The following is a 115,343-nucleotide window of genomic DNA, read 5'->3' as shown; positions in this document are numbered from 1 at the left end:
TACATTTCTGAATCATCAGCTTCTGAGCCAAAGGTACATCTTCAGCAGGGATTTCTACACCAAGGTCGCCACGGGCAACCATGAGGCCGTCGGATACTGCCAGGATCTCATCCAGGTTATCGACACCTTCCTGGTTCTCGATCTTGGAGATGATCTGGATGTGGGAAGCATCATGCTTCGCAAGCAGTTCACGGATTTCCAGAACGTCGCTGGCTTTGCGTACGAAAGAAGCGGCAATAAAATCAATGTCCTGTCCGATCCCAAAAATGATATCACTGGTATCTTTTTCCGTAATACCCGGCAGGGAGATGGATACTCCTGGTACGTTAACACCCTTCTTGCTCTTGATCGTACCGCCGTTAACAATACGGGTCTTGATTTCAGTGCCTTGAATGTCGACAACCGTAAGGCCGATCAGGCCGTCGTCGATCAGGATCGTCGATCCTACTTGAACATCGTTAGGCAGGTTGTTGTAAGTGATGGAGATACGGTTATGGTCGCCAAGGATCTCTTCCGTAGTCAATGTCAGATACTCATCCTGAACCAGTTCAATCGGTTCTACTTCCAGCTTGCCAGTACGAATCTCCGGTCCTTTGGTGTCGAGCAGGATGGCAACAGTCTTGCCAAGTTCCTTGGATGCTTGACGGATCGTGTTGATCCGGGCTCCATGCTCATCAAAATCGCCGTGGGAGAAGTTCAGACGGGCCACATTCATACCAGCCAAAATCAATTTTTTGATATTCTCCAACGATTCACTTGCAGGTCCGATCGTACATACAATTTTACTTTTCCGCATTAGGTTTTCCTCCGTTTTTTCGTTCTCTCTGTCTCGCTTTTTCCAACTACAAAATCTACTATAAGACTTACTCTCTGTATAGGAACTTTATCACATGTAAAGACATGCACGTTTTATTGCGCCCTTATGAATATTACTGCATGTTGAACACAAAATCAATGTTAGTGCCTGTTTTTGCTGTAAATTAAAGTCGAATAATATAGGATGGCCGATAAAAGAAAAATCATCCCGCAGCAAGCACAGGATGATTATAATGGGAATAATTGTATAATAGGTCTTGTCCCGTCCGCGGGCTGGATTAATCTGGAATATGTTAAAAAGTGCAAACCCGGCGGTACCGGCCATGCCGCTCATTCCCCGGAGAAAAGCTCCCGCTTACTCCACAATCTGCGCTTCATCCTGATCGGAATCCTGCTCCAGCACCGACTCGGAAAACTCACCGATTTTGCGGAATTTCAGATAACGGTCTTCCTTCAGCGCTGCTGCATCCATGCCGGACAGCTCCTGCAGGTGACGCCAGACTGTATCCTTAACCGCCTCCGCTGTAGCTTCGTAATCCCGGTGCGCACCGCCTCTGGGCTCTGCAATAATCTCCTCAATGACTTCCATCTCCAGCAGATCGGTGGCCGTAATCTTCATCGCCTCAGCGGCCTGTTCCGCCTTGGTGGCATCCTTCCACAGAATCGACGCTGCACCGTTAGGGGAGATCGCTGAATAGATTGCATTCTCCAGCATCAGCACGCGGTTGCCCACGGCCATCGCTAAAGCTCCGCCGCTGCCGCCCTCGCCGATAATCACGCAGATGACCGGCACGGCCAGCTGGGACATCTCGAACAAATTGCGGGCAATCGCTTCCGATTGTCCGCGTTCCTCAGCGGTATTACCGGGGTAAGCCCCCTTCGTATCCACAAAGGTGATGATCGGACGGCCGAACTTCTCTGCCTGCTTCATCAGCCTCAGTGACTTGCGGAAGCCTTCCGGATGGGCGCTGCCGAAGAAACGGAGAATATTCTCCTTCGTATCCTTGCCGCGCTGCTGTCCGATAACGGTCACAGGTCTACCATTCAGCTTGGCGATTCCGCCGACTACCGCAAGATCGTCACCGTACAGGCGGTCACCATGCAGCTCGATAAAGTCCGTGAAGATAAGCCCGATCAGATCCAGCGAGGTCGGGCGTACGTGATGCCGGGCCAGATGCATCTTCTGGGCCGGGGATATATTGGAATAGATCTCATTCTCCAGCTCGCTGTAGCGCTCTTCAAGCCGGGCTACCTCATCGCTGAAATCAATGCCCTTCTCTTCACCGAACTGCTTGAGTTCGGCGATTTTTTTGCGCATTTCTACCAGAGGCATTTCAAAAGGCAACTCTCCTGCCAACCTAAAATCCCCCTTTCACATCATGCAGTTCCAGCAGCTTCGTGAGTGTGGAGCGCATTTCCTTACGGTGCACGACCAGATCCAGCTGTCCGTGCTGCAGATTGAACTCTGCCGTCTGGAAATCCTCCGGCAGCTTCTGGCGGATCGTCTGCTCGATGACAATCCGTCCGGCAAAGCCGAATACCGCTCCGGGCTCGGCAATAATAATGTCGCCCAGGCTGGCAAAGCTCGCCGATACCCCGCCGGTAGTCGGATCAGTAATGACAGAAATATACAGGCCGCCTGCTTCACTGAACCGGGCCAGCGCGGCGCTTGTCTTCGCCATCTGCATGAGACTGAGAATGCTCTCCTGCATTCTGGCTCCGCCGGAGGTGGAGAAGATCAGCATCGGCAGTGCCTGCTCTGTCGCTTCTTCCACCGCTCTTGTAATTTTCTCTCCAACCACAGATCCCATGCTGCCGGTGAAGAACTCAAAATTCATCACGGCTACAATAACCGGATGTCCGCCAATGCTGCCCTGGCCGGTGATTACAGCTTCAAGCTGTCCGGTTTTGGACTGCTGTTGCGCAAGCTTCAAGGCATAGCCGGGGAACTTCAGCGGATCAATCGACGCCATCTCGCTGTCGAACTCAATGAACCCTTCCGGATCAAGTATCATTGCAATCCGTTCGGTCGCATTGAGGCGCATATGATAGCCGCAGGAAGGGCATACTTTCAAATTCTTCTCCAGTTCCTTGCTATACTGGATCGTTCCGCATTTGGCGCACTTGCTCATTAGACCTTCGGGAATCTCCCGCTTAGGGCGCTCGCCTTCTGCTGGTCCGCCGCTTCGCTCCAGACGTTCTGAAGGAATAGTCGCGTACTTCCGTTTTTTCTGAAATAAATCTTTGAACAAGGGTCGCACCTCTTCAGCCGTTTATTTGCGTAAATAGCAGCTTGCCGCTGTCATGAATGCTTTGAATCTCTATGCCATACTCTTCAGGGATGCAGAATCAGATTGAGGACCTCCTGCACTTCTTCAAGCTCTCCCGAAGGAACCAGAATCTCAAACTGCTGCTTGGACATATTGATGGGACGGCATTTAATCAGAAATCCTTCTTCCGTAAGCTTCCTCTGGATCATCTCCGCCACTTTGGCGGTCGGCGCTATATAGATTACCGTCCACATGCCCTGCAAGGCCTCCCTAATCTCGAATCCAGCCGTATCCTGAATATAATGAAATTATGATAACACAGTTTTCTTTTTTCCCGCAAGCAAGCCCGGCAGGAAGGACTCAGGCCCGGGAGGCCGGTCGCAGCGCATCAGGAACAGCCGTTATTCGGTCCCGGTCACATGGGGATAGACCTTCGCACCCTCATGCCCGTGGGCGATCCGGGCTGAAGCTGCAGCCGCAATTCCGGCCACAAGATCATCCAGAAATACATGAATGCTCCCTTTATCATCATTCAATTTGCCGATAATTCCAAGCTTTATTTTATCCAGGTAGCCGAAGCTGGTCAGGCCGATCATTCCATACACGCTCGTGATGCCCAGTGCCAGCGTCTCGTCCGCCCCGTAGAGCGATTCATCCGCTTCCATTACCGCCTGAAACGGCTGGGGCAGCAGCTTCTTCTCGGCTAACTCATCCAGCGCAATCCCGGTCATGAGCGTATACTGGACTTCTCTTTTGTTCAGGACCGACTTGACGCTGCTCAGGCACTCCTCCTGCGTTAAGCTGGGATAATAGACCGATTGCAGGATATAGACGATCTCCGCGATCGAGTCCAGTGATACTCCCCGGCGCTCCAGCAGCTCCTCCGCCATTTGATAGGACATGATGTCATTCCCCTTCCGCACGGGACAATGCCCCGCTATGATTTAGCTGAACTTGAGAGTGAAACCTGACAGATTCATAAGTTCACTCTATTGGTTCCCTAATGTATGCGGAAGAGGGGGCAAATGTGCTAAAAAGATCAGTGTATCACAGCGGCTGCCCATAAAAGATGCATTTGTGCAGCATCAGAATTAACTGGTGAGAAACTCTTTAACCAGCCGCCATGCTGAGGGTTTGCCATGCCCCAATTAGGGTGCAATGGGGATGCTTAAGTGCATTCTGTACAACTAAATCATCTGATTTAGCGCCGACTATCCTTTTAGCTGTAATTCATACAATTAAACTGCCTCTATACCCGGGTTCTCACCCATTCGCGCAGATTTAGTTGTACAAACTACAGTTAGAGGAGGAAAGCCATCCTTTTCACGGTTGATAATTGTACATAATACACCTATGTGAATGTTCACTTCGAACAAGCTCCAAGGACAGCTTGGCTGCTCCTATCTGAGGCGGACGGTTCCGGCACCCAGCATCTCTTCAATGGCTGCGAACAGCTCCTCCGAGGGCTCGATCCGGTAGCTGTCGCTCAGCGCAAGCACCTTCTGGTTGCGCTCGTAGAACAGCAGCGTCGCTGCGGGTCCCGGATGGGTCTGCAGCAGCGCCTGGAGGCGCGGCAGCAGACCCTTCAGCTCAGCGCCCGGCGTGATCTTGATGAAGACACGCTGGGCGCCGGGCGCTGAGCCTGCGAAGCGCTCAGCGGCTGGGTCCTGCCCCGTGCGCAGCGGGGCAGGGCTGCCCGGCCGCGCGTCTGACGCGGCCTGGGCCTTGGGCGCGGCCTGCGCAGCGGCCGCGGAAGCGCGCGCACCGGGCGGCTGTGCCGCCGGTGTGCGCGTGCCCGGTGCAGCGGCGGCGCCAGCTGCACCGCCGGGCCGGGCGCCGGGGCCACCGGCGCCCGTGCGGGCTGCAGGAGCGGCCGCAGGCGCTCCTGCGGGGACACCGCGGCCCGCGCCGTAGGCGGGCCGGGACCCGGCGCTGCGGCGCTGCAGCAGGCCGCGCACGCTGTCCGAGGTGAGCGGAGCTACCTCCTCGGCCAGTAGCTTGAAGCCCTCGTCCTCCTGCTGCACCTTGGCGCGCAGGGCCAGCAATGCGCCCTTCTCAATCAGGGCGCGGCTGCGTTTCCACACCTCCGGGAAGAGTACGACCTCGCAGCGCTCGATCTGGTCTTCCCACTCCACAAAAGCCATCGCCTTCCCGGCTTTGGTCGTGATCTCCTTCAGCGACACGACCATACCGGCCGTCACGGTCATACTCTCATCCGCAGCTTCGCCAAGATCCATCAGCTTCTGCATCCCCGGCTCCTCCAGCAGCCCCGCATGGTCATCCAGCGGATGGCCGGAGAGATAGAGCCCGAGCAGCTCACGCTCCAGCTCCAGCTGCTGGGTTCCGCTGAACCTCGGAATATCCGGGTAGCGGATCTCCCAGTTCGGCGTCTCGATCAGGTCATCGAACAGCTGGATCTGCAGCTCATCGCGCTCTTTGCGCCATTTGGCCGCCGCGTCCACCGTCTCATCCAGCATCGCCAGCAGCTGCGCCCGGTGTCCGGGCAGCGCATCGAAGGCGCCGGTCTGCAGCAGCGATTCGATGACCCGCTTGTTGCAGACGCGTAAGTCAACCCGGCGGCAGAAATCGAGCAGGCTGTCGAACGGCCGCTCCTTGCGGACCGCCATAATGTTCTCCACAGCCAGCGTGCCGACATTCTTCACCGCAGCCAGCCCGAAGCGGATATGTCCGCGGCCTTCGCCGGGCACCGGAGTGAACAATACCCCGCTCTCGTTGACATCTGGCGGCAGTACGCCAATCCCGGACCGGCGGCATTCCAGGACATATTCCGCCACCTTGCGGTGGGTCCCCATCACGGCGGTGAGCATAGCGGCCATGAACTGCACCGGATAATGCGCCTTGAGATACGCCGTCTGGAAGGCGAGAACACCATAAGCAGCCGCATGGGCGCGCGGAAAGCCGTAGTTGGCGAACTTCACGATCATATCATAGACCGCATGGGCATCCGCTTCCTGGTAGCCCTGCTTCAGACTGCCCTCCACGAAGTGGCTGCGCTCCTGATCCAGTGTCTCCCGCTTCTTCTTGGACACTGCACGGCGGAGCAGGTCTGCTTCGCCAAGCGAGAAGCCGGCCATCAGCGAGGCAATCTGCATGATCTGCTCCTGGTAGACGATAATACCGTAGGTATCGGCCAGAATCGGCTGCAAATCCGCATGCGGATAGACAACCTCGAACTCCCCGTGCTTGCCCCCGATGAATTTCGGGATGAATTCCATCGGACCCGGGCGGTACAGCGCTACCACCGAGACAATATCCTCGAACCCGCTAGGCTTCAGGTCCTTCAGTACCCGCCGTACACCTGCCGATTCCAGCTGGAATACGCCCGTCGTCTCGCCTGCTCCCAGCATCTCATAGGTGAGCGGATCGTGATCCGGAATGATGCGGAAATCAGGCACACTCCCGGTCATCTCCTTCACCCACTTCATGCACCTTTCAATAATCGACAAAGTCCGCAGGCCGAGGAAGTCCATCTTGAGCAGCCCTACGCTCTCCAGATGCTCCATGGAGTACTGGGTAAGCGCCGTACTCTCATTGCCCGCCTGAAGCGGAACAGCATCGGTCAACGGACCCTTGGAGATGACCACGCCAGCCGCATGCGTCGAAGCATGGCGCGGCATGCCCTCCACCTTCATCGCCATGTCGAGCAGGCCTCTGGTCTTCGGGTTCGTCTCATACAGCGCCTTCAGCTCAGTCGAGCTCTCCAGCGCCCGGGTAATATTAATTCCGAGCTGGCCCGGAATTAACTTCGCCGCCTTGTCCACCTCGTTATAAGGCAGATTCAGCGCCCGGCCCACATCACGGACAGCAGCCCTGGCCGCCATCGTACCGAAGGTGATGATCTGCGCCACATGCTCCTTGCCGTACTTGTCCACCACATAGGCAATGACCTCATCGCGGCGTTCGTCGCTGAAGTCGATATCAATATCGGGCATCGTGATCCGCTCAGGGTTCAGAAACCGCTCGAACAGCAGATTATATTTCAGCGGGTCCACATCGGTAATCTTCAGCGTGTATGCGGTGAGACTTCCTGCGGAGGAACCACGGCCCGGACCGGTAACAATGCCGCTGCGGTGACAAAAAGCGATAAAATCCCACACGATCAGGAAGTAATCGCTGAACCCCATACTCTCAATGACTCCCAGCTCGTAGTCGAGCCGCTTCTCAGCCGTCTCCTTCTCCTCTGGCGATTCCCAGAGCGGAGTATCCGCATAGCGCTGCTCCAGCCCGCTGCGGCATAGCTCGCGCAGATAAGCAGCGGCATCCAGCCCTTCCAGCAGAGGCGAGAATTCCGGGAGAATATGATTGCCGAACGTCAGCTCCAGATTACACGCTTCAGCGATCCGCTGCGTGTTCTCTATCGCCTGCGGCACATGCGGAAACAGCGCAGCCATCTGCTCCCCGCTTTTGAAGAACAGCTGGTCTGTCCCGATCTTCAGCCGGTCCTCATCGTCCACAGATTTGCCCGTGCCGATGCAGATCAGCACATCCTGAACCTCGGCATCCTCCTTGTCCATATAGTGGACATCATTAGTCGCTGCCAGCGGAATGCCGAGCTCTTCAGCAAGCGCAATCAGCTGCGGATTCACCCGCTTCTGCTCGGCAATCCCGTGATCCTGCAGCTCCAGATAGAAGTCGCTTCCAAAAATCTCCTTGTACCGCAGTGCCGCCTTGCGCGCCTCCTCCTCCCGGCCGTGCAGCAGATGCTGCGGTACTTCACCGCCCAGACAGGCACTTAGGCAGATAATGCCCTCGGCATGTGCTGCCAGCGCCTCCATATCGATACGCGGCTTGTAATGCTGGCCCTCCAGATGGCCGATGGAGATCAGCTTCATCAGATTCCGGTAGCCGGTCATATTCTTCGCCAGCAGAATCAGGTGATAGATCGGCTGATCCTTGCGGCTTCCCCGCTCACGGCGCGAGCCTGCGGTTAAATAAGCCTCGCAGCCGATAATCGGCTTGATTCCCTGCGCCTGGCAGGCTTTATAAAAAGGGATGGCCCCGTACATCACACCATGATCCGTCAGCGCCAGCGATGTCATGCCGTATTCGCCGGCCCGGCGCACGAGATCTGTAATGCGCGCCGCCCCGTCCAGTAAACTGTATTCGCTGTGCACATGCAAATGCACGAATGGGCTCATATTCCCCACTTCCCTTCAGCTCCAAATCAAAACATAAGATGAAACTATTTTATCATATTAGAGGGGGAACCGCCCATAGAATGGATTAAGAGCATATGGACAGGCAAAGGCAGGCCGCCGCCTGATCTAAGGAGGGAGCTTTTTATGGATATTTTCTTAAGCAAGGCCGTCCTCGACTTCTTCATCGCATTCGGCATAGTGCTTGGCGGAGCAATGCTGGGCGGAATCGGCGCCGTCGTCTCTCTTCAGCCGCCAACCGATACCATGCTGGAAATCGCAGACCGGATTAAGATATGGGCACTGGCTACCGCAGTAGGCGGAACCATCGACCCGATGCGGGTCATTGAGAGCAATATGCTGGGAGGCAATCTCTCTCCGGCCATCAAGCAGATTCTCTATCTGGTGTTCGCTTTCCTGGGCGCTCATATGGGCAGCGAGCTGGTCAAGTGGGTATGCGGCAAGTAGAAGCGAAGGGGTGAAAAGATACATGCGACTTCCGCCGTTCCACCGCTACCGCCGATTCTCGCAGATTGCTGCTGTGTTTGTGCTGGGGGTGATTGTGGGAGCCGCCCTGTACAACGCGATTTATCATATGGGCTATAACATTCTCTGGGTGAATAACCACGATCTGCGGCTGGAGATTGAACAATACCGTAAAGACATTCTGACGCTCAAAAAATACAACAATACCTCCACCGTCATCCGTGAGATTAAGGTGCGTACCGAGGAGAGTAAAGTCAAGGACGGTGCGGCGGCGCTGGACCCGGTGACAACCAAGGAGGTCCTCAGCAAGCTGGCGGGCGATCTGGAGCCGCTGCGCGGGCGCAGCATGTTCGATATCGATTCCGACGGCAAGCTAGCGCGCCTGCTGCTGGACAGCAAAATCTATCTGGCCCGCGAGAAGGAATACACCGTCAAAATCCGCACCATGCTGGTGATGGAGGGCGTGCTGCAAATCTGGGTGGAAATCAGTCCGTATAAGCGCAGCTGAGCCGCAAATCATGATACAATAGTGGACAAATCACAATCACAGGATACAGAGTGCCCGGCTAAGGCAATGCTGACTGACGGGTCTTCCACAAAGGAGCTGCCGTTCATGATTATGTTCATTAAGTATGTGCTGTTTGCCCTGCTGGTTATCTTCATGGTATGCGCCGCCGCGTACAGCATCTCTTCCCGCAGAACCGCCGACCCGCTTATCCAAGGCACCAGACGCTCGATCATGAATATGCTTCTGGGCGGAATGCTGGTCACGCTTTCATTAATGTCGATGTTCATCTTCCGCGGCTCGACGCTTAACGTGGTCATTGAGGCTGCTTTTCTGCTGCTGGGCTTGTTCAATATCTTCTCGGGACTGCGCAGCTTCAGCTACTATAGCCGGATGCGCAGCGGAAGCTGAGGGTTCAGCCCGCCGCCAATACAAATAGACCAGTTGCCCATCCTGATCGCCTGCAGGACAGCCCTGGTCTATTTAATATTTTGCCTAAAATGAATCTTCGTTCATAGTCACTCACTAATCCCGTTACCCGTGGTCAATCGACTGCAGCATCAGAACGGCCTTGGCAACAATGGTATCCATATAGCTGATCTCGATCTCCAGCTTGCAGGTGCGGCGGCTGATCTCCAGCAGCTTCGGCATGACGGTGATGGAATGCTCAATCTGTACCGGACGGATGAAGTAAGTGGACATATTGTCCAGTACATAGTCGTTCCCGGTGATATCCTTGGCTGCCTTGAAGGCGGACAAAGTCATCAGGGTGGACAGAACCCCTTCCGAGATCGTTCCCAGATCGGTCGCCATCTGCGGGGTAATGAAGCCGTGGAAGAACAGCCTGCCCTCCTCATCCCGCTCATCCGCGAACCCGTTCCAGATCAGATGATCGAACGTCTCTCCCAGTTGCGGCTGATTACTTGCGTCGCGCAGGCTCTGCAGCACTTCACGGCGGGTGACCGATCCTACCAGCTTACGGTTGCGGTCCACAATGGGCAGAAAATCGATCCCCTCCCACATCATAATCTGCGCCGCCGAAGCCAGCGAGGTCTGGAGTGCAGCGGTGACCGGACTGCGCACCATCGCCTTTTCAATAATTTGCCCTTCGCTGAGATCCTCCACATCACGCCGGCCTACAATTCCGATAACCCGGTTCCATTCATCCGTGACCGGGAACCGCTGCTCTCCGCTGGCCAGTGCCAGTTCACGCAGTTCTCCTACGGTGCTGGAGATTTTGAGCGTGTTCAGCCGCAGCTTGCCCTCCACGATATCCTCCACCAGCATTATCTTCTTCTTGATCAGCCGGTCAAAAATCGCGCGGTTAATCATCGAAGCCACCGTAAACGTATCATGTCTGGACGAGATGACCGGCAGGTCCAGCTCATCGGCCAGCGCTTTGACCTCGCGGCTGGTGCCGAAGCCCCCTGTCACAAGCACCCCGGCCCCCTGCTCCAGTGCAAGCGAGTGCACATCATCGCGGTTCCCGACGATCAGCAGGCTGTCGGCATCGATGTACCGGATCATGGCATCGACCTTCATCGCACCGATCACATATTTATGAAGATGCTTGTTCAGACCCTCTGCTCCGCCAAGCACATGTCCTTCAACAATATCCACGACATCGCCGAAGGTGAGCTGCTCGGAAATATTACGCGGCTTCTTCTCCACCCGGACCGTACCAATCCGTTCCTTGGTGATAACGATTCCGAGGTTCTCCGCTTCCTTCACCGCACGGTAAGCCGTACCTTCGCTGACCCCCATCTCCTTCGCCAGCTTGCGGACGGAGATCTTGGTTCCTACCTTCAGACTCTCAATGTGCTGCAGCAGTTGTTCATGCTTTGTGATGTTATCGCCTTGACCTTCCAACTGTTACACCCCCATACCCCGATCTGTACTATTCTGTACCCATTATACATGCTGTCCGCACTGGAGTACAGCAGGTTACACTGTATCTTTCAAAAGTTATGACAGCCGGGAATATATATATAACACCGGGTAACTTACTCCCGGCAGGAGAAGCACGCACAGGTAACCCCCGGTCCGCCGCAACGGCAAACAGGGGGTACTTTTACACCGTCAGCTCTATTCCTGGACTATGATCTCTGCGACACCCGGCCTTCTTCATTCCATTTGCCCTGCCACTGTGCAAGCTTGGCCTTGCGGACAGCATCCAGGCGCTTCTGCTTCTCTTCATCCACACCGATAATGAAATGCAGATGCGAGGCAATGACCAGGAACGCGAAGATACACCAGACGATACCGAAGCCCAGCACCCAGCCGGAGCCATTCTGAACAGACAGCTTCGGCAGCGCGTATAACAGCATGGCCAGGGCAATCAGCAGATACACGGAATGCTTGAATTTACTTTTTTTTCTCATTGCAGGACCGCTCCTTCGCTCTACAGGTTTGTTAGAATGAATCTATATCTCTATTCTATGAACCTGCGGCCGGAAATATGAGACAAGCTGCGTAATTTTTCAGCAGGATGTTAGTGCCTTGTTAGCAGTTTCTATCCTGCATGGCTCGGGTATGAGATGATATATCGCAAAGGAGGGAATGACCTTGAATCCCATTTATAACCAGACCCGTTACATCGCCCGCAAAAAAATATTCTCTGCGCTGGGCGGAAAGCTACATATCTTGGGTGATTCGGGGGAGCTGCTGCTATTCTCGGAAATGAAAGCGTTCCGGCTGAGAGAGGACATTACGCTGTACCCCGACGAGACGATGGGGAGGGAGCTGCTGCGGATCAAAGCGCGCAAGATTCTTGATATCAGCTCAACCTATGATGTGTATGATATGGAGACCGGGGAAACGGTGGGCGCACTCCGCCGCAAAGGCCTGAAATCTCTCATCAAGGACGAATGGGCCATCCTGGACACGCAGGATAACGAGATCGGCACCATTAAGGAGGACAACGCCTTCCTCGCGCTGCTGCGCCGTGCGCTTGCCATTATTCCGCAGAAATACAACTTAGAGATCGGGGGAATGGTGATTCCTGCCTTCCGGCAGAACTTCAATCCGTTCGTTACCAAAATCACTGCCGATTTCTCAATGGACACCCATGGCAAGCTGGACCGCCGTCTCGGGATGGCGGCTACTATTCTGCTCTGTCTGGTGGAGGGCAAGCAGGATTAACGGAATGTAGCTCGCAGTAATTATGGAGCGGCACACTAAAAAAGGGTGATTCCAGAGCCGTATGGCCCTGAAATCACCCTTTTCCTGTATCACAAGTGGAAACGGCATTGCCGTCCTTTTAAAGGACGGTACCGTTTCAGCGAGAAAGATAAGGATAATTATAGCGCGAAGCATATAAATTCTTATCTTTGAACATATCCCCGATGCGGTGCAGGTGCTTATTGAGCGCCGTACATTTGGGACAAGCTGTCTGTGATGATTTTGTTCACATCTTCGATAACCACACTGAGGCGGCGCTCTGCGTCGAACAGACGGCGGATGCCCAGGTTCAGGTTAAGCACCTCAAAGAGCTTCTCCATCTTCTCCATGTCCTCCTGCGGAGGCATGTCCCCGCTCATCATCCGCTGTTGCAGCTCAATCTGGCTCTGGCGGAAGTTATCTAGCATCTGCTTGCTCTCCGGATCTGCTTCGATCACCTTCATTGCACTGGTAATATCCGATACCTCACTGCTGTCCTTAATAGCACGCGCCAATTCATGCGCCTTATCAATCACGTTCATTTTATTTCCTCCTCCAAGTTATGTTCGTCTCTGCTTCGCTTCAAAAGCCCCCGCTCATCCAGCAGGCAGCCCCAGGGGCTGTCTGAGCCCAAATTTGGCAACCGCCATAGTTCTGCCCGGGCATGCCTACTTCCTTCTGTGCTCCCGCCCTCCGGTCCAGACGCGCCTGCCAGCCCCATGGCTACCAGCGATATTAATCCGCCCGGCACGGCTTTTTCGGGAATAGGTCAATCACCAAGGGTCAGATGTCTCCATATGATGAATGATATGTAACCCTCAAGATTCATATTGCCGGCACCATGCTTGCCTACCGGAAGGAGATCCACGATGTCTAAGCTAAAGATCCCGGTTCAAACGGTCCACTCGGGCATCCTGCAGGAAAATGCTGTAATGCTAGGCGACAAATCCATGAAGAGGCTCAAAATACCGGCGCACGGAACCATTCAGCTGAACTTCGGCTCTTTCCGGCAGGAGGTTACTGTAATTCCTGTCCCCAAATCCGACAGCCTGCGTGTAAGTGAGGCACTCGGCCGGCGGCTTGGCTTAAGACAGCGCTTGACGCTTAACGCTTCCTACAGCACCGGCAGCCGCATTCTGCGTCTGGGACCGATGATTGGCGTCCTGGTGAGCCGGGACCATCCCGAACAGCCGGAGCGGGTCTTCGGCCAGATCACCATGTTCTGCCGGGAGCTAACTCATGCCTGCCATGCACAAGGCGCCTATGTCTATTTCTTCACCCCGGAAGCGCTGGAATCACGCACCACTACCATCCAGGGCTGGGTCTACGATGAGGGCTGGCGGAAGCTGAGTCTTCCTGTTGCCGATGTGATCAACAATCGGCTGACCACGCGAAAGGTAGAGAATAAACCTAGCGTACAGCATTTTTTGGCAGATGTAAAATCCCGCTATGGAACCCACTTCTTCAACGAAAAGTTCCTAGACAAGACAGAGGTATTCGAGGCACTGGCCCAGGACCCCGCCCTGCAGCGGTATTTACCTGAATCGCATGCCCTGAACGGCTTCGCCATATTGAAAAGGATGTGCAGCAGCTACCCCAGCGTGTTCCTGAAGCCGGTACGCGGCAGCCTGGGCAAAGGCATTCTGCGCATTTCCAAGGAGGAAGGCGGCGGTTACCGGCTGCTGTCCACCACTGCGATGGGCACACGTAAGCAGAGCTATACCAGTCTGGCGAAGCTTTTTGGGTCCATTGCCCCCAAGATGAAAACCACCCGCTTCCAGATCCAGCAAGGTCTCTCCCTGATGGAGCTGGGACGGCGGCCGGTCGATTTCCGGGCCCTGGTGCAGAAGAACGGCACCGGCAAATGGAGCGTCACCTCCATTGTGGCCCGGACCGCCGGAAGTAATCATTTCGTCTCCAATCTTGCCCGCGGCGGCACGCTCAGTACAGTCAAGGAGGCTGTCGGCAAAAGCAGTCTTCCCGCTGGTGTCAAAGAAAGCACCCAGGTTCAGCTGCCCAGAGCGGCGCTGGCCATTGCAAGAGGGGTTGAGACTTATATTCCCGCCCATTTCGGGGAGCTCGGCATCGACCTCGCGCTTGACCAGTCCGGCCGAATCTGGCTGCTGGAGGTCAACTCCAAACCGTCCAAGAACGACAATACACCGCTGAATGACCAGAAAATCAGACCCTCAGTCAAACAAATGATTCTATACTGCCGCTATCTGGCCGGGTTATAAGGAGGACATCATGACCACAACAGCAATGGGGTTCCTTGGCATTATGACAGGCCGTCGCCACGGGATTCCTCCCATCGCAGAGCCGGAGTTCTGCAGTCAGCTCTGCCGGGCGGCCCCGCTGTATGATCTGAAGGTCCTGATCTTTCATCCGGAGGGGGTAGCGGCGGACGGCTCCTATGTCAGCGGATATCAATGGCAGAACGGACAATGGGAGCCTGTGCAGGCTCCGCCGCCCGACATTCTCTATAACCGCTGCTTTTACCGGTCACCGGAGGAGAAAAGAACTGCAGCGGCGGCTCTGTCTGTATTGACCCGCTGTCTGCCCTGGTCACGCGGACTTCCTGATAAATGGGGAGTCTACGAGATACTGCGGCGCAGCCCCGCCGCCGCTGCCCTGCTGCCGGAGACAGAGAACTACAGCAGCCGCGAAGCGCTTGGAAATATGCTCGCCGGAAGGGAATACGGAGTTTTTCTGAAGCCCAGAACCGGCTCCCACGGCAAACGCACCATACACGCTGTACTGCTCGGCAGACGCGAAGGCGGCGGAGTGAAAGTGCGGGGCAGAGACAGGAATAACGAACCTTTTCAATATGTTTTCGGTACGCTGGACGAAGGTCTGGACTGGATCGGCCGCTTCATCGGCCAGCACCGCTACATCATACAGCCTTACCTGCATCTCACCGGCAGCGGAGGACAGCCGTTCGATGTACGTGTGCTGATGCAGAAGAATGGCACTGGTGCCTGGACCCTGACCGGCATGGCCGTCCGGCTCGGCACCCGGGGATCACTGACCTCCAATCTGCATGGCGGAGGCACGGCCGTTCCCGCCCTCCCTTTCCTGCTGGATGAATATGGCGGGGCAGGTCGCGAGCTGCTGGAGGAGCTGACTCAGGCATCTGCACTCCTGCCTCCGCTGCTGGAAGAATCCTGCGGCAGACTCGGGGAGCTGGGCCTTGATTTTGGCATCGATGCCGGAGGAAGAATCTATCTGCTGGAAGCTAATTCCAAACCAGGGCGCACGGTGTTCCGGCTGACGGGCGACCGCCGGGCTGCTAGACTCGCTGCCGAGAACCCGCTGCGCTATGCGCGCCATCTGCTGCTTACATCAAGCAGCCACCACAAGCTGTCTCACGGGCAGCTTCGTTCACACGGGAGAATGATATCTATGGTTCCAAAGGAGGATTCATAAATGGGTCTCACTTTTTGCAATGTACATTTCACCAAGCAGCCTGATCGAGTAGTATATGTCTCGGGTGAACTGATGAGAAGCCTGAAATTATCCGGCAAGAAAAATATCCGCCTGCGCCTCGGAAAAGATGCCATCCCCGCCATGATCAAGCCGATCAAGCGTGCCGGCAAGCATCTCTTCCTGGCCTCAGGCGTCAAAAGCGCCATCAAGGTCCCGAAGTCCGGTGGCATCTACCTGCGCAATCTGCAGAATGACGAGGTGCAGCTCGGACCGCTGGTCGGCGTGCTCTCAGATGGACCCGCTTCTGCTGGGCAGCCCTTCGGCTCCCGCACCGGCTTCATCAAGCAGCTGCTGCGCGAAGGCAGCAACAAATGCTACATCTTCGCCTTCATGCCTCGGGATATCGACTGGCAGCAGGAGCAGGTCAACGGATATTTCCTGACGGCAAGCGGCCGCTTCGAGCGCAAGCTGGTGCCCCTGCCGGATGTAGTCTATAACCGCCTGCCCAGCCGCAGAGCCGAGACCTCCCCTTACATCAACCAGCTGCGCGAGCGCTTTGGACGCAAGAAGATTCCTTATTTCAACTGGAGCTTCTTCAACAAATCGGATATCTACAAGCTGCTGGAGAATGACGGGGCAGCGAACCGCTTCGTGCCTGAAACGCACAGTAATCCAAGCTCCGAACAAATGCGGGATATGCTGGACCGTCACCACTTCGTCTACTATAAACCCTCGGCCGGCAGCCTGGGACACGGCATCTACCGGCTGACCTACCTGCCAAAAAAAGGGTATTTCGCCCGGTACCGCAAGAGCGGCAAGAACGTGCTGCTGCGCTTCACCAGCTTCGACAGCCTGATGCGGATGCTGCGGGGCCGCCATGGACAGAGCATGCAGAACTATGTGGTCCAGCAAGGTATCCGTCTCATTGAGATTGACAACTGCCCAATTGATTTCCGCTTCCATATGCACAAGAACGGCAGCAATCAATGGGTCGTCGTCGGCATCGGGGCCAAAAAAGCCGGACGGGGCAGTGTCACCACCCATCTGAAGAACGGCGGAGCGCTACTGACCCCGCAGCAGGCCCTCGGCCGTGTGTTCGGGGCCAGATCGGATGAAGTACTCCAGCGCGCCAAAACCACTGCCGTCAAGCTCGCAGAATCTCTGGAGATCCAGCACCGCCATCTGCTCGGCGAGATCGGATTCGACCTCGGTATTGATCAGGATGAGGATATCTGGATGTTCGAGGCTAATGCCAAACCGGGACGCTCTATCTTCCGCCACCCCTCCCTGCGCGCTGAGGGCAAAGCTTCCATTGAGCACATCCTGGAGCATTGTCTGTATCTCAGCAAATTCCGCAGGAGGGATGACTTGTGAATAGCCGGATACCCGATCCCAGCAAGCCTGTAATCGCCATTCTCACCACCAGTGACCGGCTTCAGCAGTTCCGCGGCAACCGCAGTAACTTCCGCGACATTATCCGTACCGGTAGAGAAATGGGCTACCTCGTCTATGTCATCACGGTCCGAGACCTGAAGCTGAATGAACAGATTGTGACCGGCTACGTGCCGTCCGCCAGCGGGAAGCTCTGGTATGCCATTCCGGTTCCGCTGCCCCAGGTCATCTATAACCGTATTCCTAACCGCGAGGAAGAGGAGAAGACACAGGTCGTGCACAAAATTGCCGAGTGTCTGGAGCATCCCGAAATCTCGCTGTACAATCCGAGCTTCTTCAATAAATGGAATCTCTTCGAGTGGCTCAAGGAATCCAAGGCCACCTCAAGGCATGTGCCAAAAACCCGCCGCCTGCGCAGCGCAGCGACCCTTACCGCGATGCTGAAGAATCATGAGAGCCTCTATCTCAAGCCGGAGAAGGGCAAGGCGGGCAAAGGGATCATGCGGCTGAGATACCGCCCGGACACTCTGCTTCCCTACCGGCTGCAGATTCAGAGCGGCAAAAGAAACACGACCTACAAGGCCGCATCCGTAGAACGGCTCTGGGCCCGGATCGGCCGGGAAAAAGGGGCCGCCCGCTACATTGTCCAGCAAGCCATCGTGCTTGCCGGACACCACGGCCGCCCCTTCGATCTGCGGGTGCTGCTGCAGAAGAACGGCCGGGGCGCCTGGGCGGTAACCGGCATCGGTGCACGGCTGGCCGGGGCCCGCAGCATCACCACCCATGTGCCGCGCGGCGGCAGCATTGAAGACCCCTCCAGCATGCTGGAGGGAACCTTCGGGCCAGAGCAGGCGGAAGCTATCCTGAAGAATGTCTCTACCACGGCGCTGCTGGTTGCCCGGCAGATTGAGCGGGCTTCTTCCAGCATGCTGGGCGAGATGTCGATGGATCTCGGGGTCGATGAAGAAGGCGGAGTATGGTTCTTTGAAGCCAATTCCCGCCCGATGAAATTCGACGAGCCGGCGATCCGCAAGCTGTCACTCGAACGTATTTTTCAATATGGCAATCATCTGTCCCGCCAATCCAAATAATCCATTACCCGTCAAAGGAAGTGACACCATGCAGATATCCTCACTCTATGACAGCAATCCCGTACAGTGGGAATCCAGGCGAAACGGATTGCTTGAGTTCCTGAGGGAGTATGGGGAGCAGCGGATTACACTTCGCGGATGCAGGAGGCTGGCCCGGCTGACACCGGATCAGCTCGCCCTGCCGGGGGTCTCCCTGCTCGTTGCCACTGTGCGGGGTCAGAACGGCCGCCAGCTCGCAGGCGTCAGCTTCGTGTCCGGCTTCGGCAAGGAGGCCTGTGTAGTCGCCGTTCATCCCCTGTACCGGAACAGGCATACGGGCACAGCCCTGCTTGCTGCACAGCTGGAGCGCCTTGGGCAGCTGGAATGCCATGTCGCCTGCGACAATGCAGCCAGCCTCAAGATGTGCTTCAACAGCGGGCTTGCCGCTGTTGACCTGGTTAACGGCCCTACAGGCAAGCCCACCCTGCTCCTGCGTTCCCCGGGGAGCGCAATTGATCCCGCCATTCTTCCGCAAGGAGGTGAACTCCTGTGCCAGAGCCCGTCCTAGGCATCCTCACCCTGTATCTGAACGACGCCAAGCAGCTCGAAGAGAAGAGTGTATACCGGAGGATGATTATAGAAGGCAGCCGGATGGGATTGGATGTCTTTGTGTTAACACGTTCATCATAGACGTTAGAAGATAATTGCCTTGGTTAATCACTGATGGGGTTCTGTTGCCCAATGAAAAATCCCTCTATTACAGTATTTACATATCATTGTATATTACCGATAGTTCCTAAGTAGAAATGCAAAGGGGGATTTAAATGTTTAGATCAAAAAAGTTTCAAATTTTCATCGGAATCGTTGCTTTATTAGAAATAGTTATTATTACAAGCATGTCCTTGAGAGAAGCCTTTGGGATGAATTTTCTTCTTGCATCAATTGCTGTGATTATTTTTTGGTTCTTCGGCATGTTTAAGCCGACCATTGTTCGCTGGGGAAATCGAAAAACAATCACCAAATATTCTGCTGTTATGTTTATTATTTTGTTCCTGATTGCAATTCCAAAAGCTTCTTTCTCAGAACAAGCCACTGATCAGACTGAGAGACACACAGAAGTTCTTGATAGTTATGTGCTTAAATCTGAAATAACTCAGAAGAATGCTGAACTTGCCAGTTTGTCTATGGATGCAAAAGCCATTGAAGCAAAGGTTACTGCCGTCACTGATGGTGATACCTTTACAGTTAACCTAAATGGAAAGTCTGAAAAGGTCCGTCTTATTCTCATTGATACTCCCGAGACAAAACATCCGAGTAAACCTGTACAGCCATTCGGCCCAGAGGCAAGTGAGTTTACATCAAAACTTCTTACAAATAAAACAGTGAAACTTGAATTCGATGTATCTGAACGTGACCAGTACGGACGCATTCTTGCTTACGCCTATGTCAATGATGAAATGGTCAATGAATTGCTGCTGGAGAAAGGTCTTGCGCGGGTTGCTGTCTTTCCACCGGATGTGAAATATGTAGATGAGTTCCGAAAGATCCAGAAGAAAGCCCAGGCAGCAAGGCGGGGGATTTGGAGTATAGAAGATTACGCTACCGACAAGGGATTTGATGATGCCGTTGTAGCGAAGGCAACTGTCAAGCCAACTGCAACAGTCAAACCATCGCCTAAGCCCACAGCCACACCCAAGCCTGTGCCAGTCCAAACCAAAAAGCCTACACCTACCAAAAAGCCAACTCCGGCACCTACTAAAAAGCCGAAGCCAAAAGCAACCCCACAACCAGTTCAAGATGTTTACTACAAGAACTGTTCTGCCGTGAGAGCAGCCGGTGCTGCCCCTATCTATGCGGGCGAACCAGGATACTCCAAAAAACTTGATCGAGACGGTGACGGCGTAGCATGTGAATAAAAAAAATTAACCCCGGGTTCACTATCCGGGGTTTTGTTATGTAGTGAAGCCGTTTTTTATTATGTTCCCTAACTCTGCTGTATACATAGTCAGTCTTAAGTTGATCTCAGTGCGCATCACATCACGAGTCAGACCGAAACGTTCCTGATAACCTCTACAGAAAACTTTATGGTATATGATAAACTCTTCCTGCTCATCCGCAATAAATCGGATATTTCTCTTCTTCAACTCTTTCAGCAACTGATGGGTATCTTTCATAACACGCTGCTGGATCGCCTCCCCGGCCATCCGATAGGCCCGCTTAAGGATGCTGCCAGAGTGATCCAGCTCCCGCAGGCTCTTAGTAACCATCGTATCTATATGAGGCAACAAGATCAGATCCCGGATCATGGTCCGCTCTTCAGTAGTTAGCATCTTTTTGCTGCTGGACGCTGCCCGCTCCGCTCCCTCGTACTGCTTCACATGCTCGGTCATTAGCATTTTGTTCTTCCATCGTTCATTGCCATCCAATTTACTCATAATGCAGCCCCCTAATGGTATAGCCAGTAATCAGCATTACCGCCACGCCCGCCGCCTTGTGTGCCTTTCTGCGGCCCCGAATCTAGTTGTATGTTGCGCTCCCAAATCTCAAGGACTACGGCTGTCTCAATAGGCTTGCCTACTTCCCACTCTATATAATGTTCCGCAGCCAGGGCTTTAAAACCTTTGATGATCTCCGGTGGCCTGCGCCCGCTTAATCGCCCTAGTTCCCGGATCGAGGGCATACGCTTAAAATGGTATTTAAATTGAACGATGATCCGCAGCAGCTTACGCGGAGTGTCGTCAAGCATGCCGCCGCTCCTGTAATGGTCGCCATGAGAGTATGTTTGCTGCCAAAAACACGCGCGACGCGCCGGTAGACAGGCATTTGGCACGGATTCGGCCATCACGGATACCATTCACTTCAATCTTCCGCTGCGTAATATTGCCCGCTTTGTCCAGATATATGATTTCAATAGTCTGACCAATGCTCATTCTCATGGCTGATCGCCTCCGATATAATAGGAACGTTTGTTTGCATTATAACCAAACAAACGTTCCCCAATCAATCATGATTACATGCCTATCTTCCCATAATTATGTACTTTTAATGTCTTTAATCTATATATCCCAAATATAAGAATTTTTGTTTAGACATATACCAATTATTGTCTTAGGATAACTAGGCTATATGAATACACATTATTCTACGAAAGGGGAAATCATATTATTAACTAATTAGTACATAAAGAAGCTTTTTTGATTGTTGAATTAAAAATTATTGTGAGGTGTGTTAATTGAAAAAGGTACTATTTATAATTTTGTGTTCAATTTTTGTTTTTCCTGCTTCATCTTTTGCTTATTTCAACAGTAGTGGTACTAACGAGAATGTTTATTACGATTTCGGTCAGGCCTTTGACAATGTCACGTCTGTCACCATAAGGAGCAGCGGATCAATTGCCGTCTCTTTGCTTAATGTTCAAAATTCAACAATTTGGAGTGAATCTGTTCCAGTTTCATCTACTTTAAAAGACACTACTTATACATTTAGTCCGGCGATTAATAATGTTAAGGTTTTCAGCGCATTTTTGACAAATCCGTCAACTGTCACTAATGTCTCAATTTTTAACGGTAGCACTCTTTTAAAATCATCGGGTGATTATTTCACGAAAACAAAACCTGATCCTAGTCCAACACCAACGCCCGCACCAACACCCGCAGGGTTGTTACGAGGCTTGCCTCTGAATACCTATTCTTCGAACGGTAGCAGTGCTGCATACGGGCAAATAGATTGGACAGATAACAATAACTCTACTTATAAGGGATTGCCTACCAATGGTGGATACATGGAATATGCCTTTGCATCAGCGACAAGCATTAAATCTTACAAACTGTATACGTATAGTCAGTCTAATACTACTTACGAATCACTAAGTGTTGTACTCTACAATGGGGTCAATATTTTGAAAAGTGTAAGTGTCACTAAAATCAATGGTACTGAGGTTGATTTGTCTACAGATAATGTGACGAAAATCAGGGTAGTTAATAATGATTCTTCAAACGTAAATTATATTTCTGAATTTGATGTATTTGGGGTGTTATCAGCGCCCACACCAACAGTAACACCGACTGTAGGGCCAACGGCTACGCCGACGGTAGCACCGACACCAACGCCGACACCTAGCCCAACACCAGCACCGGCATTGAAGCCTACTCTTGATGTAGTCATTGCGCCAGAAAAGATTGGTTTAGGCAAAGAATTTACAGCTGATGTAGCACTGAAAAATGTGAAGGATATTTACGCTGAAGACTTTGAAGTGAAATATGACAAAGAGCACTTGCAGTATCTTGGGTTTGAAGAGGTAATCGGTTATAAGGTATACAATAAACCCGTGGATCAAAACGGTACCGTCCGCTTTGTTGTAGCCAGTCAAGGTGAAGAATACGGCATCAACGAAGACACGGTTATCGTCAAGCTTAAATTTAAGGCAAAAGCCAAAGGCACAGCCGTCGTCGATGCAACCAAAGCGAGGATTGCAGATACCGAAGAGGAATATGATCTTGAAACTGTTAACTGTTTAGAGGACAGCGTCATCATAGAGGCTACTGATGTAAATAAATCGGGGACTTTCACTCTGGTTGACCTTGCAATCGATGCCAGATATTTCAAGTACTTCGCACCCGATGTTGACCCTGTAAAATACAACGCTCAACAAGCCGGTGATGAATATGTGAATGATGACGATCTACTTTTTATAGTAGATCAGATTTTAAACAATCCGGATTACTTGCCTAATTCTTAATTATTGAAATTATAAAGTCTCAATACAAAGGTGGATTTTTCAAATGTCAAAAACAAAAAGAATAATCAGTTCATCCCTTGTGGTCGCATTACTCATTATATTTGTCTCTTCTTTGGTTTGGCCCTCATCATCATATGCATATCCGGATGGCCTTCTAGACAGTAAGATAGTTAATTTACAAACTCCGACTGGCGCTAGTTCAGGAACTACAACCAAAGTTACTGATAATATAGCATCAACATCAGTAGTTTTAAACAGTTCAATAAATGCTGTATATTTTACATTCTCAAAACCGATGAATATATCTGCTTACCAAGTTTCTGCATCAAGTTCCGCTCCAATTGCCAATTATGTTTATGCGATTGATTTTATTGATTCAAATGGTGTCTCCCATGAGATTAGAAAACCTGTGATTGACGGTACGAAACAATCAATTGAAACTGTGCTCAATGTTGTTAAAGTAATCTACGTAAATTATACCTATCAGTCCAATATGAATTTGGCTGAGTTTGATGTATTTGGCGCAGAAACGCCAACGCCAACTGTCGAGCCGATTCTAACACCCGGGCCAACTATTTCACCTGTACCTTCACCAACAGTGGACCCAACTCCAGAACTCACTCCTGTGCCAACATCAACTCCAAACCCTGAGATACCTTCAGGAGCTCGGGCAATTCTCACAATTACTTTAACAACTGGCCTTGATAAAGAATTCGATCTTCCTATTACCGAAGTTAATGCATTCCTCAACTGGTACGACTCAGCGGCCGGATCTACTCGATATGGTATTGATAAGCACAATAACAACAAAGGTCCGTTCAGCAAACGAACAGAATACGTAATACATGATAAGATCCTAACCTTTGAAGTAAGCGAGTATACCGCTCAATAAAAACAAACCCGTCAGGCATATAAGCCCGGCGGGTTATTTTATGTATGCTCTAAATTCAAACCGTTCCCGAACGAAACGGACTCCTGCAATCTTAATAGATTCTGGTGTACCCCTCCCACTATGCCACCATAGTCCATCAGATGGCCGATGAAGTCCGTTTCTTCCCGGTACCTGACTGATACCTGACTGTGCCAGGGAACCACCAAGAAGTCTGTATCACTCTCCAGGACTTTGTATGTGGTACTAATGTAACGTAATCCTTAAGCTGTCCTTACCCATTCATAAAATACACCTTTGCTGGACAAATCGCGCTGCCTCTCCTTGATCAGAGTGGTAGTACCAAAAGGATTTCCTTCTCCACGTTTACAGAAGTCCCCCCTTGCTAGGCAAGGGGGGGACTAAAATGGTTCTACAGGGCTCAAACCTGACCAATCGGTTATGAGTCGACCGCTCTAACCAACTGATATAGAGGAAAGGGTTAACTGCCCTAAACTCTATTAGTGAATCATTGATTTTATTGGGGTTCGGAACTATAAGATAAATTGGATTATAGAGAGTTCGTGACCAAATATGTGACCAATGTGACCTTTTAAATTATTTCATATGAACATAATTAGGGCTGATAACCTTTACTACTAGGGGGGCAGCTAAATGAGGAAAGGAATTGTAGACCGTTTCGAAGGTAAGGATGTTGTTATTGAGTTTGATGGCCAAACTGAGGATATTCTTAGATCGACATTGCCGTTTAAGGTTAAGACTGGGAATACATTAATTTTTGAAGACGAGCAAGGAAGAATAGCTAAGGAAGAAACATTAGCACGAAAGAAAGAAATTGATAATTTGATGGACGAACTGTTTGAAGACTAATCAGTCCCCAGGTTGAAATGAATCGGCTGCGAATAATAATTAACCACAGGACAACATCCTGTGGTTTTGTTGATATGTATTTAATTTTATCTTCTCAGATTTCATATTAATATATGAAGGATCAAAGAGCATTTAATAGAATACAATGGTAAATATTCTATATCCATGAAAAAGAGAACGAAAACGATTGTATTACTGTCATTATGTCATTTTACAATTTTATGTATTACTGGTAGCATTAATTTGGAGGAGGCGAAGCAAACAAACACAATTCGAAGGGAGATTTTAAATTGAAAAAAATTATTCGCAAGGCCCTAACATTATCATTGACAAGTATTCTACTATTTTCTTTTAGCATGGTTGCATCAGCAGATGGAGCTAGTATTTCTAAAATCGAAGGTAATACTGTCCTACTTAATTCCGGCTGGACACAAAAAGAAATAGATGATTTGCTAACGAAAGAAGAAGTTGAAAGGTATACAAATAGCGCATTAGTAGAACAGACCACGCACTATGTTAAGCAAACAGTAAACGTGGATGTACAAGAAAATGGTCAGACATTGACTCAAGGATTGACCCCGACGATTACACCTATAGAGGGTACAGAAAAAGTAGTACCTTTGAGTGAAGATGAATTTTACCAGGAAGTAGCAGAATATAATGTAGCACAAAATGAAAAACAAACTCTTCCAAAGTTAAGAATGATAGAACAACAAGAAGTAAACATTCAAAATTCAAGCGTAGATTATGTTACTGACGATGGCTATATGAAATATACTATGCAAGCTTTTAAAGTGGGGACAAATGATTATCAGCTTAACCTACGATTTGAATGGGTAATAAGTCCCTCTCAAAGAGGAATTGATATCTTAGCACTAGGACATGGTCCGCAGTTAGTACAGTCTGGAAATCAGAGCAATGTCATATTCACAGCTGCATATGATGCAGTTAGTAGCGGGCAAACATTTACTGGGCTGCCTATACCTCGTGAAAATACAGTTGCTGATCCTGGCGGCACAGCAATAACCTTTGAACTTCCCACCTCCTCTCTAAATTTTGCAGCATATAACTTTAGAGGCTATATGAGTTACCATGCACAAAAAGGGAATACTAACGATACAGCAGTTGGGATAAATGGATACTATAAGCATAAAGTTTCATCACTTTCTGTAGCACCTGCAATAGCTTGGCCATTAGGTGGAGCGTTAACTATTTCATCAGCGAGTACTTATGTAACTGAAAATCCACCTCCATACTTCTCTTTTGGTTTATAATTTATGCTAAGATTAGAACATACGAGTTTTTTGTATGTTCTAATCTTTTTTTGAGAGGAGATATAATGAAACATAAAAGAATAAGCTTACTTGTTCTGGTTGTAGGTATGCTCTTTGTAGGATTTCTGGCTATACGTTATTTCGGGTGGACAAACAATCCTGAAGAAGCATCTATGCCTGAACCAAATATTGAAGTTCAAACGAAGATAGTGGAAGGCGTAACTTTTGCCTTACGAAATGCCAATTATGCTGAAAATGAAATTAAGGTTGGTTACGAGGTAAATGGAATTGCTATTATCAAGGATTATAATATAATCTGCAAATTCTATAATAATGGGAAAGATATAACAGACTCAAATACATCTGGCGGGGGATTAGTAAGTTTAGGCGATAAGCATTATTACCTGACAGGCATAGAGAAAGTTAGCAATGATGCTCTGCCCGATCCGCTAAGCTTAACGGTCGAGATAACGGCGGTACCTTCTGATTCCCGCTTAAACCATATTACTGCATCATTTGACTTGTCCTTAAATAAAGAAAAGAATTAAATTCACAGTGTATGAGGAGTAAATATTCTTAGAAATTAACCCCAGGAGATCATCCTGGGGTTTTGTTATGTAGCTTTGTTCATTTGGATACTTTAGCTCTCTCTTTTAAAAGTCCCTCAACCTCACTTACGTATCGCGTCAGCTGCAGAACCTCTCAGTTCGCATTACTTCCGCGTCATGAAAAAAAACAGTTCCTTATAACCTCTGCAATAATATTGGTGATGAACAATAAACTTCGTTTGATCATCCTCTCCCAAGACTCGAATGTCGCGTTGTTTCGATTCCAGGCGTAACTAGTTTAAATCCCTTATAATCTGGTTTAGTACGTTCTGCCTTGCAATAAGGCACTCTTTATTGGTTGGGACTCGGTCCGGCTCCAGACGAAACCACACTCACACCTTGGATTAAGATTGCGTTGCCGCTAGAATATCCTTATCTCACTCCAAGACCTTGTATGTAGTGCTCATATATTCACTTCCTTTGCTGCTCAGCTAAAATTCGTTTCTCAGCTTTAAGATCCTTCTTGATTACTTTATCTCCATTCATGTAGTTATCCCAGGAATCAAAAATCATATGTGCATCTGCTTCTATGATATCCTTCACCTTATCGATCTGTCTCGTCTTAAATAAATCCATAATTACAATAAGATCATTTCTATTATGAAGTTTCACACCGTTATACCCAGCAAGTTCTTCGCATGCAACTGTATATTGATTTGATGCGATCACCATAGCCTTCTTGGCTCGGTAATACCTCATTGAGCTATACACCTCTTGTACAGCACCTAGCCCTACCGAATAGGAATAACGTTTTGCTTGAACTACATTTCGATACCCGTCTCGATCAGTAAAAACTAAATCAGTCCCGAAATCTCTGCTTCCTTGAGTCTTATATGCGTCCTTATATCCCAAGGCCAAAAACAACCGGTATAAGTATTCCTCAAACTCCGACCCATCTGCCATTCGATCAATATCTTTTATTGTAATTTTCAATGGATCAATAATTTCATTATATGAGTACTGTGGTTTCTTCTTAGACAAAGTAAATAGCACTATACCAGCAACAATGATTACGATAAGTATTGCTGCATTAAAAATCCCAAGCAAATTTAATCCCCCTAAATATCATTTTACCGACATTACAATCTCCTTCCAATATAAATGATTTGGAACATTATGTATATATAGTTAAAGAAAACTTCCCTTAGCGCAAGAAATACCCTACCAATAATGGCAGGGTACGGCACTTCCGTTGTATCTATTTCACTTGACTGCAACAATGTGTAGAGGCTATTGACAAACGTTGATCTATTCTAAATTTCATGCACTGATGTTGATGAAGGCTCCCCCAAGGCCCACGCATTACGAGTGCGACCCAGCATAGATTTATAAGGTTTTCCTGGGGTCTGTTGGGCAATAAATCGCGTGTTTTAAGCGTATAGTTACCTCTATAGTTTTGTTGATATTTGGTTGTTGTTAGAAGATTGGTTAGAAGTTTTGTTAAAACGGAAATGCTACCTTAGCACCGCCTCCCCGCTGGAGTAATACTGAGTATTTGGCCAGCATATCACTTCTTCCTAAATCTCCTTATACATGGGTGTCCTTGTGTAAACATGTTTATTATAGACGTACCATTTGGATCTACCTTTCATTACCTGCTGTGTCTTTTCTTTCTTATCCTTCTAAGATTAATGCATTTCCCGTTGCTCTTATCTCGCTACTAATGGACACTCTACCCTAGGTAGCCTTTTTATTTAAAAAAGTACAAGGCTGTTTTTTAGTTAACTTCAACCATAATCGGTCTTTGGCAAATAACAAGCACTAATTTTGAGGTTCAACAGTAAAATCTAGAAATTCTTTATTTTTAGTTATTATTAGATTTTTTATATAATGTTCCATGTATTCATAGTCAGGTTCATCTTTCTTATTTACTGGAAGCATTATTTTCTCTCTTGAGATACGAGTATCATTAATTTCTCTGTTGAAATTGTACTTTTCAGTAAGTCGGTTTGTCATTGTCGCAATAAAAAGATAAATATATTTATTCATTTCTTTATTTTTCAAGTGTGTGATATGGTCGCTTGCAATAAATTCAAAAGGTTGATAAAAGCTTGAACCTACACTTCCACTATTGGCTATAGTTAAACAATTGGAGAATCGTCTGACTTTTTCAGCATTAGAAATAAAATTATCCACCCCATTATTTAGCGCAGTTGAAGATATATATGGAATATCACCGGAAGTTTGATTTTCTTTTGTAAGTCTTTTCCCTCTTTGAATTGTTTCAAATAAATTTGTAATATAAAATTCTTTCCAATTTATCTCATTAATTAAAGGTATTCCCTTATATCTAATACTTGGTATTGTATCTTTAGTAGTATCAAATAGATACTTTCTTCCTTGCATTATCATTGAAAATTCAAAAGATAGGTATTTTCCAACAGATTGATCAAACTCATCGTCACTTGGAATATCATCATTAAAATAGTAGAAGCTATGAAGCCATTCATCTGTTGCTTCCACTGTTGTCTTTACGCAAAATTTTGTTTCTGTCACTATTCTGTCAAACCAAACATCTAATAAATGTTGTTTTTTATCAATTGCTGATTCTGTTTCTACTAAACCAATATGTGGACTAACTTTGAAACCATCATTTTTAAAATCAATAAATTTACATTCTTTATCTTTAGGATGTGGTTCTCCGGCAGTAAAGACAACAATGCAAGGCATAACACCAACACTATAAAAAGTATCTTTATTTAGCGTAATCACACCTTCTAATGTATGGTACTTCAAGATGTTTTCTTTAATGCTTTGTTCTTCATTCGTTTTACCAGTTATTGAAGATTGAGGAATTATAACTACGCATTTAGCACCAACTGATAATGAATTTAATAAGTGTTCAGTAAATGCTAATTCATACAAGTCTGCATTTTGTTTAGATCCTTGTGAGTAAGGCGGGTTCATCATACCTACTGTAGCTTGTTTTAACTGTAATTTATTTGAATCTTTTTTTAGGAAGTCATCATTTATAAGATTACTTTTACCATCACCTCGTAATATCATATTTGTAGTTGCTATTGTAAACATATATGGTTGTAATTCAAACCCATGAAGTTGTTTTTGTTTAATATTCCTTCTTTCTGTTTCATTGCTAGTTTTTCCTAGCATATTGTGCATAGCTGCTATAAGAAACCCAGCAGTTCCACAGCAAGGGTCAAAAACAATGTCACTTGGCTTTAGTTCAACTAAATCGCAAAATAACTCCGTTATGTGTTTAGGAGTAAGTACAATTCCTAAAGTCTGACCATCACCACCTGAGTAAGACATAAACTCCCCATAAAATCGTCCTAAATAGTCTTCAGCTGATTTAGTATATCTAATGCTTTTATAGATCTTTTCATTTAGGAATTCTGTATAATGTCTTAATGGAGTTTTTTTTAGCTTATTATTTATCTCATTAAGTATAGGAGTATCTTTAATTATTGCAAATTGACTTAACATTTTATCCTTTTTTACTTCTGGAGATACATTAGCCCTTTTTAAATTTGAATGAATTGCATCATATATCTTCTGTCCATCGCTCTTTACGTCATCGCCTGTTAAATCGTCTATTGTAAAATTTTTAAACTCAGATTCCCTTAATGCCAGCATAATGCCTGAAACAATTAATGGTTTGTCAATATCCTTTAAATTACCATAATTCCGTAGGTCTTCATGTAGAGTTGAAGCATCCCCTAAGATTTCTGCTGTTGCCTTTTCTTCATCAGTATTTTCTTTTAGAACCTCTCTAATATAATATTCATCAATATTAACTAAATTAAATGTAATAAAAGATTCTACTTCAGGTAGTTCTCTATAATACTCAGTTTCATCAATATAAATCGGACTTATTTTATGTTTCTTTTCGTTTCCAGATACTCCGAAAGCTATAATCTTTTTGTACGATGTATACTTAGCCAAATGTTGCCCATAAAATAAGGCACCATTGACAGCATAATTTTTAATATCATTTAGTCTTGTGCTAATTAATCCATTTTCATCTAACTTAAGGTGTTTAGATAAATCAGATTTATCTTCTATTACAATTAGAAAATCCTTTACTACACCAACATATTCAGGAAATCCTACTTTACCAGTTCCGTTTTTAGAGGCCTTTTTTAATGCATTGTCTATTTCTAATATAGAACTACCTTGTGGTTCTAGCTCTAAATTGGCTTCCTTAAGTAAATTGTATACCCACAAATCCGTTAAAACTTCTTTCTTAGCCATACGTACCTCCTAGTATTGATAGCAACTTATTGCAATTATACACTAGCAATTTCTAAACTGTATCTTTTATGATATACATTTTCATACTTACAAACAATAAAATTGGCGATACTCTATGTAGCCACTAATTGGATTTGACGGAGGCTATTTATCAATCTTCTGCATGCAATAGTAACATTACATCAGACCTGTTGATTAACCGAATTATGTAACTGAACTCCCCCTAAGAGGGTTATGTTTTTGAAGCCAAAGTTGAATATTCACAACCCTTTTTCAGATAGCAACTTGCTTAGAAGCAGTAATCGTGAAAATTGGACAAAAGAGAGCTTCGAATGCTGCAGTGACATGCATCAAGTCCGTGACGACTCGGATTTCGCAGCCCTCACAGTCCTTGAATATGACCCCGCGGTGCCATTTTTTTTGGAAATCCAATACGATTTTTCTTAACGCAAAAAATCGCCCTGCCAGCCTAAGCCAACAGGGCGATTGCGCCGATACTTTCGGACTACACGCCGGTGCTTCCGATCCGCGTAGCTTCACATTAACACGATTGTAACAATCTGTAAATCGACAATTTGTATTCATAAAGTGACTATGGCCCATAGCAGGCCAACAGTCAGAAATGGTGCTAGCGGCACAGAGAGTAGGGCCTCTACTGACAGCAGCTTTCTTCCTCCCTGATACAGAAAAACAAAAATGCACATCAACAGTAGAGTAACCACCGCTCGTTCCAGGCCGATACATAATCCAAGCAGTGCCACCAACTTCACATCACCGGCTCCCAAGGATCGGGGGCTGATCATGAAGACCAGAAATAACACTGCGCCTGGGACCAGCCCCCAAAAATATTCCGGGCTGAATCCTATCCTGAGCACTAGCAATGATAAAATTGCTGGGTACGTTAGCTTATTAGCGATCCGCCGCTCCGTGATATCCGTGTAGCTGAACCAGCAGCAAAGCATCATTAGGCTTATTATCAGCAACATATCTACTGTGGCCATCACTTTATACTCCTAAATCCGGGAATAACAGTTGCAGGCCACAGATCACGATTACCTCCAGCAGTGTACATAAGTTAGATATCATGTTTTCCTCCTTCAGTGAGCCCTCTCGGTGCTCACAAGTAAAACCCCACCGAGATCGATGGGGTTAGCTACTTTCAGTTTAGTTTGTCCTTCTCACATTCTGAACATCGTCATACATCCCACCGTATATCTCTACTTGCTTCGTAATACAAGTCACTAAGCTATTCATCCCTGCGGGATCAGTTGAAATCTTAATCCGGTAATAGCCATCAGTAGTATTGACAGAGGTCATGTATTTGCGACTCTGATAGACTTTGCCTGAGTCAGAGGTGATCTTGGTCAATGGTAACTCCCAGGTGGCATTATTGCGGTCCCCACCGGTCTTCTCCAGTTTGACCTGGCGCTCGAACTTCCAGTTCGAGTCATAGAAGGTAGCGTACACCGCGTCAGGACCGTAGTAAGTCCCCCCTAACGAATATGCTGTTCCTTCTAGGCCTGTAGGTATCTTTGTCTCCCAATTCGTGGTGTAGGTTGTATTTACTTTCAGCTCAATACCGTAACCGGCTCTTGTAATTGCATTAGCATCCTTTCCGCTTCTCTTGGCGTAAGGGATAATCTCCCAGGAACCGCGACTCTCCCTGTCCGACTCTTTGGGGTGATTAAGATCTGTTGCTATGCCTTGCTTGGTGTTCACTTCTGCAGAGATCTTCAGATTCTCCTGGTACGTTACAGGAGTATTGCTCCAGTTAGGATCACCGTAGTCTGTATAATACTGAGTGAAGTAGTGAGTCTTACCATCCGCCGTTGTATAGCTTGAAGAGTAGTACTTCGTAGGATAACCAGTAATCACTGGATAGGATACTGACCATTCACCAGCCGCCTCCGGCTGATTACATTCGCTCCCACCTCCAGCAGTACCTGATACAACACTGCAGCCAGTCGTGACAATATTATTGCTCCGATTCTGATCCACCTTTTCTTTCTCGGGATCAACGGAGAGAGTGAGATTGTGAACCCCTGTTGAGGTGCCTGTCCAATTAAAAGGACCCACGGTTAGCGTCTGACCTGCAGCAAAAGATTTGCGTGTTTCATAGATTTTGCTGGCGTTATCGTATAAGCGAATGAGCACATCATTCTGCTCAACTGCGCTGTCATTCTTCACCTTGCCGGTGATGCTGGAATGACCGCCCTTGGTGATGGAGCCCGGAGACGCTGTGATCGATACCGCAATCAGATCCGCCTTCGGAGCCACACGTTCAATCATCCATTCTCCATGCAGCATATTGTTGTTGTATGCCACCGCCGGTGACTCCAGCGCCCGATCCTGATGGACCGGATTGTTAATGGTGGCGTCCACTTTGATATAGTACTTCCCCGGATCATCACCAATCTCAATTTTACCGAGCATGTAGTTGAACTCCTGACCATTCAATATGGTCGCAGGAAGAGACTGGTTCATCGAGGCCAGCGAAAACTCTGCGGTAAGTACACCGCCAATCTTAACTGCAGCATTCATTGGCATCCCCCGCGTTTTCACATAATCGGAAGCTATAATATCATCTCCGTCATAGCGGAATTTCACCCATAGCTGCCCACCGTCCGTGAGGGTCAACTTTGTAGGTACGAAGTCCAGTGCTTGCTCATCTGGAAGCGTAATGCTCTTAATGGCTGTCCGGCCATAACCATCATCCACGATGATATCTACGTCTTTACCGAGGACTTTGGAGATATCCTTCGCATTCACGCTTACGTTGCCGTTATAGACCGGTTCAGCAGTGTGAATGAGTTTACCATCCGTTAGACTGACCACTTTGGATAAGTCCGGAAAAGCCCCCTTGGGGACTGCGATCACCCGAATGTCCCGTTCAGAGTACCCGTATGAGGAGAAAGCGACATTCAATGCGTTTCCCTGAGATACTGTTAATTTCGGCCAAGGGGAAACATCATAGAGCGCTCGATAGGTGTCATCACTGATCTTTTGGGAACTGTTGAACTTAATACCCATACGCGGAACAATACCGGATGTACGAAGGAATGGATACAAGGTTTGAATTGTATAGTAGTACTCATGGCCCTTTTTAAAAATAGGATCATTTGCTGTTTGAAGGAATTGGTTACGGAAGTATTGCCGCTGCTTTGTTTCAATTGGTTGACCTGCCCAAATAGAGTCGAATAGATCACCCAAAGCCGACTCACTTTTAAAGACTAATCCAAAGCCATTCTCTTTACTAAAACTCTGGTCTACTGGAGTTCTTTTTACGTTAAAGACATCATAGTTAGGCACTATTCTTGTCTGACCATCTGAAAAGGTAAATAATCCAGCCCATTGATAGAGCTGCCATGGGTTATTGTTCACCTGCTTATCTAGAGCTGGAATATAACCAGCAAAACCATTTGCCTCTTGCTTCCCATACTCCCAATTTACATACTGACGTAACATCGGAACCTCTGCTGCCGAAACATTTGAGGTTATTGATAGCAGCAAGGCAAAAATGCTTAATAAAATACCAGTCCTCTTTTTAATCACAAACACCAACCCTTCATAATTCCTGGATTCTTTTCAACGACAAAAAAGCCTGTCTATTTTTCTAGGCAGACTTTTTTCATTAAAGTGACGATATCAAAATGGACTATTTTAACGATTTGGCTTTCCCCAATACCTCTGATAACGGAGAGGCACTATTGCCATTACCAAATACAATTACATCACCAGTTATCTTTCCAAATAATGCACTCAAATCTTCATTAAAATTTGTATCTAATGTGATATTGTAACCTTCCCAACTATCGCCATTAGATTCTGGCTTTGAAATTGAAATAAACCCTGCCCCTTTTCCTATCGCAAACGAGTAAGTTTTTCCAGGAATGAGTGGTACAGAGGAGCCATCATTGGCATATTTACTACCACTCTCAGCAATCTTAGGCATAGTGAAAGTTAACTTCCCACTTACAACCTTCATATTATCTACAAACAATTCCTTGCCCAGCTCTGTCTCACGAGGCCACTCAAACCCAACCTTAAACATGTTCTCTCCACCCGGAGCAGGCGATGCTGAAGGAGATGGACTCGCCTCAGGTGTTGAAGATACCTTTGTCTTAATCATCACCAGACGCTTTTCCTGATTCCATCCCACTTCTGCACCAAGGGCCTCCGACACAAACCGCAAAGGTACATAGGTACGGTTCTGCTGCAGACGAGCAGGTACATCCAACTTTTGAATGACTGATTCGACCGTTACCGTGTCGCTGTTGATCTTCATCAGGATTTTCTTCGTACCTAATTCAATCGTTACGGATCGATCCAGGCCATAACCTACCTTCGCTCCCAACGCTTCACTGACGAACCGGATCGGTATCATTACCCGGTTATTCTCATAGTATGGCTTCGCGTCCGGGAACTTGAGCGCTGTTCCATTGACCTGTACCGTTACTGTGACCTGGGCTGCAGAAGCGACACTCGCTACCAAACCTAACAACATAATGATGGCTAGAATCGCACTACCAAATCTTAATCGAATGGACCTCATTCCTCTTCACTCCCTGTTTTTGTTTTCATATTTCGTATCAACGAAAGAAGCGAACTTAGAGTTTGCTGCAGATTCTCTGTCCCTTTTAATACATGGGTTTCGTTCTCTTCAAGCAATTGTCTCCACTCCGGACTCCAAAAATACCGTGTTTCCTCTTCATTAAGTCGAGAGATTGCTTCACGCACGGCTGCAGGCCTTGTGACATTATGTTTAAGGCAATAGTTGTCTAATATCTTCTCAGTAGTTTTGTCCATCTTTACAGATAGTTGTTCTTTTTTTGGATTAACAGAAGGCGGTCTGCCCATTCTTTTAGCGTCCATTGAGATTCACACCCTATTTTTGAATTTCTTTTAGAGTAACATAATGATTTCATTATGTAAACCCATATTTATCCTTTTCCACTAATTTTATACCCCTCCTCTCCCCCACCGCACCTTAACACTGAAAAAAGGCAAAATAAAAAGCCCCCCAACGGCGCTTGTGTCGTGATGCTATTCAAAACTTCATCCTTCATTCTCCTACAGAACAAACATAACGCATTTATTCAAGACAAACGTATTCAAAAAGTATGGATTTATCCGTTCTTGTACGAGTTCTTCTCTAACCATGCTGCTAAGGCTTGAATGCCTACTTTCTTGGTGGCGACCTGGATGGCCACCTTAAAGAGTTCCTCGGGATCTGCATCGAGTTCAAATCCGTTTAGCCCCAGAAAGACATATGTCACCAGGACTCCCGTCCTTTTATTGGCATCGTAGAAACAATGGGATGATATTAGGCCGTCCATCAAAACCGCTGCTTTCAAAAACAAACCGGGATACTGCTCCTCACCGAAGACCACACTAAATGGCTTCTCGGATATGAAGTCAAGATATCCCGGTTCTCTGATTCCGGCCAATCCATTCGATTCGGCCAGCTCTGCATCATGAATTTCTATAATCTGTCGAGGTGTCAGTTGGATATACATCAGTTCTTAGCCAACTTATCCAAGGTTTTTCTGTATTTCTTCATGCCCTTTTTGGCAAGCTTCAGAACCTCAGCATCGGAGGCCGCTGGTTGTTTACCCTCTTGCTTCTGTTCGATCATCTGTCCATCCTCCTTCTTCTTATCCATCAGCTTTCCTCCCAGATATGACTTGGTAAAGTATATACCCCAATCATTCTATATATACTTGAGGATCACAGGATGATATCACAGGTTTGAGTTGATTATAGCATGTTCAGTCGGCAACCGGCTCCACGTTTCTTTCGTTATCTTTCATAAAACAAACAAAAAAGCGAAATGCTCCTTTACCCCGCCACCCTATTACTTACGTATTCCAATGTCTCTTCCAATACCTTATTCCGATACTGGGAGGTATCAATATATGGTATGCCATACTTAAGGCATTCATCATGTAAAATACAATTCATTTCTGCCCAATGAGCTGCATGCTGTTCCAGGGCAGATTTGGATAACTTATAAGACCAATCGAATACTTTATCATTTGTGCGACATAGGTCGATAATCCCCTGTTGATCAAGAGAACCATGACCTAAGCAGACAACAATATGTTCATCACGATTGATATAATCTCTAACGTACTTAGGGTGTAATTGTCCGCTCTCCAGGATACATTTATTTGTCTTTGATCCGGATATGAAGAATTCCAGAAGAAACCTTTGGAAATAATCACTATGCTCAAATTTTTTCTGTTCCTTTATATTATTCCTGAAGTATCCTTCCCTTCCTTCACCTCGAATCATAGCCCACTTTAAATCATCACTATGACTCAAATTGAATTCAGGCAGCTTAGCTTTCAACATGCAGGCTAATGTTGTTTTGCCTGCTCGACCAACCCCCAAAATAATCACACTTTTCATTGATAATCCTCCTTCATTTAACATAAATAGCCCTATCAACCGGCAAAGTCACCTGTCAATAGGACTATTAAATATGATTTGATTAATCAGTAGAAATGATCAACATCTTCATTTTACATTAATCCAAAATTGCAATTCTGTATCGCTGATCGCCCGAACTTCAGGATATGTTACTTTATAGCCCTTAGCCTCCAATTCCTTTTTGACATCATCCATTACACTGGCAGGTGCTTCACCACCCATATTAGTACTACAAATAACACGATCTGTTTTGATCTCCGTTTTAATTCCATCATAATTTTTCCCTTTATGGCTATGAACAATCATCATGAAAGGGTCGCCGTATTTATCCAGTTTTAGATTTTCAATTAAAGTCTTCTTTAATAATTCTCTAGCCTCTTTATAGAAAGCCAATTCTTTTAAATACTCTTTTTGATCCTTAGATTTAAAAAACATACTATCATCCTCCAAATTTTTATATTAGCACTTGTAGATTGACCTAAAGTACCTTCATTCACCTAAAATCCAGATAAAAATATAGGCCTCCTTTACTGGAAGCCTATATTTATCCTTACACTAGATTCCGGAAGCCAGTGTAAACGTAAACTGCGAACGGTACGTTCCCACACGGAGTCCCGTTTTGGCTCCCGCCTGATAGGCACTGCCAGTTCCAGCCGAAACAACTTCTACCTTATCCGGCACACGGAGCATATAACTCATCGGCAGTTGATACTGCCCCATCCCCTGGAATGCTTCTGCTTTCGCCAGGACTACGGGTTCAGCATTAAAGACATAGGAGCCCTTCAGCCCAAGATTTATATCTTGGCCCACCAGTGTTGTTGTATCGTTAACGTCAACACTTAGAACCGTGGAAGGCATCTTGACGACCAGGCTATTGGTTCCGAGGCTGTTATCGACCACAGGATCACTGATGAAATCCGAAATTTTGAGTGAATAGTTCCAACCTGCTGCGGTTCCGCGAGAGTCTTCAATTATGGAGTTCGTAACGCTGTTGAGCACCTGGTACTGATTAGTGGTGCCAATTGTCACCGTATCAAGCAGTAACCCGTTAAACTGAGCATTGAACCCGCCGCCCAGGACCGTAAAGGAAATATCCTCTGAACCAATCGGACTGCCCCAGCCTGGATCTATGGTTGGTTGCGGGGTGACCGTAGGGGCTACTGTAGGCACGGGTGTTGCCGTTGGTGTTGGTGCAACCGTTGGTGCTACTGTCGGCACAGGAGTGGCTGTAGGGGCCACTGTTGGGATAGGAGTCGGCCCATTAATGGTTGCCTGACCTGTCGCCAGTTCTTCTCCCGATTGGTTTAGGATTCTTGTGTCCACCACATGGCTACCTTGTGACAAGGTAACGGGTCCTGTATAGTCGGACCACGCCCCATTATCATTGCGGACTTGAACTTTCACACTGGTATGTGTTGTTCCACTTTCCACGGTATACGTTCCATTGCCCTTGTCTATTACCTTGGGATATCCGGCTGCAATAACGATAGGATCATTATTCACATCTAGCGACATGATTGGGCTATAGGTAGCGCCTGCTCCTGATCGTGCTTTAAAGCTAATTGCGCCTGGCTGACTTAATACTACGGGAGCTGTGTAATTCTTCCATGTTGTTCCACCATCAACCGAGTACTCACGGGTTTGAATATCGGTAGAAGAACCATAATTCACGGTAATCACATGACGATTAAACTTGTCTAGGGCTACTGTATTTGTTGGCAAATCTAGTACAATTGGAGCGACATAGTCAGGTGGATATACTGTTGGAAATCCACCATCAACAGGATAACTACTACTGCCGTTAAGCTTTTCTAGAACTCCGTCCTCTGTAATACCATATACATAGGCTGCACCATTACGAGTCGTAACCGAATATAATTTAAGAAACTTTTTTTCCATGGTAAAGAAATAGGACGCCTTATTAAAGCCTGTTACCGTATGATCAGCTGCTAACGCATAGGTGTAGCCTTCTACTGAAGCAGCCAAATCGGTTATGTTCACGATTTGGTTGACTGGTCCAGTTATTCTGACTGGAGTAGCTAATGAACCGCCAGAAACTCCAGCTCTATCGAGATAATTCAACCCCACTGCATATACTTTCCCATTTTTAAGGTACCAAAAAGTACCGCTGGAATCGGAAGTTACAGTCGTAACCCCAGTATCAATAACCTGCAACGGTGAAAAAGCTGAGGTATAGAATTCGGACAATGATGTCCCCCAGTAGCTCAGGTCACCGTTTTGAATAGACACATAGCCTTGCAGCAAATAATCAGATGCACCGTGTCTCCAAGGGGACATGTATCTGTGTACATTCGATAGGTTGATGTTGCCAGGTAACGCATTTAAAGTATTGTTCGTCAACTCATTCGATGTGTCCATAGGAGACCTATAGGCAAACCAGTTTGAAAGAGTGTAGGATGATCCATTGATTGTGAAAATGCGAGAAGATACATTAGCTTTAATATCGGAGTATCCAGTTCCACTTGGACGCGTGTTTATGACCGCATGATTCTGTCCATTCAAAAATTTCATATCAAAGTTGTCTGCTGAACTGAAGGCCGGAAAGATAGAGGTTACATCGACTACCTTGGAGGTCGGGGTGGTGAAAGACGATTTTCCAAATGCCTCTCCGACAAGGTACACAGCATTATCTTTCACGATTAGAATCGAACTGTCTGAAAGATAGAACAACTTCTTCACGCCTGACAACTCTGCTCCGGACGGATCGAGCACTTCAGTAGGGATGCTTTTATCGGCTGCACCACCGATGGCTAACTGTCCACTGGTCCCCTTCCCCCAAGACCATACGGTTCCATCCGTTTTCAGAGCAAAATAACTGTAGCTAGTCGCCATCGACCACGAATAGCCATTTTCGATGACCTGAAAATCAGAAACTTGGTCTAATAGTTTTACAACACTTTTGCCTTTTAACTGAGAGTACATCGTGGTTCCTTGCAAATACACTTTACCTGCTTCAGTATCATAGTTTTCAAAATACATCCGGACTTTATCGGCCGTGATCGACTGCACTGGATAAATGTAGTTCTGCAATACCTTAGTCCCATTAGACAGGTTGAATACAGTTCCATAGGTCGTATCGTTATGGTCGTAGGTAATACTGTCTATGGTAGTAAAGGCAGCCCCCTCTGCATTGTTGCCATTCCCCGATAGCAGTACAGGGAATAGAAGAACCAAGGATAAGGCTACATACAATGAGCGTAGTCCCTTTTTCTTCGAATTGCTCTTAGTCATTACTCAATCCTCCTCGTATGGGTTATAAACCTGCTGTTGCTGTGTAGGTAAAGGTAGACGTATAGGTTCCCTGCATTAATCCTACATGCTGGCCATTACTGCCTGTAATCAACTTGGGAACGTTAAGCGTATAAGCAATTCCGAACTGATGTGTACCAGCCCCTTCCGAGGGGACCACCCCCACAATTCGGCTGTCTCCGGAGGATAGAACCTGATGATTGGCCAGTTCTCCTTTGGCTGCTGCAAAATCAATAGGCGTTCCTGTAATGGCCGTCTTGTACTGCGTGGAAAAAGATACGGAGGATGCCGGGATAATAAAATCAACGGCCTGTCCTCCTACCATCTTGGACAGTTTGAAATCAGTAGCCCGCAGGACCACTCCCCATCCTGCTGCCGTTCCGCGTGCATCTAGTACATACAAATTACTGTCTGCTGCTGACGTTTGGTTCTGCTTCAAATCCAGCGTAATATCCTTGAATACAGGTTTCGTTTGGGTCATTTGCAGCCCCGCCCCCAGTACTACCACTTCAGACTCATCTGTATCTGCAGCATTGGCAGACACAGGAACCGCTAGGATCGTCAGCAGCATAAGACCTATTAGTACTTTCTTCATATTGCTCCTCCTCCATCAATTTTCTCTTCTTCCTTTTGCTTCTCTTTGCGTTTCCATAGCAGCAGCAATAGCCAGAACAATAAAGCAAAACCCAGGATGATCATTACAATAATGACCACTACAATCCATAGATTCAGCTCCAACCAGTCCCAAAACGTCTGTGTCACCTCGATCTTCCCTGCCTCTTTTAGCGAGACCTCAGAAGCCTTCGCCTGCTCAGGCGTGACTCGGAAGGTGAATGTTCGGTTAATCGTCTTGCCGGAGAACGAAGCGCTGTAGTTGACCTCATAGACATCGGGCAGCAGCAGCCGGTCATTGACAATATAGACCATATCCGCTGTGCTTCCCGCGTAAATAGAGTCTGCTGTGTAATCCTGCTCGTACAACACCTGCTCCTGCGTATTACGGACTGTAATTTTACCAGTGGGCTTCTCCAGAATTGTGCCACGATGACTCAGCTTGATCGTCAATCGCGAATGGCCGGTGCTGACATAATCATGCTGAAATGCATCAATACTCATGTCATGTTTCGCCTGATCAGCCTTGTATTCCAGAACCATCTGCACCCCGCTGCGGTTGACCACATCGATGGCCACAGAAGCCTGCTGCCCCTCTGAACCTGCAGCCGCTTCTTCTGCCTTGATCAGTTCTTCCGCAGCGATCACTCCCACGTACTGGCCGGGGAGGAGATCCTCCGGTATATTCACGGTGTACTTGAAACTGCGCACTTCCTGCGGTTTCAGCGTAATTGCCTTCACGCCTTGTGGCTCCATCCAGGACCCAACTAAGCGAAGTCGCTGCTCCTTTTCCGAGAAGCTGCGGCCCCCATTTTGAGCGGGGAGGGCATCCGCCGGATACAGCTTGAGTTGTACCGGCGTATCCTTGGCATTGCGAACGATAAAGGTATACTCTCGCGTATCTCCAGGCTTCACCTGATCCTTGTAATACCCCCGGCCTTCTTCTACAGCCTTGACCGGGGATAGGACAAAGGAATTGTCGGCATGGACAGCCGTGGACAGCCACAGACAGCCGATAAACCCGAGTACCCATACCCTCATGATTGTACGAATTGATCCTATCTTCATCCTCAACCCTCAATTCTCATATTCTCTATAGCCCGTTGACCAGGGTAAACGACAGGCTGGCCCGATACTCACCGGCAAGCAGCCCTACCTGCTCACCCGGGGAGATCTGGTCGGTATTGTTCACTTCTGAAACTTCAATGAGGGAGGGGAGATCGACCTGCAGGAGAAGTTCAGCGCTGTAACTCCCGCGCCCCGAACCTTCTGCTGCCTGCATAACGATCTGGGGCGATCCGGAAGAAAATACACCTGTACCCGTTGTCACCCCTCCAACTTCTTCCTCCGCAACGAGCCCGGATACTTGATATGATGCATATTCCGCTGGAATCCTCGCCTGCATCGTTCCTTCCTGTACCTTATGCCGGATGGTGAAGTCATTAAGCGAAACTGCGTATTGCCACCCAGAGTCCCCTTGTTGCTCAACCATAAGGCGCAGGGTCTGATTGAACTGCTGAGTTCCAGAAGCACTCAGCGTAAGATACGCTGGCTGATTAGCCACACGAAGACTGCCAAGGGGCTCGTTATACACCGCATAGGTGGCTGACATAACCGTGCTTGATCCCGCTTCTTCAGGCCCGCTCTGCTCCGCATGTGTTACCGGAGCGCTTATCAACAGCAGGGCCAGTCCCAACCACAAGCTTATTCGCTTCATTTAAACCCTCCTCACGGATGAAGGGTGCCTGCTGGCAGCAGGTAGACCTTTCCGGTTTCTTGGGCCTCCATCAGCAGTGCGGCCTGCTGCGGCGTCACCTCAAGTACAATTACGGCGGGAATCAGGCTTCCACCGTCTGCCGGATCAGGAACTTTCCCTTCCGCATTCAATCGTTTCACTACCTTCAGCTTCGACAACTCCGGTAGAATCATTTTTTTCGATTGCCCCGTTGTCGCATCAGACACGAAGGCATAGGCATCCACCAGGATGCCCGGCTTGACCTCATCCCCGGAGGACAGGACCAGATCTGTCTTCACCCCAATTTGCCGCATCCCCTCTTGTAAAGAGACCGCAGCTCCCATACCAGAGGCCGCTGCGGTGGTCACGAGTGACTTGCGAATCGGTGCGCCAGCCATGAATCCATACTTGGAAGCATAGGCATCACTGAAATCCAGCTCATCGGCTGCTTGTATTGCATCTTCTGGCACTTCGCTAAGCACTATTTCGCGGAATTTGAGCTGTTCTTTGGTGATTGGCATATACGGATCAATATTGGCGACAGCAACAATAATCTTTTTGGTTTTCACCTGCTGCGCAATGTTCCGGCTGTTGAACTGAAACGCAACCAGCGCAAGGACCAGTCCAAGCAGGACGATCAATGCGCTGCGGGTATACTTATTCCATAACTTCTTCAAAGGCTTGACCTTCCTCCCTCACTATTTATAAATACTCTCATAAGGAATATTGCGATGAACGGTTACTGGATATGAAACCCCTGGCAACGCGAAGGAGACATGTGTGCGAAAGACCACATCGATCCAGGGGACATCCCCGGAATCATACGTTAGATGAAGCTCAAAGGTGCTGCTCTTCATCACCGGATTCTCCATTGCAGCATTTAAGTTCAGACTCTGTATAAAAGCATTCCGGGTCGCTGAACGCAAGGCATTCTGCTCCAGTTGTACAAGCCCCTGCTGCGCATCCGTCACGATGCCGGAACGGATAATGCCCGCATCAATCGCGTGTTCCACAGCTCTGCCCGTAGAGTCATACACACTATCAATCACCAGTAAATCCATCACCAAGACGATCAGGATTAGACCAAATAGGATGGCCCCGCAGACCTTAATCCACATGCTAATCCCCCGTCCTGAAGAATTTATGCGCTAGTCCAGAGACATGAACCGTTATCGGTATGGTATAGTAAACGCCCACCGCCTTCAGGGCAAATACGTTATACTCCCGAACCACCGTTACTTCCAGCAGATCTCCGCGCTGGACCGGCTTCGGGGTAGCGCTGAACGATACCATGGCCGGATTCATGCCCATGCTTTGGAGCAAACCATCCAGCCGGGTCCGTGTTGCATGGTCTGCCCCATTCTCCACCTTCATGATCTGCAGCACTTCCCCTGCGGCTGTACGTAAATTGGAACGGATCATCACATATTGCACAATGCTCACCGTAATCAAAGCAATCGTTAATACGATCAGCATTAGAAAGAAGACGGATATGATACCGTCCCCTCTCTCGCTCCGGATGAATTGTTTCCATCTGCGGCTCATGACAAGCTCCTTAATTCAACGAGTTCATCTTGCCGAAGATTTTGTCTACCACAAAGGTGTTAATCTGTTCCTTGAACAACAGATACACGGCGATGAACAAGAGCAGCGTAATCAAAATACCAATGACCCATTGCATGGCATCTCCGCGCTCTTCTGTCCGAAACCGATTTAGCCTTCCTGCCAGGAATCCTGGAGCATTGACCACTACCTGTTTTGTACTATCAACCATTTTCTTCATCATTTTCTTCATTCGTTAATCTTCCTCTCAAAATAGGTTTATAGGGAATTAAATGCGCCAAACATTTTGATCAGCATCATAAAAAAGAACACAACCACATGGAAGATAACCATTCCGTAGAACAGATTCATCTTTCCGGGATTCCCCCGCGTACGTTCCCGCAAGGCAAGCTTGCTTAGAGTACGCAGATCATTTTTAACACCATTCAGATCATCCTCAGCTTCATGAAAGCCTTTCTCCGCCACAACATTAACCACCGATACAAAATCATATACGACAGGCACATGGACCTCTTTCGCAAACATTTGCAACGCATCCTTCTGCGGCATCGTCCCCATATTCGCTACGAGACGCTTGAGCAATGCGGATAACGTGGGACCACAACGGGTACTGACTTCTTGAAAAATCACATTTAACGGCTTACCGACCTCCAGCGCTGTGATCATCTTGCTAATCAAAAACGGCAAATCCGCTATAAGCTGATTTTGCCGTTTTTGATAAGACTCTTTGATTCTGCGCATTTGCAGCCAATAAAATAAGAACGATAGGATGGGTCCGGCAATCACAAAAAAAACTTGCTGCACCATGCCCGCCAACACAAGAGCAAACCCGCCCGGCAGTATAGCTTGGATAATGGCTCTGGCGAGATACACTTCATAACTCATCGAATTCCCCAGCATGCTGTACATTTCGCGCTGCTTACTACTCTGTCTTTTTCCTTGCCTGGCAGAGAGCCTGTCCGCTAAAGACCGGACCACGGCATTCTGCTGCAGCCGCAATCGCTGCGCATCAGACTGGTTGACCAGAGCCGCCAGATTCATGAGCTGCTGCTGCCGCCGGAAGCCGGGAATGGCGATCCGCAGAACAGGAATGACGATACATAGTGCAGCAAGCCCAAACAGTATGGACGTAATCATCATTCACCTCCTTTACAAATCATCCAGATTCAGCCGCAGCAGCGAGTCCTTCTTCCACAGTCCAATCATCACGGCCACAATCATACTCGCCAGCAGTAACTTGCCGAATCCGGTCTGCAGAGTGGGCGCTGCCTTGAATTCCTGAACCAATTGACTCTCCAGATAGCCAAACAGGAACGGGAAGAGCAGGCTGATCCCGAACACTACGAACGGTTCCATCCGCTTTTTCTCATTCTCAATATCAATCTCCTGCAGCAATTGCATATCCGAAGCAATGTCCGAGATGCTCTCCCGAATCCCATCTACCGAACGAGCATGAAATCCGTCTTTATTCCCGGCCATTACTTTCTCGCAGAAATCATCGAATTTCTTGAACTGGACGGCTTGTTTCATTTGCTCCAGTACGGTAGGCACATCGATCCCGATCCGCAGCGAAGCGTACATCTGCTCGAATAACGGAACCGTCACCCCGCTCATGACCGGCAATGACATCTCTAGTGACTTCTGCAAGGATTTGCAATCCCGGAACTTGGAGGACAGCAGCCGCAGATTCCCCGGCAAGTTCAGGAGAACCTCTTTCCTGCGTTTGAACTTCACCGCCGAGATGATCATCTTCGGTACAATCACTCCCATCGCCACGCCCACACCGACAAACCAGATGTTCGCCGTCCAATAGGCCACCGCTGCACCTATCACAAGGGAGATCCCAAGGAGTTGCACATAGTTACGCCATTCCAAGTGAATACCTGCCGCCTTCGCCTCCGCTTGAGTCTGCTCAAATCCAAAGGCAATACGAAGCTGCCTGGAACGGCTACTCGCCGCAGGGAGCAACAAGAACAGCCCAAAGGAAATCAAAAGCCCTGCTGAGAGCAGCAGAATGATCATCATATAGCCTTCAGCTCCTTCCCTTCACACCAACGCCGGACTTCATCCTGCGCAGGGTCTTTCAAATAAATCTTCTCCATCAGCGACTCGGACTGGATCTTGCCAACCCGAACATGCCGTTTCCGGCTGTAATCGTATTTGAAGATCGGATTGAGCACCGGCTCTTCGGTTCCCCGGTAGCCAATCAGTTCCGACAGCTCGGTGACGACACGGCTTCCATTCGGCAATTTCTTTTGAAACACGATGAGGTCAATTGATCCCGAGATCTGACTGGCCGCAGCCATCGTGTTTCCATTCAGCTGAAGGAACCGGGTTGCCGCCTCCTTCGCACTGTTGGCATGAATGGTCGTCCAGACGGTATGCCCAGTGTTCATCCCGATCAGACTTTGCTGCGCTGCCGGTTCATCCCGGATCTCCCCGATGCACATCACCTCTGGCTTGAGCCGCAGACAGGCTTTGATCAGCTTGGCGATGCCATAGCTCTTCTTCTCATCCTCGACCTCCTTCACCAGCAGGGAGGGCAGATTCGGATAATGCAGATACTGCCGCTTGCTGGCCAGCATCATTTCCTCCGAATCCTCAATCGAGATAATACGGGTAATGGGCTCCATACACATCGGCAGACGAATCAATTGAGTGGTCTTACCGCTATTGGTTCCCCCGCCAATGACGAGATTGGCACCCTTCGGAACAATGAAATGCAGGAATTCGGCCATCTCCGGCGAGATGTTTCCATACTGGATACACTGCTCATCCGTGTACACATCCGGCGGGAACTTCCGGATACTGATCAGCGGTGCATTCGCGCTAACCCCCTGGTACTCTTTCGTATCCGCAACGACACAGATCCGGAACCCCCGGTAATTGGCATCCACAATCGGATCGGTGCTGGAGATTGGTTTGCCAATCGGCATGAGCATTTTGTTGATTACTTCGTACAAGTGAGACACACTTTGAAACTTGATATCTGGCCGGTGTATGTCTTGGCCGCCCTGCTCAATGATCACTTGCTCCGGACCGTTAATCTCTATCGAGCTAACCGTAGGATCATCCAGAATGCCCTGTAGCACCCCAAGCTCAGTGATTTCCTTCTGCACCCATTCCACCACTTCGTTCAAGGGAATCGATAGGGCATATTCATTCTGTTCACGGATCAAATCCGAGATGTAATAACGAATCTTCTGCCGCGAGGGTTCATGGGTCAGAGACTGCACGTATTCGTCCAGGTGATCCTCCTGCAGCCGGTAACGGACAAAGTTCAGCAGCCCCTCCAGCTTCTTGGCATCCCCCTCTGACCATTCACTGTTGACCGGCTGAATGGAAATCTGAACATCCAGATATTCCAGCGGTTCAATGATTCCTACGGTTTCATTGTCACGCCCGGCAGCTTGTCCTTCCCGCACGGGGATCTGGTTCGGTTCAAGCGCCTTCCAGCGCTTGATCAGCTCATTAAATTTGGTATACACAGGCGCTTCGTCAATTTTGACATTGGTATCCGCCGAAAACAGATAAAGTCGCTCCCGCTCCACACTGAACACTTCGAGAAGCCTGCGGTAATGCGTATAATTGCCGACAAAATCAATAGCATCTGCGCTGTAGAGTACCACTGCATCTGCGGTTCGTAGTGCAAAATGAGTTGTGGGCTGGATCAGCGAACCCTGTGTGAGCAGAATGATCACATCATAGGAAGCTTCCAGCTGTTGCCGCAGCACTACGGAGGCTGAGATCAGTGTTTGATTGGATGATAATTTACGAATTACAGGTGCTTCCGGCTGAGAGCGTGGATTGACCAGCAAGTAGTCTACGCCACTCCGCTGAACCATATACTCCTGGATTGGCTTTAAGACTTGGCGGTCCAGATCAAGCAGGAACTGATCCATGGTGCGCTCTTTGTGGAGCTCAGCGATTTGCTGATCGAAGGTGTAGGCCATACGCGGCAACCCGACACAAGGTAACTCCGCGACTACCACGCGCTGATCCTTGGAATAGGTGCGGATCAGTTTCATCACACCTTGAACGGCATCCCCGCCGCCCAGATTGGCAAAAGCAATGACCTGCGCGTTACCCGTCATGATCTCCCCTCCGTCTCGCCCCGGTGACAATTGCCCCGGTACACCCAGCCTTGACTTGTTTTCTCTAAGGTGGCGTAGGTAGCTTTGCCCCCAACATGGCTATTTGGCTCCCCGATCTGGATGATCTTCGCCGTCCAGCAGGCCGGAGGCAGCACATTCAGGAAGTGATCCGCCATCTCTTCATCTACGACATCACCGATCTGGAGATAATCCTCCAAATCTCCTTCCCAGTTTGCATAAGTCTTTATCATTTCATGTTCACTCCTTATTGTGCCTGGTACGTATCTACGATGTTCCACTTGCCATTCGAGAACACTTCCACGGTGACCTGATGGTTGTAGGGCATACCGTCTGCAACGGTCAACCGGGACAACCAGACCCGTTCTTTGCCGGTGTCCTTTTTCAGATTATCCGTGTGTGATTGTTGCAGCGTGGGTAAGGCCTTCAGCTCAGCCAGGCTGTGCTTTTTATCCAATGTTATTCCCCTCCTATCTTCTCTTGGAGTGATCGCCAAGCCGTAAGCAAAGTGCTCACTGCTTGTTCCTGACCGTGCCAAAACAAGTTCTCTCTCAGGCTGCTTATTTGGAAGTCGAAAGCCTTCCATTCGCTCCCCTCGATCCCGGGCTGTGACTCCTGCTGATGAGGTTCCTCGTGCGTAACTACAGATGAAGAGACGGCTTTCTGAATCGCCTCTTCCAGCGTCCCTTCCTGGAGCCTGAGCTTGACCTCCCGCAGCACACCTACATCCTGCCAGTCCAGCTGCCTACGCTTGCCGTCCCGGTTGAAGGTGTACCCTTGCTCCTCCAACAAGACGACCCAGCGCCGCAATGTGCTGACCGGTGTATTCAATAGTTCTCCTGCTTCTTTAAATCCTATTTCCTGCACGCCACACTCCTCCCTCAATGCAAAAGCCGCCCCTGGGATTGCCGGGGCGGCCTCTTTTTGTTTTCTTGCATGATATAAGATTAACTCAATTGTTCAAGTGAAACGTTTGATAAAAGTACGAGAAAAGTATGGGATTCAGGATTAACGTATGCGAGTCGTAAGCGTCAGAACTCGGTGAATAACTAAAAGAACATAAATAACAAGGTCCTGGAATTCTCTGGAGCCGTTATTTATGGTGAATATTAAAATCCGAAAAACCATATCATTCCGTAAAGAACTATACCGATACTTGACCATATAAATCCATATCGAAGTTTTGTATATTTTGTCTTACAAATACCAGCAAGTGTATGATTTTGAGATATCATATCTAATAGAAAAAGATCTTCATCCTGAAATCTAGTAGTTAACTCAATTATATAATCTTGTTCTGATGGAAAGGCAGCAATTCCTCCCCAAGATTGATAAGAGTTAATCTCAGTTTTATATCTGGGCCAAATCGTCAAAAGGAGAAAAACTAATCCGTACCCAAGAATAACAAGAGGAAACACATGAATATATATTTTCCAATCTGAAAAAAAACTCGCGAGTGAGTTTCTCTTCCATTCATGTTCATGAAGGTCTTTTATGAAAAAAGATAGTACAACAATAACTACAGTGAGTGCTGCACCAGCTTTTGCATCAGCAAATTTTATATAATCAGAAATGTATACTGATGTTTGCTTGTGGTAATCATATTGTTTATCTGTTGCGAAGTTAGGCATTGCTCACCCCGTACCAAGATGTAACTGGTCCAGATACGAGTTCAGGAGGCAAAGGGTACTGCCTATAAGTTCCAAGTTTCAAGGCAGAATATTTATTTGCTAAAGAAGCATCCATACCTATTACACATTCGTGATGTTTAACTGTCTTTTCTATTTTATGAGCAACATTAACTCCGTGTCCGATACTGATCATTTCACGGTGGTGGTCATTACCGATAAAGGTGGCGATTGTATCAGTTCCTGACCACATCGTTATACGAAAGTTTCTTTGGGTTAAGATTGTTCCCATATATTTTCGAATAGAATCAGCCGCAATTACAGCTCTTTCTTTAGCTGACTCAATATTTTCTTCCGCTCCTTTTTTCAGGAAATGAGCACTAATACCGTCTCCGGGGAATTTTTCTATAATACCATCATTTATATATATGATTGACGTCAGGTGATTAAAAACTTCCGCATATTTATCGACAAATGCCTGTGGTCCGTTTTGTCGAATACTTGCCGAGGAACCTGCTAAATCAAAGACCATGGAAACGCCTGGGATTTCAACATAAGGGGTTCCTTCTTCTGCACGGATATCAGTAATAGAAAAATGTTTACGTAACATATCACCTGTGCTACGTTTTATCGGTAATTCACCCCCCGCCAATAAATTCCGCAAATCATTCACATTAAGCGATTCTAAAAGAACTTTTTTCATGAAAAACCACCCTTTAGGATTATTTAGTACAGAAGGTAGTTTAACAGAAATAGGAATTTCATACTATTAAAAAGACGAAGCTACATAAATATTGCATTTATATACGGTAATTATAAGGTTACACGTCAAATAGCCCACACCTAGAAATTATGATTAGGGCTGATTTGGTTGAGATTAGGACTTCAGTACCCGACTGTTTCTGCTTCCACATAATGTCCAAAAGATGATGGAATAGGTTGTCCGGAAATAACAGGAGTAGTTGTCCAGGACAGTGAACCGTCAAGGCCGCGTAGCATTTATTTAAACTTGAAGGGTGTTTCTGTAAAGCTATCTAATGCCCAGCAAACCTTTGCTGGTCCTGCCACGTGTGGGGTGCAGGGGAGACATCCCCTGCGTGTTCCCCTCAGGGGACGGAAGGGGGATGCTTTCAAGTAATTACCGTCCTCTCCCATGGCAAGTCGGCCGTCAATGTCCACCAAGTGGGGTGAAATGGCCCATTCTGTCCGTCAGGGCCCTTTTTAGCTGAAAAACAGAAGAAATCGGACAATTCTAAAAAAAAGACCAGCATCTACGTGCTGATCTCCACATCCCCTAACTCTTCAGTCAATTTTTACGTTCCCATCTATATTTAGCACCGAAGCTTCAACCTTAAACTTAATCCTCTGTACTACCATCACTTGTGACACGGTTCACCGCATCATCTATAGAGCGAATTTGAAAGACATCCGATCGGGTACCTTCATTTAATACTTCACCATATCTTACAAAACGCAAAAATAATATTAAAGATACGCGTATCATACTCTACGCCGCCCTGTCGGACATATGGAAACTAAACGATAGGAGGAATGATGGATGCTGGAAATTGTCGGAATTCCTATTATGCATTAAACAGCTATACTGATACAATATAAGTGGATATTTAGTTAATAAGGGGAATTGAAATGATGCAATTGCATAAGGCGAAAGGAAAACTTTTGGAATTGAAATCACAATTAATAATGATCATTACACCTGATGACATGAACATCCAGTAACCCTTAGCTCGTAAAATGATGTATACAGAGAAGTGGGCCCCTACGAGGCTAAGTTCCACCGGACCCGGTCCCTAGCGCTCTCTTAAGCTTCCCTACTTCGTAGATATAAGAACGTTATGCATATGAGTTACTAGATATAGAAAGGACTATTGTATGAACTTAAACATAATTGGAAACGGATTTGATTTATTTCATGGATTACCAAGTAGCTATTATTATTTCGGGTGTTATTTGATCAAAAACGACCCTGGTTTTTATGAGGAACTAGCAAAAATGTACAATTTAAAATACGCAATTTTCCACAGAACATATCCTGATTTCGAATATGATTATGTAATAGAAAACATATTTTGGAGTGACTTCGAGAAGCATCTAGGAAGTGTTGATGAGGAATTCATACTAAATACTCATGATTATGACCTTGGCTTGGAGAATGATGATCCTATTACATTAGATATGGTTGAGGATTTAGCTGCTGAATCTCTCAAAAAAGCATTTGTTCACTGGATAAGCGATACTCTTGATAAAGAAAAAAACTATAAAATAATTAGATCAAAGATGAACAATAGTCCGAAGTCAATACAATTCAATAAAGATGACCGTTTTCTTGTATTCAACTATACCCATACTCTTCAAAAAATCTATGGAATATCAGACTATAAAATCTTTTATGTTCATGGCGAATGTACTGGTGATGAAGATGATGAACTTGTTGTTGGGCATGGTGATTTAGAAAGGATTACCGAATTAAAAGAAATAATAAAGGGATATGAAAAAGACTTCAATTTCACTCAAAAATATAGAAATAAAATAGATGAACATAAATGTCTACTTAGGTATATTCAACGTTTAAAAAAGGATGTTGAGTCTTGTAAAATGATGTGTAATTACTTTTATAATAGCTTTCCAACTGCCCCAGAGACAATTACAGTATACGGGATGTCATTAGGCGAAGTTGATTTACCCTATTTAAAAGATCTAAGATCAAAGTGGCCAAATGCCCACTGGCATTTTTCATATTATTCAAATAATGATAGGCAAAGAGTAGAAGATGTTGTTAGTAGTTATTTAGAATTAAGTTCAACTGAATTTGATGTTTTTGAACTTCAGAACGATTTAGCTGAAGATATACAAGAGTGCATAATAATGGAGCAAAATATCTCTACATATGCTACAGCAAGTAATTCTTTCACATAACTTTGAGTCCCCGTCCTGGCTGGTTGTCACGATTCTTACGGTGCAAGCCATTATACTGAATCAAAAAATAGCAGCAACAGGCCACCTGAGCGACAATATTACCCTCAGGTGCCCTCACCCAACCCGCTCATTAGGAGCTACTTGCCCCATAGGCGTAAAACGCGATTTTTTCACCCTACTTATGATACGGTTCCCCGCAAATAATCTTCAACAAACCGCCGTTTTGCTTAATGAGGACATGATAGTCCAAAATTTTATTTTCTTTTTATACTTACACGTTCATCCTCCCTCTGCAGCTGCTTCATAGCTTTTATTCATGTATTTGATAGCCTCTCCCAGCAAAAGAAAAGATCAGATTCATTTCTTGCCCTCTTTCACCCTGTAATAACTACTGCCGTCTTTCCAGAGTGAAAACTTTCTTAATTGTTCAATTAACATAGACACTCATTCCCTTTTTTTGATTAAAGTTAGACCGAATTTTCTAGTTCCCGTTCTAGTTCCGGCTGATTTGACTATTTCCTATAAATAAAAAAGACCATAACCACGCAGGTTTTCGGCTTTTAAGGCGGGAACTAGAAATGGGAACTAGAAATCCACTGAATAGTACTTACTCCTCCTCATTGATTAAAAACCGTTCGATTTGCTCCTCATCCCAGACCAGTGTATATCCGCCCTTGGTGCTTGTCGGAGGATACAAAAAATCTAACTTCACCAGTTGTCCCATCAGTTGCAGCACCTTCTCCTTACGAATGCCGAGGGCTTGCTGAATATCGGTGGAACGGGTGGATCTTGTCTCACAAATCAATCGCTTCACCCGTAGCAGTAAAACTTCATCACTCTCCCGAGTATCCACCAGCCATGGCTTCAATCCCGTCTCCGGATCATACTCAGGTGCGACCTTTCCTTCTCTGCTGAGTTGTTCCACATAAGTAGCTGCCGTCACATAATCAACGTCCAGCGCATGCTGCAGCAGCCTTCCGGATACACCGTTATGCTCCCGCGCCAACCGAATGACCTGATCGTACACACTCTCCTGTATAGGCGGAACTCCATCTTCCTCCAGATCCGCCCACTCCGCTAATGAAGCCATGCTTATCGGTGTCGGTCCGTCCGGTTCATCCTTACCTACGGTTGACTCATAGACATCCTCATCAGCTACTTCACTAAGCAAAGAAGAATCCCCATCCACCCTTATCTCTGGATCTACTTTTCGTAGCCGCAATTCATTCCGCCAATAATGCTTCAACTCCTCAATATACCGGGTCGTCTCATCATCATCTGCGCTGATCGCCGCCGACTGAAATCTCTTCTGTCCGCCACCGTTCAGCATGCAGATTCCATCCCCACCCCCGAGCAAATGCGGTCCCCCTGTATCCATAACCGTCTTGAAGTCATAGACACTCAGCAGATGAAATGCCACCCTAGATGGCAGATTCGACTTGATTACACCGGTCACCACATCCACGCTTGGTCGCTGTGTTCCCAGGATCAGGTGGAGACCAGCAGCCCGTCCCATTTGGGTCAGGCGTTGCACGGTTTCTTCCACATCCGCACGGGCTATGACCATCAGATCGGCATATTCATCAATTACAGTGACGATATACGGCATCTGATCCTGAGGATGATTACGGTTATACTGCATCAAGTTCCTTACACCGGCTTCAGCAAAACGCTTATACCGCTTTTCCATCTCCACCACAAGCTTCTTGAGCGTCAATGCCGCCCGTTTCGGATCAGTGACTGGCGGGGAGATCAGGTGCGGCAAGCCGGTATACATCGTAAACTCGACCATTTTGGGATCAATGAGCAAAAACTGGACTTGCTGCGGTGAACGTGTAGAAGCTAATGAAGTTAGCAGTCCATTAATAAAAACAGATTTCCCGGAGCCGGTTGCCCCTGCCACAAGCAAATGCGGTAATTTGGCTAAGTCCACGAGGATCGGTTTGCCCAACATATCCTTCCCGAACACCATAGGCAGTTGAGCCTTTTGAGCAAACACCTTCAGGTCTTGTGTCATATCACTCATATATACAAATGCCCGTTCGGTATGAGGCAAGATAAAAGCTGCTGCACTTGAAAACGGGGATGAAGTCACCGCGAAACTCCGGTCATGTCCGATATGGTTCGCCAGATCATCTCGTTTCTTGACCAGATCACTGAGCTGCAGCCGGGCCGGCAATCGAAAGGAGATGGTTTGTAGCGTTGGCCCCGCATCGATGGACAGAATTTCTGGCGCTTCCTCCATCTTCAGTCCTGCCAATTGGACCGTATTGAAGATGAGCTCCGATGCCTGCTCTGCCGATAAGGTAGAAGAAGAATACGGCCGAGGGTTCGGCGGGAATAGCGCATAGGGTCCCGATTGAACGCTCTGTTCGTTTGCAAGCACAACCGGCCTATGATTAAGTTCGCCCCTCTCGGGTACGGAAGGCATCGATTCCACACCCCCTGCATTGGGCAGCTTGCTCTGCAAAGTATCTGCTTGCGATGATCCCAGTCTCCATTCCCGGTTTCGAATCTTTTGCCGCAGCTGGATAAGCCATGGCCACATGCGTTTCCGATGCTTCCAAGCCACTCGCGCAATATGGGGTACACCCACAATACCCAGCCACAATGTAACTGCATACCGGAGCACCGTTTGTGCCAAGTGACTGAGTTCTGGCGATGGCTCCAGGAACAATACGATTACACTTCCCAGCGCAGCCAGGACCGTCAGCCGATTCACGAACTGTCCAAAGGATTCCTTTGGCGGTGGATCTGGAGTGCTCACTGCGTTCTCAACTTCCTTTCATCATGGTTTGAAATAAGTCCCTCAATTGCTGATTCAACCGCGCCGCATTTTCTTTCACGAGAGGCCACCACGCATCGGACTCATCAAATACAAAGTGGTAGGCTTCATTCAGATTGCGCAGCAGCATGATCACCAAAAACACGCCCAATGCTTTGACTAACCAGGCCGGTAAACCATTGCTCCCTTTCTTGTAAAACACCCAAAGCAAAATTGCGATAATGACAACTGTTAAATTCATTTCAACCACTCCCCGCAACTAACAATTTGAAGTACTTGGATACCCCGATCCACCATCCGTTATCTTCTGCATAGTAGCCTCGGGGATTATCTTTGGCCGATAACCACTGGATCGGATCTCTTCCGGCCGGAAGATCCTGAGATAGCTTAATGATCGTATTCGCCGCAATCTGCGCAGCCTCACCGGTTGAGAGTCCCGCACCTTTCCCCTTGCACCAGCAGCCAAACACATTCCACGGATTGCGGATAATTTCCGAGGCATGGTTATTGTTTTTCGGCACAAAAGACTGCTCTTGTCCAGTAATGGCAATCAGCAGATAAGGAGAGACATTCTTGGTGCGTCCCGCGTCATCGATCATCTTCAGCAGATTATGATCCGCCAATGCTGATTTTCGTTTCTCCAGAAACTGCATTACATAGGGAATGTTCAAAGACCGGTACCCCAGCTCAATCGGCAGTGTAGGCAGCTCCGTACCTGGTGCAAAGACATATTCTAATGGATCAACCGGCACTCCTCTCAGCTCCACTTGAAAATGTAAATGGGGGCCGGTAGAGCGTCCGACAATGCCCTGTCCGATTCTGCCAATTAATTGTCCTTTGCTCACCACATCGCCGACCGATACGTTCATCTGAGCAGATAAATGTCCGTAAATACTCACTAGCCCATTGCTGTGATCGATCCTAATCGCCTGACCATATCCACTAGCTGCTCCAGCGAGCGTCACTGTCCCTCCAGCCATAGAATAGATGGGCTGTAGCTCCGTATTTGCAGCACCGTTGGCAATATCAATCCCTTTATGCATTCGGGTGGTGCCAAACAAATCACGCAGAGCAAAGGTTGAAGAGATCCGTTCAATGGTCGGTACCGGCCAGACGTATGCCGTTCCGTCCACATCTAACTGTGCGGGGGCCATCGAAGCATACTGGCCTGCGGTTTGTGGCTTATAGCTGTCGGCATCGGAAAAGATCATGAATGGCAAGAAGACAAACATTACCACCAATGCAACCAATCCAAGAAAAATCAGCACCAAACCGATTCCGGGGGAACTGATCGCCGAAAGCAGCCCGATGATTTTTTTCATCTCCCTGGCCTTTTTACTGACCTCCACCTGTTCCCCTCCTCTATCCTGCAGTCTTGAGTCCCCGCGTTTTGTACAGGACATGCTCTTCCGGAGGGACATGCATGATCAGTTCATCGTAGCGTTTGTGGTTCTCTAGGATGTAGCGCTGCGTGCCTTCATTCTGCGTAATGAGCTCCTGAATCTCAGGTGGCAGATCCGCGTGGGAGGAGAGTAAACGTACTGCAGATTGCTCCATGTAAAAGTACACGCGCACGCTGGTGTTCTCCCACATGCCTACCCCAGCTGCGGTATCCAGCATAATCGCCGGGGAATTGCCTGCCAGGATCATCATGCCATTTTGCTTGCGAATCGCCGTGTACCAACTAAACACATAACTGCGCAGTTCCGGATTTTGCAGCTGCCGCTGCCCCTCGTCCACCAGCACGGCAGAAAAGTCAGCTCCGGCAATTTTGAGCAGATGAATGTTCGCATTGACCTGTTCAAAGGCCATCGACATCTTGATCTGTGCTTGCTTCGCCGATTCATCCTTCTTGGACTCATCCTCCTCGCCGGAGCCGACCCGGTAGACGACCAACGGCGCTTTCTGATCAAAACTGGAGGCTTCTTCGATTTGGAAGATATCATCGTAGATTCCGATGAAATAGATTTTGATTTTGTCATACAAGCTTTTGGCATCGGCATTGCTATGAGCCGCCTCTTCAATCTCCGCGAACACGGCATGAATGGTCGGCTTCGGTCCGGTAGGTGCATTCCAGGTGTCCGGCTGCTGCTTCTCAATCCCTGCGGCACGGTAGACTCTGCGAATGGCTTCGCCCACTTCAAAAATTTCCGGACGGGTTAAATTCTCCCCAAGCAGCGAGAAAGTGCGCACGCCGCTTTTCTCGGCCATCTTGTACCGGGAGCGATTATACTGCGCACATTCCTCATCAATCTCTGGGATAGCAGGCATAATCGTCAGTGGTTCAAAATAACGTCCTTCTTCGGTGGTATGGTCAATATACACTCCGCCCACATAGGCACAGAGCTCCCGCCATTCCCCGTCCAGGTCAAAGACAAAGACATGGACTCCTTCTTCCAGCAAGGAGACGACTAGCGCCTTGAGAAAATAGCTTTTGCCTTCGCCCGTTTTCCCAAAAACGGTGACGTTCTGCGCCCGAGGATCGTTTGGATCACATAGATTCACAAAACAAAAGCCGCCGTCCTCCGTCCGGCGACCAAAATATAGACCTTCGCTATCTGAGAACGAACCTCGGGTCATGGGGTAGGTGCGTGCCGCGACAGAATCTGTCGTGACCCGCCCATAATGCGTTTTATTGAAAAATTCACTGTGATCACTGTAGGGGTCAAAGGCCGGGGATGTTTGCCGCATCGCCTCTTGCTGCTCACGCCTAAGTTCGCTGAGCTTCCCGGACATGTTATCGAACCACAGCTTCAGCCCTGCCTCTGCCGCCTCAATCTGATGCAGCTTCGGTGCAGATAACGTTAAGAAGGTCTGCACCTCGACCAGCTTGTGATCACTGGACAGCGTGGAATCCCGCAAGGCTAAGATGGTCTCCTTCGCGGAAATCTCTGCATTCCGTGCCGGGTCCGTTTCACTCTGATCTCGAATACTGGCTGTTAACCGGTTCAGCTTGTACTTCATCCGAGTATTGAATTTGATATCGCTTTGCGCATACCGGATCGTCTTGCGTAAGGTGGCACCGGCATGCGTAACGATGCCATCCAGCTGATCCAGGTACCCGGCGATGATCTCTGGAGGATACTCCTGGACCATGAGCACCCGCACATAATGGCCGGTCTTTCCATCCTTGCCGTCCACCATGTTCACCACCAGTTGCCGGGACTGCTTCTTCCATTGTTTAACTAACCGCTTCGTATGTTTGAGCAGGCTCATGGGGGGTCTCCTCTCTTTTTCCGTGTACGTTCAGTAAGCTGCGTTTGTCGGGATCAAGCGCCATTGGCCGGCCCTGATACAAGCTGTAGGCTGCCGATGGAATGAACGGATAAACCGCCGTATACGGCTGCTGATACTGCTCTTTAAGCAGGGAGGCCATCCGGGGAGCCATGTCCGGGGTACTCTGGTTCAGCCAGAACTCCCCTGCCCAGTGCGGGGCTGCTTGAGTGAAGCGCAGCCAGTGGTGGTAATCGCAATCGAGCACTGCAATGGAACGATACTCCTGCATCAGCGCCTCCCGTTCAGGATAGTTCCAGGGGATTTCAGCAATGACCAGTCCGTCTTCCGCTGCCCGGTGCTGGAGCAGCTGCTTTACCTCTTGTAAGGTGGGATAACGTGTGGGGGTAAACAGCAGCCAGTCTGCTGCTTTCCCGGACCAGCTGTCCCAGGCTTCCAGTTCTGAATGTTGCTGCAGCGGATTCAGCACCGTCCGGGTTCCCTGATCCGGCGATAGATCCACGATGCTCACGGCAGTACCAGATAGACTGACCGCTACCCCAAGATTTGCAGCCAGAAAAGACTTACCGCTGGGTATGGGAGAGGTCAGCAATACAATCCCTTGAAGTTGACTGGCTCCGGGTGTAGGCGGCACGTGTTGTAGAATTTCTGCTCCTGTTAGCTCATTTGTTGTGTGATCTAACGTAGCTGCTGGAGGTTCAACCTTCCGGGCTCTAACCTTTATCCAATTCGCACGGCATTTTCGTATCCACCTGGTAAGCCAAGGTGAAAGCTTTGTACTCCAGATTGTTATAAGAACGGAGAATCCATGTTTACCGCCCTGCAGCCATCGGGCTATAGGCCATGTCCCGAGTTGTAGCGTGTTTCGCCAGGACGACCCTGGAACCACATCCTCGATCACCAATGGTCCGGGGATCTTGTCCTCCTGAATGCCTGGTATGACTTCATTCTCCACGTGGTCCTCCACTGGTGGATCGTCCTGAATGAACTTGACTAGCGATGGACTGAATAACGAACGTTTTTTATCTGGTGCTTCGCCTTGCGCTTCCAGTACTTCCTGCTCGTTCAACGGGTCCAACTCTTCGGACACTTCATTTGGGCTAGGTTCAGCCCATGAGTCTCCATTCATCTTCCAGGCCTCCCATACTGTCCGGTCCCACCACCGTCCCACAATCTCTGGCAGCGAAAATCCGGATAATAGTGATGTGCTATGCCCACCCTGCGAAGTGAGCGTATGGAGCACACGATCCTTTTTCTCCTGCAGCTCACTCAGCAGGCGGAAACGTTTCAGTGCTTCCGGATTCAGCTCTGCCGGTTCATCTGCCCGTTCCCTGAGCTTGATTTTCGATTCCGAGGTCGTGAGGGTCAGCGTATATTCACTGCGCAGCGCCTTTCCGTCTCTGGCCAGTCGCTCCCACATCTGTATGCGGTTCAGCTTCATCGCCTGGATGCCTGGACTCTTCGCCGGATGGTTTCGTTTCTGATTCCACAACTCCAGACGAACATCCGGGATCTGCTCCGCTGAGATTTGTGCCGAGAATCCTTCCTGCACCATAGCACGCAAAAATTGTTCAAAGCCGCCGATCCGCGTCCGTTTCTGCGCATACACCGCCGTTTTCCACGGTGATGCCGATAACGAAGACACTACATGCAAGGTTTTCCCGCTGCGGTAGAGCCAGCCATCTTCCTCCACGCCAAGGAAGGAACCGAGGTCTTCCCCGGCTCCTTCCTTCTTTTGCTGTGCATCATGCATGTAGCGCTTCAGACGATACGGCCATTTGAGCCATTGTCCCAGTGTACTAGTCATGAAGATGGTCACAATCCAAATCATTTTGAACAATACCGGGAATGGAAGCATAAAAGGGACTCCCCCAACTACAAGTGTGGTCCCTACGATCCAGCCAATATCTCTTAGCGACAATCCTAGAAACTCTACATCCTCACGGATATCGCCCATAAAGCTTGCGCGCAGCAGCTCTTCTTCCCGTTCCTGCTGTTCCTGATCCATTTATTTCACCTGCCCTTTGGCTTTCGCCGTGCTCGAATGCTGAGTTTCCTTGCTCCGCTGCTGCTCATGCCGATGTAACATTTCTTTTTGCAAATGTTCAAAACTGCCCATATCCAGACCATCCAGCGGCGGTTGTCCATAGTTCACCGGTACACGGTCTTTAATGACGTAGACTGCGCCATCTTTGGCACGCCAGTAAGGTATGCGGTCTTTCCGGTAGCTCTCGTATTTCGCCTGAAATTCACTGTAATGCTCTTCAGGGATATAGGCATGTGATTCATCTTTAGCCAGCTCCAGCACTTCTGTCAGTGGCTCTGCGGTGCCGCAACGTTCCCAATCCTCGATCATGCTGGCCGCAAAACGGGAGTGGCGCGGAAAGTTCACCCGTATCTTCCGGGTCGTTCGGGCCAGCATCCCCTCCAGCACTTCCGTAGCCTCTTCCAGGTGATCATCCGGTAGCCATAATTCTCCCTGCTCTAGCAGCAGGTCTTTAATCCACGGATATTCATCGGAACGCTCCTGAAGTGCATGATAGGCCGCAGCAGCCTTCCCTGGAGGTAACTTCGCCTGTGTGTAGAGGGGTAAGGCTTCTTTAACTTGTTCTGCCGCGCGTTTCGCCTCTTTGGAGTCGGTGAGTAGTGATACCTGTGATGTCCCATTGAGATCCACGAACGCTCCATCCTTGTACATCCCTTCGCGGACCGCAGAGACATCGAATCCTTCCCGCTCCAGCTGCGGCAGCATATCTAGGGTCGGCCCGGCTAGAATCAATTCACCGGTGTGCTCATCCCACTGGACATCTTCCTGGTACTCCTTCTTCAGGGTACTTAACTTCTCTGTCAGCAGTTTACGCTGGGCCACAGGCGTTTTTAATAATGAAACGCTGCGGAACCCTTCGTCTCCCAGCACCTCTGATATATTCAGCGCCGAAGATTTAATTTCTGACTCTCCAAATTCCAGCTCTTGCAGCGCATCCACATGGATCTGACCGCCCTCTTGAAGCCATTCTTCCGGCTCATGATAGGCGATGCCCTGCACTGATTCAGATAACCCGCCACTGAGCGAGGAAGCCAATTTGTCTTTGCCTACGCTGCGCTGGGTACGCATCCGATCTGCTGCTTGCTGCATCCGCTTACTGGCTTCCTGCATGCTGAGTGCCTTCTTCTGTACGCCTTCCGAGCCCATCCGCTTGCCCATGGAATCCAGAGATGTTGACGTCCGTTCTCCCCATTTCCCCACGGAATCAAGTACCTGTGCTCCGTTCAGTGTCACCGGATGCTGCACGGCTCTCATCAGGGGCTTCAGCCAGAAAAAGAAGAAGAACACGAGTAACGCGAGCGCACTGAGAATCGCAAAGATAATGGGCGGTATACCTAACGCCGCACAAAACCCTTCTCCTTCGCCATAATCGGTCTGCAATTTTACGAAAATCGCCCAATGTAGGCCGCAGATCAGGCCGACCAGCAGTGTCCGCAGATAAAGATTGGCAAATCCGAGCAGTGTCTCCATTTTCCCGGTATAAGCCGATTGTGTAATCCACAGATTGACCAGGATCGCCATAAAGATGAGCACCAGCGTCTTGAGTACGGCAACCACATAAAGGGGCAATACGACCAGGAACAAATAACTGAGCAGATTAAAAATCCCGCCGCTGGTAGACACGGTCAACTCACCGAGGGTTTGGGCGGCATACGCGGCATCTGTAATTCCATCGGCACCGACTATCATCGCTTTCAGAATCTGCTGTCCCTCTAAGCCTTCATAAGCAATACCGCTCGTGCCGATAATCCCCTCAAACATTTTGCTGGCGATCCAGTTAATGCCGACATTGGCGATGTTCAGCGCAGTGAGCGAGAAATAGGTAGCGACAAAGCAAATTAAAAAGACCTTGAGCAAACTGCTCAGGTCTTTTTTGCCTTTGATAATTTTAATGGTAAGCCATGAAATACCGATGAACAGAAGCACCAGACCAATGATCATAAACAGCGACCAGCCTGACTGCACCATTGCGATTTCCGCAATTTGTGGCGTGAACAAGTAGCTTTGGGCAAAGGCGTCATAGAGAGGAGACATGAGCTCGTCCACCAGCAGAACAACAAGCCCTTCAATCGCATCTTTGATCAGCTTTCCCGACATGAGATCCTTGAACGATTGAATCATCTCATCGACTTTCTGAATCATGTCGTCCACCCAGCCAGGGATGTACCAGCTCGTTTCCCGCTCTGCAGGAACTTCTGTGTTAGATGGTACCGTATTTGGTGTAGGCAAGGCAGAAGCGATTTTCACATCTGCTTGTTTTATAGCAATGGCTTGGCTTGGTGATGCTTGAACCGGTATCGTCATTAGATTGCTCGTGAAACCAAGCAAAAGTATCAGTAGAACTGCCAATACCCGAAATCGTTGTCTCAACCTCCCCACCCCCAAATCGCCATGTAATCGTAAAACTGTGACAGCAGGGTAAATACCGAGCCGGTCATGAATAACAGTATCAGGCCGAGCGCCAACGCCATCCGCTTCCAGAACTTTGAGTCCTTCAAGCTTCTTGCTCCTCGGCTAACCGAAAACAGGAACCCAAAAAATCGGATCAGCCAATAGGCTAAGGCTAATACACAGAGTATCGTCCCTGCTGCTCCGGCCAGAACCAAGAACCATTTCAAATCCTCGACCACTCCTGGGTCAACCGTGTACATTTTTTTCATTTTCGAGATATAGTCGTTGTCTTTCATCATTTAGCCACTAGGACCAGTGTCGGTACTGATCCACCATTTGGATGAACGTTGTTGTTGTGCCTCCGATATCTTGCTTAGAGGTCCAGTTATAGATATTTTCGAGGAAGCTGAAGAACGCACCGCTGATGAAGAGGAATACAATAAATACAAGCAGACCTGCTTCAATCCAAAACCACTTATCCTTAATGGTACCCTTACCGGTACTGATCTTGACCAGTTTGATGATGACTTTAACGATAACAAATACCAGTGTGGCTATTGTCAGTAAAGAGATGACGAGTCCAATCGGCGTAAATACAAAATCCAGTCCATCGAGCACCTTCCAGTTAAATTTCATCTTCTCCTTAATCTTGGTGATTGGATTATCATCGGCGTAAGCCAACATCGGTAACATAAACATACTAAATAGGACCATCATGATGAGGGTCCCTGTCTTTCTGATTTTCATGTTAATCTTCCCTTCTATTATCAGTAGAATATAATCAGCCAAATTGCGATACTACAGAGCCAGCAGCTTCTGGCGATCCACCGCTCTACTGCCCCGCCATTCCGCAGCAGATTCAGTGCCACCTTCAGCCGGGGGATCAGCACGGACCGAATGCCCTCCACCGTTACCGCATCCCCGGCCAAATGCGACCACCATCCTGCCAACAAGCCTAAACCCAGCGCCTGGAGGAGAACCGGCTGAGTCGCGATAAAAGAGACTACGCCAAGGCTTAAAGCACCAGCGAACTCCGGACTATGAATAATCCCGCGATGCTTAACAAAAGGCATTATCAGTAAAGCAAAGCCAGCAAGCAACGTGAGCCAATGTAGGCTATAAAGTTCATATCCGGCAAGCAGCAGCAGTCCAAAGCCGCTTAGTAGGAGCATACGTAGCCTAGAGGCTAAGGCAAGAATCAAGCCTACTGCTGCCCATAGCCAGGGCATCGGTTGCTGCAGGACAAACCATAAGATTCCCACCCCCAGGGATAGAGCAGATAAACCTTTCAGTTTCTTTCGCGTCCTTACCGAGAATTGAAGCTTGTTACTAACCGTGCTGGTCTTATGGTCCAGATCCGGCAGCAGTCCGCCGATCCCTGCTGCAGCAATCACTAAGGCGGCAGGTACGATGGACAGAGCTGGCATAACATAGAGCACTGCGGAACCAGCCAGAATCGCCATTCCTATATGTCCTTGTCGATTCATTTTGATTTCACCCCCTTTCCGGACAGCGCAAAATACCGCTTCAATGCTTGAAGCAGTTCAGGACTTGCAGTGATTGAATAAAACTTTCTATTAGAAAAACCGGCCAAGGCCCCGCTTTTTCTGTTTTTGCAAAATCGGAGATAAGAGGCCTTCCAGCAATTCATCTGTATTCGCCTGGGGATGAAATGGATCTGGATGATTCGGTAGCGCAAATACGGGCCTGCCGCTTAAGCATCCCGCCACCATCTCCCGATTCGGTTCGTTCGCCAGTGGCAAAGCAATCCGCCAGTATTCCTGCGGCACTCGGCTATGCTCCCTGCAGAAGGAGATCAGCTCCTTCACCCGCCATTCACTACCGGAACCGACCAGGACAGGTATGCTGGCTTGTACAAATAGTTCCGCCTGCTTGCTGCTCTGTAAACTCCCTAAGTCCAGCACCGTATAGCGGTAGTCGCTCATCAGCGCTCCGATCCAGTACTCGGATACCTCTGCCTTATATAGAGCCACATTATTCAATTCATAACGGGGATGATCCGAGAAATCGCCTTCCTTAATATATTCCAGGAAAGAGAAACACGGATGATTCCCGCCTTCCCACACCGCTACTTTGGTCTTGGCGTAACGGGCTAAATAGTGGGCAATGAGCAGCGCAGTATGCGTGCTGCCAGCCCCTTCATACACACTGCCTACCGCGATAACGATCCTTTCCCCTGTTCGGCTGAAGTTCATTTCAGGCAGTGCGATCTGTTGCGGCTTCGCCTCCACCAAATGATGAGCTTCGAGCAGCTTCTCTTGCCAGCTCCCGTTCAGCCATACGTCCGAAGCGCCCAAGGCGGTCCAGCTTCGAACTGCTGTCGATGATAGGCTAGATGCCTCACTAATCACGACAAACTTTACGGGGATCTCTTCCGCTAATGGTAAGAGGCTACGTGCCTCATCCTCATGGATCAGGACGTATTCCGGCATCAGGATCAAGGAGCTTTCTTTGACTTCCTCAAACGTACCGCACACATGAAACTTAAAATGGGGATCACTGATTTCTGGCTTTACGCCAACAAGTACAATATGCAATGATGTCCTACCTCCTCTAGGGAATATGTCTACTGTATGATCATAGCTCAGGGAGGCAAGTCGAACGTGTTAAGAATATTCTGAAAAAGTATGGGTTATTTAGATATCTTCGTTAGCTGTGCCTCTTTTCTTGCCATCGAAATTTTGTTCAATACCAGTCGATAATGCGATGTGGTATTATAAAAAAACGTGATTATGCATGCGCCAAAAGTATCTATAAAAGAGAACTTGCAATGAAAGGCTCCGTGTTTCCTTACAAAACTGAGTTACAAACTTACTTACAATCTTTTAACTCTTCCTTTGATCTCTCAGCATCTTGGGATAATAGATTTAAGCAGGTTGATAGAATTTTAAACCTAATGATACCTCTTGGCATTACCTTCGGGAATATTACGAGTGGAAAGCAGATAAAGCCAGCCAGTATCATTTACAGAGCTTAGTTTATCTCTCATTTTCCACGTTTAATACACAATGGAATATTTTTCGGAATAATTCCTGTTGATTTTACTGTAATCAATGTTAAGATATGATTAAAGATGCACACTAAGGGGGTATGGACATGGAACCTATAGCAAAAGAAGATGCTCAAGAGGTGTTAACACCCTATCTAGCTCGATTAAACAAGGTGATTGTTGGAAATATTAATTACTATTATAACGGACCTCAATACGCAGCAGTCAGGCATCAACACTCACCAAGAACTGACGCTTCAATTTGTCATGATTTAATCATTAATGGACTACGAACTGAATTTGAAGGAACACCCTTTGTACGTTTTGTAACAAAAAAAGGATTATTTATGATGATCATAAGAGAAGTCGTAGTACTTCGTTTTAAAAAGTTCAATGACAAACTACTTTCGAGTGGTATCAGGACACAACAAGCAATGTTTTACAATTTACAAGATACTATCAGCTTGGAACTTGATGGAATGCCTCCCGATGGACTCCTACACATTGGTTATATTCCCAATGAACTGGAAACCGGAGTGGGCGAAATTCACGTTACATATAGATATGGTGATGTGAATGTTTGGTCGTGGGATATAACCTCTGAACAAATTTCCGATGTGGTGCCATATCCTTTGGTGGTAGCAAAGGATACAACGAAGATAAGAAAACCAAGAGTCAAGGGGAAAGAAAAGAATGTTGGTGATATAGATGCAGGTAACTTATGATGAACTACCTTTTAACAAACAATTACTTACTTTAGCCAGAGAATCCAGAGGAATAAGTCAGATTGAACTTGCGAAGTCTCTTGGATTATCTCAAGGTAAAATGTCTAAAATCGAAAATGGTTTGATTGGTGTAACTACAGAAGAGCTAGAAAACTTCGCTAAATACTTGGACTATCCTGTTAGTTTTTTTCAAAGAAATGAAAAAGTACACGGTGTAGGTTTGAGCGAGTTTTATCACAGAAAACGGCAATCAGTACCACAAAAAAGCCTAAATAAAATATACGCTAAACTTGAAGCAAGGCGGATGGAGATATCTCTTTTGCTAAAATCAGTTGATCTCGGTGAACCTGATTTTCATTATATGGACCCAGATCGATTCAATGGGGATATACCACAAATTGCAGCAACAATTCGGGCAGCATGGCATATTCCACAGGGACCAATTCAAAATGTTGTTGAGGTAATTGAAAACGCCGGTGGGATCATTATTCCATTTGACTTTGAAGGGGTAAATATTGATGCAATTACGATGTTTCATCCTAATACTCCTCCATTAGTTTTCACTAACTTCGACAGACCAATGGATCGAATCAGATTTACATTGTGCCATGAACTTGGCCACATAATAATGCACAGAAAGCCACCTGATGAGGAAACTGACATTGAAGAACAAGCCAATATATTTGCTTCTGAGTTTTTAATGCCGAAAACAGAAATAATTGCATCGCTTAGTGAATTAACTCTTAAAAAGCTCGCCTCATTAAAATTGTATTGGAAAGTAGCAATGAGTGCTCTTTTAGTAAGGGCGTCAACGTTAGGTAAAGTAAACGCTGGGCAGAGCAAATATCTTTGGGAACAGTTAGGGAAACACGGGTATAAAACAAAGGAACCTGAGGAATTAAACCCCCCAAAGGAAACTCCATACATGCTTGAAGAGGTAATTAAACTCCATCAAGAAGAACTTGGGTACTCCTCTTCTGACTTAAGTCGTACTCTTCACCTGAATGATCTTGAATTCAGAAAGATGTATACCGCCCACACTTCTCATCTTCGATTAGTCAAATAGTAGTGCCCCCGCCAAGAAGTGAATGGCGGGGTGTTTGATTATGTAGTTACATCTATAATATCAATCTCTATCATCCTCGCTGGTCAGCAGCTAAATTCGCCGGGTCTCTTGGCTGGCCTAACACTTCTTCTTTTTTAAAATGGTTTAAAAAAAGCCCCGTTAGGGGCAACAATATTACTGATACAACAAATGAACCAGGAAATGATTCTATATATTCAATTCAGAAATCCATAAAATCGTACAACTCATTAAAGAAGCTGTAGGTATTTTTCATTTCAATTATTGATCTAAGAATATCTTTATTTTTAATCACTCGAAAAAGTTCATCAGCAATTCGATCTCTATATTTTAAACCACTAATTTTGTTCCCCCAAAATGTTTTCATCAATTCCCAACAGATATCTTTGAAAATCCCTTCTTTTAAGGTAGAGTAATAATCAGTGGCATTTTTCTCTCTAAATCTATAATATAACTCATCAGTTTTATATTTTATTGCTTGGTGTAAAGCTTCATCCATCATATCCATATTACTAAATACTCTTATAAGTTCTTCTTCAATATGGTACAGCGGGGCTTTACAGGATTCATCAAATTCTTCGAAAGAAATATCTTTTGCTTGCACATAGATATCAAAGTTTTCATACATTCCACTTCGATTTACAGATGCCCTTACTACACCAGCTGAAATTCCACTTCTAACCTGCTTTTCCAGTCGTGAATACAATAAATCGTGTTTATCATTTAATTTCCCATTAACTTTTCGAACTGCATCTTTGATTTCCCAAAGCTTCTCTTTATGAGAGTTTTCTATACTATTGCTCAGAAAATTCCCTAACTGGCGGTTTATTATAGATAATTCGTTACTAAATTCGTCATACATAAAGATTAACTTACTTTCAATATTCTTTATTAATGACATTCTTTCATTATGATATTTCTCAAAATTAATACTGATTATTTCATATTCATCGCTATCATATTTAATGCCGAGGTAAGAATTATAGAAAAACATATTATTCTTATCCAAGCAAATGTTATTCCAATTCGCTATAGCCTCTTCTCTTTTTTTATCCTTACCATTTTCACGTCCATCAGCACCATTAACTCTTGATAATTTTGCACCTTGCTCTATTCCCATAACAAAATTTCTAAATTTTAAGTCATTATTTTTAATAATAAATTGATTTTTCAGGAAACTATCCGAAACAATATTCCCATAACCGGTTAATTCATCGCAGATGATACATATGTTACTAATATCTTTACACATCTCAATAATATCTTCACGGACACCTTCTCCATCGATACCCCGGGTATCTTTTACAATTTGAATAAAATTCGGGAAATCAATCTTATAATCCTCCTCGTTTAAAGAAAGAATTATTTTAGAAGGGTAAGGAACATCAGCGAGTACACCTTCATTTATATCTAAAAGTGTTTGTTTAATCCAATCCTTTATATTTCTATCCTTTGGATATGCGAATTTTATATTAGTTCTATTTTCATAATTAATTTGCTTAAAAATAGCATTTTTTATTAGTATCTTCAAATCCTTATCCTCAATATCATCTTCACTGAGCACGTCTTTTATATATTGGATTTGAGAGTCTTTATCTTTTTTCGAGAAATTAGACATGTTTCCAATTACTCTATGTACTTCAAGAGAACTCCTTACTTTCTCATCATTGCTGTCTGCAAATAGAACAGAACAATAATCATCCACTAGTTCTCTAAAGATATTCGGTTCAAGTCTCTCTATTTCAATATATGTATCAACAGTACTATTTAGTTGAAAAATAGTCTCACATAACGTCGTTCTTCCCTCAGCCGTCTTCAAAAGTGGAATATCCACTATTTTGTATCCTTCTACCATTTTACTATCGTCAACTAAGCCCAACAAATTGGCAATTGCAGTTGATTTCCCAATTCCAACTCTACCAACGAAGCATAAATTATATTTTTCAATCGAACAAATTTCCTTTATTCTATTTATTCGATTGATTAAAGGACGAGTCATAATTTTCACAATTTGGTTTATATCATGACGTTCAACAATTTCATTTGCTTTTTGAAGATTTTCCTCGCACTTATCTATAACTTCAAATCTCTGCATATTATGCCTCCCAATTCTTATGGAGTTTCAATCTAACGGAAGTCTGAAATATAGATTCAAGTAGCACTCTAGATTAACCCTATAATTCCTAATTCGACATGAATTTCCGAATTCCTGCAAATCTAGCGGGAAAACTTGTCTAGTTAGAAAGAACATTGTTTGAACTCGAAGTCCACCAGAAAAACACCGGTTGACAAACCGAACGCCTTATAGTGGTGTAGACAACGTAAATGTAAAATTCGAGCTATACATACCTATACCTACACTTAGTTCTGTCTCTCCCCCAACCTTATAAGAGATCCCCGATGTATTACTTATTTACGCTCCCCCTCCAACCTCCCTATAGAAACTGCATACCACCCCGAGTCCACTTCAAAAGCATCCCATCGCCGATTCAGAGTTGCTGCTGCTTCCGGTACCACTCCACTACCTGCAAAGAAATCAACAACATACTCCCCTACCTCACTACTGTTCTCAATAATTCGTTTCATCATATCTAGCGGCTTCTCCGTAGGATGAATGGTTTGATTCCCTGGAATGCGCGGGATCTGCCATATATCTGTTTGATTCCGAGTGCGTATCCGCCGAACGTTCTTCTTCCCTTTCACTGCCATTATGATAAATTCATGCTGGTAACGGTATTGCCATCCCATGCCCATATTCTTCTTATCCCATACAATACAGTTTTTGATCGTAAATCCGGTAATCTTAAGCCAGCGAGCCATATCTGGATATGTACGCCAATCGATAAAAATGTATACATGACTACCTGGTTTCAAAATGCGATAGGCTTGTTTGAGCCAAGCAAGACAAAATCTGCGGTAGTCCGGAAACGGGAGGTTATCATTGGGGAAAATCTGAAAACGGGGTTTCTTGTTCTTGGTTTGAGTCGTTCCTCCAAATTTCAAATTATACGGCGGATCGGCAATTACTAAATCTACAGTTTCATCTGCAATTACTTTTTGAGCCCCTTCAATACAGCTATCCAAATATAACATTTGAAGCCCTCCCTTGGTGTAATGGTTACAATGGTTATATACGGATGAACAGGAACGTAAGTTCCCATTATTTTCATTCAAGATTACTTTCATATTCTTTCACTCTACGATAAAATGTAGGCTTCTTCATACCGATCCTTCTCATCGCTTCCGTTGCAGTAAATTCGCCGGATTTCCACGAACCATACACTTCAATAAATGTATTATCAATCTCCTGTTTGGGTCGTCCAAAAGTAACTCCTTCCGTCCGGGCTACCTCAATGCCTTCTGCCTGCCTTGAACGGTTCTTCTTCCGTTCCTGTTCCGCAACGTATGCCAGGAGGCTAAGGAACTGATCTTCCATAACCTTTCCGAAGTCTCCCATTGTCTTAAACTTTCGGGAATCGAACAGTATTTCGTTATCCAGGCATACAATGTCTGCCCCGATCTCTCGCGTGATATACTTCCACTCCGCAATGATACCGTCATAGTCCCGGCCCAGCCGATCCAGAGCATCTACGTAAACCAGATCACCTTCCCGCAGCATGAGCCGCATCGCCTGGTAACGTGGACGATCAAAATCTTTGCCGCTCTGCTTATCCACAAAAACAAACCGTTCCTCAATCCCTAATTCCCGGAACTTTAAAAGCTGACGCTCTACATTTTGCTCCTTTGTTGAAACTCTTCCGTATGCGATCTTCAATGGAACCCCTCCTAATAGAAAAAACGTCTCAAATGATCCCTTGAATCACTGAGACGTTCCAAAACTGATTTTATGGTCTTTTGAAACGAACTAATAACCAGTTATTCCGCTGTCTCAAAAAGCATGCTTTTTGGAACTAACTATTCATTAATAACTTCATAATATATGGCTTCAACACTTCCCTTAATTGGAAGAACACAAATCCCTTTTTCTTTAAGTTTGGAAATAATTATTCTGGCCTTGTCTTTGTCATCGCGCTGCTCTAATTCTTCAAATGATGTATATCCATGATGTCTTATGCCCATCCCCTTTATTCCTGTAGAGATAGCTATTTTCATTTAAAATCATCCCCATCTATGTGATATAAACGCTATACTCTCGGACTGCGCAATATCCCATGTTTTTTAATAATCGTTAGCTTTTTATTAAGAACAAAAGTTCCAATTTCAACTTACAATTTTGTATGGTAGAATTTAACTAATCTCAAGCAAAATACGATATTCATTTATCGTATTAAACTGGTCCCGGTGATCTCATCGGCTATCCACCAGAGAGTCGTATTTTTGCATGCGACTCAGACCAGGATAGACCCTTTCATTGTTAATGAATGAAATCTATCTTGGAGCTTACTTGAGAGGAGCGTGATAAGAATGAACTTTAAGTGTAAATACCTAGAGTTCAGCATCGCGCCGAGTACGTTTATTACAATCGCTATGGTTGTCTTAACTTTACTCGGATTCGATGTCACCCTTCCTTAAGGAAGGGTTTCTTTGTTTCTAATCTGTTCTCTTCTTCACAGTCTGCGTCAACACTGTAGTTCTCGTAATGCTCAGTATGTGATATCGTCAGTCAGAGTGATGTTATCCCTACTAACGTAAGTAACACGTGCAATTTTATTGTCTAAATCCTTTATCTTCACGTTGTACCTGTCAACTAGCTTTATTTCCAAATGCTCTATTTCAAAATTCGCTTCCAGCCATTGCAATATATAAAACTGCTCAACTGTTTCTGCTTTCAGCATCAAAAAATCTCCTTTGCTAAACTCCCTTATTGGCATTACTCTAAATCTTTCAGAAACTCTTTGTCATCATCAGAAGCATAAAACTCCAGCCAGCAAGCCAAACAAACAGGTTCTTTCTCATCATAAACAGGTCTTAGCTCAACCAGGTGAGTCGTTCGGCAGATCGTACATTCCATGGGCATATTCCTCTCTTCATTATCTTTTTTGCACACTGCGGCAAAAATTCATATTTTGCATATTTTAGAAGAGTGTACATGTCCTCAGACCATTTTCATCCACTGAATAATAATTAAGCAATTCCCCTTCTTCTTTTACAATTTTTTCTATCCCTAAATCAAAACATTCTTCAGCAGTCTTGGCTTCAATGATAAATCCGAAGTTCTTATTATCCTTTGTATAAAGAAATTTCATTCTCACCAAGACTCCACTCTTTTCTGTACGGATGCGACAACAAGCCAATACTCTCGGACTTTTGGATTATCTGATACCGTATTGTTGTTTTAGATCCGCAATCTGGTTTTCAATCTTGCGAAGTAATTTCTCTTCTTCGGCAATATCATTTTTTTTAGCATTGGAACGTTGAATATATTGTTTTAACGAATGCTTAATGATCAGTAATTCTTTGTACTCCAATGTGTTCACCACTCTCTCGTACTGCGCAACAATCACTATGACTCTCTATGGAAAAATAGTTCTAGCTAATGGGCAGGATAATGTGGTAGCCACCTTGAAATAATTTTAGAGATAAGTTTATGACAGGGGCTGAGTAATATGGTAGATGGGAAAATCTTGGGAATCGCCTATAATGTAATTCCGGTTAAAGATGCAGAAAAATCTGCAGAATGGTTTGTCAGTCACTTTGGTTTTAACACTAGAAATGATAGGGGAAACTATTTAAGCTTATTCAGGGACAACCGTCCAATAATTGATTTAATTGAATCTGATAATGACACAAGAGCAGTGTTTGAAGTAAATGGACAGCAAAGGTGGATTGTAACATTTTTTACAGATAATATTGACTCATTACACATGAGGCTAACATCTGAGGGAGTTACGACCAGACCTATTAGCAATGAAGGCATTTACGGCAAGTTTTTTGTTTTTGAAGACCTAGATGGAAACTTATTTGATGTATGGGAGCATAATGATTGTGAGTTAATCTTTTAAGAAAGCAATCTAACGTGAATCATTAGTTTAACAGCACAACGGCAGTCTATGAATTTGTTGGTTCAGAGCTGCCGCAATAGGCTATGATCCTGACCTTCCTATCCCTCCGTTACTGCGCAGTTTGCGTCAAATGTTCAGTATCCTCGTACCGCGCACTACTCAACGTGATAAATTAGGATCTCGTCCGTCATATGTTCCTCGACTAAATATGGCTTAATCTCTTTGTCGCTATCGACATCGACCGTTTGCACCGTGTCCAAGCCGTCCAACAAGAAGAAAACTTTCCGTTCCATAGGGTTAAACCTCCTTCGCTGTATGCGTCTATCATCCATTGAGCACCGCTTAAATGCTTACTGGAACATCTGTCTGTAATCTTTGGAATCGAATTTCCCGGTCTCTCTATCAACTGGAACTAATCCCAATTCAGTGTGAAACACATGGCATCTATCATTCGAATGTGCATAGCGAACTTCTTTATAACCGGCTTCTCTTAAGGCACGACACAATATCATTTGTTCAAACAAACCAAGCTCCATAAATTTCCGCTCCCTTGCCCATTGAATTTTTCACAATCTAACGCGAAGCCTCAGCCTCACAATCCACAGCTTTATGATCAAATTGTCGAACTGAAGCTTCGATAACAGCACGAATCTTGCTCTCTTCCGGAAGCTTGCCATGCCAACCCCGCTCATAGTTGGCCAGGCATCTAACAACCTCTTTTCGTTGATTCGGATACACCGTGAGTCTACTGATTCGACCTTCACCAATTCCAAACGAGGATGGCTCAGAAAATACCTGTGCTTGTACATAGAGACCTTGAACCTCTCCTTCATAAAGGCAACCTGTGTACAGTGGATGCTTATATTCCAATGGCATTATTTTTGTTCTCCTTCTTCTGCAAATGATTCGTACGCAATCGTCATCCCGGAATCACCTAACACATTTGCGTTAAATAAGACTTCTAGCGCAGTTTCATGTGAATGACCTTTTCCTAACATATGGTTATACATAAACTTGAGGTATATATCCCCATGTACGAATCTGAGCATTTGTGCTTCATTAAATACCGGATCATTAAATTCCATAGGATTAATCCTTTCTACTTCGTCAGATATATGTTCTGAAACACATCTAGATGATCCGCAGGGACTGCGCCAATAAAATAAGCGCCGTCTTCTTCACCTGATAGTACTTGGCACGGTACCAGTTAAAACTGTTCATCAGGTACTCGTCTAATTCTTCTTCCCGGCAAAAATACTTTGCTTCAACTAGCCGCAACTGATCAGGATCTAGGCAACGCAAGGCTTTCTCCATCGGGTATAACTGGTCCTCCACCTCCCAGATTTCATCTTGAAGCCGTTCGGCTTTATCAAACATACTCATGACTGCTTGCTCCGTTGAAGAGTGCGGGATGCCAGAACGTGCACTCACACCCGTAAGCTCCATACCCGCTGTAACTTTAGGCTCCTTCGGCTTAACGGTTTGAAGTTCTGCTTGTAACCATTGCTTCCGTTTGTTTGCCTGATAGTATTGCTTGAGCCGGTACTCCACGATAGATACATATTGCTGCCGGATCGCAACAGGAATATCCATCTCAATCTGCTCCACTTCTTCATCACAAGAACTGACAGCAGTTCTACCTGTTTTCTCCAAATACTCACGAATGACCATCAGTTCTTTTTGTCCGCTAGCGGTAATCTTCACAGACTTTTTTAACTTCTGGTATCTTGCAAATAACCAATCCACCGGCACCAATGAGATATTAAGCTCCGTGACTTGAAAATTCTTCAATGTTCCACACTCCCCCCCGGATAAGCTCTCTGTTTCTTCCAACTCGAAATCCCATGAACTTTGTTCAAAGTCTTTATTACAGACGCTGCAGCGGAAGATACTCTCTCCTACTTCATGGCATCTATTGCCGCAATGGAGGCAAATCACTTGCCACTCCCCCTTGGAAATGCTCTATTCCAAGCATCAGATTTCTTGAGCTCGGCTAATGACTTGAACATCAGGCCGAAATCCATACGCTGCATTGTCATCAAATTCAACATGACCCGAACTATCAATTTTTGTAATGACATGAGGAGCCTTCCAATCGAAATCCAGGGTACATCCACCGCTACCAGAACGGATAATAAGTACTGTATCGCCAACATTAGCACCTAACCGCTCGATCTCCTGATTCAGCTCCTGAGCTTCATAGTGCGCTTCGTCAATTTGATGGGTTAACAGTCGAACTGTTTTTCCTTCCGGAGATTTCACCGCATACAGATCCGGCCTACCTCCACGATGATAGATATCCATATAAATAATTCCACCCTCTAGTTCCTGCCCACAGTATGGATGAGCCGGGTCAATGATTTTCACCTTCATAAAGTCACCTTCCACATCGTATTTTTCTTTATCATTGATGGATCAGGCTTAGCGATTTACCCAGGCAAAAGCGATCTCACCGCGCCCTGGTTCTTCCACCACATAAGCCACACCTTTCGTAACATACGGGTTTGTACTCACTCGCAGAGCTCCGAATGAGGTTTGGATCGACTCATATTCTGCAATGTCTGCTTGTGGATTGACGCATATTTTCAGACGGTCAATGCTGCACCCCTTACTTGGGGATAACAAAGGCCGGATGGCCCTGTTAATTATATCCATAGCGCGAGGATGGATCGGCTTAGTGGAGAGTTGACTCATACCGATTCTCCTTTGAACACTCACATAGCAATACTGAGAGCGTATGTTCTGTTATGAAACCTGGCTTCACCTGCTCGGAAACCATAACTCTTCCCAAGCTGCTTCTTTTGCATTTCAGCCCCTACAGGCAGTTAATAACACGTGTGGTACCGTTCTTCTTGTGCTGCAATTGTAATTGCGCTGGCGTTACGCTCAGTACCAACCAATTAGCAGGAGTGAGGCGGTGCTGACTGATCAGTTGCTTTTGACGCCGTGTGGGACGTACTCCTCTGCTCTTTTTCTTATCCAGGTGATTCTCCGTGATCATTATCTTCCCAACCTTTCTGATAGCTGCCTTGAAAATAAGTTAACGGTTACTTACCTCTACCTTCTCCAAAGCTTTGGTTTCCTTGATCTCTTGTGCCTTCCGCATCAACTCTGCCATCTCATCTGGGCTAGGAATTACCCCGCTGCCGTCATCGGTCAGAATGGGGATCTCCGACTTCCGGCTTCTTCCTCCCTGATTGCGAGAACGTTCATTACTCCTTGGAGAAGGCGGTGTGGCTGAAGGTACTACAGTTATCCTGGGTTCCGGTTTGTCCATACCGCCTCGTTCACGATAACCCCGGAGGATGCCTTGTACATAAGCTAAATTCCGCTTATCCGTCCCCAGCCGGTAGGCTGCTCTCATCGCAGAGTGTAACCACTCCCCTCCGTAGGTACCGTGTAGGGTCTCTAAGTCATTCTCGTCAAAAGAGTTTAGCCTGCCGCCTGCAATAAAATTGTTTTTGTAGTCCAATTTGATATTCTGAATCGAATAATGTTCATGATCCGTCATTAGCGTGTCAGCGCTAGTAGTCATTGTTGTTATTGTAGTAGTAGTTCTTTTAAATCTTTTAATAGCTTTAATACTAGCTTTAGAAACGCTGAAACCTTTGATACGACTAGGATAATTGCGTGTGACGGTTCCCTTTTGGGGAACTGTACGGTTCCTCTTTTGGGAACTGGCTAGTTTCCTTTTCAGGAACTCCATTCCTTTTTCGGGGACTCGGTCCCCTTTTAGGGAACTCGGTTCCTCTTTTGGGAACTCAGTTCCTCTTTTGGGAACTTGGTCTCTCTTTGGGGAACTCGGTTCCTCTTTCGGGAACTCAGTTCCCTTTTCGGGTATAGTAGATTTCAACAAATTGGGCGAAGGTCTCGCAAGATTAAGATTGATTAGCTCATTGAACCTTCTGGGATTCGGGCTAATTACTGACTCAATGTTCCAGAGATCATAATGTTTGTTCACCTGAAACGTATTTATCTCCTTATCCCACAGAATCACATGCCCTTGAAGGAGTTCTTCTAAGACACCACGGATATGATTTTTACCGATCCCTGTCTCCGCAAAATCCTTCAATTCCGGAATGATGGCCGATGGCTTCCCGCACCCCCAGCTCAGCGTCAGGATAAAATCTATGACATCACGCTGGCGCTGAGAAAACTTCCGTCGGATCAGCTCTCGGTGTATTTCATGCGATATTCTGATGTGAGCATCCGTTGGCTGAGGATTAACACTGGAATCCACGGCATCGCCTCCTCTATTCTGTCGGGCCTAGATCGCCCGGAATCGCTTCGTTCTCTCCTGCCATTCCCGGTTCAGACCGCAGCCCTTAGCAGGGATCTCATAATGCCTGCGTCCGCATACGAACGACACGAATAGGCCGGTCGCCTGCTCATAGTACATTCCATTCAAGACCACTGGCGGCTGCTCGATCTGAACATCGATGAGATCAAACAGATCCATTTGTTCGATATGTTTCATCGCATGGCCCCCTTGTCACTCCGGTCCACTGAACGCAAAATTGCGCTAAGTGAAGAAATTGCATTGCTGAATGTTTTATGAGATAATAGCCGCGCGTGTTGGACCAGGTACGTAAGCATTTGCGGTGCTTATGTACCTTTTTTGTTGTTCACTCCGCTTAATGTTCTTCACTAGCACATAATGCTGCAACGGATTACGTTCAAACCAAATGGTTGCGAGTAAGGGTAACGTCATCTCTTCCTGCATGTATTCCTCACCTCCCTCTTATGCCCGGCACTGAGCGCAAAATTGCGTTCATCCCCTCTGCCAAGCTCAGCGCAGGAATGCGTTCACTGTCCTGTAATTACTGAACGCAATACTGCGTTTAACCCAGAATGGATCGTTTCGCTTAACGACAGACTGCGTTCAGTCAACTGGACGCAGAGAATCGCTCAGTAGGTGGAGTGAATAGCTGAGCGCAGAACCGCGTTAAGTTAGCGGTCTCCAGCCTTCTACATATTGCAATGCCTTTTCCAAGTCTCCTTTGCGGATATCTCTATAGCTGGCAACCTGAAACTCGGCGTAGATAGCCCGGTATAACTTCCGGTAGAATCCGGATCTCTCACTAGCCTGAGTTGACAACAGGTTCACCCTACGCCCTATAGCCGCATGCAGCTTCTTCTGCTCCACTGTCTTAAGAGTGACCTCCTTGGCTACATCGTTCAGCTGCTGTTCTACTTCGAGTACGCGTTCCTTAATTTGAGTAAATGCCGCTTCACTAATGAGCAATGGATTGCTTGGTCCCGAATCAAACCTGTCCTGATGTTTTAGTTGGCTCTCCATTTGATTGAAGGCCGCAATATAATCTTCCTTGAATCTCGCCGCTTCACGGCCGGTAAAGCCCGTAATCAGGAATACAAAGCCGTCCCGGGTTACCTTGTAGTAGGGGTTCTTGCGTCCCGACCTATCCGAATATTCACTAAGCGCAAAATTGCGTTCAGTGAATTCGGGACTGCATTCGAGTGTCTTAATGCTCCTTAGAATATCCGCATGACGTTTGCCGAACTTGTCCGCAATGCTCCGGCTATCGGTCATGGCTTGTCCATTCTCGACATAAACAAAATGACCATTCTCATCCTGGTTTATTGCAGACGATTGAACCGTGAGTCCGTTTGTCATTAACATCCACCCTTCGTTATGTAGTTCTAATGCGTCGAGCAACTAACTGTACATAGGGGATAGATTAGTCCTCCCACTATGGCGGATTCCGCGACCTTCCCGGCACTGACCGGTAGGTTTCGGCTGGTATCCCCCAGCCATCATCAGGCGGTGTTTCATCTTAGGAAGCTATAGACTTAGCCATAATGCGTGGATCGGCACCGTCAGCTCTGTCTCTTCACTGAGATCGCATCAGCCCATTCCCACGCTTCTGGTTGTTCCGAATTGGAAACCCGTTCGTATATGTTGTGATTATCCGCTTCTGCTACAATCTCAACGCGATACTCCATCCGTCTTCCGATCTGATCCTTGCCTCTGAAATAGAGATGCTTTCGGTCGTCAGACACAACCTTCACTATTGCAGAGATGTGCAGCCAGTCCTGAAGGTATTCTGCAGCAGCCCTGCCCGTGATCACCGGCAATAAGTTTGTATTCCCCACTTTCATTCACTCCTTCCGTTGTTATCTGATTTTCTTATTACATGTACAAGAGATCCCTCACCACATATCCTTATATGCCTGTTAATCAAATGATCTTTCATACAGCCTGGCCGCTTCCTCAATGGTTTTGAAATCAAACTCATAATACACAGCACGAACGACCTCTCTAATCTGCTCCTCGGCCCATCCTTTACGTAACAATGCTGCGCGGATATAACCTAGACATGCATTGTTGCTCCACTCTTGCAAAATTACCTTCCTCCTTTGGTTAACAATCTTCTTCTAATTCGCTTTATTTGCTTCCCTTTCATCACTTAAGAAGATATAAGGGTATTCATACGATACAACCCTGAACCCTGGATAACCTCTTTCGAAATACGCTTCAAGCTCCTGATCGAACACCACTAAATCTATTGACTTCAAAGCCCAAATCCTTTCCCCAACCATACTTTTAATTAATGGCTTATCTTTAACTAAAGAGCGCACATCTACATCCCCATTCTAATGATTGGACTTAACGCAATTTTGCGTTGAGTAATTAGGAATACCGAAGTCCTCTTTTCACAACGAACTGATTGCAAATTGCGTTCAGTATGAAAACTGGGCTTGTCCCACTCTATAAGGAAATACGCTGCATAACTAAATCTAAAATGTCTTTCGGAAGACCCAGAATTACGGTACGTAGAAGGTGGAGCTCTTGCTCCGCCTCATCACGACTCAGATCTTCATTTGTCGTATTAACCAAAACAGTAAGCTGCATAAATCTGACGGACAGCGCTTCGGCAAACTCCAATTTGTCCCACTCACTCATCTGGAACTCTCCGTACTAAAGAACTTTTGTGAACGAATTCACCTTGAAATACACACCCTTGATGAACCAGAGGTGGACTACCTTCTATGAACTCTTTGATAAGTCCACGCTTCTTTAATTCCTGGCCATACCCTCCCTCAAAAAGACGTTTGAGTATAGAAGATATGCAACGATTTATGATGGACTCCAGACGTTTCAGTTGTTGTTGGTAGACCTGCATGTCATATACATCTGTATGATTTTTTAATATTTTGATCTGTTCTTGCTTTAAGTACATACATTCAAGCCTTTTGAACTCCATCTCGTAATGCATTTCAATAATTTGTTCTTCATTAGCTTCTATTTCTGAAAATAAAGAATGACGTTCTTCTTTTATAGCGTCAATCTCTTGTGACTTGTTCACCAGTTGCTGAGCAATACTTAATAATTTCCCCATGCCACTTGCTCCTGTTCTTCTTACAAGTAAAAGTAAATTCCATGCCCTGTACCAGAATATTTAAGTTTGAATGAGTTCTACTTATGAAGTAGTTCCTTATATAAAAACTTTACAAAGGCTATAATGATAATGTTTGCTTCATTCCAGTTCTGCTGTATCTTGTAGGCATGCCCAAGCAGCATCAGCAATTGCAGTTTCCACTCTATCCCGCTCTGTCGGGTCTGTAACCAAATGGTCATCGCAGATATGAACCTTCGTCTCGCCAAATGTGTAGGTTGCTACAATCATGCCAGCATCCCCCCTGGCATTATGTGTATGCCGGGATGATCGAGGGACAACCATGATTTTTCACCTCAGTTCCGTAATATTTCATGGAAGGTAAGAAGTACTTAATTTAAATTCCCCCACTATTGATTACTGTATTTCCGTAACACACTTGAGACACATGCTCTAAAAAAAATATGTCCTCAAATGATTTTTCTGGAAAATTTTTAAGTATTTTCGCCATTACATCCTGTCCCAGAGAAAATCTATTATCATCTACTGGGAGCTTCGCTCTCCACAATGATGATCTTGATGCACCTAAGAAATCTGCAAATTCTTGCTCCGTCATTTTTTTATCCTCTTGAAGTTGATTAAGAATTCCGGGCTTTGGAATGACTCTCAACTATCTTCACCTCCTGTATCAATCTTGTTACAAAAATAATATAACACTGTTGTAACACGCTTGCAACAATAAATTTCAAGGATGATACATAATAGCGTTTCATCCTTGAAACACTTTCTGTTAAAATGGGGATGGGTGATACAAAATGAACTTAAAAGAGTTTGGGATTTATTTTGCCAAGTTAAGAGAACTAAGTGGATATAGAAGCCAAAGAGAATTAGCTTTAAAATCTGGCGTTAGTCATTCCACTGTAAATCGAATAGAATCAGGTAAACACAAAGTTACTCCTGAGAATCTGAAGGCATTAGCACCATATTTAAAAGATGTGGACGCTGATGATTTAATGAGGGCTATGGGCTATCTAGACAATGAGCAACCCATTGCTTCAGCTGAATCCAAATACTACAATCTTACTGCCAAAGACGAAAAGGACATCGGCAAAGACCTTGAGCGAATGCTTGCGGATCTCGAATCGAACGAGGCATTAGCTTTTAACGGGGAACCCATGGATGAGGAAACGAAGCGATTATTTGCGATCTCGCTAGAAAATTCTTTGCGATTAGCCAGAGAACTTTCCAAGCAAAAGTTTACTCCAAATAAATACAGAGATTAGTTAGGAAAGGGATACAGCATGATCAAAACTACTGTAACCCAACTAATCCAGAAGCACAGAACCAATGACCCCTTTGAAATTGCATCCCAGAAAAATATCCTGGTTCTTTTTGAATTGTTGGGTGACATGTTAGGCTATTATAATTCGAGTCGTAGATTACAGATGATACATATCAACAACACTGCTTCTCAGCAGGACCAACGTTTTACTTGTGCTCATGAATTAGGGCATGTCATTTTACATCCAAATGTGAATACTCCATTTCTCCGAAGACATACTCTTTACTCTGTGGATCGGATTGAACGGGAAGCGAATCAATTTGCTGTGGAGTTGTTGATGCCTGATGAATTGCTTTATGAATTTAAACATAAGAACTTCACGGTACAAGAAGCTGCGGCTATTTACGGGGTGCCTGCGGGCTTGGAACAACTAAAGAAAATAACTTATGAATAACATACACAAACATTTATAAAGAATATAGAATTCCGCCTGATTTCCTAGCGCGGGCAGAATTCTATCCCCCTTTTCATACAAGTCCAAATGCCGCATTTAAATTCTCCAAAGTATAGTCATAATCCACGTATTCTGGATGTTTAAAGTGAACTTCTGCAATTCTTGCTACCAAAGTTATCCCATAAGAATTCAAAGCGTTAGGATATTTCTGAACTACATTCATGATAACTCCAATGTCAGACAATTCTGCTGTTTCATTCTTCAATTTACCTTGTACTTCATAAATCTTTCTCTTAGTTTCAGTATCTAATAATTCAATCGGAATTATCATCTGCATTACTGCACCTCCCAATTTTCTATTTCGACCACTGGTTGATTTTCTCCTCTAATTTAATAATATCGCTCATTTTAGAGCCATTAGACAACTATTTCTTCCTTCACAAAAAGTTATTGCCTATATCTACAAGCTATACTACTTCTATCGTTTTGATATGCCGGCATTTTGGGAAGCTGCTACAGCCGTAAAATTGACCCTTTGCCAAATAATATCACTCCGAAATCATATTTTCATAATTCTATATTCTCTCTCAGGATTAAAATTCCTTTTTAACGTAAACCTTAGACCTAGAGGGAAGGATTTCGTAAATTTCATAAACACCCCAGGCAACAACTTGCTTTCAAATGAAATCCGGACCTCCAACGACTTTATCTCTTCTATGTATTTTCATTATTTCTTTACGTATCCATATGGTTATCCTTGAGTTCTGGAAAAATGCGGGGAAATAATAGTTAAAATGGCGACTTGTTCCGGATGTTCACCCACGACAAGCCGCCTGTTGATTAGTTTATGCTTTTGCAAACTGATGATGTTCTATTTTAACGGTTTTTGGTTTGGACCTTAGCCAGCGGTTGGAAGTCTTATCTGGATTGTAAAATGTTGTAGCCCCTTGTGAAGGGTCGTTTCCATTTATTGCTTCTTGCACAGCCTTGATAGTTTCTTCACTTGGAATTACGCGGTTAATATAGCCGTTCTGAATAGGTGAGTATTGACCTGGTTGATATATAACCTTGGAAATGGTGTTGGGCCACGACGGACTTTCAACTCTGTTCAATACGGAGGCTGCAACTGCTACACGCCCTTCATAAATTTCTCCGCCGGCTTCCGCTTCAGTCAATCGTGTAAGAAGTTTGAATTCCTCTGGCGTAACAGTTAATGGCCCAGTAGATATAGGGGATTGGATCGGCGCTTTAATCGCACCAGCTGTTACGAATTTTTGCAGAGATGCCCATGTTTTCTTGCCGACTATCCCATCAGCTGTAAGCTGATTGTCCTTCTGAAACTTACGGACAGCCTCTTCCGTTTTCCCACCAAATACTGAATCCGGCTTGCCGGGTGAAAATCCCGCTTGCTGTAGTGCATTTTGAAGCCTTAAAACATCCTCTCCGCTTGTCCCCTTTTTCAGCACTTTACTGAATGTTTCGTTTGACATAATCGCACCACTCCTTAGGGAATTGAATGCCTGACCGAACATTTTTAATATTTGAGAAAATCAGTATGATTATGTACTCCAATTATTATCATCATTCACCCATAAGCCCGCTGCCGCATAGGCTATGATCAAATATCCCAAAAGAATCAGGTGCTAATTTATGTTAATTCATCAAATAAAAAGACCTATTACCCATGAAGCTTTTTTCACCGGTGGAACTGTCCCCGAGCAGATCGAAATCTCGAATTCTGGCAACCAAAATTGGCTTACCATTAAAGCTCCTCAGGGGAATGTTATTTTTCAAAAGAAATACGACGAGCCTGTTGAACTGATGGACATAGGCAATTTCCTGCGCGATGCAAGACAGCAATTGGTGATTGGACGTTACTCGGGGAGTGGGAGCCGCCTTGAATTTGAGGTATTAGGCTGGTATCAAAATAAAGTATATTGTTTATTGAACAAATTTGGTGCGGACCAAGCTTTCATGCATGGACAAATCAAAATTCAGAACAATGCATTGTACGTAGCCGCCGCTACACAAGGAGTAGTTTACTTATGGGACGGCAGCAGCTTTGTCTCTTTTCCTTATTTAAACAATCCCAATCTTTCTTTGATAGAGGCAGGAGATCTGGTTATATACTACTGGTTCCCCGAAAATGCTAAGGGAATCTCAACAATTCCCGAAGATTCTACGATAAAAGTAGCACCAGGCACCCGAATTTTTCTTATCCGGGGCAATTTCGGACCTATAGAAAGAGTACTGCTGAACGGCGATATTTTTGAGTACCAAGAAGGAATGATTGTAATTACTAAAATAGGTAGCGGAGACTTTTCTGTTATCCCCAACTACGGTGATTGGACTAACGCTCTTTCATTTCATATTGAGAGCATTCAGAACGTGTGAAATCTAGCACATTAGGAACTCACCCTAGCCGAAGGAGCGTTAATTATGTTGTATATTGTTCAACCCGGGGATTCATTATATTCAATTTCGAATAAATACAAAGTTCCTCTTGCTGCAATATTAGAAGCAAATGTGATCTGCAATCCTGCAATCCTGCTCACGGGACAACCCCTTATTATTCCTGATATTGAATATAATTTGCCCAAAGCGGGAGGCCGTCCGTATTATATTGTCTCTCCGGGAGACACTATCTGGTGTCTAGCCCAACAATTCTCCATCAATCCAGAAACGCTAATGCGTATCAATCGAATTGACAATCCACACCATCTCCAACTTGGAAGAGAACTGCTAATCATGTCAGATTTTCCAGACGCTGAAAATCTATTTGAAAGTTGGAACATTGATCAAAGCCTTTGTGATACCATCAATTCCATCTGGCAATACGAGGTCTTTTATAAGGGCCAGTTCTACTGGGAAGCGCTGGGGGAGTCTTATGTTCCATATTTAATCCGTCTCCTGAATCATCCGTGTGATACCGTTAGAATGAGTGTAGTTTCGAGTTTGGGACGAATCGCCCAGGGAGAGAACACACGCGCAGCCTTGCAGCAAGCACTGATGGATCCAGATCACTCCGTAAAAAATTTGGCTAAAGTTGCACTGAAACGAATGGACCTCGTAGCTTCCGGATCCAAAAGAATCCATGTTATTAATAATCCTTGGACCGTTCTATCGAGTGCTCCTTTTTATGAGGCACCTAATGTACAACTTCAAGAAGGGACTCCAATTGTAGTTCTTCGCTGGAACATTCCAAGTCCCGTTGAAGAGATAATTGGTCCGGGATCACTGGCAGTCTATGATTATGTTCAGATACTGGAAACCGGACAGACCGGATATATTGTTAGACCCGGCTTTAGTCTCATTACCTTCCTTTGACCACTGATAATCCTTCCTTAGGCTTTTCCCTCTATTTGCGCAGTCTTCACCTATATAAAAATTATAAAGCTTCACTGAAGAGCATAGTGAGAAATGATAATACGATGCTGATAACCTAGAATGAGTACCCAATAAATCGAGAGCCGCTGACATTAAAGTCAACTGCTCTTTTTGTTGATTTAGTAACAAAAAATGTGCGAACCCTAAAACAGCGCTTTTTTTTCGTTTCTCCAGTTCCGCTTTGCATATGTGAATTGTGCTCCATGTCTGAGAACAAGAAAGTTTTTGACTGTTTATACTCAGGTACTAATTGTGCAACTAGAAGCCTCGTCTGGAGGAGACAGGTGTGAGCAGGACCGGCTGCTTCTAATCCGCCGGTCCTGCTCACTCAACTCCATGTTGCAGTAGTTTTTTCACCCTCTTCCCCGTATAATACATCCATAAATATTTTCCTATAACACAAAGGGGATGTACATAATGGATGTAGCTCTTTACTTGCGAAAGTCCAGAGCTGATGAAGATGCCGAACGGCGCGGCGAAGGAGAAACTCTTGCCAAACATAAAACGGCTCTGCTCAAACTTGCCAAGCAATTAAAATTAAATATCATTCGAATCCGTGAAGAAATTGTCAGTGGTGAAACTCTAGTTCACCGTCCGGAAATGCTGCAACTTTTAAAAGAGGTCGAATCTGGGGAGTATGATGCTGTCCTGGTCATGGACATTGATCGGTTTGGGCGCGGCAATATGCAGGAGCAAGGTTTAATCTTGGAGACATTTCGCTCATCCAAGACTAAAATCATCACTCCAAGGAAGACCTATGATCTTATGGATGAATTTGATGAAGAATACAGTGAATTCGAAGCCTTCATGGCACGTAAAGAACTCAAAATTATCACCCGCCGCATGCAGGGAGGCCGGAAGCGTACTGCAGAGGAAGGGAATTTCATAGGTACTCGCCCCCCATTTGGTTATTTAATTGAAAATCTCCCTAATAAAGAAGGCCGCACTCTAATACCTCATCCAGAACAGGCTAATATCTTAAGACAAATTTTCTCTTGGTACACCCATGAAGATCCTGCGCAACAAATGGGGGCCGGTAAAATCGCTTCAGAATTAAGACGGCTTAAAATCCCCGCTTATAAAGGTGGGAATTGGACTGCCTCTTCTGTCTTAACAATGCTTAGAAACGAAGTATATATCGGTCGAATTCAATGGGGGAAGAAAGAACAAAAGAAAAGTAAGGATGGTAGCAAGCACCGCACCTCACGACGTAGGAGCCGCGAGGAGTGGATTGATGTCAAAGGGAAGCATGAACCCCTTATCGATGAACAAATCTTCCTGAAGGCAAATCAGAGGCTCTCAGAGCGCCATTATTCTCCACACCAATCCGATATTGATGGCAAACCAAGAATTACTTCAGCATTAGCCGGGCTTGTGAAGTGTTCTGAATGCGGATTGACTATGGTTTATCGCTCATACTCATATCGAAATCAACCCGCTCATTTTCGCTGCAACACCGTTGGTTGTCCTTCACGCAGTAGCCGTTATGATTTAGTAGAGGCCAGAATCATTGAAGGGCTAGAAATATGGTTGAACGATTACAAGATCAAGTGGGGCAAGAGAAATTACACGCCGCCGCAGAGCGAAATCAAGCTAAAAGAACGAGCATTAGTTTCATTACAAAATGAACTAAAGGAACTGGAAAATCAAAGGGGCAAGTTGTTCGATTTCCTGGAAAGAGGTATTTACACCGAAGAGCTGTTTATGGAGAGATCACAAGATATCTCTAAAAGAATAACAGCCACCAATGAAGAAATAGTCGTAATCCAAAAAGATCTGGATCTGGAATTGACACGTAAAGAAGCTAAGAGCAAGATCATACCGATTGCAGAATCTGTAGTTAAGTCGTACTACCTAACAGATGATCCCATGAGCAGAAACGCATTATTGAAGTCTGTGCTTAATAAAGTAGTCTACAAAAAAGGCCCAGGTCAATACAAAGAGCAGTTTGAACTCTTTCTGTATCCACGTCTATGATGCATGTGTTAATGTGTTCACCCCGGCAGATGTACATGTAAGCAAGGACCAGATTCATGCCATGGTCTATGATGTCAAAAGCGGAGTATGGTCGCGCAAATGGCGCTCCTTCCCGAATATGATCTATGACCGCTGCCGGATTCAGCGCAGCCAGCGCTTCCAGCAGCTGCTGCGCTTCCGCGCGCGGTACGACCATCTGACCTTCCTGAACCGCCCGCTGCGCAATAAATGGACGGTGCACCAGACCTTCTCCCAGCGGAGCCGCTTCCGGCCCCATATGCCGGAGACGCTGCTCTACCAGTCCTCTGCCGATCTGCACCGGATGCTGAAAGTAAGCCCCGTCGTCTACGTCAAGCCGATCAACGGCACCGGGGGACGCGGCATCCTGCGGATCGAGCGTCAGCGTGAAGGCAAGTCTCTCTTCGATATCCAGGGACGCCGCCAGAGCCGCCAGATCATCGCCCCGCGCAAGGTGTCGCTGAACCGGCTGGAGACCATCGTGCGCCAGTGGTGCATCGGCGGTAAATTCCTCGTGCAGCAGGGCATCCCGCTGCGGCTGCCCAGCGGCCGGTTCCACGACTACCGGATGCTGGTGCAGAAGAATGGCCAGGGCGACTGGGAGTTCACCGGTATGGCCGGCCGGGTGGGCGCCGCCCGCAGCGTCACCTCGAATCTCCATGGCGGCGGTCATGCCATGAAGGCAGAGACGCTGCTGAAGCAGTGGCTCGGCAGCGAAGAACGTGCCGACAAGGCCATGCGTGCTGCCGAGAAGCTGGGGATCGAGGCGGCCGCCTATCTCGAAGACAGCTTCGGCGCCCTCTGCGAGCTGGCCCTGGATCTGGCCATCGACCGCGAGGGCAAGATCTACGTGCTGGAGGTCAACCCCAAGCCTGCCCGCGAGGTCTTCGCCCGCTCCGGCGACAACAGCACCTACCGCAAGGCGCTGGTCCGCCCGTTGGAGTACGCGATGTGGGTGTATAAGAATAAGAACACGCCTAGTTCTTCTAAGGTGGTTGAGGAGTAGGGGTTTTATTTGATAGCAAAGAACCCCCTCTGGATCTGAGGGGGTTCTTTTTATGCGCAGATTTTACAATCCATCCACGTCTCTTGGAATTGTCTTTAATAATCGCTAAAAGTACACTTTATTCAATGTCAAATAACATATTTCTGACCATTCCGAAAATTCTTTTCATTGTAATAACCCCTCATTATTTCAAATTAACATCTTCTTTTCTTACTTTAATCAAATAATACAAGATCAAAATGAACTGAAATATAAAAATGCTAAATGGGAGCAGAATGAGCATTTCCACCTGATATTCAGGAAAGAATTTAATCTCAACCACTGCTTGCTCATACTCTCCGCTCCTTTGTATTGCTTTGGAAAATAAAATTAATAAAGAACTCGGTAAAACAGTTAATAGAAACCAGGTGATATGATAATTTATTCTCCGTGTTCTTACATATAAAAACGAATTAACTAAAAGTAAAGAAAGTGGCACAAGGTACATCTTTATTGAAAAATTCAATAGCTTAATTCCCCAACCCTCTATTCTTATCCTTAGAAAATAAATTAAGAATAGCTGTAGTCCAATAGCCAACAGTACATAGAGAATGGCTTGGAGTATTGTTTTTAATGCTCTCACATTTCATCACCCGCGCCTTCTTATTTACTTTTAGACAAAGCTTGTTTAATATCAAAGTCCTTAATTGAGATCATCCCCGTAATATGTAAGCACTTACAAAACCTAAAATCCATTAATTTGAATAAAAAAGATTAATATCCCTTTAATGTGATTATCGAGAATTCAAAGGATGAAGTGAATAGTAGGCGGTGCTTTTTATGAGAAAATCTCAAGGAATAGAGGAGAAGGTAATAAAATATCACATTTGATATTTCCCTATAACTTGTATTACCGCCTTTTATAACACTTGCCGGAGACGCTGCTCTACCAGTCCTCTGCCGATCTGTACCGGATGCTGAAATCCAGTCCCGTTGTCTATGTGAAGCCGATCAACGGCACCGGGGGGCGCGGCATCCTGCGGATCGAACGCCAGCGAGAAGGCAAGTCCCTCTTCGATATCCAGGGACGCCGCCAGAGCCGCCAGATCATCGCCCCGCGCAAGGTGTCGCTGAACCGGCTGGAGACCATCGTCCGCCAGTGGTGTCTGGGCGGCAAATTCCTTGTGCAGCAGGGCATCCCGCTGCGGCTGCCCAGCGGCCGGTTCCATGACTACCGGATGCTGGTGCAGAAGAACGGCCAGGGCAACTGGGAGTTCACCGACATGGCCGGCCGGGTGGGCGCCGCCCGCTCCGGCGACAACAGCATCTACCGCAAAGCGCTGGTTCGCCCGTTGGAGTACGCGATGTGGGTGTATAAGAATAAGAACACGCCTAGTTCTTCTAAGGTGGTTGAGGAGTAGGGGTTGTTAATTATATAAATGACAAGTGCCCCTCCGTATATGACAGAGAGGCGCTTGTCGTTTACATTTTTCCGAATTTTAGTGCAACATGTAATTGCCTACATTTAAATCAGCATTTTAGTGAACGATTTTGAAAATATGCAGCATCATTCTCATGGCTAAGGGTGGCATAATAATCAATTATCACTCTTTCGGATATTTTAATATCCATAGCGCTACAAGTAGAGTTAATTGAATCACAAAGTAAATAAAAGGAAATACAAGAACTAATCCAAAAAAATCACTGTCAAATTTCAAATATACAAAACCATATTCAGGAGCGTCATTCACCTTATTTTTATGTAGAAGAAACAACAAACTAATACTTGGAATAGTACTTATTAAAAACCAAAATAAGTTATATCTTTTTTTCCAGTCACTAATGACTTCACACAAGTTACGTATAATATAATTACTAGAACCGAATAAACTATAACTACTTGTTGTATATCAGCTTTCTCCCAATTTTCTAATCTTAATTTCAGAAAAAAAATTACACTTAAATGTAAAAATATCACTAAAATAACTTGTGAAATTGCCCTTACCCTCGTACGGAATCTATTGCTCAAATTTGATTCACCCCATTTTTCCAAAAATTAAATTTCCACTTTTTGAACTTAAATTCTAAAAATCCTTTTAATGTAACTATGGGAAACTTGAACACTAAAATGAATAGTAAAACCTAACCATTGTATTAGATTTTTTCATTCTTAATCAAATTCCGGAGGTAGAAAAATTGAAAAAGACACTTTTCCTACTGATACCGTTGTTGTTATTATTGGTCCTTGCATTCTGCAGCACTAATAAACGCAATCCAAATATTTATCTGATTCCAAACAATTATTTGGGTTGAGTACAGATTATTTATTTAGTATCTATCTTGATCATTACTACGCTCAACTTTCCAAACAAAAAAAAGAATAAATTGAATGAATATAAATATTTTAGGTAATAATGCAATTAATTGAAACTGGTAACCTGATAAAAAATCCGAACTCGAATTATCAACAGTCACTTTAAAAATTATTAATAGTAATAGCGTAGGAAATAGATTAACAAAAAACCATATCTTCTTATATTTCAATATATTGTCTTTAAAATAAATAGTATGATTAAAAAGCATAAGGCTCACAGGAAGGGCATAAGCTCTTATTATTTGCCCCAATATCTCATGATTCCAACCTTCAATACGGAGATTAAGAAGGTAAACAATTAGAAGATGTATCAAAACAATTATTAAAGTATGAAATAATGCTCTGAGGATATGAGTAATAAACTTTTGCATATGATCCACCTTTCAAGAAAACACATTTCCATTTTTCATTCTCAATATCCTAATATCATACACTTAATAATATATGGTTTAAATTTAATATTTTCCCTTTATGGTTTTTGTCAGTTTCTCTCCTTAATTATGTATATCTTTTCAAATAATTGATCACCCATAGCACAAAAATAAAAACTATTTGTACTACAATGTATATAAAAGGAATGATAATTACTAATTCAAAAAAACCACTGTCAAAATTCAAATCTATAAAATTATTTTCAGTAGGTTCATATTCTTTACTGTTATAAAAAAGTATTAGAAGACTAACACTAGGGATTGTGCTTATGCAAAGCCATATTAGGTTATATCTAATCTTCTTTGTTATTAATGAAATCATGCAGGTTGCATACAAGAGGAGAATTAGAACGAAAGAAACAATATATGCTTGTCGTACCGCCTCTTCCTCCCATGCTTCTGATTTCAGATTCAAAAAACGAATAATAAATAAATGAAAAAACACAATAAAGATCACTTGTAAAATCGCTTTTATGCTTAAAATAAAAAACTTTTTCAATTAATTCACACCTCACAATTAGGTAATATAGTTACCCTTATGTTTGCCATAATCCTCTAATCGGAACACATTATCCACTGGTGTGAAACGGTAATAATTATTCAGGATGCTGCCATGGAGGTGGTTGCAGAGCATCTTGACAAATTCCGTTATAAATACCATCTTTTATGTAATGGATTATTTAATCTCTAACCCTAAGTCCTCGCATATTTTATAAGGTTCACAGTAACTAAGACTTTTATCTATGTCTAATATCAAATCTATCATCAGCTTTTCATAACTTTCATTTAAAATCCCTATCCTAACCCTTTCTCCATAGGTTATACCGAGTAATCTTTCCATATCGTTTATAGAAATATCTTTATAGGAAGCTTTATTCAATACAATAATGTTAATACTTCTTATATCCTTGAATCTCTCCCTGCTCTTTTCAACATTAACTGAATACGGCAGTTTTTCTTGGTCTATCATAACCTCAACTTTTTCCATAAACTGTTCATGAGTCGAATAGCTAATGTTAGAAAGTTCCCGCTGTACTGATGATTTTGCTTCGGCAAGCCAAGGTGTAATGAAAAAGAAAAGAACGGTGGTCCCAAAACAAATAGCAAGCAAAAGGGGTAGTTCTTTTTCTATTAGGTGCTTTGCAAAAAAAAGATAGGCTATAATACATAACAACAAAAGGGTAGCGTAAAAAAACAATGAATCATAATGAGTTACTGTAAATAGATTGCCACCACCAATAGAAAAGGCAATCCCTATAACTAAAAACCAAATACCTACACCCATGACTGCGCTTAAGGCAACAAAAAATAAACTCATTATCATGGTATTCTCCTTTGGCGAGGTTACACATCAACCTATTAATAGGGTTAAATTGAAATCTTTTCCTCCACTTATAATTATCGGTTTCCCCCTATTAATCTTGTATATTAATGTTAAATTCCGGAGGTAGAAAAATTGAAAAAGACACTTCTGCTCCTGATACCATTGCTATTATTGGTCCTTGCATTCTGCAGCACTTATAAACGCAATCCAAATATTTATCTTATTCCAAACAATTATGTGGGATGGGTGCAAATTATTTACAATCAAGAGGGGTTTAAAGAATTTTACTACTATGATGAACAAAATAAGCAGCAAAAATTAGATACCGATCAAATGATCCACCGTCACACTATAGGCAACGGCGAGTCGGTTAGTAATTCCGGTAAAATCGAGGGGCCTATGGTGCAGCGCTTTTTTGTAGGAACAGAAGCCGAGCTTCAAAATCATCCTGCTCCTGACTATCCTGTTGAACTAATGAAATGAGTTTAATCCGCTTGAATACATAGATGAAGTGTACCGTTGTTATGCTCCTTAAGCAGCTTTGAGAAGAGTTGGCTAGAGTAATCTATCTTACGTTCAGGAAATTCGCCGGTAAGTACAATTTTCAACATCTGAAGCAGACGCTTGCCCGTTAGTTCCGTAGGACCGGAAGACCATTGTCTGATACTGGGGTACAAATAGATCAGCCCGCTGTAACGAAAGGCTGCCCTCAATCTTTCGTAAAAATCAGCAAAGCTAAGAGATACACCGTTTGAGAGGAGTGCGTTGTAATACATTTTGGAATCCTCAAGGTTGAAATAACTGACCAGATCGATATAAAAAGGGGCATAATGACACCACCCGAAATCAATGATATACAGCTCTCCATTATAATCACGGACATGTGAACCATCTGCTGGCTGTAAATCACCATGCGTAAGGGTCAGACTCTCCTTCTCCCTGTATAAAGCCGCCATATCACGCGCAAAAATGCTGGCTTTCTCACGCAGTAATGGCAGATAAGCGCCAAATTCCCGGCTAAAATCCGGGTTTTGTACAGTGAGCGCTTCAAAATGATCCACAGACAATGTCGTAATCACATAATCCTCCCAATACTTACGGTCAGCGCGGGGAAGCCAAGACATCTCAGAACCTCTACGCAAATTACGGGCATGGATTCTAGCCAGTGCCTCTGCAACCCTCGGTGTCCAATTTGGACCCAGCGGAGCCATCTTGATTCTCCCCAAATCCTCCATCGCCATCCACTTAGGCTCATCTGTCTGAGTGTCCGCAGAAAAGGCTGCTGGCGTGTTCCGGTGGCCTTGGTCAGTTAACCTTTTCATAGCCATACGTTCTTTCAGGACAACTTCTTTAAAGATCATACTTCCCCGTTGACCATCTGCATAAGTAACTCCTACCCGGCGCACTTCCGCACCAGACCACCCGCGTTCGTCTTCTGTCATAGACCCTTGCTCCAAATGAAGGATCTTTCCCCGCTGAAGCACATCTGCTAAACCTTGTGCAGCAATGAGCATATGAGGTTCCACATTAATTCACCTGCCCTGCTAAAATTTTGCTTCGACAAGCCAAGCTGCAATGAAAAACAAAAGAACGGTGGTCCCAAAACAAATAACAAGCAAAAGTAGCACAAGACCTTAAACTCTTTGATATTGAAATAGAACATTTCGATTGGTGATACGCATTGCTCCCGAACGTTCAAGAGTTTCTTGTAAATAATCGCAGAGTTCATTGAACCTGCCCGTTAGGATACGTAATTGGTCTTCGCTAAAATAGGATGCCACATATAAAATGAGCGGCGCAGCCGATTGTATGACAATATCATTTTGTAATACGTATTGGGCTGTTACCTTAAAATATTTGCTGAGGATATCCTGGCCATTCTCCAGGTTGAAGTTTTGCACGGCTTCGTTAAAGAAAGACAGCCTGCCGTCAAACTCCAGTATCAGCTGCAATAGTTCTCTATAATTGTTCGCGCTTACAGTTGAGGCATAGGCCGTTCCATTAGGAACCAATACACGGTTGATTTCAGAGAAAATCTTCTTGTGGTCCTGAAAATGGTACAGCAGGTGATTCGCAATCAAAACCTCAAATGAATGGTCCGGCCAAGGCATCTTCTCTGCATCTACGATTTCATATTGAAACCGCTCTAGCGGATCATGAATATTCCCTTTTGCCGTTTCTATCATCCCTCTCGAGGCATCAGTCAAGACAATTTCTGATCTAAGCGGAACTTCTCTCAGTTTTTTCGCCCACAACACACCGGTTCCGCAACCGATTTCTGCAATCTTTAGACCCTCGGTAAGTCCCAAATGCTCAAATACCCATTCATGCCAATCCACCTTATGCTCACAATATTGATATAGCTGTATCCTTGCATTCAAGCGGTGTTCATTGGAGTACTGGTCTTCAGAAAATTTTTGGACATGAGAAAATAATTCATCCCTGTTCATTATCGCATAAACCTCCCATTTTCTCTTTTCTCATTTTAAACAGATAATAGGGCGTTAAGATAAACTGTATAACATAGTTACTAAAAACCAGTTGATTTTGTACTTTATTCGCCGATTGCGTGAAATTATAATAGCATTTACACTACATAATATCAGCGGTATGATGTACACCCTAATGGTTTCTGCTAATAATGCAGTTCCCCATCTCTCCATTTTTATTTCCAGATAATAAATCAGGATTAAGTGTAGTCCAATAACCAGCAGCACGTAGAGAATGGCTTGGAGTATCGTTTGTAACGCTTTCATCTTTCATCGCCCTTCATTGAGCTTTTCACTTTTCACTTTACTTAAGCTGTTCGCTCAAACTCTCAGGATTAAATTCCCGCTCCTTACCGTCTGCATCAATCATAGTAATTTGCTCAGGCGGTTTCTCCAGACTTTTCCCTCTAACTAACAACTGCCCTTCCCCTTCGATCTCGTACTTTCTGATATACACTCCTGAGCCGATATCCTCGAAGACATACTTGTCAAAATCATTCCAATGCAGTGAGGTCGCTTTTTCAGATAAGCTCTTTAATTCATTTATTGGAATATATCCGCTTACGCTTACTTCGGGGCCATACGTCTCCTTCCAATGCTTAAGCCACTGCGAATACTCCAACCCCTTGATCTCTTCCAGTGTCTTCCCTTCAATTGAATACTCACCGCCTGCGACTACAAGATTCTTGGTTGTGCTTAGCGGCGCAGAGCTGCCGCCTATAACTTCATGATCGGCGATCATAACATTCACAGAAATTTTGTATTGATCTGGGGGATATTGCTGCTCCAGGGGATGATTCTTCACTATGAATGGATAGGTTGTGATCTCCTTCCCGAAGTAGGTACTGGCTTCTTCCTCTTGTACTGCCCAGAACTGCATATCTTCCAGGCTCTCAAGCCTTTGCGGCTCCAGTGTATATCTTGACGTCTCGCCTTCAGAGGCAACGATGGTATAGCCTAGCGCTTCAATATAACCGGCGGCGGTCTGCTCATCTGTCTGTTCCCCACGAATGTTCTGGTTATTGCTACAGCCAACCACGGACAGCAGCACGAGACCTAGAACTAGGGATAAAATTGAAAATGCACCTAGTTTTCTCATGTCGATAATACTATCATAAAATACTTTATTTAGGATGTTGGACTAAAGAACTTTTCGATTTTCAAATTACACACCTTGTATAACCAATATACCCACTGTATACTCCAATTAAAGGAGCGATGATATGCGAAAAATGAAGCGAATCACGTTAATCACAGGGATAGGGCTAATGAGCCTGATTGGGATTGCTGTTCTTGCGGTCAACGCTTTTGTAATCCAAAGACCGGTCACTACAACCCCTGTCATCGCAGAAGTGAAGCCATACGAGTGGAATAAGGTGAAGCTGGGCGGGAATACCGTTTCCAGTGATGGATCGGAGTATTTCATGTGGACGAAGAGCGGTGAGAGCAACAACTGGATCATCTTTTTTTCCGGTGGCGGTGTCAGCTGGGATGCCCGGAGCGCTGCACATCCTATTAAGCTTATGAACTTTATGAAAGGCGGAGATACAGGCAACTATTTCGCTGATATTCCGTTCTATATGCTAACTTTGCTGGGCGGGATGATGGATACGGACAACCCGGATAATCCTTTTCACGGCTGGAATGTGGTCTACCTCCCTTATTCCACAGGCGACTTCCACATTGGTAACCGCACTGCTACGTATCCGCGGGAGGACGGGAGCACCTTCACTATGCGGTATAACGGGCGTACTAATGTGCGCAGCAGCCTTGACTGGATCTATGCGAACGTAGCTAAGCCCGATAAGCTGCTGATTGCAGGCGAAAGTGCGGGGGGATTCGGGTCAGCCTTCTGGGCGCCCGAGATTGCTTCACATTACCGGGATGCTGAGATCTTCCAATATGCGGACAGCTCATTCCTGAAGTCAAACAAGTGGCCGCAGGTGATGGAGCAGGAATGGAACTCGGATTTCACTGCAAGCTTCGGGTATTCGCCGGAGGCAGATGTCATCGGGGCTGCTTTTCGCGCAAATGGCCGGCTACTGCCAGCGGGTACAGTATTATTACAATCCTATTCCGTGTATGATGAGATTCTAATCCACTTCCAGAACAAGATCAACGACTACAATGGCCCACGGAACCAGAGTCTTATTAAGGCATGGTCAGAGGAAATGCGGCAGTCGGTAGCTGCTCTAGCTGCAACGGTTCCTAATTATTATTACTATCTGACGGATTACGGGCTGAATGCTGAGAACGGGACGACCCCGCATACTTTTGCCACCCGGGAGACCTTTTATCAGGCGGAGCAGGATGGTGTGAAGCTTGTGAAGTGGCTGGGGGATGCGGTCAATCAGCAGAAGCGCTATTCGGTAGGCAGCAAGTTTCTGGAGACGCAGGCAACCGCGCAGGAGTAGGACCAGCAGCAATATTTTCGCAGGTAGACAGGAGAGAAGATCATTGAATTTACGTGAAAAGCAAATGCAAATGACCAAAGGGCTCATTAAGGAGGCCGCGCTGGGCCTGTTCTGTGCTCAGGGAATCGAACGAACGGATATGACGCGGATTGCCGGACAAGCCGGTGTCTCCCGCCGAACGTTATACCTTCATTATAAGGACAAGGAAGATTTAGCCGCTGAGCTCTATGTGGATAATCTGGAGCGGATGTTTGGCAGGCTGCTGTTTGATTTTGATTTTGCCCTGCCAGTTCCCTCCCTGGAGAAGATTCTGGATCAATATCTCGCGCTTAGAGAGCATGAGGAGGCGTTGATCTATTATGATGCGATTTTTGGAGTGTATTATAGCACCCTGTCCAAAGATCCGGCGGAGTTGCCTGATTTCAAGAGAGCTATGGAGGTCTGGTACTCCCGGTACATAAACCTTGAGACCGCAGCGGCGGCTCCAGAGTATCAAAAAAAGTGGCTGGATCTTCTGCAGAAGTCCACCCACCTGTATTTCATGTATTTACAAAAAGCCGTTATTCTATCCCATCAGCGGGGCGGTGCCGTGACGGAGGAAGACCGGGCAGCGGACCGGCAATTCAAGGATTTCATTATGGCTGGCGTGCGGGCAACCTGACGATAATCGTTGTTCCCTCTTTGGCCGCACCGTCTACCTCGATACTGCCTTGATGCAGGGAGATGATTTTTTTAACAATAGCCAGCCCCAGACCGTTCCCGTTGTTACTTCCATTGCGCGACTTGTCTACTGTATAGAATCTTTCGAATACGGCGCCCCACTCTTCCGGGGATATTCCGATGCCATTATCACTGATAGTGATTGCAACTTCCGCTGCACTGCTGTCTATACGGATGCGGATCTTCCCGCCTTCAGGCGTGAACTTGATGCTGTTGCCGAGCAGATTCATCCATACCTGCTTCAACTGGTCTTCATCCCCTATAATATGAACAGCTTCCGGCAGCTCCAGATCGATAACGATGCTCCGGGCGGACCATTGCGGCTCACAGGTCACCACGATTGTTCTGATCTGCTCGTCAAGCCGGAAGGAGACTGCCGCGAAGGGGTGATGCTCGGAATCCAGAGAAGCAAGCTTCAGCAAATTATCACTTAGCCGTGACAGACGCCCACTCTCCGCAATGATGATATCCAGATACTCCTTACGCTCTTCCTCCGCAATCAAATCATTGTTCTGCAGCGCCTTGGCAAAACCGGATATAGAGGTCAGCGGTGTCTGAATTTCATGGGAGACATTGGAGACGAAATCCTGCCTCATCTGCTCCAGCTGCTTCAGTTCTCCCGCCATCTCCACATAGCTCTGTGTCAGCTCCCCGATCTCATCCACACGGTTCCTCGGAAGATCCACTTCGAAATCACCCTTGGCCAGTCTTCTGGTGGCGTTGGTCAAAGCCTTGATCGGCTCTACCAGGTATCTGGCAGCCACAACAATACATACACTGCCCAGCACAAGCACAAGCAGCAGCACGAAAAGAACCAATCGGTTGACGATATTTTCGTTCTCGGCAGAGTACTGAAGGAACATCGCATGCCACTCCCCCTTGAGCATAAAGGGCATTCCGATGAACGTATCATTATCTTCTGTGGAGGAACGATAGACCTTGCCCTGCAATACTTGCCGGACAGCCTCTGGGGTGATGGTCACAGCCGGACTATCCGATAGCCCGTAAAAGGTATGTTCTCCCGAAGGATGGTACAGGTGAATAGGATGTGCGGATACCTTAACCATACTATTCAGGAACTCGTCCGTATCTGTAGGCTTGGCGTCATCATAGCGGTGAATAATCTCCCTGCCCACTGTGAACATCTCGTTCTGTCCCTCATAGCTTATCTGCTTCTGAAATATATACAAACCAATGAAAAAGGAACAGATCAGACTAAAGACAATAATGCCGAGAAACGTGAGAATGATCCGAATATACAGGGTTTTGATCATGGCTCAGGGATCAGGCGGTATCCGAGACCCCGGGCGGTTTCGATTTGAAAACCCTCGCCATTGCCGCTGAATTTCTCCCTCAGCCGGCTGATATGCACATCTACAGTCCGGCCGTCCCCTTCATAATTGAGCCCCCAGATTTGCTGAATTAGCTGTTCTCTGGTGAAGATCTGCCTGGGGTGGCTGACCAGCAGAAACAGAAGATCAAATTCCTTCAAAGGCAGCGAGACCGGCACTTCACCGCGTGTAACCTGAAAAGTCCGGCGGTTAAGCACCACATTGCCAAGCTGCACGGACTGGGAAGTAACGACCAGCGAGCGTTTGAGCAGCGCTTTTACCCGCATGACCAGTTCAACCGGATCAAACGGCTTGGTCAGGTAATCGTCCGTTCCGAGCTGAAACCCTTTAATCTTGTGGGCAGACTCCGCTTTGGCCGTCACCATGAGGAGGGGGAGATTGGCATCCGAACGCCTGATTTCCCTGCACAGCTCCCAGCCATTCAGTCCGGGCATCATAATATCCAGGATGACAAGATCGATCTGTGTGTCCTCGATTATGGATAAGGCCTTAGTGCCGTCACTGGCTTCTCTGAGGTCGAACCCTTCCTTGCGCAGATATAGAGACATCAGCTTCCGGATATTGTCATCATCATCCGCGATAAGTATAGTAGCCACGATCACCCTTCTCTCTTAAGCGTTATCCAAACTGCCAGCCGAGCAGATTCCAATGATAGAAGAAGATCATCAGCACGACAGCCGAAAGCGTCACTAACGTATAATGCACCCGCCTAATGGCGGTCCAATACTTATTTCTCCAAACCTGTATAGTCGAGACCAGCAACGCTAAGGTCAAGCCCGCCAAAAGGATTGGCATCCCCAAACTGAGAGACAGCAAAGGACTGATACTGGTAAACTTCTGCATCGTGTCCATGGACATCACTACCATGAACAGAGTAATAAAAGATAACAGCGCCCAACCGGCAGTTCCTGCAGATAATCGGACGGCCCGCTTTTCTGCGAGCGTCATTGCCTTGAACCTGCGATTGAAGAGGATTGGTCCAAGCAATGCGGCGATGAAAAGGACTGCCAAGACCCCAACGACGATAAGCCAAAACTTACTCTGATCCAAGAGCGGCGTCCGCTCCAGCGGCATATCCGGGGCCATGTCCAGGAACATATGAGTAACCTTGCCAGACTCATCCGTACGGAAGCCGATCTGATCGGTCCCTCCCTCAAGCTGGAACAGGTTAGGACTAATTTCTCTATACAGCTGTTGTTCACTGCCGCTTCCCAAGGATAACTTATTACCCGCAATCGAAACATTCAGCTGGGCAAAAAAATTGAAGAACTTGTCAATATCACTGCTGTTGTGGCGTGTAAATTGATAGGAGCCGGCATATTTCTGCACAGATTCCGCAGAAGCGGCGAACTCCGGCTGCTCCACCTCCGGAGCAGGATAATAACGGTTGAAGAAGGCCTGGAGCAGATTGGACGCAGCTTCGCTGCCTTGACCGCCATTGTAGGATAAGAAAATACCCAATTGCTTGGCAGGTGCAAGATAGAATTCTGTATTGAACATGGGATCGGAGCCGCCATGCGAGATTAATGTTACCCCGTTCACCCGCTTCTCTGCGAATCCGAGTGCTACACCCGGCAGGCGCTTATCAAATTGGAATGCTGTTGAATGCATCCGCTCTGCGGTTGCGGGCTTCAAAAGCTGCTGTTCGCCGTATTTCCCGTTCTGCAGATGCGCAATCATGAAGTGCGCCATGTCTACAGCGGATACGGTAGCCGAGCCGGCAGGACGAAAGCCGCCCTCGAACGTAGGTGTGCCAGGAATAAAGCTGCCGGTCTCACTATTGTACCCTACCACTTGGTAAGGGATGAATGACTTCGGCAGAGGCTCCACAACCGTCGAATATTTCATGTCCAGCGGATCGAAAATATACTTCTGAATATAATCATTATAAGGAATTCCACTGACATCCTCCACAATCATACCTGCAAGGGTGGCTCCGTAGTTAGAATAGGAACTCATCACACCGGGCGGTCTGATCCGGGCGAGCATATGCTTATTGAGCGTTTCCGAGATGGACCCGGGCAATTCGGCAGGATCAGTGGTGATCTGGTAACCGACTCCGCCCTCCTCAAAGCCTGCGGTATGGGTCATCAAATGACGCATGGTGACGGGCTCAGGATTAGTGGCAGGAATCTTCACGGATTTCAGATAGGTGTTAATGTCCGTGTCCAGATCAATCCTCCCCTGCTCTACCAATTGCATCACCGCTGTCCAGGTAAACAGCTTGGTCGTTGAAGCGATTCGGAACATGCTGGTTGCAGGATCAACCGGTAGCGCTTGTTCCAGATTAGAGCTGCCATACCCCTTGGCCAAAATAATCCTGCCGTCCTTGACGACGGAGATAACCGCTCCCGGAATTTGCAGCCGGTTCATATACTCTTCCATCATCCCATCCACAAAAGCAGTCAGACCTGCCGTATCCTCAAGCTTGGCGGGCGCTTCCATCCGGGAACCCGGTGAAACGGCTTTCCCCGTCTCCGCCTTGGCATGTTTCCCGGGAAATATAAGGCCTGTAGCTAATCCCAGCACAGCCAATATTGCCAGAGTAGCGATCAGCCTGTTTTTCATAGATATTAACATTATTATCCTCCGCATCATCTTTATATTGAAGGTTGAATTTCAACCACCTAACACTTATAGAGATTATCAGAGTAGTGTGAATGGAACGTTAACAGGATTTGCACAAAAACGCCCCTCAGCCAGTTGGCGGCTTGGGACGTTCTTCGTGTGAGTTAATGATTGTCTGCACATTAGGTCCTTTAACTCAATTGCATACTCGTAAGACAGGTATCATCACTCTCAAAAGTGGAAATCTCGGACTTGGCCTCTTTGCCGTCATGAGTAATGGTCATCTTATAGTTCTGATCACGCGGCAGCCATAGGTCGATGAAGCCGTTCGGCTGGGACTTGACGGTCTGGTTCATGATCTCCTTACCGTCCTCGTCTACGACTGTTACCCCGAAAGATTGTTCGACCATCTCTCCCTGACAGCCGGTCAGGCTGTGGGTCGCACAGGGATGTGTATTCTGCACATAAGGGGCAACCGACAGAAAGAACTCATCCTCCGGCAGCCTGTAGACTGCTTCGTTAGAACCGCCGCTGTCCACGATCAGCTGGGTTGAGGTAATCGAAGCGGACTCCGCCGTCAAGGTGCGTGAGCTGAAGTCAGCCACCATTTGCTTGATGTCCTGGCTGCTGCCCGGAGTTGTAGCAACCTCCGTTGTCTTCCGTTCACCGCTACCCGAATACAGGTAGATTCCCAGCGCTGCAATAACCGCACAGGTGCCCGCTACTATTTTATTGTTCATGTAAGATTCATCTCCTTGTAGATGGAATTCAGCCCATTTCTTCCCGCAGATCATGCTCCATGAACAGAATATCACGTTTCATTTCCTTCATGCTAGCTCTGGAGATCCGTCCGGCCTCGAACATCAGCTGAATGTTATCACGCTCTAGCTGAATGCCCGCGCGTGACAACTCGTGCAGCGACTCTTCGAACTCCCGCTTCGTAGCAGAGAGAGACTCCTGCCGGGTCAGTCTTAGCCGACCCCGCTCATAACGAAGAATCAGGGAGCTAATGACCTCAGGCTCCATCTCCCCCGTATTCTGCAGCTCTCTCAGCTGTTCAAGAACGTAAGCAAAAATCCCGGACTGCAGCCGGTTCGATTCCTCACGCCGCTCCTGCGCGTTTAAGCGGACCTGCTGAATGACACCGGTAATTTCTTCCCAGCTTTTGAACGGAATCAGGTCGTTCTTGTACTGCGGATCACGGGTGTATATGAACAGCTGCCGGTTCAGCCGGTTCAGATAGCGGTAGGCCGTGTACGGGTTCACTTCGTGCTGCTTGAGCGCATGCATGATGTATTCCCGCTGCCACTTGAGTGCTGTCACCCCAAGCTGCCGTTCCATTTCCTCAGCGTCATCCTTCTTCTTCAGCAGGCGGATTCTGGCATTGTAGGTTCCGGTCAAATGATTCAAAGCCATCCGGGACTGGGACTGATCTGTAGCCTGCTCCTGCAGTCCGGCAACTACATTGCGCAGAATTTCGATTTTGGCCTCAGCCTCCTCGGCATTATGCTCCGCTTCATGATCGGAGCCAAGTAGCAGCGGCAGCAGGAAGTTAGACGCCAGCAGAGTCCAGAGAATAACACCCGCCGCCAGGAAAATAATCAGGTCTCTCGCGGGGAAGTAGGAGCCGTCATCCAGGAAAAACGGGAGTGACATCGTACTCGCCAGGGTAATCGTACCTCGAACCCCCGACAGCGTGAGAATGAGCGCCTTCCTGAACTCCAGCTTCCAGGGTCCCCGCGTCTCCTCCCCTTCGGGAATATCCATGACCAGCATCCAGACCAGCCTCAGACCGAGGACAGCAGCGGTTAATAGCAGGGTATACAGGATAACCTGGACATTCCCTATATCCGGGTTGTTCCAGACGGTCTTAATAATCTCCGGCAGTTGGGTACCGAGCAGCAGGAACACCAGACCGTTCAGGACAAAGATAATGACCGCCCAGGTACTTTTGGACACGACGCTCAGCTTGGCTACCTCAGGATTCATCTGCTTGTAGCTGAAGGAATGCGCGATCCCTGCACTGACCACTGCCAGAATGCCATTGACGCCCAGCTCCTCAGCGGCCATAAAAATAGCAAACGGCGTCAGGATCTCAATCAGCATATGTAGCGTGACATTCTCCATCCCGAGCCTGCGCAGCCACCGCACGATCCCGTATTTAATGAACGTCAGCACAAGGCCCAGCACCACACCGCCTAACGAGATGCCAATAAAGCTCAGACTGGCCGTTTTGAAAGAGAATGCTCCTGTGACCATAGCCGCAACTGCAAATTGAAAGGACACCAGACCCGAAGCATCGTTAATTAACGATTCTCCTTCGAGTATCTGCATCGTCTGATGGGGGATTTTCACTTTTTGCTCTAATGCGCCTACAGCAATCGCATCCGTAGGGGCCAGTGCCGCCGCCAGCGCAAACGCAGCCGCCAGGGGCAATACCGGCAACAGCCAGTGCAGGAAATATCCCAGCACCCCTACCGTTAGAAAAACCAGTCCCAGCGCCAGCAGCAATATCGGCTTTTTCAGCTTCCATAAGGCCACTTTATCGGCAAGTCTGCCGTCATTGAACAGCAAGGGGGCAATGAATAATAGCAGGAACAGCTCCGGGTTCAGCTCCAGCTCGAAATGCAGGGGCAGCCAGGTCAAGGCCATACCCAGCACAATCTGAATAATCGGCACGGAGAGCGAGGGGATGAACCGGTTCACCAGATTAGACAGCGACACAGCTGCCAGCATCAACAAAATATACTCAAATAATTCCAATCGGACAAACCTCCATCTCTGCACTTGCTTGTGCAGATCCTAAATTACGTTATGTATTTAAACTCAGTATAAACGATCTGGGAGGAAATATCCTCTTGGCGGCTGCTATAGATAACGATTAAACGGGTAATGGACAGACATCGAAAAACCATTTATTGCCGCCTGTCCATATGCCGGCGTATAATTAGCTCAGACGAAGAACGTCCCAAGCCATCGCTGGCAGAGGGGCGTTCTTTTTTTGTTAACATGAAGGAGGGAATACATATGGAGTTTGAAAAAGCGCATCAATTGCTATTGGACCGGCATCTAACTGTCCGAACAGGGGAGCGCAGAGGGCGTCTCTCACGGGGGCACCAGTATGCTGAGAAACTGATGCTGCGCAATGTCTGGTGGCCGCTATTCGGCAACCTGGATGACCTGCATCCTGAATATGAAATCTATGACTGGAACCGCAAATCACAATTTCTGGATGTTGCCTTTCTCCCCTCCTACGGAAAATTCGGTCTGGAGTGTGACGGTTACCAGAGTCATGTGAAGGATATGGACCGGCAGAAATTCAGTTACTCGCTTAACCGTGATACATTCTTGAGCGGAATGGGCTGGAGAATCATCCATTTCTCCTTCGATGATGTACAGAACCGCCCGGAAATCTGCCGGATGCTGCTGCAAATGGTCATTACTCCCGCCTTGCTCCGCAACCCGTCCGGGCAGTCTCTCTCACCGCTGGAACGAGAGATCCTAAGACTATCCTGGAGTCAAAAGAAGGGCTTACGCCCCAAAGATGTGATGCTCCAATACGATGTGAGCTTTCGGACAGCGCGTAAACAACTGCAGGAGTTAGTCCGTAAAGGCCTGCTGCGCCCAGTGATCCAAAACACTTATGTATGTTATTACGAGCCGGTAGAAGGATTATCCGATTGGTTTCTGTAATGTTGAGGTTAGCAACTCCTCCGAACAGCAGAGTAGGTCTGTTAAGTAGAGTAGATCGGTGAGGGGTGCGGTGAGGGGTGCGGTGCGGTTCAGACGCTGAAGACAAACTGAAAGTGTTGCAGGAAATGCAACTTGGCTATCTAAATACTGGGGTGTGCGGCAGAATTGTTGCAAGAAATGCAGGAATCTTAACGCAAAGTTGCTCAAATGCGAAGTAATCCTGCCTTTTGTACAACATTTCCCGATAATTTCCATCTCAGCGTCAAGCATGTTGTATAATGTGCAGGAATTGAACGCTTAACAGAAAAAACCGCCTTCGCCCTCCTAAACGTGCGGGCGAAGGCTGACACATTGCCTACCTTATTAAAGTTTCTTCCCAGTAGTAAAGCTCACTCCTAGCTCACTCCTAGCTTACTCCCTGCTTATTCCAGGTACGCCGGATTACAGGTCAGCTGCAACGCTGTTATCATATAGAGCAATCAATTCATCGAACGATGAGATAATGACATCCGAACCCTTCAGCTCATCCTGCCGCCCGAAGCCGGCATAGGCGCAGCCGATGACGGTCTGTCCGTTGCCCTTGCCCGCCTGTACATCGGAGGAACGGTCCCCGACCATCCAGGCGCTGCCGATCTTGTGATTGTCCAGCAGAAGGCCGAGCAGCTCGGTCTTGGTTGCCGTACCCGAGCCGCCTGCGCTATACAGCCCCTCGAACAGGTCCTTCAGCTCGTGCACAACTACAATGCTATGGATATAATCCTCCAGCCCGTTGCTGGCTACGAACAGCTTCACTCCGCGCGCGTGCAGCGCACGCAGCGTCTCGACTACCTTAGGGTACAGGACCGTCCCTCCGGCTTCCAGCCCCTCAATCTCAAGCTGCAGGAGCAGTTCATCCGCCCGGCGGTGTACGGCCTCATCCGCTTCCGGCATTACGTTCTTCCAGATATCCGCAAGCAGCATGCCTAGACTGCCCAGGATGCGCTCCTCCGGCGGAGTCGGGCCGGAATGCAGGCCTTCTTCCCGCAGGATATCAAACATTTTATGATAGGCGGGCAATAACAGGCTCTCTGTCTGGAACAGCGTACCATCCATATCGAATACGATGGCTTCCGGCTGGTTTAAGTTCGGCAGCGGTCTGTTCCCCGCCTGTGTCTGTTCTTCGTTGCTCATGAGGTGAATCATCCCTTCCCAATTATTCTTCGGTCACACGCCCTAATGATATAGGAAGCAGCAGATGTTGTCTACGAACCCCTAATTACAGAAAGGGACCGCAGTGCAAACACATAGCGTGCTTACACTGCGATCCCTTCTGTTCATACTGCATACTGCCTCAGAACCTTAACTTATACGTTGTCGAAGCTTGAAATCAGTTCATCGAGAACATCTTTGCTGACCATTTTACCCTTGAAGTTGATCAGGTTCTCGGCACTTCCGGAGAAGATGCAAGTAGGTTCATATTTTCTGAGAATGATCTTTTCGCCGTCCACAAAAATTTCGAGCGGATCCTTTATGTCAATTCCCATTGTTCTACGCAGCTCAATCGGAATCACAATACGTCCCAGTTCATCTACTTTTCTTACTATACCTGTTGCTTTCATCATTATGCATCCTCCCTTGAAATAACACTTGGATCATCATTCGGTGTTAAAAGCTATCAAAGCTTCTAATAAGTAGAAATGATTACTCTATAATAGCATTGTAAAGTGCTATTTCTTTCCTGTCAATTTTATTTCTACATCTTTTGATATTTATCGACAAAAAATTCGACAAAGATTAGAGTTTTTTCGACAAATCTATAATCGAAACCGTTTTATTTCCATTTTATTCTTTTCATTCTATTTTTGCCCGAAATGCTCTAGGGTATTGGCTGAAGCGGTTCTGCTCTTAGCTTACGGCTGCTCCTTTGGAACTATGCTCTGCCTTCCTTACTTGACAATAAAGATATACAATCTATATATTTTACTTAATATACTATATTGGAGTGTTTCTATGAGCAAAGAAGCAGAGAAAGAACAAGCCGTCTATACTGTCATGGATCATATGGCAAGCGTGCAGCAGAAGTCGCAGGCGTTCATAGACCGGATTACCAAGAAAGGATCACTCTCGCAGAACCAGATCATGCTGTTGTTCCTGCTGCAGCTCACCGGCTCCCTTAATATTACGGATATTTCAGAGCGGCTAGTGATTACTCCAGGAGCCGCTTCGTTCATGTGCGATAAGCTGGAGGATCTGGGATACATCGAGAGAGTGCGCACGAAGGAAGACCGCAGAGTCGTCAATATTGTTCTCACCGGACCAGGCAAACAGCACATCCTTTCTCTGTTCGACACCTTTGCATTGACTGACCTCGTCAAAATCTCGGTGGCCCTCCAGAGAATCGATGAGCTGATGGGCGGAATGTTAGAATAATACTAACGTTATTCTTTAAACACTGATTGCATTTCCTTTAGGGAAGTGCAGTTTTTTTGTTGTACGATCTGCGATTCAGGCGAAACCCGATTGTTGCGGTTGATAATATATTGATTATATATTTCATTTAATATATATTATAGTTACTTAAATATTATAAAACGGCGGTGAATGAACCTATGCCTACACGGAACCCGGCACCTGCGCCCAACAAACCTCTTAAAATCAACGGCTCCCGGATCTGCCGGGGGGATATGGACGCCTCCCGTGTGGAAGTGCTGGGCCACCTGCATGTCAGCGGGAGCTTGACCACAACGCGCCTGAGGCTTAGAGGAGAATGCTCCATAGGGTTGTCATGCAATACGCAGGAGCTGAGCAGCTTCGGCAGTCTGCGCGTTCCTGAACTCAGAGGCGTGAGCATCACGTCCAATGGATACCTGTCTGTTACCGGTGAGGCTGCCGCAGAAGAATTCAAGGCTGAGGGCTGCGTACGTATAGACCGCTTGTCCTGCATCGGCACCATCCGCATCAAGCTGGGGGCCTTGTGCAAGATCAGACACATGACCTCTGAAGGTGATATTATCGTGTCGCCCTCCTCAAGGTTGCTCCCTATTCCGCTGAGCCCTTTCCGCAAGCTGCGCTGTGAGATCATTGAAGGGGCTGACCTCACCCTGTACCGGACGCAGGCAGACCTCGTGTGCGGACAGAATGTTACGCTCGGGCCGGGATGCTCCATCCGGGAGATCCGTTACCGGGAGACGCTGACAATTCATCCCCTTTCCCAGATAGGCAAGATTATTCAGATAAATACATAACGATGGAGGTACAAACATGAAATCTTCTTCCGCTGGTGCAATGCCTATATTGCTAAACTATTTGGCAAAAGGATTCGTCATCCTGTTTGCATTGCCCGTGCTGGGCGTCTGGTTGGCCGGGAGCTTCATCTGTGCCATCATCGCTCCTGTAGCAGGCTTGCTGCGGACCTTCGGAGTCAGTGCCATAGGGATGAATCTGACCCCGTCCTATTCAGTCCCGGTCTTTCTGAGCTTGCCCTTCAGCTTAGTTCTCGCGTCCCTCCTTCTCTTGTCCTTTTATTACACCCGCCGTTTGTTGCGGAAAAGCCTAAGCTTCATCAGGTAGCAAAAGGGGTATTTCAGCAGCCATCCTCCGGCGCAGAAATACCCCTTTTTGTATACAGAACACTCCATACCAGCTGTTCAGCCTCTTCTTGGTGTGCGAAGCTGGCCCTACGAACGAAGCTCGAAGAGCCTCGCAGTCTTGCCAGCGGGCAGCGTAACGGTCAAGCTGCCTTCCTCCGCGTTCCAGCTCCACTGCGATCCGTGTGTCTCAGGATACGTACACCGGGCCTCCGCATCGCGTCCCCTCAGCTCAGGAACAGGCAGCGTGACCGCAGCCGCTTCTCCCGCAATTCGCCATACAGCGATATAGCGGATGTCTCTATGACGCAGGCCGAAGCTGACCCATTCCCCTCCACTGTCGGGCAGACCGAGCGGCCAGAAGGCGAAGGCTTGCGGAATGTGGGCGCGGATAGACTTGTAATAATCCAGCGCCTCCTTCACCAGCGCCCGGCGTCTTGGCGTTAGCTCAGCCAGATGGCCGCTCTGGTGGACGCGAAGCAGCAGCGAGTTAACCATATTGAAAATAACCTCTTCATCGTCGCCTTCGCGCAGCGGATATGACCAGACCGCGGATTGTTCGGGAGTCAGTGCAGCCGGAGAGCCTGCGGCAATGGCAGCATACTTCACGTAATCCTCCTGATCACTGGTGGACTGGATGCTGTGACGGCTGAGCATGGCGTAATCCATCCGCATCCCGCCGCTGGAGCAGTTCTCGATCACCAGCTGCGGATAACGGGCAAAGATGCTGTCGAGCCAAGCCAAATAAGCGCGGTTATGCTGCAAAAGGCCGTCCCCGAAGCTGTCTGCCTCCGTCTCCGTACCAATGCCTGCATTGATGTTATAGTCCATCTTGATATACCCGACGCCGTATTCCCCGACCAGCCGGGCAATCACGCTGTCGGCATGCTTGATGACCGCCGGATTACGGTAATCGAGCTGATAGCGGCTGCGGTCCTTGACCCGCTTGCCATGGCGCATGAAGAACCAGCTGTCGTCAGTCTCCGCAAGCTTCGGACTGTTGATGCCCATCACCTCCAGCTCCAGCCACAGGCCCGGAATCATCCCCTTGCTGCGGATCACCTCCAGCACGTATTTGATGCCTTCCGGGAAGCGCTCAGCCGAAGGCTCCCACTCCCCGACCCCGTCCCACCATTCACCTGGAGCATACCAGCCTGCATCGATGCAGAAGTATTCACAGCCGACTTCGGCAGCAGCATCAATCAGCGGCAGCAGCTTCTCCGTGGTCGGGCTTCCCCACAGGCAATTCATGTAATCGTTGAAAATCACCCGCAGCCGCTCATTATCCTCATTCGGTCTGCGGATCAGCCGCCGGTATGCAGTTAGCTGCTCAGCCGCCTCTCCGAACCCACCCTCTACTACACCTGCGGCCACCGGCACAGAGGTGAACGCTTCGCCAGGGGCGAGCTTCAGCCACCAGTGGTTGTCATGCTCCGTAGGCCCGCTGACCAGCAGTGTAAGCTGATCTGCCTGATCCGTCAGCTCCCAGTGCCAGGAGCCGTTATGTTCAATCTGCCAGAACAGGCTGCTCCCGCTCTCCTGGTTGCTTAGCACGGCCATTGGCAGCAGCTCAGCCGCTGACCAAGACCCGGTATTGCTGGCCGCAATCCGCTTCGATCCACGGTCAGCGAGATGGGACATGCCCAGCTCTGGCAGACTGTAGCTTTTCCACTGCAGCTCACTCTGCCACCCGCTGTGAGCAATACTCACTTCAATCTTGTCGTTACGGTCTCCGTCGCCCTCCTTGTCCACTCCTGTAAGCGCGAACGAAGACAGATACTCCACACCCGCTTCCGCATCGCCTTCATTCCGTACCACTGTCCAGGAGCGAACAATCTGCACGCCAGTATAGAACTGATAATGCTGTACTGCCTTCACACCCGTCAGCGGGTCAGCCAGCGTAAGCTCCAGCTTCCGTCCCAGCGGATTCATCGTGTCCTTATGCCCGACATACACCATCCGTAATCCCGGATAAGACGCGCGGTGCGTCCGCCCGTGATATTCCGCCCGGTCTTCCCCCGACAGCTGCAGCTCCAGCAGCCGGAAGCTTGCCTTATGCTTGTCTTCTATGCTCCCTGCTTCCAGCGGCGCTGCGCCAAAATGCAGCAGCCGCACATCCAGCTCCCCCGAAATTTCAATCGTAAGATAAAGCCCGTTCTCGGCTATGTCTATAAGCCTGCTGTCCATGTCTGATTTGGCCTCCTTACAAATGATGTTGTTCTTGGTCTCTTGGTTACTTGGTTACTTGGTTACTTGGTTTCCTGTTTTTCTACCTCCCCTGATTAGGAGGCCATCTCTTGTATTCGTAACTCCTGATTTCCTGCGGTGCTCGTGTAAGTGGCGAAGTAACGGAGGTGAAGTTTGGGTTGAAGGAGCGATAGCGTCCGCCTTTGTCTCCGGATTTCAACCGCTATCAGCGGTAAAATCAAGAAATCTGGAGACAACAGCGGCCGGAGGCCCAAACATTCACCGCAGTTACGTCCAGCCACTTACACCCCCTCCCCCGCCGAATAATCTGTGTTACATAGAAAGATGGCCTCTCAGCAATCCTCAGAGGCCATCATTAAACCTTATTTTTATTCCGCAGACCCGAATTGAATCCAAGCCTTCTGAATTTCATCAATCGCCTGATCCTTCGTCTTGCTGCCGCCGATATAAGCCTGCATCAGCTCACCGAATTTCTGGTGGAACGTATCCAGGGAGTAGTTCACCGACAGGTCGCCGGATTTCTCCGTCTTCAGGATTTCTTCCATTTCCTTAGGCATTTGCAGGTCAGGCATCGGAGCGTCCTTGATCGGAGGAATGACCTTGGCTACATTAGAGAACCAGCTCTTCCCGTAATCGGAAGTATACAGCCAATTGAAGAACTCAATCGTTTCCGCTGCTACCGCAGAATCTTTATTGATCCGCAGTGCCTGGTCGGCACCGGTGATAATCTGGGACTGCTCCGGTTTGTCACTGACAGGGTACCCGGCGATGCCGAGGTCAAAGTCAGGGGTAATTTTCTTAATCGCTTCTTCATCCCACGCGCCTTTACCGGTCATGAATGCTGTTTTGCCCAGGGCGAAATCACTGACCTCAGCGTTGCTGTCGCGTTCAAGCGGCTTGTCTGTTCCGTGCTTAACGGTTGTATCAATGAAGCTGAAGAAGTTGTCGTTCAGCACCGGATGATCTTTGAAGGTCGTCTTCCCGGCAATGAAGTCCGCTACGAGCGTCTTGGCATCGGTTCCGGCATCGGTCGCTGCGGCGTCTACGAAGTGCTGGAAGATATGCTTCCATACCCACCACTCTTTGTAGGCGTTGGCGAAGGGGGTGATGCCCTTGGCTTCAAGCTTGGTGATCGCATCATCCATTTCAGCAGTTGTCTTAGGCACTTCAGTGATGCCGGCATCCGCCAGCAGCTTCTTGTTGTACATCAGGACGAACAGGTTGCCCTTCACCGGCAGTCCGAGCACTTTGCCATCGGTAGAGCTCATGTTGGAGCGGACGGCATCCGTCATCGCGGCGGCCAGCGGCTCATTGGTCAAGTCAGCGCTGTATTCGGCAAAAGTATCGATATCCCCGCCTGCCGTGGTCTGGAACACATCCGGTGTGCTGCCGGCGGCAATCTTGGATTTCAGCACCGTATTGTAGTCTGCCTGCATGATTTCCAGATTGATCGTAACGTTCGGCTTCACCTTCTTGTATTCGGCAATATAAGCATTGAAGGCATCTGTGTATTCGGGAGAGGCGGTGAACATATTAATGGTGACGGGCTTGGCGGAATCCGTTGGTGTATTGCCTGCTCCAGCTGTTCCACCCGTGTTGTTAGCGGTATTATTGTTGCTATTTCCGCCGCAGCCGGCCAGCAGTCCGCCCACCAGCAGCAGACTCGCAGATAATGCCATGAATCGTTTTAACATGATGTTGCCCCCTTTTTCCTTATGCATCTTGTGGTCTTGCTCATCATTCTAAATAAAAAGAAAAAGGATAAGAATGTACATAAGTGAACTTCTGAGGGTAAAAAAGTGTCCATGTAACCGTTTCACTTTTCTACCCCTGGCAGCTGTAGCCGGAATTCAGAAGGGGAGCAATCATAGTAATTGCGGAACGCCTTGCTGAAATAGTTCTTGTCCTTATACCCCAGCATTTCAGAGATATCCTGAATTTTGAGGGCAGGGTCGGTCAGCAGTGCTTTGGCTTTGTCCATCCTTACCTTTTGCACATACTCATGAATGCCGTAGCCGTATTGTCCCTTGAACAGCTTCATCAGATACTCTCTGCTCAGGAAATATTGTTCCGTGAACATTGATATCTTAATATCCCCGAAATAATGGTTATCAATATACGCCTTAATATTCTCCAGCACGCTGCTGCGGTCTCCGGCCACCGTCCGGCTGATCTCGCCCGCATAACGGTCAAAGATATCGTTAAGCACGCCCGCAAACTGCCCGAAGGAGGCGAAGTCGCTAAGGACGCCCAGGGAAGCCAGACTGCCGTCCTTTCCGCTGCGGGTCTGCGGCGGCATAGCATCCAACTCTGCAGCAATCTCGCCCAGCAGCAAAAGAAAACC

The 115,343-nt window shown here is 46.7% G+C and carries 119 protein-coding genes and 1 pseudogene (2 of these 120 only partly in view); 33 read left to right on the top strand and 87 right to left on the bottom strand.

Annotated elements, in window-relative coordinates; translation table 11 throughout:
* The 6 genes from pyk to NYE24_RS31010 form a co-directional block, all read right to left on the bottom strand.
* Nucleotides 1-796 carry the 5' portion of a pyruvate kinase gene (gene pyk, locus NYE24_RS31035; RefSeq protein WP_036700667.1) on the bottom strand. It extends 629 nt beyond the left edge of the window, so the window shows 796 of its 1,425 coding nt (coding positions 1-796); its start codon is at nt 794-796; its stop codon lies off the left edge, out of view.
* Nucleotides 797-1,171: 375 nt separating this feature from the next.
* Nucleotides 1,172-2,173, bottom strand: coding sequence for an acetyl-CoA carboxylase carboxyltransferase subunit alpha (locus NYE24_RS31030; RefSeq protein ID WP_036700669.1), 1,002 nt, complete (start codon nt 2,171-2,173; stop codon nt 1,172-1,174).
* A gap of 1 nt (nt 2,174) precedes the next feature.
* The gene (gene accD / locus NYE24_RS31025) at nt 2,175-3,068 is read right to left on the bottom strand and encodes an acetyl-CoA carboxylase, carboxyltransferase subunit beta (protein ID WP_342477471.1); all 894 of its coding nucleotides are present in this window, start codon (nt 3,066-3,068) and stop codon (nt 2,175-2,177) included.
* An 83-nt stretch (nt 3,069-3,151) separates the two neighbouring features.
* Complete coding sequence (locus tag NYE24_RS31020) at nt 3,152-3,340, bottom strand: hypothetical protein (RefSeq protein WP_036700684.1); 189 nt, start codon at nt 3,338-3,340, stop codon at nt 3,152-3,154.
* Between the two features lie 147 nt (nt 3,341-3,487).
* Nucleotides 3,488-3,988, bottom strand: coding sequence for a phosphatidylglycerophosphatase A (locus NYE24_RS31015; protein WP_036700686.1), 501 nt, complete (start codon nt 3,986-3,988; stop codon nt 3,488-3,490).
* Between the two features lie 498 nt (nt 3,989-4,486).
* Nucleotides 4,487-8,245 (bottom strand): DNA polymerase III subunit alpha, encoded by a 3,759-nt coding sequence (locus tag NYE24_RS31010; protein WP_342477470.1) that lies wholly within the window; start codon nt 8,243-8,245, stop codon nt 4,487-4,489.
* Nucleotides 8,246-8,389: 144 nt separating this feature from the next.
* On the opposite strand from NYE24_RS31010, the gene NYE24_RS31005 reads away from it, so the two are divergent.
* The 3 genes from NYE24_RS31005 (at nt 8,390) to NYE24_RS30995 (ending at nt 9,644) form a co-directional block, all read left to right on the top strand.
* A complete protein-coding gene (locus NYE24_RS31005; protein ID WP_036691231.1) occupies nt 8,390-8,710 on the top strand; it encodes a YtrH family sporulation protein in 321 nt (106 codons plus the stop codon).
* Between the two features lie 22 nt (nt 8,711-8,732).
* A complete protein-coding gene (locus tag NYE24_RS31000; protein WP_036691229.1) occupies nt 8,733-9,236 on the top strand; it encodes a hypothetical protein in 504 nt (167 codons plus the stop codon).
* A 105-nt stretch (nt 9,237-9,341) separates the two neighbouring features.
* Complete coding sequence (locus tag NYE24_RS30995; protein WP_076154972.1) at nt 9,342-9,644, top strand: YtpI family protein; 303 nt, start codon at nt 9,342-9,344, stop codon at nt 9,642-9,644.
* 123 nt (nt 9,645-9,767) lie between these two features.
* Here NYE24_RS30995 and NYE24_RS30990 read toward each other — a convergent pair whose 3' ends face one another.
* Together NYE24_RS30990 and NYE24_RS30985 are read right to left on the bottom strand one after the other, a co-directional pair.
* On the bottom strand, nt 9,768-11,102 hold the full coding sequence (locus tag NYE24_RS30990) for a DRTGG domain-containing protein (RefSeq protein ID WP_036691225.1): 1,335 nt from the start codon (nt 11,100-11,102) through the stop codon (nt 9,768-9,770).
* Between the two features lie 227 nt (nt 11,103-11,329).
* Complete coding sequence (locus tag NYE24_RS30985; RefSeq protein WP_036691223.1) at nt 11,330-11,614, bottom strand: hypothetical protein; 285 nt, start codon at nt 11,612-11,614, stop codon at nt 11,330-11,332.
* A 178-nt stretch (nt 11,615-11,792) separates the two neighbouring features.
* Here NYE24_RS30985 and NYE24_RS30980 point away from each other — a divergent pair, with 178 nt between their 5' ends.
* Entirely contained in the window at nt 11,793-12,374 is a 582-nt protein-coding gene (locus NYE24_RS30980) for a hypothetical protein (RefSeq protein ID WP_036691221.1), read from the top strand.
* 218 nt (nt 12,375-12,592) lie between these two features.
* On the opposite strand, the gene NYE24_RS30975 is transcribed toward NYE24_RS30980, so the two are convergent.
* On the bottom strand, nt 12,593-12,934 hold the full coding sequence (locus tag NYE24_RS30975) for a YlbF family regulator (RefSeq protein WP_036691219.1): 342 nt from the start codon (nt 12,932-12,934) through the stop codon (nt 12,593-12,595).
* A gap of 327 nt (nt 12,935-13,261) precedes the next feature.
* On the opposite strand from NYE24_RS30975, the gene NYE24_RS30970 reads away from it, so the two are divergent.
* From NYE24_RS30970 to NYE24_RS30940, 7 genes and pseudogenes are all read left to right on the top strand, one after another.
* Complete coding sequence (locus tag NYE24_RS30970; RefSeq protein ID WP_342477469.1) at nt 13,262-14,629, top strand: YheC/YheD family protein; 1,368 nt, start codon at nt 13,262-13,264, stop codon at nt 14,627-14,629.
* Nucleotides 14,630-14,639: 10 nt separating this feature from the next.
* Entirely contained in the window at nt 14,640-15,818 is a 1,179-nt protein-coding gene (locus tag NYE24_RS30965) for a YheC/YheD family protein (RefSeq protein WP_076154977.1), read from the top strand.
* A complete protein-coding gene (locus NYE24_RS30960) occupies nt 15,819-17,192 on the top strand; it encodes a YheC/YheD family protein (RefSeq protein WP_036691216.1) in 1,374 nt (457 codons plus the stop codon).
* On the top strand, nt 17,189-18,301 hold the full coding sequence (locus NYE24_RS30955) for a YheC/YheD family protein (protein WP_342477468.1): 1,113 nt from the start codon (nt 17,189-17,191) through the stop codon (nt 18,299-18,301). Before NYE24_RS30960 ends, NYE24_RS30955 begins: the two co-directional genes overlap by 4 nt.
* A gap of 28 nt (nt 18,302-18,329) precedes the next feature.
* Nucleotides 18,330-18,848 (top strand): N-acetyltransferase, encoded by a 519-nt coding sequence (locus NYE24_RS30950; RefSeq protein WP_342477467.1) that lies wholly within the window; start codon nt 18,330-18,332, stop codon nt 18,846-18,848.
* Nucleotides 18,830-18,958 (top strand): annotated as a pseudogene (locus NYE24_RS30945) (YheC/YheD family protein); the annotation flags it as partial. The gene NYE24_RS30950 and the pseudogene NYE24_RS30945, both read left to right, overlap by 19 nt.
* A gap of 146 nt (nt 18,959-19,104) precedes the next feature.
* Nucleotides 19,105-20,196 carry a thermonuclease family protein gene (locus NYE24_RS30940; RefSeq protein ID WP_342477466.1) on the top strand — a complete coding sequence of 364 codons (1,092 nt, stop codon included), beginning with the start codon at nt 19,105-19,107 and terminating at the stop codon, nt 20,194-20,196.
* A gap of 36 nt (nt 20,197-20,232) precedes the next feature.
* On the opposite strand, the gene NYE24_RS30935 is transcribed toward NYE24_RS30940, so the two are convergent.
* Genes NYE24_RS30935 through NYE24_RS30925 form a run of 3 tightly spaced genes read right to left on the bottom strand, consistent with a single transcriptional unit; the run spans nt 20,233 to nt 21,216 of the window.
* On the bottom strand, nt 20,233-20,715 hold the full coding sequence (locus tag NYE24_RS30935; protein ID WP_342477465.1) for a hypothetical protein: 483 nt from the start codon (nt 20,713-20,715) through the stop codon (nt 20,233-20,235).
* Nucleotides 20,716-20,726: 11 nt separating this feature from the next.
* Nucleotides 20,727-21,026, bottom strand: a complete 300-nt coding sequence (locus NYE24_RS30930; protein ID WP_342477464.1) for a hypothetical protein — start codon at nt 21,024-21,026, stop codon at nt 20,727-20,729.
* Nucleotides 21,019-21,216 carry a hypothetical protein gene (locus NYE24_RS30925; protein ID WP_342477463.1) on the bottom strand — a complete coding sequence of 66 codons (198 nt, stop codon included), beginning with the start codon at nt 21,214-21,216 and terminating at the stop codon, nt 21,019-21,021. Before NYE24_RS30925 ends, NYE24_RS30930 begins: the two co-directional genes overlap by 8 nt.
* A 296-nt stretch (nt 21,217-21,512) precedes the next feature.
* On the opposite strand from NYE24_RS30925, the gene NYE24_RS30920 reads away from it, so the two are divergent.
* The 5 genes from NYE24_RS30920 to NYE24_RS30900 all read left to right on the top strand — a co-directional run bounded on the left by NYE24_RS30920 (nt 21,513) and on the right by NYE24_RS30900 (nt 26,599).
* Complete coding sequence (locus tag NYE24_RS30920) at nt 21,513-23,018, top strand: cohesin domain-containing protein (RefSeq protein WP_342477462.1); 1,506 nt, start codon at nt 21,513-21,515, stop codon at nt 23,016-23,018.
* A gap of 43 nt (nt 23,019-23,061) precedes the next feature.
* The gene (locus tag NYE24_RS30915; RefSeq protein ID WP_342477461.1) at nt 23,062-23,910 is read left to right on the top strand and encodes a hypothetical protein; all 849 of its coding nucleotides are present in this window, start codon (nt 23,062-23,064) and stop codon (nt 23,908-23,910) included.
* A gap of 651 nt (nt 23,911-24,561) precedes the next feature.
* Entirely contained in the window at nt 24,562-24,777 is a 216-nt protein-coding gene (locus tag NYE24_RS30910; protein WP_342477460.1) for a DUF3006 domain-containing protein, read from the top strand.
* 290 nt (nt 24,778-25,067) lie between these two features.
* Nucleotides 25,068-26,051: a hypothetical protein gene (locus NYE24_RS30905; protein WP_342477459.1), complete on the top strand. Its 984-nt coding sequence runs from the start codon at nt 25,068-25,070 to the stop codon at nt 26,049-26,051.
* Between the two features lie 65 nt (nt 26,052-26,116).
* Entirely contained in the window at nt 26,117-26,599 is a 483-nt protein-coding gene (locus NYE24_RS30900; RefSeq protein WP_342477458.1) for a hypothetical protein, read from the top strand.
* Nucleotides 26,600-27,070: 471 nt separating this feature from the next.
* Here NYE24_RS30900 and NYE24_RS30895 read toward each other — a convergent pair whose 3' ends face one another.
* The 26 genes from NYE24_RS30895 to NYE24_RS30770 form a co-directional block, all read right to left on the bottom strand.
* Nucleotides 27,071-27,706 (bottom strand): restriction endonuclease, encoded by a 636-nt coding sequence (locus tag NYE24_RS30895; RefSeq protein WP_342477457.1) that lies wholly within the window; start codon nt 27,704-27,706, stop codon nt 27,071-27,073.
* 714 nt (nt 27,707-28,420) lie between these two features.
* On the bottom strand, nt 28,421-30,871 hold the full coding sequence (locus tag NYE24_RS30890) for an N-6 DNA methylase (RefSeq protein WP_342477456.1): 2,451 nt from the start codon (nt 30,869-30,871) through the stop codon (nt 28,421-28,423).
* Nucleotides 30,872-31,452: 581 nt separating this feature from the next.
* On the bottom strand, nt 31,453-31,872 hold the full coding sequence (locus NYE24_RS30885; RefSeq protein WP_342477455.1) for an A24 family peptidase: 420 nt from the start codon (nt 31,870-31,872) through the stop codon (nt 31,453-31,455).
* Nucleotides 31,873-32,035: 163 nt separating this feature from the next.
* Nucleotides 32,036-34,423 carry a CARDB domain-containing protein gene (locus NYE24_RS30880; protein WP_342477454.1) on the bottom strand — a complete coding sequence of 796 codons (2,388 nt, stop codon included), beginning with the start codon at nt 34,421-34,423 and terminating at the stop codon, nt 32,036-32,038.
* A gap of 103 nt (nt 34,424-34,526) precedes the next feature.
* Complete coding sequence (locus NYE24_RS30875; RefSeq protein ID WP_342477453.1) at nt 34,527-35,423, bottom strand: copper amine oxidase N-terminal domain-containing protein; 897 nt, start codon at nt 35,421-35,423, stop codon at nt 34,527-34,529.
* Nucleotides 35,420-35,743, bottom strand: coding sequence for a hypothetical protein (locus tag NYE24_RS30870; RefSeq protein ID WP_342477452.1), 324 nt, complete (start codon nt 35,741-35,743; stop codon nt 35,420-35,422). The genes NYE24_RS30875 and NYE24_RS30870 overlap by 4 nt, the downstream gene beginning before the upstream one ends.
* A gap of 254 nt (nt 35,744-35,997) precedes the next feature.
* Complete coding sequence (locus NYE24_RS30865; protein WP_342477451.1) at nt 35,998-36,387, bottom strand: type II toxin-antitoxin system death-on-curing family toxin; 390 nt, start codon at nt 36,385-36,387, stop codon at nt 35,998-36,000.
* Nucleotides 36,387-36,533 (bottom strand): hypothetical protein, encoded by a 147-nt coding sequence (locus tag NYE24_RS30860; RefSeq protein ID WP_342477450.1) that lies wholly within the window; start codon nt 36,531-36,533, stop codon nt 36,387-36,389. Before NYE24_RS30860 ends, NYE24_RS30865 begins: the two co-directional genes overlap by 1 nt.
* Before the next feature lie 176 nt (nt 36,534-36,709).
* Nucleotides 36,710-37,282, bottom strand: coding sequence for a hypothetical protein (locus tag NYE24_RS30855; RefSeq protein WP_342477449.1), 573 nt, complete (start codon nt 37,280-37,282; stop codon nt 36,710-36,712).
* Between the two features lie 108 nt (nt 37,283-37,390).
* On the bottom strand, nt 37,391-37,738 hold the full coding sequence (locus tag NYE24_RS30850; RefSeq protein ID WP_342477448.1) for a hypothetical protein: 348 nt from the start codon (nt 37,736-37,738) through the stop codon (nt 37,391-37,393).
* Between the two features lie 120 nt (nt 37,739-37,858).
* Nucleotides 37,859-40,555, bottom strand: a complete 2,697-nt coding sequence (locus NYE24_RS30845; protein ID WP_342477447.1) for a hypothetical protein — start codon at nt 40,553-40,555, stop codon at nt 37,859-37,861.
* Between the two features lie 22 nt (nt 40,556-40,577).
* Nucleotides 40,578-41,168, bottom strand: a complete 591-nt coding sequence (locus NYE24_RS30840; protein ID WP_342477446.1) for a hypothetical protein — start codon at nt 41,166-41,168, stop codon at nt 40,578-40,580.
* Nucleotides 41,165-42,253, bottom strand: coding sequence for a DUF916 domain-containing protein (locus NYE24_RS30835; RefSeq protein WP_342477445.1), 1,089 nt, complete (start codon nt 42,251-42,253; stop codon nt 41,165-41,167). Before NYE24_RS30835 ends, NYE24_RS30840 begins: the two co-directional genes overlap by 4 nt.
* A 25-nt stretch (nt 42,254-42,278) precedes the next feature.
* Entirely contained in the window at nt 42,279-42,902 is a 624-nt protein-coding gene (locus tag NYE24_RS30830; RefSeq protein ID WP_342477444.1) for a hypothetical protein, read from the bottom strand.
* Between the two features lie 11 nt (nt 42,903-42,913).
* Nucleotides 42,914-43,597, bottom strand: a complete 684-nt coding sequence (gene cpaB / locus NYE24_RS30825; RefSeq protein ID WP_342477443.1) for a Flp pilus assembly protein CpaB — start codon at nt 43,595-43,597, stop codon at nt 42,914-42,916.
* Between the two features lie 21 nt (nt 43,598-43,618).
* Complete coding sequence (locus NYE24_RS30820) at nt 43,619-44,038, bottom strand: hypothetical protein (RefSeq protein ID WP_036696512.1); 420 nt, start codon at nt 44,036-44,038, stop codon at nt 43,619-43,621.
* A 1-nt stretch (nt 44,039) separates the two neighbouring features.
* Nucleotides 44,040-44,465 carry a DUF4320 family protein gene (locus NYE24_RS30815; RefSeq protein WP_342477442.1) on the bottom strand — a complete coding sequence of 142 codons (426 nt, stop codon included), beginning with the start codon at nt 44,463-44,465 and terminating at the stop codon, nt 44,040-44,042.
* 10 nt (nt 44,466-44,475) lie between these two features.
* Nucleotides 44,476-44,715 carry a hypothetical protein gene (locus tag NYE24_RS30810; protein WP_036696507.1) on the bottom strand — a complete coding sequence of 80 codons (240 nt, stop codon included), beginning with the start codon at nt 44,713-44,715 and terminating at the stop codon, nt 44,476-44,478.
* 26 nt (nt 44,716-44,741) lie between these two features.
* Nucleotides 44,742-45,623, bottom strand: coding sequence for a hypothetical protein (locus tag NYE24_RS30805; protein WP_342477441.1), 882 nt, complete (start codon nt 45,621-45,623; stop codon nt 44,742-44,744).
* 9 nt (nt 45,624-45,632) lie between these two features.
* Entirely contained in the window at nt 45,633-46,508 is an 876-nt protein-coding gene (locus tag NYE24_RS30800) for a hypothetical protein (protein ID WP_342477440.1), read from the bottom strand.
* Nucleotides 46,505-48,577 (bottom strand): ATPase, T2SS/T4P/T4SS family, encoded by a 2,073-nt coding sequence (locus NYE24_RS30795; RefSeq protein ID WP_342477439.1) that lies wholly within the window; start codon nt 48,575-48,577, stop codon nt 46,505-46,507. Before NYE24_RS30795 ends, NYE24_RS30800 begins: the two co-directional genes overlap by 4 nt.
* On the bottom strand, nt 48,574-48,828 hold the full coding sequence (locus NYE24_RS30790; RefSeq protein WP_081389395.1) for a hypothetical protein: 255 nt from the start codon (nt 48,826-48,828) through the stop codon (nt 48,574-48,576). Before NYE24_RS30790 ends, NYE24_RS30795 begins: the two co-directional genes overlap by 4 nt.
* A 14-nt stretch (nt 48,829-48,842) precedes the next feature.
* Nucleotides 48,843-49,052 carry a hypothetical protein gene (locus NYE24_RS30785; RefSeq protein WP_342477438.1) on the bottom strand — a complete coding sequence of 70 codons (210 nt, stop codon included), beginning with the start codon at nt 49,050-49,052 and terminating at the stop codon, nt 48,843-48,845.
* A gap of 2 nt (nt 49,053-49,054) precedes the next feature.
* Complete coding sequence (locus NYE24_RS30780) at nt 49,055-49,462, bottom strand: hypothetical protein (RefSeq protein ID WP_342477437.1); 408 nt, start codon at nt 49,460-49,462, stop codon at nt 49,055-49,057.
* 242 nt (nt 49,463-49,704) lie between these two features.
* Nucleotides 49,705-50,226, bottom strand: coding sequence for a Pycsar system effector family protein (locus NYE24_RS30775; RefSeq protein ID WP_342477436.1), 522 nt, complete (start codon nt 50,224-50,226; stop codon nt 49,705-49,707).
* Nucleotides 50,219-50,926, bottom strand: coding sequence for a hypothetical protein (locus NYE24_RS30770; RefSeq protein ID WP_342477435.1), 708 nt, complete (start codon nt 50,924-50,926; stop codon nt 50,219-50,221). Before NYE24_RS30770 ends, NYE24_RS30775 begins: the two co-directional genes overlap by 8 nt.
* A gap of 1,190 nt (nt 50,927-52,116) precedes the next feature.
* On the opposite strand from NYE24_RS30770, the gene NYE24_RS30765 reads away from it, so the two are divergent.
* Entirely contained in the window at nt 52,117-53,160 is a 1,044-nt protein-coding gene (locus tag NYE24_RS30765) for an AbiH family protein (RefSeq protein WP_342477434.1), read from the top strand.
* Between the two features lie 607 nt (nt 53,161-53,767).
* Here NYE24_RS30765 and NYE24_RS30760 read toward each other — a convergent pair.
* The 10 genes from NYE24_RS30760 to NYE24_RS30715 form a co-directional block, all read right to left on the bottom strand.
* Nucleotides 53,768-55,927 (bottom strand): FtsK/SpoIIIE domain-containing protein, encoded by a 2,160-nt coding sequence (locus tag NYE24_RS30760; RefSeq protein ID WP_342477433.1) that lies wholly within the window; start codon nt 55,925-55,927, stop codon nt 53,768-53,770.
* A 7-nt stretch (nt 55,928-55,934) separates the two neighbouring features.
* Nucleotides 55,935-56,186, bottom strand: coding sequence for a hypothetical protein (locus NYE24_RS30755; RefSeq protein ID WP_342477432.1), 252 nt, complete (start codon nt 56,184-56,186; stop codon nt 55,935-55,937).
* A 1-nt stretch (nt 56,187) separates the two neighbouring features.
* Nucleotides 56,188-57,294 (bottom strand): M23 family metallopeptidase, encoded by a 1,107-nt coding sequence (locus tag NYE24_RS30750; RefSeq protein WP_342477431.1) that lies wholly within the window; start codon nt 57,292-57,294, stop codon nt 56,188-56,190.
* Nucleotides 57,295-57,307: 13 nt separating this feature from the next.
* The gene (locus tag NYE24_RS30745; protein WP_342477430.1) at nt 57,308-59,161 is read right to left on the bottom strand and encodes a DUF87 domain-containing protein; all 1,854 of its coding nucleotides are present in this window, start codon (nt 59,159-59,161) and stop codon (nt 57,308-57,310) included.
* A complete protein-coding gene (locus NYE24_RS30740) occupies nt 59,127-61,187 on the bottom strand; it encodes a hypothetical protein (protein ID WP_342477429.1) in 2,061 nt (686 codons plus the stop codon). The genes NYE24_RS30745 and NYE24_RS30740 overlap by 35 nt, the downstream gene beginning before the upstream one ends.
* Nucleotides 61,188-63,530: a hypothetical protein gene (locus NYE24_RS30735; protein WP_342477428.1), complete on the bottom strand. Its 2,343-nt coding sequence runs from the start codon at nt 63,528-63,530 to the stop codon at nt 61,188-61,190.
* Nucleotides 63,531-63,592: 62 nt separating this feature from the next.
* Nucleotides 63,593-63,916, bottom strand: coding sequence for a hypothetical protein (locus NYE24_RS30730; RefSeq protein ID WP_342477427.1), 324 nt, complete (start codon nt 63,914-63,916; stop codon nt 63,593-63,595).
* A gap of 7 nt (nt 63,917-63,923) precedes the next feature.
* Nucleotides 63,924-64,334: a hypothetical protein gene (locus NYE24_RS30725; RefSeq protein ID WP_342477426.1), complete on the bottom strand. Its 411-nt coding sequence runs from the start codon at nt 64,332-64,334 to the stop codon at nt 63,924-63,926.
* A 50-nt stretch (nt 64,335-64,384) separates the two neighbouring features.
* The gene (locus tag NYE24_RS30720; protein WP_342477425.1) at nt 64,385-65,104 is read right to left on the bottom strand and encodes a metal-dependent hydrolase; all 720 of its coding nucleotides are present in this window, start codon (nt 65,102-65,104) and stop codon (nt 64,385-64,387) included.
* 90 nt (nt 65,105-65,194) lie between these two features.
* Nucleotides 65,195-66,175, bottom strand: coding sequence for a hypothetical protein (locus NYE24_RS30715; protein ID WP_342477424.1), 981 nt, complete (start codon nt 66,173-66,175; stop codon nt 65,195-65,197).
* Nucleotides 66,176-66,734: 559 nt separating this feature from the next.
* On the opposite strand from NYE24_RS30715, the gene NYE24_RS30710 reads away from it, so the two are divergent.
* Nucleotides 66,735-67,352, top strand: coding sequence for a hypothetical protein (locus NYE24_RS30710; protein ID WP_342477423.1), 618 nt, complete (start codon nt 66,735-66,737; stop codon nt 67,350-67,352).
* Nucleotides 67,336-68,418 (top strand): XRE family transcriptional regulator, encoded by a 1,083-nt coding sequence (locus NYE24_RS30705; protein WP_342477422.1) that lies wholly within the window; start codon nt 67,336-67,338, stop codon nt 68,416-68,418. Before NYE24_RS30710 ends, NYE24_RS30705 begins: the two co-directional genes overlap by 17 nt.
* A 220-nt stretch (nt 68,419-68,638) precedes the next feature.
* Here the strand turns inward: NYE24_RS30705 and NYE24_RS30700 are convergent, their stop codons facing one another.
* From NYE24_RS30700 to NYE24_RS30665, 8 genes are all read right to left on the bottom strand, one after another.
* Nucleotides 68,639-70,531 (bottom strand): hypothetical protein, encoded by a 1,893-nt coding sequence (locus NYE24_RS30700; RefSeq protein WP_342477421.1) that lies wholly within the window; start codon nt 70,529-70,531, stop codon nt 68,639-68,641.
* 314 nt (nt 70,532-70,845) lie between these two features.
* Nucleotides 70,846-71,529: a site-specific DNA-methyltransferase gene (locus NYE24_RS30695; protein ID WP_342477420.1), complete on the bottom strand. Its 684-nt coding sequence runs from the start codon at nt 71,527-71,529 to the stop codon at nt 70,846-70,848.
* Between the two features lie 73 nt (nt 71,530-71,602).
* Nucleotides 71,603-72,211, bottom strand: coding sequence for a recombinase family protein (locus NYE24_RS30690; RefSeq protein ID WP_342477419.1), 609 nt, complete (start codon nt 72,209-72,211; stop codon nt 71,603-71,605).
* Nucleotides 72,212-72,351: 140 nt separating this feature from the next.
* Nucleotides 72,352-72,549 carry a hypothetical protein gene (locus tag NYE24_RS30685; protein ID WP_342477418.1) on the bottom strand — a complete coding sequence of 66 codons (198 nt, stop codon included), beginning with the start codon at nt 72,547-72,549 and terminating at the stop codon, nt 72,352-72,354.
* Nucleotides 72,550-73,040: 491 nt separating this feature from the next.
* Entirely contained in the window at nt 73,041-73,232 is a 192-nt protein-coding gene (locus NYE24_RS30680) for a hypothetical protein (protein WP_342477417.1), read from the bottom strand.
* A 35-nt stretch (nt 73,233-73,267) separates the two neighbouring features.
* A complete protein-coding gene (locus NYE24_RS30675) occupies nt 73,268-73,408 on the bottom strand; it encodes a hypothetical protein (protein WP_342477416.1) in 141 nt (46 codons plus the stop codon).
* Between the two features lie 64 nt (nt 73,409-73,472).
* A complete protein-coding gene (locus tag NYE24_RS30670) occupies nt 73,473-73,643 on the bottom strand; it encodes a hypothetical protein (RefSeq protein ID WP_342477415.1) in 171 nt (56 codons plus the stop codon).
* A 66-nt stretch (nt 73,644-73,709) separates the two neighbouring features.
* A complete protein-coding gene (locus tag NYE24_RS30665) occupies nt 73,710-73,865 on the bottom strand; it encodes a hypothetical protein (protein WP_342477414.1) in 156 nt (51 codons plus the stop codon).
* 138 nt (nt 73,866-74,003) lie between these two features.
* Between NYE24_RS30665 and NYE24_RS30660 the strand changes: the two genes are divergently transcribed.
* A complete protein-coding gene (locus NYE24_RS30660) occupies nt 74,004-74,399 on the top strand; it encodes a VOC family protein (protein WP_342477413.1) in 396 nt (131 codons plus the stop codon).
* 155 nt (nt 74,400-74,554) lie between these two features.
* Here the strand turns inward: NYE24_RS30660 and NYE24_RS30655 are convergent, their stop codons facing one another.
* The 14 genes from NYE24_RS30655 to NYE24_RS30590 all read right to left on the bottom strand — a co-directional run bounded on the left by NYE24_RS30655 (nt 74,555) and on the right by NYE24_RS30590 (nt 82,427).
* A complete protein-coding gene (locus NYE24_RS30655) occupies nt 74,555-74,692 on the bottom strand; it encodes a hypothetical protein (protein WP_342477412.1) in 138 nt (45 codons plus the stop codon).
* A 280-nt stretch (nt 74,693-74,972) separates the two neighbouring features.
* Entirely contained in the window at nt 74,973-75,275 is a 303-nt protein-coding gene (locus NYE24_RS30650) for a hypothetical protein (RefSeq protein WP_342477411.1), read from the bottom strand.
* Entirely contained in the window at nt 75,275-75,484 is a 210-nt protein-coding gene (locus NYE24_RS30645) for a hypothetical protein (RefSeq protein ID WP_342477410.1), read from the bottom strand. Before NYE24_RS30645 ends, NYE24_RS30650 begins: the two co-directional genes overlap by 1 nt.
* 46 nt (nt 75,485-75,530) lie before the next feature.
* Nucleotides 75,531-76,190 (bottom strand): hypothetical protein, encoded by a 660-nt coding sequence (locus tag NYE24_RS30640; protein WP_342477409.1) that lies wholly within the window; start codon nt 76,188-76,190, stop codon nt 75,531-75,533.
* A gap of 183 nt (nt 76,191-76,373) precedes the next feature.
* The gene (locus NYE24_RS30635; RefSeq protein ID WP_342477408.1) at nt 76,374-76,772 is read right to left on the bottom strand and encodes a hypothetical protein; all 399 of its coding nucleotides are present in this window, start codon (nt 76,770-76,772) and stop codon (nt 76,374-76,376) included.
* Nucleotides 76,773-77,439: 667 nt separating this feature from the next.
* Nucleotides 77,440-78,639, bottom strand: coding sequence for a replication protein (locus NYE24_RS30630; protein ID WP_342477407.1), 1,200 nt, complete (start codon nt 78,637-78,639; stop codon nt 77,440-77,442).
* Nucleotides 78,640-78,666: 27 nt separating this feature from the next.
* Nucleotides 78,667-78,876: a hypothetical protein gene (locus tag NYE24_RS30625; protein ID WP_342477406.1), complete on the bottom strand. Its 210-nt coding sequence runs from the start codon at nt 78,874-78,876 to the stop codon at nt 78,667-78,669.
* A gap of 468 nt (nt 78,877-79,344) precedes the next feature.
* Complete coding sequence (locus NYE24_RS30620) at nt 79,345-80,034, bottom strand: Rha family transcriptional regulator (protein ID WP_342477405.1); 690 nt, start codon at nt 80,032-80,034, stop codon at nt 79,345-79,347.
* A 203-nt stretch (nt 80,035-80,237) separates the two neighbouring features.
* On the bottom strand, nt 80,238-80,513 hold the full coding sequence (locus NYE24_RS30615) for a hypothetical protein (protein WP_342477404.1): 276 nt from the start codon (nt 80,511-80,513) through the stop codon (nt 80,238-80,240).
* Nucleotides 80,514-80,594: 81 nt separating this feature from the next.
* Nucleotides 80,595-80,762, bottom strand: coding sequence for a hypothetical protein (locus tag NYE24_RS30610; protein ID WP_342477403.1), 168 nt, complete (start codon nt 80,760-80,762; stop codon nt 80,595-80,597).
* A gap of 367 nt (nt 80,763-81,129) precedes the next feature.
* The gene (locus NYE24_RS30605; RefSeq protein WP_342477402.1) at nt 81,130-81,324 is read right to left on the bottom strand and encodes a hypothetical protein; all 195 of its coding nucleotides are present in this window, start codon (nt 81,322-81,324) and stop codon (nt 81,130-81,132) included.
* Entirely contained in the window at nt 81,317-81,760 is a 444-nt protein-coding gene (locus tag NYE24_RS30600; protein WP_342477401.1) for a hypothetical protein, read from the bottom strand. The genes NYE24_RS30605 and NYE24_RS30600 overlap by 8 nt, the downstream gene beginning before the upstream one ends.
* A gap of 138 nt (nt 81,761-81,898) precedes the next feature.
* Nucleotides 81,899-82,048: a hypothetical protein gene (locus tag NYE24_RS30595; protein WP_342477400.1), complete on the bottom strand. Its 150-nt coding sequence runs from the start codon at nt 82,046-82,048 to the stop codon at nt 81,899-81,901.
* Between the two features lie 106 nt (nt 82,049-82,154).
* Nucleotides 82,155-82,427 carry a winged helix-turn-helix domain-containing protein gene (locus tag NYE24_RS30590; RefSeq protein ID WP_342477399.1) on the bottom strand — a complete coding sequence of 91 codons (273 nt, stop codon included), beginning with the start codon at nt 82,425-82,427 and terminating at the stop codon, nt 82,155-82,157.
* 145 nt (nt 82,428-82,572) lie between these two features.
* Between NYE24_RS30590 and NYE24_RS30585 the strand changes: the two genes are divergently transcribed.
* Together NYE24_RS30585 and NYE24_RS30580 are read left to right on the top strand one after the other, a co-directional pair.
* A complete protein-coding gene (locus NYE24_RS30585; protein WP_342477398.1) occupies nt 82,573-83,040 on the top strand; it encodes a helix-turn-helix domain-containing protein in 468 nt (155 codons plus the stop codon).
* Nucleotides 83,041-83,058: 18 nt separating this feature from the next.
* A complete protein-coding gene (locus NYE24_RS30580) occupies nt 83,059-83,493 on the top strand; it encodes an ImmA/IrrE family metallo-endopeptidase (RefSeq protein WP_036691452.1) in 435 nt (144 codons plus the stop codon).
* A 73-nt stretch (nt 83,494-83,566) separates the two neighbouring features.
* Here NYE24_RS30580 and NYE24_RS30575 read toward each other — a convergent pair whose 3' ends face one another.
* Together NYE24_RS30575 and NYE24_RS30570 are read right to left on the bottom strand one after the other, a co-directional pair.
* Nucleotides 83,567-83,830 carry a hypothetical protein gene (locus NYE24_RS30575; RefSeq protein WP_342477397.1) on the bottom strand — a complete coding sequence of 88 codons (264 nt, stop codon included), beginning with the start codon at nt 83,828-83,830 and terminating at the stop codon, nt 83,567-83,569.
* A 508-nt stretch (nt 83,831-84,338) separates the two neighbouring features.
* Nucleotides 84,339-84,983: a cell wall hydrolase gene (locus tag NYE24_RS30570; protein WP_342477396.1), complete on the bottom strand. Its 645-nt coding sequence runs from the start codon at nt 84,981-84,983 to the stop codon at nt 84,339-84,341.
* A 160-nt stretch (nt 84,984-85,143) separates the two neighbouring features.
* On the opposite strand from NYE24_RS30570, the gene NYE24_RS30565 reads away from it, so the two are divergent.
* The 5 genes from NYE24_RS30565 to NYE24_RS30545 all read left to right on the top strand — a co-directional run bounded on the left by NYE24_RS30565 (nt 85,144) and on the right by NYE24_RS30545 (nt 91,281).
* A complete protein-coding gene (locus NYE24_RS30565) occupies nt 85,144-85,887 on the top strand; it encodes a hypothetical protein (RefSeq protein ID WP_342477395.1) in 744 nt (247 codons plus the stop codon).
* Between the two features lie 45 nt (nt 85,888-85,932).
* Nucleotides 85,933-86,820 carry a LysM peptidoglycan-binding domain-containing protein gene (locus NYE24_RS30560; RefSeq protein WP_342477394.1) on the top strand — a complete coding sequence of 296 codons (888 nt, stop codon included), beginning with the start codon at nt 85,933-85,935 and terminating at the stop codon, nt 86,818-86,820.
* 477 nt (nt 86,821-87,297) lie between these two features.
* Complete coding sequence (locus NYE24_RS30555) at nt 87,298-88,857, top strand: recombinase family protein (RefSeq protein WP_342477393.1); 1,560 nt, start codon at nt 87,298-87,300, stop codon at nt 88,855-88,857.
* Between the two features lie 13 nt (nt 88,858-88,870).
* The gene (locus NYE24_RS30550) at nt 88,871-89,881 is read left to right on the top strand and encodes a YheC/YheD family protein (protein WP_342477392.1); all 1,011 of its coding nucleotides are present in this window, start codon (nt 88,871-88,873) and stop codon (nt 89,879-89,881) included.
* Nucleotides 89,882-90,789: 908 nt separating this feature from the next.
* Nucleotides 90,790-91,281, top strand: coding sequence for a YheC/YheD family protein (locus tag NYE24_RS30545; protein ID WP_076154991.1), 492 nt, complete (start codon nt 90,790-90,792; stop codon nt 91,279-91,281).
* 2,060 nt (nt 91,282-93,341) lie between these two features.
* Here NYE24_RS30545 and NYE24_RS30540 read toward each other — a convergent pair.
* A complete protein-coding gene (locus tag NYE24_RS30540) occupies nt 93,342-93,983 on the bottom strand; it encodes a hypothetical protein (RefSeq protein WP_342477391.1) in 642 nt (213 codons plus the stop codon).
* A 138-nt stretch (nt 93,984-94,121) separates the two neighbouring features.
* Between NYE24_RS30540 and NYE24_RS30535 the strand changes: the two genes are divergently transcribed.
* Complete coding sequence (locus NYE24_RS30535; protein ID WP_342477390.1) at nt 94,122-94,472, top strand: hypothetical protein; 351 nt, start codon at nt 94,122-94,124, stop codon at nt 94,470-94,472.
* Nucleotides 94,473-94,474: 2 nt separating this feature from the next.
* Here the strand turns inward: NYE24_RS30535 and NYE24_RS30530 are convergent, their stop codons facing one another.
* The 3 genes from NYE24_RS30530 to NYE24_RS30520 all read right to left on the bottom strand — a co-directional run bounded on the left by NYE24_RS30530 (nt 94,475) and on the right by NYE24_RS30520 (nt 97,529).
* Entirely contained in the window at nt 94,475-95,431 is a 957-nt protein-coding gene (locus tag NYE24_RS30530; protein ID WP_342477389.1) for a phosphotransferase, read from the bottom strand.
* Nucleotides 95,432-95,623: 192 nt separating this feature from the next.
* Entirely contained in the window at nt 95,624-96,439 is an 816-nt protein-coding gene (locus tag NYE24_RS30525) for a class I SAM-dependent methyltransferase (protein WP_342477388.1), read from the bottom strand.
* 343 nt (nt 96,440-96,782) lie between these two features.
* Nucleotides 96,783-97,529, bottom strand: coding sequence for a hypothetical protein (locus tag NYE24_RS30520; protein ID WP_051493289.1), 747 nt, complete (start codon nt 97,527-97,529; stop codon nt 96,783-96,785).
* Nucleotides 97,530-97,701: 172 nt separating this feature from the next.
* Here NYE24_RS30520 and NYE24_RS30515 point away from each other — a divergent pair, with 172 nt between their 5' ends.
* Both NYE24_RS30515 and NYE24_RS30510 read left to right on the top strand, forming a co-directional pair.
* Nucleotides 97,702-98,892, top strand: a complete 1,191-nt coding sequence (locus tag NYE24_RS30515; protein ID WP_342477387.1) for a pectin acetylesterase-family hydrolase — start codon at nt 97,702-97,704, stop codon at nt 98,890-98,892.
* A 43-nt stretch (nt 98,893-98,935) separates the two neighbouring features.
* Nucleotides 98,936-99,553, top strand: a complete 618-nt coding sequence (locus tag NYE24_RS30510; protein WP_342477386.1) for a TetR family transcriptional regulator — start codon at nt 98,936-98,938, stop codon at nt 99,551-99,553.
* Here NYE24_RS30510 and NYE24_RS30505 read toward each other — a convergent pair.
* The 5 genes from NYE24_RS30505 to NYE24_RS30485 all read right to left on the bottom strand — a co-directional run bounded on the left by NYE24_RS30505 (nt 99,528) and on the right by NYE24_RS30485 (nt 106,295).
* Complete coding sequence (locus NYE24_RS30505) at nt 99,528-100,886, bottom strand: HAMP domain-containing sensor histidine kinase (protein WP_342477385.1); 1,359 nt, start codon at nt 100,884-100,886, stop codon at nt 99,528-99,530. The two genes, NYE24_RS30510 and NYE24_RS30505, sit on opposite strands and share 26 nt — an antisense overlap.
* The gene (locus NYE24_RS30500; protein WP_036692899.1) at nt 100,883-101,560 is read right to left on the bottom strand and encodes a response regulator transcription factor; all 678 of its coding nucleotides are present in this window, start codon (nt 101,558-101,560) and stop codon (nt 100,883-100,885) included. Before NYE24_RS30500 ends, NYE24_RS30505 begins: the two co-directional genes overlap by 4 nt.
* 22 nt (nt 101,561-101,582) lie before the next feature.
* Nucleotides 101,583-103,532, bottom strand: coding sequence for a serine hydrolase domain-containing protein (locus NYE24_RS30495; protein WP_342477384.1), 1,950 nt, complete (start codon nt 103,530-103,532; stop codon nt 101,583-101,585).
* A 191-nt stretch (nt 103,533-103,723) separates the two neighbouring features.
* On the bottom strand, nt 103,724-104,272 hold the full coding sequence (locus NYE24_RS30490) for a CueP family metal-binding protein (RefSeq protein WP_076155021.1): 549 nt from the start codon (nt 104,270-104,272) through the stop codon (nt 103,724-103,726).
* Between the two features lie 28 nt (nt 104,273-104,300).
* A complete protein-coding gene (locus NYE24_RS30485; RefSeq protein ID WP_036692894.1) occupies nt 104,301-106,295 on the bottom strand; it encodes a Na+/H+ antiporter in 1,995 nt (664 codons plus the stop codon).
* A gap of 264 nt (nt 106,296-106,559) precedes the next feature.
* Between NYE24_RS30485 and NYE24_RS30480 the strand changes: the two genes are divergently transcribed.
* The gene (locus NYE24_RS30480; RefSeq protein ID WP_342477383.1) at nt 106,560-107,225 is read left to right on the top strand and encodes a hypothetical protein; all 666 of its coding nucleotides are present in this window, start codon (nt 106,560-106,562) and stop codon (nt 107,223-107,225) included.
* 441 nt (nt 107,226-107,666) lie between these two features.
* Here the strand turns inward: NYE24_RS30480 and NYE24_RS30475 are convergent, their stop codons facing one another.
* Both NYE24_RS30475 and NYE24_RS30470 read right to left on the bottom strand, forming a co-directional pair.
* The gene (locus NYE24_RS30475) at nt 107,667-108,395 is read right to left on the bottom strand and encodes an HAD family hydrolase (protein WP_076155026.1); all 729 of its coding nucleotides are present in this window, start codon (nt 108,393-108,395) and stop codon (nt 107,667-107,669) included.
* 173 nt (nt 108,396-108,568) lie between these two features.
* A complete protein-coding gene (locus tag NYE24_RS30470) occupies nt 108,569-108,826 on the bottom strand; it encodes an AbrB/MazE/SpoVT family DNA-binding domain-containing protein (RefSeq protein ID WP_036692891.1) in 258 nt (85 codons plus the stop codon).
* Between the two features lie 388 nt (nt 108,827-109,214).
* Here NYE24_RS30470 and NYE24_RS30465 point away from each other — a divergent pair, with 388 nt between their 5' ends.
* The gene (locus NYE24_RS30465; RefSeq protein WP_342477382.1) at nt 109,215-109,634 is read left to right on the top strand and encodes a MarR family transcriptional regulator; all 420 of its coding nucleotides are present in this window, start codon (nt 109,215-109,217) and stop codon (nt 109,632-109,634) included.
* 179 nt (nt 109,635-109,813) lie between these two features.
* A complete protein-coding gene (locus NYE24_RS30460) occupies nt 109,814-110,449 on the top strand; it encodes a hypothetical protein (RefSeq protein ID WP_143804241.1) in 636 nt (211 codons plus the stop codon).
* Nucleotides 110,450-110,506: 57 nt separating this feature from the next.
* Here NYE24_RS30460 and NYE24_RS30455 read toward each other — a convergent pair whose 3' ends face one another.
* From NYE24_RS30455 to NYE24_RS30440, 4 genes are all read right to left on the bottom strand, one after another.
* Complete coding sequence (locus NYE24_RS30455; RefSeq protein WP_342477381.1) at nt 110,507-110,635, bottom strand: hypothetical protein; 129 nt, start codon at nt 110,633-110,635, stop codon at nt 110,507-110,509.
* A gap of 246 nt (nt 110,636-110,881) precedes the next feature.
* A complete protein-coding gene (locus tag NYE24_RS30450; protein WP_342477380.1) occupies nt 110,882-112,978 on the bottom strand; it encodes an alpha-galactosidase in 2,097 nt (698 codons plus the stop codon).
* Nucleotides 112,979-113,367: 389 nt separating this feature from the next.
* Complete coding sequence (locus NYE24_RS30445) at nt 113,368-114,693, bottom strand: extracellular solute-binding protein (RefSeq protein WP_036692881.1); 1,326 nt, start codon at nt 114,691-114,693, stop codon at nt 113,368-113,370.
* 122 nt (nt 114,694-114,815) lie between these two features.
* Nucleotides 114,816-115,343, bottom strand: partial view of a response regulator gene (locus NYE24_RS30440; RefSeq protein WP_076155035.1) — the 3' end only. Its footprint extends 1,119 nt past the window's final position; 528 of the gene's 1,647 nt are visible here — the last part of the coding sequence; its start codon lies beyond the right edge, outside the window; its stop codon occupies nt 114,816-114,818.

Origin of the sequence: Paenibacillus sp. FSL H7-0350, from assembly GCF_038593195.1 — a bacterium.
GTDB lineage: Bacteria > Bacillota > Bacilli > Paenibacillales > Paenibacillaceae > Paenibacillus_AQ.
This window is presented reverse-complemented; position numbering and strand designations above follow the sequence as displayed.

What these genes read in the sequence shown, in the direction of transcription:
- NYE24_RS31020 (WP_036700684.1), bottom strand. Translation starts at nt 3,340, where the DNA reads ATGTGGACGGTAATCTATATAGCGCCGACCGCCAAAGTGGCGGAGATG.
- NYE24_RS31015 (WP_036700686.1), bottom strand. Translation starts at nt 3,988, where the DNA reads ATGTCCTATCAAATGGCGGAGGAGCTGCTGGAGCGCCGGGGAGTATCA.
- NYE24_RS31010 (WP_342477470.1), bottom strand. Translation starts at nt 8,245, where the DNA reads ATGAGCCCATTCGTGCATTTGCATGTGCACAGCGAATACAGTTTACTG.
- NYE24_RS31005 (WP_036691231.1), top strand. Translation starts at nt 8,390, where the DNA reads ATGGATATTTTCTTAAGCAAGGCCGTCCTCGACTTCTTCATCGCATTC.
- NYE24_RS31000 (WP_036691229.1), top strand. Translation starts at nt 8,733, where the DNA reads ATGCGACTTCCGCCGTTCCACCGCTACCGCCGATTCTCGCAGATTGCT.
- NYE24_RS30995 (WP_076154972.1), top strand. Translation starts at nt 9,342, where the DNA reads ATGATTATGTTCATTAAGTATGTGCTGTTTGCCCTGCTGGTTATCTTC.
- NYE24_RS30985 (WP_036691223.1), bottom strand. Translation starts at nt 11,614, where the DNA reads ATGAGAAAAAAAAGTAAATTCAAGCATTCCGTGTATCTGCTGATTGCC.
- NYE24_RS30980 (WP_036691221.1), top strand. Translation starts at nt 11,793, where the DNA reads ATGACCTTGAATCCCATTTATAACCAGACCCGTTACATCGCCCGCAAA.
- NYE24_RS30975 (WP_036691219.1), bottom strand. Translation starts at nt 12,934, where the DNA reads ATGAACGTGATTGATAAGGCGCATGAATTGGCGCGTGCTATTAAGGAC.
- NYE24_RS30970 (WP_342477469.1), top strand. Translation starts at nt 13,262, where the DNA reads ATGTCTAAGCTAAAGATCCCGGTTCAAACGGTCCACTCGGGCATCCTG.
- NYE24_RS30965 (WP_076154977.1), top strand. Translation starts at nt 14,640, where the DNA reads ATGACCACAACAGCAATGGGGTTCCTTGGCATTATGACAGGCCGTCGC.
- NYE24_RS30960 (WP_036691216.1), top strand. Translation starts at nt 15,819, where the DNA reads ATGGGTCTCACTTTTTGCAATGTACATTTCACCAAGCAGCCTGATCGA.
- NYE24_RS30950 (WP_342477467.1), top strand. Translation starts at nt 18,330, where the DNA reads ATGCAGATATCCTCACTCTATGACAGCAATCCCGTACAGTGGGAATCC.
- NYE24_RS30940 (WP_342477466.1), top strand. Translation starts at nt 19,105, where the DNA reads ATGTTTAGATCAAAAAAGTTTCAAATTTTCATCGGAATCGTTGCTTTA.
- NYE24_RS30935 (WP_342477465.1), bottom strand. Translation starts at nt 20,715, where the DNA reads ATGAGTAAATTGGATGGCAATGAACGATGGAAGAACAAAATGCTAATG.
- NYE24_RS30930 (WP_342477464.1), bottom strand. Translation starts at nt 21,026, where the DNA reads ATGCTTGACGACACTCCGCGTAAGCTGCTGCGGATCATCGTTCAATTT.
- NYE24_RS30925 (WP_342477463.1), bottom strand. Translation starts at nt 21,216, where the DNA reads ATGAGAATGAGCATTGGTCAGACTATTGAAATCATATATCTGGACAAA.
- NYE24_RS30915 (WP_342477461.1), top strand. Translation starts at nt 23,062, where the DNA reads ATGTCAAAAACAAAAAGAATAATCAGTTCATCCCTTGTGGTCGCATTA.
- NYE24_RS30910 (WP_342477460.1), top strand. Translation starts at nt 24,562, where the DNA reads ATGAGGAAAGGAATTGTAGACCGTTTCGAAGGTAAGGATGTTGTTATT.
- NYE24_RS30900 (WP_342477458.1), top strand. Translation starts at nt 26,117, where the DNA reads ATGAAACATAAAAGAATAAGCTTACTTGTTCTGGTTGTAGGTATGCTC.
- NYE24_RS30890 (WP_342477456.1), bottom strand. Translation starts at nt 30,871, where the DNA reads ATGGCTAAGAAAGAAGTTTTAACGGATTTGTGGGTATACAATTTACTT.
- NYE24_RS30885 (WP_342477455.1), bottom strand. Translation starts at nt 31,872, where the DNA reads ATGGCCACAGTAGATATGTTGCTGATAATAAGCCTAATGATGCTTTGC.
- NYE24_RS30875 (WP_342477453.1), bottom strand. Translation starts at nt 35,423, where the DNA reads ATGAGGTCCATTCGATTAAGATTTGGTAGTGCGATTCTAGCCATCATT.
- NYE24_RS30870 (WP_342477452.1), bottom strand. Translation starts at nt 35,743, where the DNA reads ATGGACGCTAAAAGAATGGGCAGACCGCCTTCTGTTAATCCAAAAAAA.
- NYE24_RS30865 (WP_342477451.1), bottom strand. Translation starts at nt 36,387, where the DNA reads ATGTATATCCAACTGACACCTCGACAGATTATAGAAATTCATGATGCA.
- NYE24_RS30860 (WP_342477450.1), bottom strand. Translation starts at nt 36,533, where the DNA reads ATGGATAAGAAGAAGGAGGATGGACAGATGATCGAACAGAAGCAAGAG.
- NYE24_RS30855 (WP_342477449.1), bottom strand. Translation starts at nt 37,282, where the DNA reads ATGAAAAGTGTGATTATTTTGGGGGTTGGTCGAGCAGGCAAAACAACA.
- NYE24_RS30850 (WP_342477448.1), bottom strand. Translation starts at nt 37,738, where the DNA reads ATGTTTTTTAAATCTAAGGATCAAAAAGAGTATTTAAAAGAATTGGCT.
- NYE24_RS30845 (WP_342477447.1), bottom strand. Translation starts at nt 40,555, where the DNA reads ATGACTAAGAGCAATTCGAAGAAAAAGGGACTACGCTCATTGTATGTA.
- NYE24_RS30840 (WP_342477446.1), bottom strand. Translation starts at nt 41,168, where the DNA reads ATGAAGAAAGTACTAATAGGTCTTATGCTGCTGACGATCCTAGCGGTT.
- NYE24_RS30835 (WP_342477445.1), bottom strand. Translation starts at nt 42,253, where the DNA reads ATGAAGATAGGATCAATTCGTACAATCATGAGGGTATGGGTACTCGGG.
- NYE24_RS30830 (WP_342477444.1), bottom strand. Translation starts at nt 42,902, where the DNA reads ATGAAGCGAATAAGCTTGTGGTTGGGACTGGCCCTGCTGTTGATAAGC.
- NYE24_RS30820 (WP_036696512.1), bottom strand. Translation starts at nt 44,038, where the DNA reads ATGTGGATTAAGGTCTGCGGGGCCATCCTATTTGGTCTAATCCTGATC.
- NYE24_RS30815 (WP_342477442.1), bottom strand. Translation starts at nt 44,465, where the DNA reads ATGAGCCGCAGATGGAAACAATTCATCCGGAGCGAGAGAGGGGACGGT.
- NYE24_RS30810 (WP_036696507.1), bottom strand. Translation starts at nt 44,715, where the DNA reads ATGAAGAAAATGATGAAGAAAATGGTTGATAGTACAAAACAGGTAGTG.
- NYE24_RS30805 (WP_342477441.1), bottom strand. Translation starts at nt 45,623, where the DNA reads ATGATGATTACGTCCATACTGTTTGGGCTTGCTGCACTATGTATCGTC.
- NYE24_RS30800 (WP_342477440.1), bottom strand. Translation starts at nt 46,508, where the DNA reads ATGATGATCATTCTGCTGCTCTCAGCAGGGCTTTTGATTTCCTTTGGG.
- NYE24_RS30795 (WP_342477439.1), bottom strand. Translation starts at nt 48,577, where the DNA reads ATGACGGGTAACGCGCAGGTCATTGCTTTTGCCAATCTGGGCGGCGGG.
- NYE24_RS30790 (WP_081389395.1), bottom strand. Translation starts at nt 48,828, where the DNA reads ATGATAAAGACTTATGCAAACTGGGAAGGAGATTTGGAGGATTATCTC.
- NYE24_RS30775 (WP_342477436.1), bottom strand. Translation starts at nt 50,226, where the DNA reads ATGCCTAACTTCGCAACAGATAAACAATATGATTACCACAAGCAAACA.
- NYE24_RS30770 (WP_342477435.1), bottom strand. Translation starts at nt 50,926, where the DNA reads ATGAAAAAAGTTCTTTTAGAATCGCTTAATGTGAATGATTTGCGGAAT.
- NYE24_RS30765 (WP_342477434.1), top strand. Translation starts at nt 52,117, where the DNA reads ATGAACTTAAACATAATTGGAAACGGATTTGATTTATTTCATGGATTA.
- NYE24_RS30755 (WP_342477432.1), bottom strand. Translation starts at nt 56,186, where the DNA reads ATGAATTTAACAGTTGTCATTATCGCAATTTTGCTTTGGGTGTTTTAC.
- NYE24_RS30745 (WP_342477430.1), bottom strand. Translation starts at nt 59,161, where the DNA reads ATGAGCCTGCTCAAACATACGAAGCGGTTAGTTAAACAATGGAAGAAG.
- NYE24_RS30740 (WP_342477429.1), bottom strand. Translation starts at nt 61,187, where the DNA reads ATGGATCAGGAACAGCAGGAACGGGAAGAAGAGCTGCTGCGCGCAAGC.
- NYE24_RS30735 (WP_342477428.1), bottom strand. Translation starts at nt 63,530, where the DNA reads ATGACGATACCGGTTCAAGCATCACCAAGCCAAGCCATTGCTATAAAA.
- NYE24_RS30730 (WP_342477427.1), bottom strand. Translation starts at nt 63,916, where the DNA reads ATGATGAAAGACAACGACTATATCTCGAAAATGAAAAAAATGTACACG.
- NYE24_RS30725 (WP_342477426.1), bottom strand. Translation starts at nt 64,334, where the DNA reads ATGATGGTCCTATTTAGTATGTTTATGTTACCGATGTTGGCTTACGCC.
- NYE24_RS30720 (WP_342477425.1), bottom strand. Translation starts at nt 65,104, where the DNA reads ATGAATCGACAAGGACATATAGGAATGGCGATTCTGGCTGGTTCCGCA.
- NYE24_RS30710 (WP_342477423.1), top strand. Translation starts at nt 66,735, where the DNA reads ATGGAACCTATAGCAAAAGAAGATGCTCAAGAGGTGTTAACACCCTAT.
- NYE24_RS30705 (WP_342477422.1), top strand. Translation starts at nt 67,336, where the DNA reads ATGCAGGTAACTTATGATGAACTACCTTTTAACAAACAATTACTTACT.
- NYE24_RS30700 (WP_342477421.1), bottom strand. Translation starts at nt 70,531, where the DNA reads ATGCAGAGATTTGAAGTTATAGATAAGTGCGAGGAAAATCTTCAAAAA.
- NYE24_RS30695 (WP_342477420.1), bottom strand. Translation starts at nt 71,529, where the DNA reads ATGTTATATTTGGATAGCTGTATTGAAGGGGCTCAAAAAGTAATTGCA.
- NYE24_RS30685 (WP_342477418.1), bottom strand. Translation starts at nt 72,549, where the DNA reads ATGAAAATAGCTATCTCTACAGGAATAAAGGGGATGGGCATAAGACAT.
- NYE24_RS30680 (WP_342477417.1), bottom strand. Translation starts at nt 73,232, where the DNA reads ATGCTGAAAGCAGAAACAGTTGAGCAGTTTTATATATTGCAATGGCTG.
- NYE24_RS30675 (WP_342477416.1), bottom strand. Translation starts at nt 73,408, where the DNA reads ATGGAATGTACGATCTGCCGAACGACTCACCTGGTTGAGCTAAGACCT.
- NYE24_RS30670 (WP_342477415.1), bottom strand. Translation starts at nt 73,643, where the DNA reads ATGAAATTTCTTTATACAAAGGATAATAAGAACTTCGGATTTATCATT.
- NYE24_RS30660 (WP_342477413.1), top strand. Translation starts at nt 74,004, where the DNA reads ATGGTAGATGGGAAAATCTTGGGAATCGCCTATAATGTAATTCCGGTT.
- NYE24_RS30655 (WP_342477412.1), bottom strand. Translation starts at nt 74,692, where the DNA reads ATGGAACGGAAAGTTTTCTTCTTGTTGGACGGCTTGGACACGGTGCAA.
- NYE24_RS30650 (WP_342477411.1), bottom strand. Translation starts at nt 75,275, where the DNA reads ATGCCATTGGAATATAAGCATCCACTGTACACAGGTTGCCTTTATGAA.
- NYE24_RS30645 (WP_342477410.1), bottom strand. Translation starts at nt 75,484, where the DNA reads ATGGAATTTAATGATCCGGTATTTAATGAAGCACAAATGCTCAGATTC.
- NYE24_RS30635 (WP_342477408.1), bottom strand. Translation starts at nt 76,772, where the DNA reads ATGAAGGTGAAAATCATTGACCCGGCTCATCCATACTGTGGGCAGGAA.
- NYE24_RS30625 (WP_342477406.1), bottom strand. Translation starts at nt 78,876, where the DNA reads ATGAAACATATCGAACAAATGGATCTGTTTGATCTCATCGATGTTCAG.
- NYE24_RS30620 (WP_342477405.1), bottom strand. Translation starts at nt 80,034, where the DNA reads ATGACAAACGGACTCACGGTTCAATCGTCTGCAATAAACCAGGATGAG.
- NYE24_RS30605 (WP_342477402.1), bottom strand. Translation starts at nt 81,324, where the DNA reads ATGAGTGAGTGGGACAAATTGGAGTTTGCCGAAGCGCTGTCCGTCAGA.
- NYE24_RS30600 (WP_342477401.1), bottom strand. Translation starts at nt 81,760, where the DNA reads ATGGGGAAATTATTAAGTATTGCTCAGCAACTGGTGAACAAGTCACAA.
- NYE24_RS30595 (WP_342477400.1), bottom strand. Translation starts at nt 82,048, where the DNA reads ATGATTGTAGCAACCTACACATTTGGCGAGACGAAGGTTCATATCTGC.
- NYE24_RS30585 (WP_342477398.1), top strand. Translation starts at nt 82,573, where the DNA reads ATGAACTTAAAAGAGTTTGGGATTTATTTTGCCAAGTTAAGAGAACTA.
- NYE24_RS30580 (WP_036691452.1), top strand. Translation starts at nt 83,059, where the DNA reads ATGATCAAAACTACTGTAACCCAACTAATCCAGAAGCACAGAACCAAT.
- NYE24_RS30575 (WP_342477397.1), bottom strand. Translation starts at nt 83,830, where the DNA reads ATGCAGATGATAATTCCGATTGAATTATTAGATACTGAAACTAAGAGA.
- NYE24_RS30570 (WP_342477396.1), bottom strand. Translation starts at nt 84,983, where the DNA reads ATGTCAAACGAAACATTCAGTAAAGTGCTGAAAAAGGGGACAAGCGGA.
- NYE24_RS30565 (WP_342477395.1), top strand. Translation starts at nt 85,144, where the DNA reads ATGTTAATTCATCAAATAAAAAGACCTATTACCCATGAAGCTTTTTTC.
- NYE24_RS30560 (WP_342477394.1), top strand. Translation starts at nt 85,933, where the DNA reads ATGTTGTATATTGTTCAACCCGGGGATTCATTATATTCAATTTCGAAT.
- NYE24_RS30555 (WP_342477393.1), top strand. Translation starts at nt 87,298, where the DNA reads ATGGATGTAGCTCTTTACTTGCGAAAGTCCAGAGCTGATGAAGATGCC.
- NYE24_RS30540 (WP_342477391.1), bottom strand. Translation starts at nt 93,983, where the DNA reads ATGAGTTTATTTTTTGTTGCCTTAAGCGCAGTCATGGGTGTAGGTATT.
- NYE24_RS30530 (WP_342477389.1), bottom strand. Translation starts at nt 95,431, where the DNA reads ATGACAGAAGACGAACGCGGGTGGTCTGGTGCGGAAGTGCGCCGGGTA.
- NYE24_RS30525 (WP_342477388.1), bottom strand. Translation starts at nt 96,439, where the DNA reads ATGAACAGGGATGAATTATTTTCTCATGTCCAAAAATTTTCTGAAGAC.
- NYE24_RS30515 (WP_342477387.1), top strand. Translation starts at nt 97,702, where the DNA reads ATGCGAAAAATGAAGCGAATCACGTTAATCACAGGGATAGGGCTAATG.
- NYE24_RS30505 (WP_342477385.1), bottom strand. Translation starts at nt 100,886, where the DNA reads ATGATCAAAACCCTGTATATTCGGATCATTCTCACGTTTCTCGGCATT.
- NYE24_RS30495 (WP_342477384.1), bottom strand. Translation starts at nt 103,532, where the DNA reads ATGAAAAACAGGCTGATCGCTACTCTGGCAATATTGGCTGTGCTGGGA.
- NYE24_RS30490 (WP_076155021.1), bottom strand. Translation starts at nt 104,272, where the DNA reads ATGAACAATAAAATAGTAGCGGGCACCTGTGCGGTTATTGCAGCGCTG.
- NYE24_RS30480 (WP_342477383.1), top strand. Translation starts at nt 106,560, where the DNA reads ATGGAGTTTGAAAAAGCGCATCAATTGCTATTGGACCGGCATCTAACT.
- NYE24_RS30475 (WP_076155026.1), bottom strand. Translation starts at nt 108,395, where the DNA reads ATGAGCAACGAAGAACAGACACAGGCGGGGAACAGACCGCTGCCGAAC.
- NYE24_RS30470 (WP_036692891.1), bottom strand. Translation starts at nt 108,826, where the DNA reads ATGATGAAAGCAACAGGTATAGTAAGAAAAGTAGATGAACTGGGACGT.
- NYE24_RS30465 (WP_342477382.1), top strand. Translation starts at nt 109,215, where the DNA reads ATGAGCAAAGAAGCAGAGAAAGAACAAGCCGTCTATACTGTCATGGAT.
- NYE24_RS30460 (WP_143804241.1), top strand. Translation starts at nt 109,814, where the DNA reads ATGCCTACACGGAACCCGGCACCTGCGCCCAACAAACCTCTTAAAATC.
- NYE24_RS30455 (WP_342477381.1), bottom strand. Translation starts at nt 110,635, where the DNA reads ATGGCACTGACTCCGAAGGTCCGCAGCAAGCCTGCTACAGGAGCGATG.
- NYE24_RS30450 (WP_342477380.1), bottom strand. Translation starts at nt 112,978, where the DNA reads ATGGACAGCAGGCTTATAGACATAGCCGAGAACGGGCTTTATCTTACG.
- NYE24_RS30445 (WP_036692881.1), bottom strand. Translation starts at nt 114,693, where the DNA reads ATGTTAAAACGATTCATGGCATTATCTGCGAGTCTGCTGCTGGTGGGC.